Source organism: Clostridium prolinivorans, from assembly GCF_004011155.1.
Taxonomy (GTDB): Bacteria; Bacillota; Clostridia; order Clostridiales; family Clostridiaceae; genus Clostridium_AT; species Clostridium_AT prolinivorans.
In genome coordinates this window covers 1-115,343 of record NZ_RJWG01000002.1, presented here as the reverse complement: position 1 = coordinate 115,343, position 115,343 = coordinate 1, and the positions used below count along the sequence as shown (strand labels likewise).

The following is a 115,343-nucleotide window of genomic DNA, read 5'->3' as shown; positions in this document are numbered from 1 at the left end:
GCTTATAAATAATATAGCAAAACAGCATGGAGGTATATCAGTATTTACAGGAGTTGGAGAAAGAACAAGAGAAGGTAATGACCTTTATAATGAAATGAAAGAATCAGGAGTTATAGAAAAAACTGCTTTGGTTTTTGGACAAATGAATGAGCCGCCTGGTGCAAGAATGAGAGTTGCTTTAACCGGTCTTACTATGGCAGAATATTTTAGAGATCAAGGTCAAGATGTACTTCTATTTATAGATAATATATTTAGATTTACTCAGGCTGGTTCTGAAGTTTCAGCACTTCTTGGAAGAATACCTAGTGCTGTAGGATATCAACCAACTCTTGCAACTGAAATGGGAGCATTACAAGAAAGAATTACATCAACCAAAAATGGTTCCATTACTTCAGTTCAGGCGGTTTATGTTCCTGCTGATGACTTAACTGATCCAGCGCCAGCTACTACTTTTACACATCTTGATGCTACTACTGTACTTTCGAGATCAATAGTAGAATTAGGAATATATCCGGCAGTTGATCCTTTAGAGTCAACATCTAGAATACTTGATCCTAGAATTGTTGGAGAAGAACATTATAAAGTAGCTAACGATGTAAAACATATACTTGAAAGATATAAAGAACTTCAAGATATAATAGCAATACTTGGAATTGATGAGCTTTCTGAAGAAGATAAGCTTGTAGTATCTAGAGCTAGAAAAGTGCAGAGATTTCTTTCACAGCCTTTTACAGTAGGAGAACAATTTACTGGAATACCTGGTAAATTTGTGCCTGTAAAGGAAACTGTAAGAGGATTTAAGGAAATATTAGAAGGAAAGTATGATGACATACCTGAAGCTGCTTTCTTGTTTGTTGGAACTATTGATGAAGTAGTTGAGAATGCAAAAAAGATGATGGCAGACTAGGGGGAAGATAAATGGATGAAAAATTAAAACTTATGATTTTAACCCCAGAGAGAAAAATATTTAATGGAGAAGTTAAAGAACTTTCTACAGAAAGTGAAATAGGACGATTTGAAATTTTACCTAATCACTTAGATATGACTACTTCTTTAGTACCGACAGTAACATATTTTACTACTATAGATGGAAGAAAATTAAAACTTTTTACATCCACAGGAGTTTTGAAAATTTCAAATAATAAATTAAATTTGCTTTGTGAAACTGCAGAATGGCCTGAAGAAATTGACATAAACAGGGCAGAAGAAGCTAAGAAAAAAGCAGAAACAATTTTAAGAAAAAATCAATTTAGAGATTATAAAAAAGAAGAACTAAGATTAAAAAGAGCTTTAGCAAGAATAAAAGCTGCAGATTAGTATGTGCCCAAGTGAATATTTATTATCGCTTGGGTTATTTTTTAAGTTGAATAATATGCATTAAAGTTATATAATAATTATAGTATGTTTAAATAAAATGATAATATTTTTAAATAATAAATGAAATATTTTAAATAATATATGAAATTTGAGTAAGTTTACTCAAATTTTTAATATTTTATAGGCATGCTTCGTAATGAAGGGGGGAATAGCTTTTAAGCTAAAAAATATGGACAAAGTTTTATATATGGGATTAGATGTAGGTTCTACTACAGTAAAATTAGTAATTTTAGATAGTTTTAATAATATAATTTATAGTAAATATGAAAGACATTATTCAGACATAAAAAAGACAATAATAAATATAATAAATGAAGCTTACAATAAATATAAAAATGAAAATATAAAAATAGCAATAACAGGTTCAGGTGGTTTTTCTATTTCTAAATGGCTTAATGTACCTTTTATACAAGAGGTTATTGCATCTACTAACACTATTGAAAAATTTATTCCTCAGACTGATGTGGCTATAGAACTTGGAGGAGAAGATGCAAAAATCACTTATTTTGATGGAGGATTAGAACAAAGGATGAATGGTACCTGTGCAGGAGGGACAGGAGCATTTATAGATCAAATGGCTTCACTACTTAGAACTGATGCGGCAGGTCTTAATGAACTTTCTAAAAATCATAAGATTATATATCCTATAGCGTCAAGATGTGGTGTATTTGCAAAAACAGATATACAACCCCTTTTAAATGAAGGAGCAGCAAAAGAAGATATTGCAGCTTCTGTATTTCAGGCTGTTGTTAATCAAACAATAAGTGGGCTTGCTTGCGGTAAACCTATTAAAGGGAAAGTAGCTTTTTTAGGAGGACCTCTTTATTTTCTTTCAGAACTTAGGAAAAGATTTATAGAAACACTTAATTTATCTCCAGAAGAGAGTATTTTTCCAGAAAACTCTCAACTTTTTGTTGCTATAGGAGCAGCCTTAGCTTCTAAAAATGGAGATACTATTTCATTTAAAGATTTTCTTCAAAGGTTAAATTCTATTTACAATAATACTTCAAATGAAGTAAGAAGACTAAGACCTCTATTTAAAGATGAAGATGAACTTAAAGAATTTAAAGAAAGGCATGAAAAACATAAAGCTTTAAGAAGAGATTTAAATAGTTTTAAAGGTAAATGTTTTTTAGGAATTGATGCTGGTTCTACTACAACAAAAGCTGTACTTATAGATGAAGAAGGAAGTATACTTTATTCTTCTTATGGAAGTAATGAAGGAAGTCCTTTAAATAGCTCTATAAAAATTCTTAAAGATTTATACAAAAATATGCCAAAAGAAGCCAAAATAGTTAATTCAGTTGTAACAGGTTATGGAGAAGCTTTATTAAAAGCTGCTTTAAATATAGATATAGGAGAAATTGAAACTATAGCACATTATAAAGCTGCTGAGTTTTTCTTACCAGGAGTAGACTTTATATTAGATATTGGCGGGCAAGATATGAAATGCCTTAGAATAAAAAATGGTGTTATAGATAGTATATTATTAAATGAGGCTTGTTCTTCAGGCTGTGGTTCTTTTATCGAAACTTTTGCAAATTCTTTAAATATGAGCGTAGATGATTTTGCAAAAGAAGCATTGAAATCTCAAAATCCAGTAGATTTAGGCTCAAGATGTACTGTATTTATGAATTCTAGAGTTAAGCAAGCACAAAAAGAAGGGGCTACTGTTGCAGATATATCTGCTGGACTTTCCTATTCTGTAATTAAAAATGCACTTTTAAAAGTTATTAAGGTTCGTGATTCAAAAGAAATGGGTAAAAAAATAATAGTTCAAGGTGGAACATTTTATAATGATGCTATTTTAAGAAGTTTTGAACTTGTATCAGAAAGAGAAGCAGTAAGACCAGATATTGCAGGGCTTATGGGAGCTTTTGGCGCATCATTAATAGCTAAAGAAAGATATGAAGAAGGCATGGAAAGTACTTTATTATCTGAAGAAAATTTAGATAAATTTTCTTCACAAACCACTATGAGAAGATGTGGATTATGCGGTAATAATTGTCTTTTAACTATAAATAAATTCAATGAAGGAAAAGAATTCATATCGGGAAATAAATGTGAAAGACCACTTGGAATAACTAATAAAAAACAAGATATACCTAATATTTACGATTATAAATATAAAAGACTCTTTAAATATAAGCCTTTAGAGCTTGAAGAAGCTTCAAGAGGGACAGTAGGAATTCCAAGAGTTTTAAATATATATGAAAATTATCCATTTTGGTTTACTTTTTTCACTGAGTTAAAATTTAGGGTAGAATTATCTCCTAGATCATCAAAAAAAATTTATGAAATGGGAATTGAAACAATACCATCAGAATCGGTATGCTATCCAGCTAAAATAACTCATGGACATATAATGAGTCTTGTAAATAAAGGAATAAAATTTATTTTTTATCCATGTATACCATATGAACAAAAAGAAAAAGAAGATGCGGATAATCATTATAACTGCCCTATAGTAACTTCATATTCAGAAGTTATAAGAACTAATATGGATATATTAAAAGAAAAAGATGTAAAATTTATGAATCCATTTTTAGCTTTAGATGATAAAGAAAAGCTTAAAAAAAGACTTTTTGAAGAATTTAAAACTTTTAATATTACAAAAAATGAAATAGAAAATGCTGTAGAAAAAGCCTTTAAAGAGCAGGAAAATTTCAAATCAGATATAAGAAAAAAAGGAGAAGAAGTACTAGAATATTTAAATAAAACAGGTAAAAAAGGTATTGTTCTTTCAGGAAGACCATATCATATAGATCCTGAAATAAATCATGGAATACCAAATTTAATAACAGAATTTGATATGGCTGTACTTACAGAAGATTCTATTGAACACTTGGGTAAAATAGAAAGACCTCTTAGAGTCGTTGATCAATGGGTATATCATTCAAGACTTTATGGTGCTGCTAGCTTTGTAAAAACTCAAAAGAATATAGAGCTTGTTCAATTAAATTCTTTTGGATGTGGATTAGATGCAGTAACCACAGATATGGTTCAAGAAATTTTAGAGAGTTCTAATAAGATATTTACAGTTTTAAAAATAGATGAAGGTAACAATCTTGGTGCAGTTAGGATACGTATTCGTTCTTTAAAGGCTGCTATGGAAGAAAGAGATAAAATGGGATTTAAACCTTCATTAATAACTAAGCCTTTAAAAAGAGTTATTTTTACTGAAAAAATGAAGGAAACTCATACAATATTAGTACCACAGATGTCTCCTATTCATTTTCAATTTTTAGAAGAAGCTTTTAGAGCGTCAGGCTATAATCTTGTTGTTCTTCCTTCTGTAGATAAAGATGCTGTAGATGAAGGACTTAAATATGTAAACAATGATGCTTGCTATCCTTCTATAATAGTTGTTGGACAGATTATAGAAGCTATAAAATCAGGTAAATATGATATAAATAAATTATCTGTAATGATTTCTCAAACTGGAGGCGGATGCAGGGCTACTAATTATATAGGTTTTATAAGAAAGGCTTTAAAAGATGCTGGATATGAAAATATACCTGTAATATCTTTAAATGCAATGGGTATAGAAAAAAATCCGGGATTTTCTATAACGATTGGACTTTTGAATAAAGCTATGATGGCAGTTGTATTTGGCGATTTACTTATGAGAGTACTTTTAAAAGTAAGACCTTATGAAGAAGTAAAAGGTTCAGCTAATCTTTTGTATGAATTTTGGACAGAAAAATGTAAAGAAGCAGTAAGAAAAGGAGATAGAAAGCTTTTTAAAAAGTATGTAAAAAAAATAGTAGAAGATTTTGATAATATTGAGCTAAAAGATATAATAAAGCCTAAAGTAGGATTAGTTGGAGAAATATTAGTTAAATTCCATCCAACAGCAAACAATAATATAATAGATATTATTGAAAGCGAAGGTGCCGAAGCTGTAATGCCTGATTTAATGGATTTTCTTATGTATTGTGCATATAATGCAAATTTTAAAAAGAGATATTTATCAGGAACAACAAAAGCTCAAATTGCAAGTAATGCTGCTATAGTTGGTATGGAATATTACAGAATAGAAATGAAAAAAGCTTTAAATAAAAGTAAAAGATTTAGTGCTCCTAAAAGTATTAATAAATTAGCTCAAGGGGCTAAAGAAATATTATCTTTAGGGAACCAAACTGGTGAAGGATGGTTTTTAACTGCAGAAATGATAGAGCTTATAGAAAGTGATGTAAAAAATATAGTATGTATGCAGCCTTTTGCTTGTCTTCCAAATCATGTTACAGGTAAAGGAATGATAAAGGGATTAAAAAATAAATATCCTGATGTAAATATAACAGCTATAGATTATGATCCAGGTGCTAGTGAGGTAAATCAACTTAACAGAATAAAACTTATGCTTTCTGTAGCATTTAAAAATTTAAACATTGAGGCAGGCAATGAAGCATTAAATGAAGCGGCTAGTGATAAAAAAATAGAAATAGAAACTAAAAATGGTTTAGATATAGGATTTTAAAAAAGCTTTCAATAAATTTAAAAGCCATGCATAAAAATTTTTTATGCATGGCCTTTATTTATAAAAATTAATAATTATTATAGTAGTTTTTCGCCGCTCTTTTATATTATATAAATAAAAACTACTTTACATTTTTTATAGCTTTTTCTGCAAAGATATTATTAACTATTTTATCAAAAGGAGGTCTTTCAGGTAAGATATCTGCTTTATAAGATTGAATGATATCCATAAGCCTGGTCATATTTTCTTCTTTTAAAACTAAGTTTGGTGCATAAGCATCTATGTCTTTATAGTTTTTAACAACTTGTGCAATTAAATCTTCATCTGTTCCAGGGAAAAATGACTTTATAGATTTTGCAATTTCTTTTTCATTGTGATTTTGAACCCAAATCTGACCTTTATAAACAGCTCTAGTAAATTTTTCTATAACTTCAGGATTTTTTTCTATATATGATTTTGTAGAATAATAACAGGTGTATGGAATTATTCCAGCTGAAGCACCAACAGAAGTTACTATATAACCTGTATTATCTTTTCTTAAAAGGCTTGCATTTGGTTCAAACAATGCAGCATAGTCAGCAGTACCTCCCTTAAATGCTCCAGTTACTGCAGAAAATGCAATATTAGTTATCATTTCAACATCTTTTGAAGGATTGATTCCATGGTTTCTTAATACATATTCAAGTGTCATTTGAGGAACTCCACCAGGTCTGCCTCCTAATATAACTTTACCCTTTAAAGACTCCCATTTAAAATCTTTTTCTTCTTTTCTAGACACTAAAAATGAACCGTCCTTTTGTGTAAGCTGTCCAAATACTATAGGATAATCTTCTCTTTTTTGATTATAGATGTATAAAACTTGTTCTGGCCCAGAAAAACCTATATCTACACTGCGGCTTAAAACCTGCTGCATAGTTTTGTCTGCACCTTCGCCTGTTGTAAGGTCAATCTCTAGTCCTTCTTCTTTAAAAAAGCCTTCATTCATAGCAACATAAAAAGGTGCATAGAAAATGGAACGGGTTACTTCATTTAATTTCACCTTTATAACATCACTATTGTTTTTTTTATTACAACCACTAAATAAAGTAATAATTAATGCAAAGGATAATAGCAAAGGAAATAAGGTTAAATACTTTTTCTTCATAAATACCTCCATTAAAAATCTTAGTATACTTTATATTATGAAGTGAGAAGTAATAGTGTTAATAATTGTTTAAAGTTTATGATTTATATAAAAATTTAATAATATTTAATTTCTTAAATAATATTGACAGATATTAAAATAATAGTATAATAATTAATAATTAAAACATAATATATTAATAAAAAGCTTTGATAAAGAGGAGTAAAGGCTTGGAGTATTAAGAGAGGAAAGTTCTAAGGCTGAGAGACTTTCTATACAAATTGCCTTGAAGGTAGCTTTGGAGCTTCTTGCTTGAATTTTAGTAAAGCAAGACGGTTTTCTTAACTGTTAAAAATTTAAGAGCCTATCGACTTGTGTCTGTAGGAAAAAAGGTGGTACCGCGATTATGTCTTCGTCCTTTTATGGATGAAGGCTTTTTTATTTATTAGTTAAAAATTATAATGTACAATATGAGGAGATGAAGTTATGGAAGAGTTAAAAAATATTGCAACCACATATAATCCAAAAGAATTTGAAGAAAGAATTTATAAAACTTGGGAAGAAAAAGGATACTTTACTCCAAAGGTAGACAAAAATAAAAAACCTTATACTATTATTATGCCTCCTCCAAATATAACAGGTAAGCTTCATTTAGGTCATGCATTAGATAATACACTTCAAGATTTTTTAATAAGGGTTAAAAGGATGCAAGGCTACAGTACACTTTGGCTTCCAGGAGAAGACCATGCTAGTATAGCAACGGAAGTTAAAGTTGAAAATGAGCTTTTAAAACAAGGTTTAAAGAAAAAAGAAATGGGAAGAGAAGCTTTTCTTGATAAAGTTTGGGAATGGACATATGAATATAGAGAAAGAATTAGAATGCAGCTTAAAAAAATGGGAGTTTCAGCGGATTTTACAAGAGAAGCTTTTACAATGGATGAAAATTTAAGTAAAGCTGTTAGAACAGTTTTTGTTAAATTATATAATGAAGGGCTTATATATCAAGGAAATAGAATAACAAATTGGTGCCCAAAATGTAAAACAGCTCTTTCTGATGCGGAAATAGAATACAGTGAACAAAATGGATATTTTTGGCATATAAAATATCCAGTAGTAGGAAGTGATGAGTATTTAGAAATAGCAACAACTCGTCCAGAAACAATGCTTGGAGATACAGCAGTAGCTGTAAATCCTAAAGATAAAAGATATAAACATTTAGTAGGTAAAAAACTAATTTTACCTTTAGTTAATAAAGAAATTCCTATAATAGAAGATGACTATGTAGATTTAGATTTTGGAACAGGTGCAGTTAAAATAACTCCTGCTCATGATCCAAACGATTATCAAGTTGGTAAAAGACATAATTTAGAAGAAATAAATATTATGAATGAAGATGGAACTATAAATGCTTTAGGCGGTAAATATGCAGGCATGGATAGATACGAAGCAAGAAAAGCAATAGTTAAGGATTTAGAAGAGCAAGGATATTTAGTTAAAATAAAAGAACATACTCACAATGTTGGATGCCATGATAGATGTAAAACTACAGTAGAGCCTATGATTTCAAAACAGTGGTATGTAAAAATGGAAACTTTAGCAAAACCAGCAATAGAAGTTGTTAAAGAAAAAAAGATAAAATTTGTTCCAGAAAGATTTGAAAAGATATATTATAATTGGATGGAAAACATTCAAGATTGGTGTATATCAAGACAGCTTTGGTGGGGACATAGAATTCCTGTTTGGTACTGCAAAGATTGCGGGGAGATTAATGTTTCTATAGAAGAGCCAAAAACTTGCTCAAAGTGTAAAAGCAGTAACTTAGAACAGGATAAAGATGTTCTTGATACTTGGTTTAGTTCCGCTCTATGGCCATTTTCAACTTTAGGATGGCCAAATGAAACAGAGGATTTAAAATACTTTTATCCAACAAATACTCTTGTAACAGGTTATGATATTATATTCTTCTGGGTAGCAAGAATGATATTTTCAGGTCTTCATAATATGAACGATATTCCTTTTGAAACTGTACTTATACATGGAATTATAAGAGATGCAGAAGGAAGAAAAATGTCTAAGTCTTTAGGCAATGGTGTAGATCCATTAGATGTAATAGAAAAATATGGAGCAGATGCTTTAAGATTTATGCTTATAACTGGGAATGCTCCAGGAAATGACATAAGATATCAAGAAGAAAAGGTTGAAGCAGCTAGAAATTTTGCAAATAAGATTTGGAATGCATCTAGATTTGTTATAATGAATTTAGATAAAAATATTATGGAAAAATATAAAGATGATAAAGATTATACTATAGCTGATAGATGGATATTATCAAGATTAAATACTGTTTCTAAAGATATAACTGATAATATAGAAAAATTCGAACTTGGAATAGCATCACAAAAGATATATGATTTTATTTGGTCAGAGTTTTGCGACTGGTATATAGAATTAGTCAAACCTATACTTTATGGGAATAATGAAAGAGCAAAGGGTATAACTTTTAATGTGCTTTATAAAGTTTTAACTACAAGTTTGCAGCTTCTTCATCCTATAATGCCATTTATAACAGAAGAAATATATACACATTTAGACGCTGAATATGAATCAATTACAATATCAAAATGGCCTGAATATGATGAAAATTTAAATGATAAAGAAGCAGAAGAAAATATGGATTATATTATAGATGCTATTAAAAGCATAAGGAATGTAAGAGCAGAGATGAATGTTCCACCATCAAGAAAAGCAAAAATTTTAGCTTTAGTTTCAAAAGAAGCTGAAAAAGCTTTTATATCTGGTACAATTTATTTTGAAAAACTCGCATTTGCATCAGAGATTAATATGTTACAATCTAAAGAAGAAATTCCTCAAAATGCTGTTTCAGTAGTTACAAGAGGAGCCGAAATATATATTCCTCTTTTAGATTTAGTAGATAGAGAAAAAGAACTTGAAAGACTTAATAAGGAAAAAACAAAGCTTTTATCTGAAATAGATAGAGTAGAGAAAAAACTTTCAAATGAAAAATTTGTAAATAAAGCTCCAAAGGCTGTTGTAGATGAAGAAAGAGCTAAAGGTGAAAAATATAAAGAAATGCTTAATGCAGTTATTCAAAGAATTAAAAATTTAAATTAAAAATAGCAGAGGATTTTCCTCTGCTGATTAATTTATATAAATAAAATAGAAACTGGTGATAAAATGAATTATATTGAATCTATGAGTTATATAAAAAATACTGCAAAATTGGGGAGTAATTATGGATTAGAAAGAACAGAAAAGATTTTAGAAATTTTAGGGAATCCTCATAAAAAATTAAAATGTATACATATAGCAGGAACTAATGGTAAGGGTTCTACAACTGTTATGATAAGTGAAATTTTAAAAGAAGCAGGATATAAAGTTGGTATGTATATTTCTCCGTATTTAGAAGAATTTGAAGAAAGAATTCAAATAAATAGTGAGAATATATCCAAAGAAGATTTAGCTAAAGTAGTAACTGAAGTAGCTAAAGCTGTAGATAAGGTAATTAGCTTAGGATATGAACATCCTACAGAGTTTGAAATAATAAGTTGTGCTATGTTTAAATATTTTTATGATAAAAATGTAGATTATGCTGTTATTGAAGTAGGTCTTGGAGGAAGATTAGATTCTACTAATGTTATAATACCTATATTAAGTATTATAACTTCTATAAGTTATGATCATATGAAAATACTTGGAGATACTTTAGGGAAAATTGCCTATGAAAAGGCTGGAATAATAAAAAATGAAGTACCTTTGGTTTTATATCCTCAAGAAGAAGAAAGCTATAATGTAATAAAAAATATATGCACTGAAAAAAATTCTAAACTTATAGATGTTAAAAGAAATACTGCGGAATTAAAATATATAGATTTTAATAATTTTAAACAAAATATTATTATTAAAACTAATGAAAATTATTATGAAGTAGAATTTAACCTTTTAGGAAAACATCAAATGTTAAATTGTTCTGTTGTAATACATGCAGTAGAAGAACTTATAAGGCAAGGTATAAATATAGAAAAACAACATATTTTAAAAGCTTTAAAAAATGTAAAATGGCCTGGAAGATTAGAGGTTATGAAAAAGGATCCATTGGTAGTTATAGATGGAGCACATAATGTAGATGGTATAAAAAATTTAAAAGAAAGCATTGATGTTTATTTTAAATATAATAATATAATTCTTATTTTAGGTATATTAGCTGATAAACAAGTTGGAAATATGATAAATATAATAGCTCCTAAAGCAGCTAAAATTATAGTTACAGCTCCTCATTCTGAAAGAGCAGAAACTTCTAAAAAACTTGCTTATAATATAAAGAAAATTAATCCTAATGTAGAAATTGAAGATGATTATGAAAAAGCTTATAAATTAGGATTATCTTATTGTCAAAAAGATGATTTACTCCTTATATGTGGATCTCTTTATATGATAGGAGATATGAGGAAAATAATAAAAAATGCTTATTAATTATTAACAGTTTGCCCTTAGTTACATATTATATATTAGTGTAACGGGGGTGATTAGATTGAGCTGCTTATACGTATGCAATACTTCTTCTGACTATATTTCAAAGGTTAACTTAATTCAATTTAAAGAGGAACAGAAAATAGAACTAAGCAGGCATGAAGCTTATAAAGCCGGTCCCCATGATATATGTATTTATAAAGATAAGTTATTAGTAGCTAACAGTTATAGTAATAGTTTATCTATTGTAGATATAAATATGAATAAAGAAATTGAAAATTTTTTTATTGGCATGCATTGTAATGGAGTAGATGTTTTTGAAGATAATGCTTATATTATCTGTGGTGAATTAAATAGTATTATAGTATTTAATTTAAGCCAAAATAAAATAATTGAAGAAATACCCTGTGGTAATTTTCCACATAGTATATCTATTAATAAAAATAAAAAGATAATAGCAGTATCTAACATGAATAGTGATAGTATAACACTAATTGACTGTAGTGATAACTTTAATATTAAAAATATAAAAGTTTTAAGTTATCCAGTAAAAGCAATTTTTACACCAAAAGAAGATAAGCTTTTAGTATGTGAAAGTTTTATGGGAATTAATAAAAATGGAAGTTTATGCATGATAGATTTAAAAAATTTAGAAACTGTATGGAGATTAAAAGTAGGAACTTATCCTGTAGATATTTATTGTGAAAATAATATTTGCTATATATCTAATTTTGGAGATGGTACTATAAGTATAATAGATATGGATAATGTAAAAGAAATAAAAAGAATAAAAATAGGTGGGATGCCAAGAGGTATAATTAAAAATGAAGAAAATATTTATGTGGGTGATAACTATAATAATTTTTTAATAGAGCTTAATTTAAAAAAAGAAACTAAAAAAATCATACCTATAGGGGGAGAACCTACAGGTATGCTAATTATTTAATCTATAAGCAAACTAATTATTTTACTATATAATTCTGATGAATTTTGCTTCCATCTGCTGCAAAGTTCTCTTGCTTGTTTAATTGAAGGAACATTTAATTTTAAGTCCATTAAAATTGAATTGTTTTCAGTTGCTTTTAAATTTACTATATAATTATTATTATTTTCAATTGTATAATCAGCAAAAATAGTAATTTCTTTTTTAATTTTTTCTAAATGTAGTTTTAAATAGTTATCTATTATTTCTATTTTATCTTTAGGAAGTCTTTGCTTAAACATAGAAAGAACTTTTGAACCTTTTGCTGTTATAATTAATTTATGTTTAGATTCTTCTTTTGTATATTCTAAAAATCCAGAAGAAACTAATTCAGATATGTATTGATGAAGAGTAAAATAATTTATGAAATTATTTTCAAGTACTATTTGTGTTATCTGTATATTAGAAATTGGAAGATTGATTTTATCAAATATATAAAGAAGAAGTAATTTATTTTCTGCTAATTCAGAAGTATCTCCAAACACAGTTATTCCCCCTTGTATTAATGTATATTATAATGCTAACATTCTTAAAAATATTATAAAAATATTATATCACAAAAAGCATCGAAATAAATCGGTGCTTTAATTTCATGTTTATAGTTTTTCTTTTAAAAAAATACTTATACTGTATTATTAAAGGCTCAAAGACCTATATTATCCAAAGTAAAATGAGAAATTTAACTCAAAATAAAAAATAATATGATAGTAAAGTATATATAAAGACATATGTTATCCAAAGTAAAACATATGAATATAAAATTTTTTTAAGAATAATATTATATAGAAATAATAAATATGAGGGAGATATATGACAATATTACATGAAAAAAGGAAAATAGCTAAAAAAATATTTATAGCATTAATTTTATTATTTATAAGTTCTATAACTTCAATAATAGTTAATTATAAAAATATAGGAGTATTTAAATTAATGCATAAAAAACTCCCTATATACAGTGTAGATGTAAAAGAAAAAAAGATAGCATTAACTTTTGATGTAAGTTTAGGAGAAGATAATACAGAACAAATATTAGATATATTAGATAAATATGATGTTAAAGCTACATTTTTTCTTGTAGGAAGATGGATTGAGGATAACAAAGACCTTGCTAAAGAAATATCTAATAGAGGGCATGAAATTGGCAATCATAGTGACAAGCATCCAGATATGACAAAAATACCAAAAGAAAAAATATTGCAGGATATTAAAAACTGTGAAGATAAAATTATATCTATAACAGGTCAGGAGACAAAGCTTTTTAGAGCTCCTTCAGGAGCTTACAATGATACTTTAATAGAAACTATAGAAGAGGCTGGCTTTTATTGTATTCAGTGGGATGTTGACAGCATTGATTGGAAGGAACAAGGAGAAGATATAGAATATAATAGAGTAATTTCAAAAACAAAACCAGGTTCAATAATTTTATATCATAATACTGCTAAATATACACCTAAAAATCTTCCTAAAGTACTAGAAAAATTAAAAAATGATGGATATACTTTTGTAAAAGTTTCTGATTTAATTTATAAAGATAATTTTTATATAGATTCTACAGGAAGACAAATATCTAAATAAAATGTATTTGTATTGAAGATTATAATAAATATGTAATATAATGAGAACATATATTCATAAATGTATAAAATACAGCCTCCTGCTTAAAATAATTTAAAATAAGTTTTTGCAGGAGGGATTATATGAAAAACTTAACAATAATATCTGGGATAGAAGAAGAGAAATTAAAAACATATATATTAGAGGCTTTAGATATTTTAGAAATTCATTATAAATTTTTATTTTTAGATGAGTTAACTGAATATTCTAAGTTAGACTATATAATTTTAAATAGTAATAAAAAATTAAAATTTTCAAATTTAAAATGTAATTATTGTTTTATTAATATGGATAATAATTATAAAGAAAATTTGAATATATATGGGAATATAATAACATATGGATTTGGGAATAAAAATACAGTAACTCTTTCCAGTGTTGAAGATAATAATTTAGGTTTTGTATATTGCCTCCAGAGATATTTAGATTTAAAAGAAGATTACATACTTGAACCTCAAGAAATACCTATTCATTTTCAATATATTAATGATATACATTTATATTCATTGATGGTATCAGTAACAATAGCATTGATTGAAGGATTAAAAGCAGAAGATATAGAAAAAAAATTATTTAAAAAAGTTTTATTTTTAAGTTAAAAATTGTTATATTTTATTTTTTATTTGAATATTTATATGTTGTGTGAGTAATTAAAACTAAGGGAAAGAGGGGTTAAGATGGACAATTTAATGTTAAACAATAAGATATATTTGGAGGGGAAAATAGTATCGGATCTTCAATTTAGCCATGAAATGTATGGAGAAGGATTTTATACATTTAATATTGAAGTACCAAGATTAAGTGAAGCAAAGGATTTATTAAATGTTACAGTTTCGGAAAGATTAATAGTAGGAATGGATCTTAAAGAAGGAAGTGAAGTAATAGTAGAAGGGCAGCTTAGATCTTATAATAAATTTATAGATGGGGCTAACAGACTTATACTTTCAGTATTTGCAAGAAATATTGAATTCTGCATTGAAAAAAGTAAAAATCCAAATCAAATATTTCTTGATGGATATATATGTAAGCAGCCAATTTATAGGACTACTCCTTTTGGAAGAGAAATAGCAGACATGCTTTTAGCAGTTAATCGTTCTTATAATAAATCAGATTATATTCCAACCATAGCTTGGGGAAGAAATTCAAGATTTTGCCAAAACCTTCAAGTAGGAGATAATATTAGAATATGGGGAAGACTTCAAAGCAGAGAATATGAAAAGAAAATATCAGAGAATGAAACAATTAAAAAAGTAGCTTATGAAGTATCTATATCTAAAATGGAAAAAGTAAATAAAGATTTAAGTGTAATAAAAAGTGACGACGAAGAAAATGAAAATGTTTTTGAGGAGAATAAATAATAAAAATAAATAATAAAAAATAAAAGAAAAATAAGGGAAAAATTCCCTTATTTTCTTAAATCATCAAGTATTTTTGTCTTTTCTTTTGTTCTTTCATCTACTGTTTTTATAATTTTTGCAGGTGTTCCAGCAACAACAACACCTTCTGGTACATCTTCTGTTACAACAGAGCCTGCAGCTACAATGGCACCATTTCCAACTTTAACTCCTTCAAGAATGACAGCATTTGCACCAATTAAAACATCGTCTCCTATTTCACAAGGACTTTTACTAGGAGGTTCAAGAACACCAGCGACAACGGCGCCAGCACCTACATGTACTCTTCTGCCAATTTTTGCTCTGGCACCTATAACAGCATTCATATCTACCATAGCGCTTTCTCCAATTTCTGCGCCTATATTTATTACAGCTCCCATCATAATTACAGCATTCTTTCCTATTATAACTTTATCTCTTATAATAGCACCTGGTTCAATTCTAGCATCTACATTTAGAATATTCATAAGTGGAATTGCTGAATTACGTCTATCATTTTCTAATTTAAATTTTTCTATTTTATTTTTATTTTGGTTTATGAATTCTAAAATTTCATTACCTTCACCAAAAAGTACATAAAAATTATTGGAGCCATATACATCTATATTTCCGAAATCACATTCATCTAAATTTCCTGATATATATGCTTTAACAGGGGTTGTTTTTTTTGATTCTTTTATAAATCTTGCTATTTCATAAGGGTCTGTTAAATTATATTCCATATTAATAAACCTCCTTTTTTAAGTTATTAAACTTTTACTATATGGCAATATACAATAAATTATAATAAAAAATAAAGAATAATGAAAGGGGTAAATTAGCATAAAAAGAAAATCTTTTAAAAAATAGCAAAAAAGAATATAATTATAAGTATAAATCAAATACAAAGGAGGTAGTTTAGTGGATATTTCTACATATAACGAATATGCAATTTCAAAAAGAGTAAAAAATATAGAAATTTCTGGTATAAGAAAATTTTACAATAAAGTTATTCAAGTACCTGAGGCTTTATCTTTAACATTAGGACAGCCTGATTTTAATGTCCCAGGAAATATAAAAAAAGCAATGATAAATGCTATAAATGAAAACAAAACAGAATATACATTAAATTCAGGGTTAACGGAGCTTAGAGAAGAAATATCTAAATTCTTAAGTAAATTTAATATAGATTATAATAAAGATGAGATATGTATAACTGTAGGAGGCAGTGAAGCTATACTTTCCACATTTACTGCTATATTAAATGAAGGAGATAAGGTTCTTATACCAAGTCCAGCTTATCCAGCTTACGAAAGCTGCAGTAAATTAGCAGGTGGAAAAGTAATAAATTATAGTCTTAATGGAGATTTTTCTATAAATGTAGATGAAATTAAAAAACTTATTGAAACTGAAGATCCAAAGATATTAATACTTTCATATCCATCTAATCCTACAGGGGCAAGTTTATCTAAAGAAGATAGAAATAAATTAAGTAATTTATTAAAAGATAGTAATATAATCATAGTTACAGATGAAATATATAGCTCTTTATGTTTTGAAGAAGAATATTATTCTATAGCTCAGTGCAAGGAATTAAAAGATAGAATTATTTTAATAAGTGGTTTTTCTAAAATGTTTTCTATGACTGGGCTTAGGGTAGGATATGTTTGTGCACCAAAATTTTTTATGGATGAAATAATGAAAGTACATCAATATAATGTTTCTTGTGCACCATCAATAGCCCAGTATGGTGCTTATGAAGGCCTTAAAAATTGCCTTAAAGATGTAGAAGATATGAAAAAAGAATTTATAAAAAGAAGAGATTATGTATATAAAAGACTTATAAAAATGGGATTAGAAACAGTAATGCCTACTGGAGCTTTTTATATATTTCCTTCTATAAAAAAATATGGATTAAGCAGCGAAGAGTTTTGTGAAAGACTTCTTAAAGAAGCACATTTAGCTCTTGTTCCAGGTTCAGCTTTTGGTCCTTTAGGAGAAGGACATGTAAGGATATCTTATTCTTACAGCTTTGATATTTTAAAAGAAGGTATGGATAGACTTGAAAAATGGATAAATAAAAATTTTACATAATTAAATAAAAATAATCCATTGCATTATTTTTATGATGCAATGGATTATTTTTTAAGCATACTGTAAATTTTAATTATTTTCTATAATATCGTCCATAGAGTAAAGTCCTTTTTCTTTGCCATACATAAATTCGCAGGCTTTTAATGCCCCTATAGCGAATACTTCACGAGATAAAGCTGTGTGTTTTATTTCTATTATTTCTCCTTGGCCTGCAAACATAACTTCATGTTCCCCTACAATACTTCCACCTCTTACTGCATGTATTCCAATATCTTTATGATTTCTTTTGCTATTTCCTTCTCTTCCATATACATAATTTGTTTCTTCAGATATAGAAGACTTTATAGTATCTGCAAGAAGAAGAGCAGTACCACTTGGAGCATCTACCTTTTGATTATGATGCTTTTCTATTATTTCAATATCAAAATTATTATAAAGAAGGTTAGTTATTTTTTTTAATATATTATTAACTACATTAATTCCTAAAGACATATTAGCAGAACGGAATATAGGAATTAATTTGCTATATTCATCTATTTTTGATAATTGCTCAGCACTATAACCTGTAGTACAAAGAACAAGAGGTATATTTTTATCTTTTGAATAAGTTAGTAGGGATTCTAAAGAATCAGGTCTTGAAAAATCAAGAATTACATCTATTTTTTCTTTGCACTCAAAAATATTTTCATAAACAGGATAATTCATATTTGTTTTAAATCTATCTACTCCTGCACATATTTTTATATTAGGGAAATTAGTACAAGACTGGGTAACTATTTTACCCATTTTCCCACAACAGCCATTTAATAAAATATTTATCATTTAATCACTCCAATGCTTATTTATAAGCTTTTTATTTAAAACTAACTTATACATATATTTAATATAAATTTTTTATTATTTGTAGTACATGTATAAGTAATAATTTAAAATATTTTTATTGGGATAATTTTAATCCATAAGATACAAGTTCTTTCTTTAAAATTTCTAAATTAGCAGGAGACATTTCACAAAGAGGAAGTCTTAAATTTCCTACATTCATTCCCATAAGGTTCATGGCAGTTTTTATTGGTATAGGATTTGTTTCTATAAATACAGCATCACTTAAAGCTAAAGTATTAAGCTGTATTTTTAATGCATCTTCATATTTTCCTTCAAAGAAAAGTTTGCACATATCATGAATATCTTTAGGTATAATATTAGCAAGTACTGAAATTACCCCTAATCCTCCTAAGGACATAATAGGAATTACTTGATCATCATTTCCAGAATATATATCTATTCTATCACCACAAAGAGCTTTAATTTTAGCAACTTGGCTTATATTTCCGCTAGCTTCTTTTATAGCTTTAATATTTTCAAATTCACAAAGAGCTTTAAGTGTTTTAGGTTCAAGATTCATGCCTGTTCTTGATGGAACATTATATAATATAATAGGAAGATTTACACTTTCAGATATAGCTTTAAAATGCTCAATAAGTCCTTTTTGAGTAGTTTTGTTATAATAAGGAGTTATTACTAAAAGTCCGTCTACACCAACACTTTCAGCAAATTTACTCATGGAAACAGAAGCTTTTGTATTATTTGTACCAGTTCCTGCTATTACAGGTATTCTCTTTTTTATTACATCTACAGTAAATTTAATTGTTTCTTTTTTTTCAGCTTCAGTCATTGTTGAAGCTTCACCGGTAGTACCACATACAATAATAGCGTCAGTGCCGTTTTCTACATGCCAATTTAAGAGTTCTTCTAATTTTTTAAAATCAACTCCAGATTCATTAAAAGGTGTAACTATAGCTACGCCACTGCCTTTAAAAATACTCATATAATTAGCCTCCTTCTTAATTATTTATAAAAAATCACAGTTGATTATGATTTTTTCCTTTCATTTATTATATATTCTGCAATCTGAATTGCGTTTAGTGCAGCACCTTTCCTTATGTTATCTGCAACAACCCATAAATTCAAACCATTATCCACACTAAAATCTCTCCTTATTCTTCCCACATAAACTTCATCATGTCCTTCTGCCTCTAATGGCATAGGATAAACTAAATTATTAACATCATCTTTTAAAACAATACCTTTAGAGTTTTTATAAAGATTAAATATATCTTCTATGTTAAATTCATTTTTTAATTCTACATTAATACTTTCACTATGGCCGTAATAAACAGGAACTCTTACAGTAGTAGCAGTTATTTTTAAACTGTCATCGTGCATAATCTTTATAGTTTCATTTATCATTTTAAGTTCCTCTTTAGTATATCCATTTTCTGTAAAAGTATCTATATGAGGAATAACATTATTAGCTATTGGATAAGGGAATTTTTTTGGTGCTTTACCATTAATTCCTTCTTTTAAATCATTATATCCTCCCATACCTGCACCGGATACTGCTTGATAAGTAGAATAAATAATTCTTTTTATTCCATATTTATCATATAAAGGTTTTAAAGCTACTACAGCTTGTATTGTTGAGCAATTAGGATTTGCTATTATACCTTTATTTAATTTAATATCTTCAGGATTAACCTCTGGAACTACTAAAGGAACGTCTTTATTCATTCTCCAAGCACTACTATTATCTATTACAATGGCGTTATATTTAGCAAATATAGGTGCATATTCAAGACTTACATCTCCTCCAGCAGAGAAAAGAGCAAAATCAATAGATTTATTTTTTATATTATCTTCTTTTAGTTCCTCTACTATTATATTTTCATCTTTAAATGAAATAGAAGTACCAGCAGAACGTTTTGAAGCAAAAAGATATAAATTGTCTATTGGAAAATCCCTTTCTTCTAATATTTCTATAAATTTTCTTCCAACCATACCTGTGCAACCAACAATTGCTACATTAAATTTCATGTTTTATACCTCCTAAAAACTATAAAATATATATAATAAGTATATTATATAATCTATATGTAAAAAAATATATACTTTTGTATGTTAAATTGTAAAATTGTAATTAAAATAAAATTTTAGTAGAATTATTATTTATTTTTTATTATAATAAAAGTATTATTTCCTTTCTATTATTATTATGATATTAGAAAAATTTTTTAAAGTGCTATAATTTTTAAATTATTTTATATATTTTTACTTTTAGTTTATAATAAATAAGATGAATTAGATATATAAAATATAAACAAAAATATATTTTATTTTTTAGAGCAAGAAAGATTATTATAAATATTATTATTTTGTTAGATGTTAACATTAAATTTTAAATAATGATATCTATGAATAAATTTAAATTTTTATTATTCAATTGATGCTTAGATAAGAAAATTTTAATTCAATTATTAGAAAATTTCAAACAGATTTTTATAACTTTGCTGTAATAAAACCATGAAAATTCAAATGTTGACAACATATAAAATGTATGGTAGTATGTAAAAATGAAAAAATAAGACATAAAAATTTATGAATTTTCATAGCTTAAACATTTATATTTTAATAATTTCATAATTATTAAAATTATCATGAATAGTTAATATGATAATTAGAAATACTTATTATATGAAATAATATGATAAGTAGAAATACATATCATATATAAATATATATATAAATTAAAAGGGGGAAATAAAATGAAAAGCAAAAAAATGTTAGCCGCAGTTATGGCTGCTACAGTTCTTACTGCATCTTTGTTTGCAGGTTGTGGTAGTAAAACACCTCAAGCAGGAACTGATAATCAAGCTGCATCAGGAGAAATGGATAAGGAGCAGTATTTAAATTTAACTTTAAAGGCAGAACCTAAAACAATGGATTTGTCAAAAGCAACAGATCTTTATTCATCTCAAATACTTATTGAAATAACAGAAGGTTTAACAAGGCTTGAAAAAGACAAAGATGGTAAGGAAATCATTGCACCAGCTGGAGCAAAAGAATGGAAAACATCTGAAGATGGCTTAAAATGGACATTTACTCTTAGAGATTATGAATGGTATGATGGTAAAAAGGTTACAGCAAATGATTATGTTTACAGCATTTTAAGAACACTTGATCCTAATACAGCAGCACAGTATGCATACTTTTTATTCCCAATTAAAGGGGCAGAGGAATATAATTCAGGAAAAGGTAAGAAAGAAGATGTTGGAGTAAAAGCAATAGATGATAATACTCTTGAATTTACATTAAAACAGCCAGTACCATATTTCTTACAATTAACTTCATTTAAAACATTTTTACCTCAAAGACAGGATATAGTTGAAAAATATGGAGATAAATATGGTACAGAAGCAGAAACTCTTCCTGTAAACGGACCATTTAAAATTGCAAGTTGGACACATCAAAGTGATGTAGTTCTTGAAAAAAATGAAAAATACTGGGATAAAGACAATGTTAAATTAGATAAAGTTAATTTTAAAATTATAAAAGATGAAACAGCAAGAATGAATGAACTTGAAAATGGTTCTATAGATGCTGTAGGAGTTAGAAAACCAGAGTATGTAGATCAATTTAATAAAGCAGGTAAATATACTAATTTAACAGGATATGATGGATCTGTAGTTTATCAGACTTATAATACAATACCAAAAATTGATGGTCAGGTAAACCCATTTAATAGTCCTAAGGTAAGACTTGCTTTCTCATTAGCATTAAATAGAGAAGATATAGTAAAAACAATTTACAAAGGACTTGGTTCACCAGCACTAGGATGGGTACCATTTGAAATTCTTATAGGAGATCAAGAATATAGAAAAGCTGCAGGGGTTGAACCATTAAAAGCTGCTTATGATAAATATAAAGACCCTAAAGCTTTACTTGTAGAGGGACTAAAGGAATTAGGACTTCCTGAAGATCCATCTAAAATAACTATAAAGATGATTAACTCTGGAACAGATGCTGAAACAAAAGAAATTGCTGAATATTATCAACAGGCATATCAAAATGCTCTAGGAGTTAAAATAGAACCAGAATATATGGAATGGAACCAATTTATGAAAAGACTTGACAGTGGTGAATATCAGCTTGCAGGTTTAGCTTGGGGTGCTGACTATAATGATCCAATGACATTTATGGATATGTGGCTTAGCAACGCTGGACAGATGAATAATGGTTGGAAGAATGCTAAATATGATGAACTTATAAACAAAACTAGAACTGCTAAAGATGATGCTGAAAGAACAGAATTATTTAAACAAGCAGAACAACTTCTTTTAGTTGATGAAGCTGTAGCTTCTCCTGTAAATTACAGAAAATACAACATATTTGAAGCTAATTATGTAAAAAATCTTATGCTTGTAAATTTTGGTCAATTATATGAAGTTAAGTATGCTTATACTCAAGGCAGAGGAAAATAAAAAATATTGTATTAAAGTTGCTGTGGGATATAATCCTGCGGCAACAAATTTTATTTTTATGGAGGGATGAATATGCTAAAGTTCATAGCAAAGCGTATAGGATATATGTTTGTAACATTATTTATAATAATAACAATAACCTTTATGCTTATGCATATAATGCCTGGAGATCCTCTGACAACTGGACAAAAAAAACTTCCAGAACAGGCTAGAATAAACTTTAGAGCTAAATATGGTTTAGATAAATCAGTTCCAGAACAATATTTAACTTATATTAAAAATGTTGCAAAAGGTGATTTAGGAGAATCTATGGTATATGCAGGAAGAAACGTTAGCGATGTTATAAAAGAACATGCTCCTAAGTCAGCAAGAATAGGTATTCAATCTATAGTATTAGGATTTTTGTTAGGGTGTATTTTAGGAATTATAGCTGCTTTCAATAGAGGAAGATGGCCTGATTATTTAGTTATTTTTATTGCACTTCTTGGAGTTTCTATACCAAGCTTTGTAGTTGCGGCTCTTCTTCAATACACATTTACTGTTAAATTTAAATTACTTCCTACAACAGGATATGGTTCTTTTAAATATACAATACTGCCTTCTATTGCTATGAGTTTTAGTTCAATTGCTACTTATGCTAGATATATGAGAGCTAATGCTTTAGATGTAATAGGACAGGATTATATATTAACAGCAAAAGCTAAAGGCGTATCAAAAATTTCATTAACATGGAAACATATTATAAGAAATGCTATTTTGCCAGCTATAACATTATTAGGACCTCAAATAGCTGGAGTATTAACTGGGTCTTTTGTAATAGAAACAATATTTTCTATACCAGGATTAGGCTCCTACTTTGTAAACAGTGTAACGGATAGAGATTTTACTATGATAATGGGACAAACCATTTTTGTTGCAGCACTTTATATATTCTCATTAGTTATTGTTGATATTGTATACGGACTAATAGATCCAAGAATAAGAATATCAGGTGAAAAGAAATAGGAGGAGCGAATTATGTCAGAATTAAGTAAAGAAAAATTTCAAATTATTGGTTGCGAAAATTCTAATGCTGACGAAATTCTAAGACCAAATATAACTTACTGGCAAGACGCTTGGAGAAGACTTAAGCAAAATAAAGTTGCCATAGCTTCATTAATTATACTGGTTTTAATAATATTTATTACCATTTTTGGACCTATGATTACTAAATTTTCATTTGAAGCTATGGATACCTCTAACATTAATCAAAGCCCTAATAAAGTACATTGGTTTGGTACAGATATGTTAGGACGTGATCTTTTTGCAAGAGTAACAAAAGGTGGAAGAATATCTATAATTATAGCTTTTTTTGGAGCTATAATTGATACTTTTGTTGGAGTTATATATGGTGGTATATCAGGTTATTTCGGTGGTATTGTTGATGATATAATGATGAGAATTGTTGAAATATTAAGTAGTATTCCTTACTTAATAGTAGTTATTCTTATTTCAATACTTTTTTCAGAACTTCAGATTAAAGGAGCCATTCTTCCACTTATAATAGCAATGACTATTACTGGATGGGTAGGTATGGCAAGATTAGTTAGAGGACAAATTCTTCAAATAAAAGAACAAGAATATGTATTGGCAGCACAAGCCCTTGGTGCCAATTCAAATAGAATTATTTTAAAGCATTTAATTCCAAACACAATTGGAGTTATGATTGTAGCTATAACTTTTGATATACCATCTTTTATATTTGGTGAAGCTTTTTTAAGCTATATAGGCTTAGGAGTAAAATCTCCAAATACAAGTTGGGGTGCTTTAGCTCAATCAGGACAACAAAATATGAAGTTTTATCCTTATCAGTTATTTTTCCCGGCACTATTTATCAGTTTAACTATGCTTTCATTTAACTTGTTAGGCGATGGATTAAGAGATGCATTAGATCCAAAATTACGTCAATAGGGGGGAAATAGCAATGGAAAAAATATTAGAAGTTAAAAATTTGAAAGTTTCATATCATACTTACGCTGGTGAAGTTCAATCTGTAAGAGGTGTAGATTTTTACTTAAATAAAGGAGAAACTTTAGCAGTAGTAGGTGAGTCTGGTTGTGGTAAATCAGTTACAGCTAAATCTATAATGAGGCTTATACAAACCCCTCCAGGAGAAATAAAAAAAGGTTCGGAAATAATATTTAATGGCAAAAACTTGGTGGATTTACCTGAAAAAGAATTAAGAAATATAAGAGGCGCAGAGATAAGTATGATTTTTCAAGATCCTATGACATCTCTAAATCCAACAATGACAGTTGGCAAGCAAATAGCAGAAAGTTTAATAATTCATAGAGGTATGAATAAACATGAAGCTATGGGTGAAGCAATTAAAATGCTTAAACTTGTTAATATACCTAATGCAGAAAAAAGGGCAAAACAATATCCTCACGAATTTTCGGGCGGTATGAGACAAAGAGCTATGATTGCTATAGCACTTGCATGCAATCCTAAAATACTTATAGCTGATGAACCAACAACAGCACTTGATGTAACAATTCAAGCTCAAATAATGGAACTTATTGCAGATCTTCAGGCTAAACTTGGAACTGCAGTTATACTTATAACTCATGACCTTGGAGTAGTTGCTGATGTTGCACATAGAATTCAAGTTATGTATGCAGGTCAAATAATAGAAAGAGGAACTACAGATGAAATATTCTATAAACCTCAGCATCCGTATACTTGGGCATTACTTCAATCAGTGCCAAGGTTAGACACTGGACATAAAAAAGAGTTATATTCCATTAAAGGAACTCCTCCGGATTTAATAAAGCCACCAGTAGGATGCCCTTTTGCATCAAGATGCGAATATGCAATGCCTATATGTAGAGAAGCTATGCCAGAAGTTACAAAACTTTCTGATAGCCATGAAGTTTCTTGCTGGCTAAAACATTCATTAGCACCAAAAGTAGAAATGCCTAAAGAATTAGGAGGTGCAAAATAATGGCAGAACAAAATCTAATTGAGGTTAAAAATTTAAAAAAATACTTTAAAGTTGGTAAAGATGCTGTATTAAAAGCAGTAGATGATGTAAGTTTTAATATAAAAAAAGGTGAAACATTAGGTTTGGTTGGAGAATCAGGTTGTGGTAAAACAACTTGCGGCAGAACTGTAATGGGATTATATGAAGCAACTGATGGTAAAGTATTATTTGATGGTGTAGATATTCATAAATTAAATCATAAAGAAAAGAAAAAATTTACAAGAAGGGCACAAATAATATTTCAAGATCCATATGCTTCATTAAATCCGAGAATGACTGTAGGAGATATTATTGGCGAAGGAATTGACATACACAACTTATATACTGGAAAAGAAAGAACTAACAGAATATATAAACTTTTAGAGCTTGTAGGGTTAAATAAAGAGCATGCCTCTAGATTTCCACATGAATTTTCAGGAGGTCAAAGACAAAGAATAGGTATAGCAAGAGCTCTTGCTATAGAACCTGAGTTTATTGTATGCGATGAGCCTATTTCAGCTCTTGATGTATCTATACAAGCACAAATTGTAAATTTGCTTATTAATCTTCAAAAGGAGCTAGGACTTACTTATTTATTTATTGCCCATGATCTTTCTATGGTTAAGCATATATCTGACAGAGTTGGAGTTATGTATTTAGGTACTATGGTAGAACTTGCAGGTAGTAATGTTTTGTATGATAAGCCTTTGCACCCTTATACTCAAGCACTTTTATCAGCTATTCCTATTCCTGATCCTGAAACAGAAAGGAAAAGGCAAAGAATTGTTATTGAAGGAGAAGTGCCAAGTCCAATAAATCCAAAACCAGGATGCAGATTTGCAGCTAGATGTAAGTATGCTAAACCTATTTGTCATGAAAAAAGACCAGAATTTAAGGAAATTGAAAAAGATCACTTTGTAGCTTGTCATCTTTTCTAGATGGGGAATTTCTCCATCTTTTTTTATTGTAAATAATATGTATAGTATACTAAATATATTAGAGTATAAAAAATTTTTTATAGATATAAATATAATGATTATCTAAATATAGTGATTATCTCGCAAAAAATCTTTTTATTAAATATTGATCACTATATATAATAGAAATTTAGAAACAGTATAAATTGTATAGTGGAAATTAATTTACAGCTTATTGTGAGTTAATTATATAATATATTCATTAAAAAATTTCCTTTACACTGTTTGAAATATTCTCAACAAAATATAATTAATTATATAATATATTCATAAAAAATAATAAAATGATTAAAATTTTTATATATGAATAAATATAATCCCCTAAGTTAAAAATAAAAAATATAGTATATAATAGGGGGTATAAAATTTATGGGTAAAACACCACTTAAAAAAGTTATTAAAGCAAAATTAAAGTCTAATAGAGAACTAACTGAAATGGAAAAACTTAGAGAGACAATAAAATATGAAATAGCAGAAGAACTAGGCTTAAGTGATAAAGTAGATAAATATGGATGGAGTTCTTTGACAGCAGAAGAAACTGGACGTATAGGAGGTATAATGACAAAAAGGAAAAAAGAATTAAATCTTCCTAAAAATAAAGAAATTATTATGAATGATGGATATATAGATTTTAAATATGAGGATATAAAAAAATAATATTGACTTATACAGCAGAAATATATATTATTTACTTTGAGCATAATTGTGCTTAGAAAGGAAGAAATTTTAATGAGTCAATATGAAGAGTTTGCATATATTTATGATGAATTGATAAATTCAGATATAGATTATAAAAAATGGGCAGACAAGATTTTAGAAATATGTGAAAAATTAAATTTAGAAAGAAATGATTATCTTGATTTAGCTTGTGGTACAGGAAACATGACTTTAGAATTATCTAGATATTTTAAAAATACATGGGCTGTAGATCTATCAAGTCAAATGCTTACAAAAGCAGAAGAAAAATTAAGAGCTTTAAAAATAAAAGCAAAATTTATATGTCAGGATATATCAAAATTAAATTTAAATCGTAAATTTGATCTTATAACCTGCTGTCTTGATTCTACAAATTATATTATTGAAGAAAATGACTTAAATGCTTATTTTAATTCAGTTTATAATCACTTGAAAAACAATGGAATATTTATTTTTGATATTAACTCTTACTATAAACTCATTAATATATTAGGAAATAATACTTTTACTTTTGACAATGATAATGTAGTATATATATGGGATAACTTTACTGAAAATGATATAGTTCAAATGAATTTAATTTTTTTTATAAAAGAAGATAATTTGTATAAAAGATTTGATGAAGAACATATAGAAAAAGCATATACAACAAACTATTTAGATAATTTATTAAAAAATATAGGATTTAAAATTGTTGAAAAATTAAATAATTATGAAAATCTTCCTATAGATGATGAATGTGAAAGAATAGTATATGTACTTAAAAAAAATTAAAGCAGTTTATAAACAATAATATACAATAATATATTTGAAAACAAATTTGTGATAAATTTTTTATAATTATCGTAAAAATTATTTTACGATTTGTTATTTGTAAGGAGGTAAAAATGGCTGATAAATTAGTAAGAGCAACAGCTCAAAATGGAAATATAAGAATATTTGGAGCTATAACTACAGAACTTGTAGATAAAGCTTCTAAAATACATAATTGTTCTGCTACAGCAGCTGCAGCCTTAGGAAGAATGCTTACAGCAGGGAGCCTTATGGGAGCTATGTTAAAATCTGAAAAAGAAACTTTAACTATACAAATTTCTGGAGGAGGAAAAGCAGAAGGAGTTGTAGTAACAGCTTATCCTAATGGAAAGGTAAAAGGATATATTGGGAATCCATCTGTAGAACTTCCTGCAAACAGTAAAGGGAAATTAGATGTTGGAGGAGCAATAGGTAAAAATGGGAACTTACTTGTTATAAGAGATATGGGATTGAAAGAGCCTTATGTAGGTCAAGTTCCTATATATACAGGTGAAATAGGAGACGATTTAGCTTATTATTTTACTGTTTCCGAACAAACTCCATCAGCAGTAGGACTTGGAGTATTAGTTGGAACTGATTTAAGTATAGAAGCTGCAGGAGGATTTATAATACAGATGATGCCTGGTGCTGATGAACTTACAGCAGATTTAATAACTTATAGGCTTCAGGATATACCTTCTATAACTGAACTTATTAAAAAAGGAATGACTATTGAAGATATATTAAATTTTATATTTGAAGATATGAATTTAAATATATTAGATAGTATTAAGCCAGAGTTTAAATGTGATTGTTCAAGAGATAGAGTAGAAAAAGCACTTATAAGCATAGGAAAAAAAGATTTAGAAGAAATATACAACGAAGGCAAAGATGAAGAAGTAAAATGTCATTTCTGTAATACCTCTTATATATTTACAAATAAAGAAATAGGTGAGATTTTAAAAAAAGCAACTATGTAATAATAAATATAAATATATTTATTTATCTATATATTTATTATTATATTTTATATAGATAAATTTAAAAATTTTCTACATAAAATATATTTACAAAAGCAAGTAATATTTATAAAAGCAAGCAAAAATGTCTTTTAAATAAAAACATATATCAAGCATTTTAAAAAATGTTTCAAAATTTTTATAATATTAGCACCAGTTTTATTGGTGCTTTTTTAATTATTTTTGTCCAGTTATCAACATAAATTACGATATAATGAAGACATTATCATAAATCAATCACAAAATGCCTTTTGAATAAAAAACATATTGACAATTCAACTTTAACATTATATAATTTTAATTGTCTTAAGTGATAATTAGTGGGCGCATAGCTCAGCTGGGAGAGCATCTGCCTTACAAGCAGAGGGTCACAGGTTCGAGCCCTGTTGTGCCCACCACTATGGCCCAGTGGCTCAGTTGGTTAGAGTGCCGGCCTGTCACGCCGGAGGTCGAGGGTTCGAGCCCCTTCTGGGTCGCCATTTATTTAATAATATTAAGGCCAGATAGCTCAGTCGGTAGAGCAGAGGACTGAAAATCCTCGTGTCCCTGGTTCGATTCCTGGTCTGGCCACCATTTTGCCGGAGTGACTCAATGGTAGAGCGTCACCTTGCCAAGGTGAAAGTTGCGGGTTCGAATCCCGTCTTCCGCTCCAGTATGGCGCTATAGCCAAGTGGTAAGGCAGAGGTCTGCAAAACCTTTATTCCCCAGTTCAAATCTGGGTGGCGCCTCCAAAAGCTGTTTTAAGATTTATCTTAAAACAGCTTTTTAATATTTTAATATACAAATTTTAATATATAGTTTTTTAATTTATATATAGTTTTTTAATATATAAATATGATTAATCTATAATCTATAGCTGTAATTTTAGTTCTATTTGTTTCTTTAAAATAGTTTTTAATATATAATATTATTAATTCATAATAAGCTGTAAATTAATTTCCACTATACAATTTATAGTATTTTTAAATTTCTATTATATCTATACATAAAGAACTTTTTATTTTACATGTATCAAGTGATAGCATGATACATGCTGGAGTACTTGATAGAGATTAGCTATAATTGATAAATATTTAATAAAAAGACCTTTGTGAGATGATAATAATATTAAAAAATAAAGCAGTACCAAAATTATAATTTAGTATTTTGGTTACTGCTTTATTTTATATTGTAAGTATACTACAATGGTTCAAGTATATTATAATGCAAGATTTAAAATATAAATACTTCTATAGTAAATACTGTTTTATATTGTAAGTATACTTCCTCTATCTATAAGTTTACCTTTACTTAAAAATACAGGTTCTACTTTATGCTTTTTTAAAAAATCAAATACATCTTTGCCATATAAATAATTGTGTAAATCGCCATAAAAAGCAATAATATTGTCTTCTAAAAGTCCACAACACCCGCCTATAAATCCATAATTTAAATAGGGAAGCAAAATATCTCCAGGAGGCAATAAAAGTACATCAATTCCTTCTTCATAAAGACTTTTTGCAATTTTTTTATCACTTGTCATTACAGCATTATTTCTTACAATTGCTGTAGAACATTTACTATAACCTTGTTTAACATTTATTATCTTTTTATGTTTTATCATTTTAAGTAAAACACTATCTGTATATTTTATATTATGCATAAAAATATTATCTAAATTTACTGCATTTAAAATTATATCTAAAGGGTAATTACTGCTTAAACTTTTTTCTGAAAAAATAACATTTATATTTTGACTTTTTAGAAAATCAATAAATTTTAAATCCATATCTTTATGTACTATAATAGTATTTTCATTTAATACATGTAAAAGCATATCAGGGTGTCCACATACAGCTTCATATAAATTATTGTTAGGAGGAACTGTAAGTACTTTATAACCTAATTTCCCTAAATTTTCTTTCTCCTCATTTGTTGCTCTATAATCTATAAAAATAATTTTCATAATAAATTCAACTCCTGTATATAATAACATTATTACAATTAAATATAAATTTAAATATAAATTATTTCAACTACAGAAAGTTTTATTAATATATTTATTATAAATATACAATAGAGAATTTAATAAAATAATAATTCTAAGCATAGAATATACATTTTATTTTTATAGATAGTAATTTTGAAATTGCTATTATTTTTTATGTTTATATTATAAATAAGAGTTTATTTTGATAAGCATTAATATTAGATTTTTATAAAATTATATTTATAAAAATTTATATAATTTTAGTTTTGTCGATAATTGTTTAATTAATTTTGCATATACATTTTCTTTAAACACATAATAGTATAAGAAGGGAGTGTATCAAATATGCTGCTTTTAACAGTTGTATATGATAAATTTAAAGAAGATATAGTAGAAAAAGTAAGTGAAATGAAGCAATATTTTAATGAAAGAAACATAACAGTAGGCTTTTCAGAAAGCATAGATAACAATACTCACTTCTTAAAGATATTTTGTGATGAGAATGCTTATGATTCTAAGCTTACAAAAATATTTAATTTTTATATGGCTGATATTTTATATGATTTAGTTATTGATGAATTTTACAAAAAAGAAATACATAATTTTATAACTAATACTTATTTCTTTTTAAAGTATGATGAAATTAAAGAAATTAAAAATTTAAGCTTAAAAGCTTTAAAAAATAAAGGACCTATAACAAATGAAAATATGGTATTTTATAGAAATAGAAAAAATTCTATAATTCAAAAGATAACAGATTGCATTGAAGAAAATAAAGAAATCAACATAAATGGTTTTATCAGATTTAGAATGAAAGAGTTTATAAATGATTTAGAAAGTATAATTGATAAAGTAGTAGAAAATTATATGGTAGAAAAAGAATATAGTGAATTTATAAAACTTTTAAAATATTTTGTAGATCTTCAAGAAAGTAAAATAGAAAAAATCAACATTATAATTGAAGGCAATGAAAATTATATTTTGCAAGATGGTTTTGGGAATGATATAATGGATATATTATTTAGTGATTTAAGTGATGATAAATTTTCTGGAGCTATAAGTATTGATGATATGCTTATAAGTGCACTTATTACAAATGCACCTAAAAATATAATAATTCATGGTAAAGAAAATTGCAGCAACAAAGAAATTTTAGATACTATTACAAGTGTATTTGGAGATAGGGTTAAATTTTGTGATAAATGTAATATGTGTAAAAATATAAAATCAAAAATAAAATCATAAAAATCTATTGACAAATTATGAAATAAAATATAAAATTGTTAATGTTGAATTAAGTAGAAACAGCCGTTTCTCACCTTGAGGCTTTGCTAAAGAGGTTTTAATAGGTTAACTTTTAGTGTTGAGCTATTTAAAGGACGGCTTTTGCTGTCCTTTTTTTAATTTATATTAATATTTTGGAGGTGAAAATTATTAATAAAGATTATCTTTTAAACGAGGAAATACGTGAAAAAGAAGTAAGAGTAATTGATAATAATGGAGAACCATTGGGAATTCTTCAAACAAAAGAAGCTTTGAAAATAGCTGAAGAAAAAGAACTAGATTTAGTTCTTATAGCTCCAACTGCCGTTCCACCTGTTTGTAAGATTATGGATTTTGGTAAGTTTTTGTATGAGCAGACTAAAAAAGATAAAGAAGCTAAGAAAAAGCAAAAAGTTATAAACATTAAAGAAATAAGATTAAGCCCTACTATTGAAGAACATGATATTAACATAAAAGCAAATAATGCTAGAAAATTTTTACTAGATGGTGATAAAGTTAAAGTCACTGTTAGATTTAGAGGCAGAGAAGCTGATTATTCACATGTAGGTTACAGTATATTAAATTCTTTTTCAAGTAAACTTGAAGATGTAAGTGTGATAGAGAAACCAGCTAAATTAGAAGGAAAGAATATGATTTTGATACTTGCTCCTAAAAGAGCATAATTGAGAGGAGGAATTTTACTATGCCTAAAATGAAGACACATAGAGGTGCAGCTAAAAGATTTAAGAAAACAGGAAGTGGAAAGCTTAAAAGAGCTAAAGCATTTAAGAGCCATATATTAACAAAGAAAAGCTCTAAAAGAAAAAGAAATCTTAGAAAAACTGATTATGTAGCAGCTGCTCAAGAAAAATCAATGAAAAAATTATTACCATATCTATAATATTAATGCACTAGGAGGAGGTTTTTTTAAATGGCAAGAGTTAAAAGAGCTATGAACGCTCGTAAATATCATAAAAAAGTACTTAAGCTTGCAAAAGGATATTATGGTGGAAAAAGCAAGCTATTTAAGACAGCTAATGAAACTGTTATAAGAGCACTTAGAAATGCATATGTAGGAAGAAAATTAAAAAAGAGAGATTTTAGAAAACTTTGGATAGCAAGAATAAATGCTGCTGCAAGAATGAACGGATTATCTTATTCAAAATTTATGAATGGAATTAAACTTGCAGGAATTGATATAAATAGAAAAATGCTTTCAGAAATAGCTATAAATGATCCAAAAGCTTTCAGTGAATTAGTTGAAACTGCTAAAAAATCATTAAATCAATAATAAATTTTTCTTATTTAATTAATATAAAAATTTATATTAAATATGTTGTAAATTTTTATATTAATAGTATAATGATAATTATTAATAAACAATAATTAAGAAATTAATATTTATAATTTTATAGTATATTTTTTTAGCCGGGTACTTATTTTATAATTTAAAATTAAGTATTCGGCTATACTTCTAAAAAATTTATTAATATATTAATATAATGATTATCTTATAAAAAGTCTTTTATTAAATATTGACCTACTATAAATATTAACCACTATATAAGCAATAAAAATTTAGAAAATTATAAACTGTATAGTATAAATTAATTTACAGCTTATTGTGGGTTAATAATATCATATAATATATGATATTATATTTTAAATACATATATATTTAAAATACATATATAAATGAATATAATAAATAATTATATTCACATTATTATTATAAGAGGTGCTAATATGCAAATCAATTTTTACAAGGATATAAAGTTTAGACCTGTCCAAATTTTAACAATAGGGTTTGCTTTGGTTATTCTAATAGGAGCTATACTTTTGACATTGCCTGTATCTTCAAATTCAGGTAATCAAACTCCTTTTATAGATGCATTATTTACTTCTACTTCTGCAGTATGTGTTACAGGGCTTGTAACTTTAGATACTGGAACTTATTGGAGTTATTTTGGGAAAACTGTTATTATATGCTTAATTCAAATAGGAGGATTAGGCTTTATGTCCTTTGCTACATTAATTTCTTTAGTTATAGGCAAAAGGATTACTCTTCAAGAAAGACTTGTTATGCAGGAAGCTATGAATGCTTTTTCGCTGCAAGGGCTTGTTAAACTAGCTAAACATGTTTTGATTTTTACATTTTTTGTAGAAAGTGTAGGAGCACTTTTACTTTCTACAGTATTTATCCCTGATTATGGATTAGCTAAAGGTATATATTTTAGTATATTTCATTCAATATCAGCTTTTTGTAATGCTGGATTTGATCTAATTGGTCAATTTAGAAGTCTTACTGTTTATGCTGATAATGCAGTGATAATTTTAACAATTTCTTTTCTTATAGCTAGTGGTGGATTAGGTTTTTATGTTTGGTATGAGATATTTAATTATAGAAAACAAAAAAGATTTTCATTACATTCTAAATTAGTTATAACTGTAACATCTATTTTAATATTAGGTGGAGCAATTTTGATGTTCTTGTTTGAACATAATAATGCTGCAACAATTGCACCTATGTCATTTAAAGGCAAAATATTATCTTCATTATTTGCTTCTATTACACCTAGAACAGCAGGATTTAATTCTATATCTACAAGTGATATGACACCAGCAGGAAGATTTCTTACTGTAATATTAATGTTTATTGGAGGTTCATCAGGTTCTACTGCAGGTGGAATTAAAACAACGACAGCTGGAATTTTAGTTATGACAGTTATTTCAGTTGTAAAAGGAAGAGATGATACAGAAATATTTAAAAGAAGAATAGGAAAAGAAATTATATATAGAGCTCTTGCAATTACTATAATAGGAATTGGGCTAATTATAACTGTAAGTATGATTTTATCAATTGAGCATCTCTTGAGTATATTATTTATGAAGTTACATCAGCTTTTGGTACTGTAGGGTTAACATTAGGACTTACTACTAAATTAACAACCATAGGTAAAGCAATTATTTCATTTACAATGTTTTGCGGAAGGGTTGGACCACTTACTATAGTTCTTGCAATAGCTAGAAAATGCAGCAAAAATACAATCAAATATCCAGAAGATAAAATATTAGTTGGATAATATTAATTAATTTAATATAGTTTACTTTTATCATAGAGTAATTATTATTTTATTAAAATGGTTGTATTAAAATTTAAACTTATATAATGATTATCTCACAAAAGTTTTTTTATTAAATATTGACCAATATATATAAATTTCATATTGAAAATTAATCTACAGCTTACTGTAGGTTAATCATATATAATAATTTTATGAAATTTAAGGATACTAAAATTTTAAATTTTCAGCATTCTTAAAAGTTTTGGGAGGAAAATATGCGTAAGAAACAATTTGTTGTAATAGGTCTTGGAAATTTTGGATCTTCAGTTGCAAAAACACTTTATTCACTTGGAAATGAGGTACTGGCAGTAGATTCTGATGAAGATGCAGTAAGAGAGATATCAGATTATGTAACTCATGCAGCACAGGTAGATACATCTGATGAAAAAAGTCTTAGAGATCTTGGAATAAGTAATTTTGATGTAGCTGTAATAGGAATAGGTTCAGATATTCAAGCAAGTATAATGGCTACTCTTATAGTAAAAGAACTTGGAGTTAAATATATAATAAGTAAAGCTCATGATGAAATGCATGCAAAACTTCTATATAAAATAGGAGCTGATAGAGTAGTATTTGTTGAAAGAGATATGGGAGTTAGAGTTGCACATAATATATTTGCATCTAATATTTTAGACTATATTGAACTTTCACCAGATTATAATATTGCAGAAATTGTAGCACCAGAAGAATGGTATGGAAAAACTTTAAGAGAAATAGATGTAAGAGCAAATTATGGATTAAGTGTTATTGGAATTAAGAGAAATAGAGAAATTAATATAGCACCAAGAGCGGATGATTTAATAAGTCCAGAAGATACTATTATAGCAATAGGTTCAACTAAAGAATTAAGTAGATTTGAAAGCATCTTTGGAAGATAGGTGAAATATTTGGAAATCATCGAAAGCAAGGATAATTCATTAATAAAAGAAACTAAAAAGCTTAAAGAAAAAAAATATAGATTAGAAAAAAAAGAATTTCTAATAGAAGGATTTAGATTTGTAGATGAAGCTCTAAAATCTAATTTTGAAGTATCCAAAATTTTTATAAGTGAAATGATTTTGGATAAATGGGAAACTTATAGCATTAAAAATAATATAAAATCTTCTACAAAAGTATATGTAGTTAACCATAATATTTTAAAACAGCTTTGCAGTACAGAAAATCCACAAGGCATTGCAGCTGTAGTAAAAAACAAAGATTTTAAAATAGAATCTAAAAAAGGATTTTATATATTAGTAGACAAGGTACAAGATCCTGGAAATTTAGGCAATATAGTTAGAAGTTCCTATGCTTCTGGAGCTTTAGGAGTTATACTTACAAAAGGAACTGTAGACATTTATAATGAAAAAGTTCTACGATCAACTATGGGATCTATTTTTAATATACCTATATTTCAAGATGATAATTTTACTAAGCTTAAAGAACTAAAAAATAATGGATTTAAGTTAATTGTAACCTCTTTAAAAGATTCAAAAAATTTATACGAAGAAGATTTGACACAAAATATAATAATAGCTGTAGGCAATGAAGGCTTTGGAGTTAGTAAAGAAATTTTAGAATTAGCAGATGTAAAAGTAAAAATTCCTATGCCAGGTGGGGCTGAATCTTTAAATGTTGCTGCGGCAGCTTCTATTATAATGTTTGAAGCAGTTAGACAAAAGTTGACAATATATAAGAGCTAAATTATAATATATAAATGATTAAGATTTAAGTTAAATATGGTTTAGTAAAATAATATAAATATAGAATATTATTAAACCGTAGTAAACTGTAAATAAATTCCTACTGTCTATACAATGAGCAGTATGTCCATTATTGATTTATTTTAAAATATAGTGGTTATTTTTAAGAAAAAATACTGTTTTGGAATTACTAAAATATATTTTAGTAAAAATCGTATTATTATTTTACTATATAAACCTATTAAATTTTGAAGTTTAATGTATATAAATAATAATTTTTTAGTAAATTAAAAATAAATAAATAAAAAACTATGAAAAAGAGAGTAGATGAAGAATACTTTTTCAGGGAGAAAAGGTCATAGACTGAAAGCCTTTTTAAAAGTTTTTCATCGAAGTTCACTTTGGAGTTCTGACAGTGAAATATAGTAGCTGTTGGTGGATAAAACCATTAAATTTATCTAAGAGGACATTTTTATGTCAATTAGGGTGGTACCGCGGAAAAATCCGTCCCTTATAGGGATGGATTTTTTTTTATATTTTATTCTAAATAGAGGGAGTATTATTATTTTAAAAGATTGCAATATTAAATTAAGTTGGGTATCATATTGTAAATTTTAATTATTCAATAAATTTAGGAGGAGAAGATCATATATGAGAGAAAAATTAGAACAAATAAAAGAAATGGCTCTTAAGGAATTAAATGAAGCTGAAAATAAAGCTAGTTTAGAAAATATTAAAGTTAAATATCTTGGTAAAAAAGGAGAGCTTACTCAAATATTAAGAGGTATGGGTGCTCTTTCTAAGGAAGAAAGACCAATAATAGGGAAAATAGCAAATGAAATTAGAGAAACTTTAGAAAAGCATATAGAAGAAGCTTCAAACAATATTAAACTAAAAGAAAAAGAATTTAAGTTAAAAAAAGAAGTTATAGATATATCTATGCCTGGAAATAAAAGGGTTTTAGGTAAAAGGCATCCTATTTCACTTACTCTTGAGAGCATACAGGATATATTTTTATCAATGGGATTTACCATTGTTGAAGGGCCAGAAGTTGAATTAGATTATTATAATTTTGAAGCATTAAATATTCCTAAAAATCATCCAGCAAGAGGAGAACAAGATACTTTTTATATTAATGATAATGTAGTTTTAAGAACACAGACTTCACCACTTCAAATAAGAACTATGGAGAGCCAAAAACCTCCAATTAAAATGATAGCACCAGGAAAAGTTTATCGTTCTGATGCAGTAGATGCATCACATTCTCCAATTTTTTATCAAATGGAAGGTCTTGTTGTAGATAAAGGTATAACTTTTGCAGATTTAAAAGGAACTTTAGATCTTTTTGCTAAGAGAATGTATGGTGAAGATATAGTTACTAAATTCAGACCACATCATTTTCCTTTTACAGAACCTTCAGCAGAAATGGATGCAACTTGTTTTATGTGTGGAGGTAAGGGATGCAAATTATGTAAAGGAAGCGGATGGATAGAAATTTTAGGTTGTGGAATGGTTCATCCACAAGTTTTGAGAAATTGCGGTATAGATCCTGAAGTTTATAGTGGATTTGCCTTTGGGTTTGGAATAGATAGAATGGTAATGCTTAAATATGGAATAGATGATATAAGACTTTTATATGAAAGTGATGTAAGATTTTCTAATCAGTTTTAATTATATAGATATTTAAAATAAAAACTAAATACAGAAATATTTAATATTGCTATGAGGAGGATTAACTATGAAAGTACCATATAAATGGCTTAAAGATTATGTAGACATTGATATATCAGTTAAAGAATTAGGAGATAGACTTACTCTTTCTGGTTCTAAAGTAGAAGAAATTATAACATCTGGAGATGAAATACAAAATGTAGTTACAGGTAAAATACTAAAAATAGAACCTCATCCTGATGCAGAAAAATTAGTTATTTGTCAGCTTGATGTTGGAAATGGAGAAGAACTTCAAATAGTTACAGGTGCAGAAAATATGAAAGAAGGAGATATTGTACCTGTAGCCCTTCATGGTTCTACTTTACCTAATGGAGTAAAAATAAAAAAAGGTAAGCTTAGAGGAGTAGTTTCAAATGGTATGATGTGTTCTGAAGAAGAGCTTGGAATAGCAGGAGAGGAACACGTTCACGGTCTTATGATACTTCCAAAAGATACTCCTATAGGAAAAGATATTAAAGAAGTTTTAGGACTTAACAAATCAGTTATAGATTTTGAAATAACTTCAAATAGGCCTGATTGTTTAAGTATTGTGGGTATAGCTAGAGAAACTGCTGCTACTTTAGGAAAAACTTTAAAATTTCCAGATATAAGTTACAAAGCATCATCAAAAGAAAATATTAATGATATTTTAAAGGTAGAGGTTAGAGATAATACACTTTGCAGAAGGTATATGGCAAGAGGAGTTAAAAATGTTAAAATTGCTCCATCACCAGCATGGATGCAGGAAAGACTTTTAGATGCTGGAGTTAGACCAATAAATAATATAGTAGATATAACTAATTTTGTAATGTTAGAACTTGGAGAGCCAATGCATGCTTTTGATAGAAGAGAAATTTCTTCTAACACTATAGTAGTTGATAGAGCAGAAGATGGAGAAAAATTTGTTACTTTAGACGGAATAGAAAGAACATTAAATTCAGAAGTATTAAATATAAAAGATGGAAACAAAACAATTGGCATTGCTGGAATAATGGGAGGGCTAAATTCAGAAGTAAAAGAAGATACTAATGAAGTTATATTTGAATGTGCTAATTTTGATGGAACTAATATAAGAATATCTTCTAAAAATCTTGGATTAAGAACAGAAGCTTCAAGCAGATTTGAAAAGGACTTAGACCCTAATTTAGCGCAAATTGCACTTGATAGAGCTTGTAATTTAGTAGAAACTTTGGGATGTGGAGAAGTTATGGAAGGTACAATAGATATATATCCTAAAGTTTATAAGGAAAAGGTTATTGAAGTAAGTGTAAGCTGGGTTAATAAATTTTTAGGAACAAATATTGAAGGACAAGAAATGAAAGAATGTCTTGATAGATTGGAACTTAGAACGGTATTAAGCAATGATACTTTAATTATAACAGTTCCAACTTTTAGAAGTGATATAAATATTAAAGAAGATGTAGCTGAAGAAATTGCAAGAATATATGGTTATAACAATATACCTGTTTCTATTATGAATAGTATATCTTTACATGGAGGCAAAAACACAAAACAAAAATTAACTGATAAAATAGTAGAAACTCTTATAGGATGTGGATTAAATGAAGCTATAAGTTATTCTTTTATAAGTCCAAAAGTTTTTGATAAAATTTTACTTCCAAAAGACTCAACTTTAAGAAATGCAGTAGTTATTAAAAATCCCCTTGGAGAAGACTTTAGCATAATGAGAACTACAACTATTCCTTCTATGATGGAAGCTTTAGCTAGAAATTATTCAAGAAATAATGAAGAAGTTAAATTATTTGAAATAGGTAAAGTATATATCCCTAAAGAAGATTCTAATAAACTTCCTGATGAAAAAAATATAATTACAATAGGTATGTATGGTAATGTAGATTATTTAGATTTAAAAGGAATTGTGGAAAATATTTTAGATACATTAGGAATAGATAATGCCTCTTTTAAAAGAGAATCTGAAAATCCTACTTTTCATCCAGGGAAGACAGCAGCTTTGTATATTAAAAAAGATTTAATAGGAACTTTAGGTGAAATTCATCCTGATGTAAGCGAAAACTATAGAATAGATGAAAGATGCTATATAGCAGTATTAAACTTAGATGTTTTAATTAAATCAAGCAATATGAATAAAAAATATAAGCCTCTTCCAAAGTATCCTGCTGTTACAAGAGATTTGGCAGTATTAGTAGATGACTCTGTACTTGTTCAGGAAATTGAAGATATAATTAAAAAACAAGGCTCAAATATGGTTGAAAGAGTTAAACTTTTTGATGTTTATAAAGGCAATCAAATACCAGAAGGCAAGAAAAGTGTTGCATACTCAATTACTTATAGACTTGAAAATAAAACTTTAACTGATAAAGAAGTAAATAAAGTACATGATAAAATACTAAGAAGTTTAGAACACAACTTAGGTGCTAAATTAAGATAAATATATAATATAATATGAAAAATAAATTTGGTTTATCAAAGTAATAATTAAAAAAATGCCTAGACTTACTAAAAATTATAAAGTTAGTCTAGGCATTTTATATAATTTAACATAAAATTTCAAATTAGTGTTTTATAGCTGTCAAAAATATGTTAAAATATAGATAAATTATATAAAAAACTTAAGAGGGTGAACCGATGAACGTTGTAACGGTTGTTATAAATGGTGTTGAATATAATTTAAGAGGAGAAGAAAATGAAGAATATTTACATAAAGTAGCTAGGTATGTAGATAAAAAGCTTAAAGAAACTTTAGAAGCTAATCCTAAATTAAGTTTATCTGCAGCCTCAATTCTTACTGCTTTAAATGCCGCAGATGATATGTATAAATGTGATGAAGCTTATGAAGAACTTCAAGAAAAAGTAGACAAACTATTAGAAAAGGAAAAAAGCTTAAAAGAGGAATTAAATTCTATAAAAAAACAACTCAAATATTTAGAAGAATATAATGCAGAACTTCAATTAAAATTAAAAAATATGACAAGCGAGCAATTTTCTAAAGAAAAAGAAGAAGAAGTTAAAAACTTAGTTAGTCAGCTTCAAATAATGGAAGAAACTGCCAAAGAATATTTAAATGAAAGAAATATTTTAAAAAATGAAAATAAAGAACTAAGATTTCAGCTCCAAAGTTATAAATACAAGACTATTGATCTTCAGCAAAGACTTATAGAAAAAGGTATAGATCTTGTAAAAGAAAAAAGAATGAAAAATTCTCTCATAAAATTAGAAAAATAAATAATAAAAACTACAGCTATAATTATAGCTGTAGTTTTTATTATTTATAAACATGCATATATTGTTTTACACATTTAATATAATATAGTGATATTATATGCTGATTTTTAGGAGGTATTTATGATTTATCTTGATAATGCAGCTACATCTTTTCCAAAACCTTCTGATGTTTATGAGGAAGTTTTAAAATGTATGGAAAACTATGCTGCAAATCCTGGGAGAGGTTCTCACGATATGTCAATTAAAGCTTCAGAAAAAGTTATGGAAACTAGAGGGGAAATAAGTGAATTTTTTAATATACCTAATCCTTTAAATATAGTTTTTACAAATAATGCTACAGAGGCTTTAAATATTGCAATTAAAGGTTTATTAAAAAAAAGAGACCATGTAATAAGTACTGTTATAGAACATAATTCTGTACTTAGACCATTAAATTATTTAAGCAAAAATGGAGTTCAATTTACTCTTTTGGGAGTAAATCAATCAGGATATATAAATATTAATGGATTAAAAAATGAAATAAGAAAAAATACTAAAGCAATTATAATTAATCATGCCTCTAATGTTTTAGGTACAATACAAAATATTAAAGAAATTGGAAAGATAGCAAAAGAAAATAATATAATATTTATAGTTGATGCTTCACAAAGTGCAGGAATTTTATCTATAGATGTGCAAAGAGATAATATTGATTTACTTGCTTTTCCAGGACATAAAGGACTTTTAGGACCTCAAGGTACAGGATGTCTTTATGTTAAAGATGGAATTGAATTAGAAAATTTTAAAGATGGCGGAACAGGCAGCAATTCAAATTTAATGGTTCAGCCTGATTTCCTTCCAGATAAGTTTGAAAGTGGTACTTTAAATACACCTGGTATTGCTGGACTTTGTGAAGGAGTAAAATATATTAAAAAAGTTGGAAGAAAAAATATAAAAAAGCATGAAGAAGTATTAATAGAATATTTTTTAAATGAAATTAAAAAACTTTCTTATATAAAAATATATGGACCTCAAAATTATGAAAATAGAGCTTCAGTTGTTTCAATTAATATAGAAGGAATAGATAGTTCTAAAGTTGGATATATGCTAAATAAGTATGGAATTGCAGTTAGAACTGGATATCATTGTGCACCTCTTATACATGGAATTATAGGAACTATGAATAGGGGTACTGTAAGAATTAGTCCAGGATATTTTAACACTTTTGATGATATAGAAAATTTAGTTAAAGCATTAAAGCAAATATATGAGCAGAGAAAAATATAATAATTAACAAAAACAATATTTATTCAAAATATAAATTCTTTATATAAACAAAAACCATGCATAAAAAGGTATTATTCCAATTTATGCATGGTTTTTATTTATAAAATTATATTAATGTTGTTCTTACAATAATTTTATTTTTTAACAATTACCTGAAACTGAATTAAAAGTAATAGAAAATTGAACACCTTGGCCATTGGCTTCGCAGAAAGTTAATTTAGTTGCTACTAATTCAGCAGTTATGTTACTACATGTAATAAGACCTGAATCGCTGCAAATTGATCTGGCTTCAGCTTCAGTTGCATATACTCCTATACGTCTATTAATGCAAAAATTACCAGAACAGCATATGCGTGTAGTAGATGGTGTTAATTCACATGTTGTACTATTCCCATTAGGTTCTTCTACTCCCGTTATAGGAAAAACATTTGCTATAAATGGAATACATCCTACAAGTCTTGCTTCAAATGCAGATACTTCAAATGTACCAGAAGGACAATCCTCTGCTGAGCATACAACAGTAATAGGATTAACACAGCAGGATAACTCACTTGTTCTAAAAATAAGATTTTGATTTTCAGCAGGAACTGTTGGATCTTCAGCAGAAGTTACTGGTATATTAAAACCATTAGGAACATTTACTACACAGCAATATGTTCCTATTACTGGATCTACAGTTGCTGGAGCATCTTTAACCAAAGCTTTTAATTCTTTTTCTTGTGAAGTTACTTTTGATTGTTCATCGTTTATTGTTGCTGCAACATCTTCGCTTAATCTTTCCATTTCACTTATAATTTCTTTAATATCTCTCATTACATATCTCCTTAATTTAAATTAATAAATTGCTATCTGATATTATAATATTAAGGTAGCAAAAAATGTGTTACAGTTTTTATAAAAATATAAGTTATAACATTAAATATTAAGCATATTTTATATAAAGAGAAATGTATAGAAAGGATAGAATTAATGATATCAGTAAAAAAAAATATGTATGTTTTAAAACAGTCTGATGGCACTATATGGAATTTTAAATATGATAGAAATAAAGGCATTATATATAAAAATTATAAAAACGGTATCTGGTCTAAATATAATATATTTGTAAAAGAAGCTAAAGAGAATTTTTCAGCAGCTATATTACCAAACGATACCATATGTATAGTATACGAAGATTTAAATGGAAATTTAATGATGTATACTTTTAATGGTGTAAATTGGAAAGTATATAATATTACAAAAAATAATAATATGAATATATTTAATGTTTATTTCAAAATTATTTTATATAAAAATTATTTATTTTTATTTTATAGTATATATAAAAATTCTAATAAAATAACTATAGTTTTTCAAACTGTAGATGAAAAAGGGAATTTATCTTCAATAAAAACAATAGATGATATATATTTTAAGTATGATATTCCTTTTTATATTAATATTTCTAATAAAAATGTTTTGTATATTATGTATTAAAAATATGAAAATAATCATGAACTTGGTTATAAAATTTTAAATAATGATTTAGAAACTTTATCTAAATTTTATGTAATTGATATTTCTTTATTTTCATTTAAAGAATATTATTTATTAGCAGTAGATGACACATTACATTTTATTTATATAAAAAAGAACAAAAGGGACGTTTACTCTTTAATTTATTGTCAAGGAAGCTTTTCAAAATATAAGTGCAATAATATTTTAGAAAGTGAAGATATTACTTCTTGCAGCTTTTTTATAATAAATAATCATATTTGGTGCTTATGGATACAAAATAATGAGATATGTAGTACTTTTTCTATTGATGAAGGAGAAATTTTTAGTATACCACCTCAAATTGAATTTTTAAATGCAACAAATGTATTTAAGGCAGTATATTTATCAAATTACATTGAATCTGAAACAAATATTTATATAAATGATATATTTGTTTTAGATGAAAACATACCTAAGTGTTTAGTAGCAGATGATATAGGTGGTAATATATATGGAAGTAATAAAAATAGTAAATATTTGTTTTACAATAAATATTTATTGAATATAATTAATGAAAAAGATTATGAAAAGTATATAAAAAAAATGGATAATATAATTTTAAAGCTTAAAGATATAATAAAAGACAATGAAATTAAACTACAATATTATGAAGATAAATTTAAAGTTATAAATAGCAGTATTGTAAATTTTAATGAAAGGAAAAAAGAGTTAATAGAAAGTGTAAACTTTTTTCAAAACAGTATTACAGATAAAGAAAAAAGACTAAATGAACTTGAAAATTTATATAAAGAAAAAGAAGAAGAGATAAAATTATTAAAAGAAGAATTAGAGAATAAAAAAATATAAAATAAAACAGTTACAACTAAAATTTAATTGAATAATATATACTATAAGGTATACTTCATACTTTATAGTATAAGTATGTTATAAGAATGTGCAGAAAATTTGAATTATTTTTGTATACTCCATACCTTATAGTATAAGTATACCCTAAGAATGGAGATGAATTTTATGTTAGATTACGAAAACAAATTTTTAATTGTGTTTAAGTCATATAATCAAGCTATGTTATTATTTAGTGAACTTAAAAAAGAAAAATGCAATGTCAATCTTATTTCAACTCCATGTGGAATTTCAAAGGGATGCAGCCATTCAATAGTATTTGATATAGATGATACTAAAACTGTAATAGATGCAATAAAAAATAATAATATTAAATCAATTAGTATATATAAAATAGTAAAAAAGAACAATAAAATAAACTACATTCCAATTTAAAGAACCTGAATTTCGGGTTCTTTTTTGATGCTTATAATTAACATATAATATATAAATTTATTATTAAAAACAAAAATTAGTTGTATTATTAAAATTTTATGAAATAAAATATCACATTTATATAAATTTTCATATTATATATCAGGACTGAAAATCCTATAAAATAAAAAATATGGAGATGAATTTTTATGGCTATTTCATTAAATTTTGATACACCTCAAACTTCTACACCTCGTGTTGTTAATGTTACAGGAACTGTTGCAGCAAGCAGTATAGCATATTTAACAATTAAGCTTAATGTTACTAATAGCGCTACACCTGCTAGAGATCGTTCATTTTACAGGGTAGTACCTTTTAATAACACTTCAGCTACAGCTCTGGCTGTTGATAGTGCTTATACTTTAGCAATTGTACCAAAACTTTTAGGTTCAGATACTGTTGTGGCAGTAGCAGCATGGTCTTATACTCCAACTGCAGAATAATATTTATTAAAATTTCATGGAGTCATAGCGTTGACTCCATATTTAGTTAAACTTAAAAATAAAAAATAACAGGAGGAGGTTATAAATTTGCAGAGCATACTAATTCCTGTAATAAAAAGTATTACAGTAACAAATAAGTTTCCAACTGGAAACATAAATGAAGATACTATAAAGGTAGGCAGTGATGGAGAATTTGTATATGTAAGTTATTTATTTTTTGATATTTCTTCAATACCAAGTAATGCTGTTATTTCAAAAGCGGAACTTGTGTTATTTAAAACAAATAATTTTTATAATGATAGTAACAAAGAATTTATAATATATCCTCTAAATGACTATTTTAGTACTCATACAACATTTAACAATGCTCCCGATGTAAGTACTATTATAAAAAAAAGTTTTTACCCTATAACTTCTAAAGTAGCTGTTTCAATTGATTTAACTAAATTTGCACTGCTATGGTCTATAAATAGGTTAAACAATACAGGTATAGCACTATTTTCAAAAGATAATAGTATTCTTGCAGAATTTGGATCTTCAATATGCAGTGATAAATATCTTATACCATTTATAAAAATTGTTATAAATTATGTTATAGCTCCTGCTAAACCTTGCGGCATAATTGATAATGAGGCATATACAAAAAAAATACAAGTTATAGGTACAGTAGCACCAGCAGCAAAATATGAGGCTGTTGTAAATGTAGGAATAAAAAGAAGTGGAAGTTATCATACAGATAATTATTATATTGTAGATGAATATGACAATTCATTAAGTTACAATCCACTTCCAATAGACAAAACTTATAATGTTGCTATAATTCCAAAGAAAAAACCAGGTGATACTGAAAGTATAGATTTTTATGGTTCTTATAAGGAATAAAATTTAGTAATTGTTAAAAAAAATATTAGAGGGGATAGTTTGGTGGAAAATAGCAATAATAAATTTTTTGATACGACCAAAATCTATAAGAAAAAAATTTCTTTTTTTGTAAAGGAAGGATTAGATAGTTTTTTAGAAAATATTATTAAAGGATTGTCAGATGAATATGAAACTAAAAAAATAATTGTAAATAATTTTAATCAAATTGACGAAGGAATGAAATGGGCTGATATTTGCTGGTTTGAGTGGTGTGATGAGCTTGTTATATATGGAAGCAGTCATAATTTAGCAAAAGAAAAGATTATAATATGCAGGCTTCACAGTTATGAAGCATTCACAAAATATCCAGCTGATGTTATTTGGCAAAATGTTGATAAAATAATATTTGTAGCAGAACATATTAAGAATTTTGTAATTAATAAATTTAATATAGATAATGATAAAGCATTAGTAATTCCTAATGGTATTCAGTGTGAAAAATGGACTTTTAAAGAAAGAAAGACTGGATTTAATATTGCATATGTTGGATATATAAATTATAAAAAAGGACCAATGCTGCTGCTTCATACATTTAAAGCTATTTATGATAAAGATAACCGTTATAAACTTTATATTGCTGGTCAATTTCAAGATTATAGAGATATTTTATACTTTAATCAAATGATTAAAGAGTTTAATATGGAAAATAATGTTATATATGAAGGATGGCAGGATAATTTAGATAAATGGTTAGAAGATAAAAATTATATATTATGTACAAGTATTTTAGAGTCTCAAAATATTAGTGTAATGCAAGCTATGGCAAAAGGTATAAAACCAATAATTCATAATTTTGTTGGTTCAAAAGATATATATCCTAAAAATTTAATTTGGAATAGTATTGATGATGCTGTAAAAATGGTTACTGATAATAAATATAATTCAAAAGAATATAATTTATATATTAAAAATAATTTTGAGCTAAAACATCAAATAGATAAAATAAAATATCAAATATTAAAAGTATATAAAATAGAAGAAAATATTATGCTTAAGCAGCCTTTAGTAACTATAGGAATAACAAATTATAACGGTAAAAAATATTTATCAAAATGTATTGATAATTGTATAAATCAAACTTATAAAAATATTGAAATTTTATTAATAGATGATTTTTCAAATGATGGTTCTTGCGAAATAATAAAAGATTATGAAAAAAAGTATGATAACATACATGCTATTTATCATACTTTTAATTCAGGAGGGGCTTTAAAAGGTATAAGGGAAATTATTGATAATTCAAAAGGTAAATATTTCCAATGGATTGCTTGTGATGATTATATTGAAAAAGATGCTATTTATAAATTTGTAAATTATTTAGAAAAAAATCCTCAAAAGGACTATGTATTTAGTAATTTTAATATAATTAATGAAGATAATGAAAAAGTAGATCAATGGAATTATAAAATTTATTCTTACAATGAAGCTATTAAACACATTTTTAAATCTTCTTCTGGTATAGTTCCTATGAATTGTCTATATAGATTAGAATTTTTTAGAAATAATAAAATAAATTGGATAGTATATAGAGGGAATGATTTTTCTGCAGATACTTTAAATTTTCTTCAATTTATAAAATATAATTGGAATTATGGTAAGGTAGATGATACATTAATAAATTATAGAATTCATTCAAATAATTTATCTCATAATTTAGAAAAAAGAATTAATGCATCAGTTTCTATATTTGATTATATTATTAAAAATTTCAAAGAAGAAATATATATGCCTGAAATTCCATGGGATAAAGTTTTAAATAGAAAACAATTTAAAAACTGTATAATAGCGCAGTTTTATTATAATCAAATTCAAAATCATATAAATATGAATGCTATACCAAAGTATATAAACGCTAATATAACTCGTGAAGAATTAATAAAATATTGCATTGTATTTGCAAAAGAAGGCATGAATTATATTTATGAAGGTTTAAGTCAAGGAGATACTTATAAGATTGAACTTCTTAAATTAAAGGATTTATACGAAAAGTATATTGATGAAGTTAAAAATTTGAGGTGATTTAAAAGTGAAGGTTATGACAATTTTAGGAACAAGGCCTGAAATAATAAGATTATCTTTAATTATAAATAAACTTGATAAAATATGTAATCATGTTTTAGTTCATACAGGGCAAAATTATTCCAATTTATTAAATGATATATTTTTCAAAGAATTAAATATAAGAGAGCCTGATTATTATTTAAAAATATCTGAAAATAGCTTTGGAAGTCAAATTAGTAAAATATTAAAGTCTACAGAAGAAGTTATATTAAAAGAAAAGCCTGATAAGATATTAATATTAGGTGATACAAATAGTGGATTATCCTCAATAATAGCTGAAAGACTTAATATTCCAGTATTTCATATGGAGGCAGGAAACAGATGCTTTGATTTAAAGGTACCTGAAGAAAAAAACAGAAAATTAATAGATGCAATTTCAACTTATGCTTTACCATACACTTTATTAAGCAGGGAAAATTTATTAAAAGAAGGAATACCTAAAAATAGAATATTTGTTTCCGGTAATCCAATATTTGAAGTGATTCAATATTATAGTGAAAATATTAAAAAAAGCAATATTTTAAATACTTTAAATATAGAAAAATGTAAATATATATTAGTTACTATTCATAGAGCAGAAAATGTTGATATAAAAGAAAGATTAGAAATTATATTAAATGCTATTAATTTAGTACAAAAGGAGTTAAATTGTAAAATAATTTTTTGTGTGCATCCTAGAACTAGAAGTAAAATAGATGAATTTAATTTATTAAATTACAATAAAGAAATAATTTATAGCGATCCTTTTGGATTTTTTGATTTTGTAAAACTCGAAAAAAATGCTTTTATTGTATTAACAGATAGCGGTACTGTTCAAGAAGAATGCTGTATATTTAAAATTCCAACAGTTACAATTAGGGATACTACAGAAAGATTTGAAACAGTTGAATGTGGTAGCAATGTAGTTTCAGGTGTTAATTTAGAAAATATAGTTACATGTTCTAAACTTATGGCATATTCAGATAGAAATTGGAACTATCCTGAAGGATATACTGATATTAATGTATCAAATAAAGTTGTAAATTTTTTAATTTCAAATTAATGAGTTTAAATTAAGGAGGCAAAAGGTGAAAAAAGTTTTATTATTAGGTTCTTTTGGAATGGCTGGACATATGATAAGTATGTATTTTAAAACTTTAAAAGAAAAATATAAAGTTTATGATGTATGTCATAACGTTAAGTTAGATGATTCTTCAATGTTATTAGATATATATGATTTAAAATTATTAAATAAAATTATAACAAAAGTAAATCCTGATATTGTAATTAATTCTATAGGAATTCTTAATAAAAATGCTGAAGATAACCCTTCTAATACTATATTTGTTAATTCTTATTTTCCAAGATATTTAGAAGAAAAATTTAAAAATACTAATATTAAATTTATTCATTTGAGTACAGATTGCGTTTTTTCAGGTGAAATGGGAAACTATAGTGAAGAGTCAATACCTGATGGGAAAGATATATATGCAAGGACAAAAATATTAGGAGAAGTAAATAATGATAAAGATTTAACAGTTAGAACATCAATAATAGGACCAGAATTAAAAACTAATGGAACTGGATTGTTTCATTGGTTTATGAAACAAAATAAATCGGTAAAAGGATATTCTAAAGTAATATGGTCAGGGATTACTACTCTTCAATTAGCAAAATGTTTAGACATTATGATAGAAGAAAATTTAACTGGATTATATAATTTAACATCTAAAGAACCAATAAGTAAATATGAACTTTTAAAAATTATTAATTCAGTGTTTAAAAAGAATATAGAAATTGAAAATTGTGAAAAAATTACAAATAATAAATCAATGATTAGCACAAGGACAGATTTTACTATAAAGTTGCCAACATATATAGACATGATTAATGAATTAAAGGAATGGATGACTAAAAACAATGAACTTTATTTTCAATATTTTTCGGAGATGAGCTAATATGTTTAAAGAATCAAAAATTTTAATTACAGGAGCTACTGGATCTTGGGGAAATGAATTAGTTACTCAGCTTTTGGATATGAAGCCAAATAAAATAGTTATTTATTCTAGAAGTGAATTAAATCAAGTAAATATGCAGCGTAAGTTTAATAATGATAAATTAAAATTTATTATTGGTGATATAAGAGATTATAATGCTTTAAAACAAGCTTCTCAAGGTATAGATTATATTTTTCATTTAGCTGCATTAAAGCATGTACCAATATGTGAAGAACAACCCTATGAAGCTATAAAAACAAATATTTTAGGTATTGAAAATATTATTAAAGCAGCAATTGAGAATAATGTTAAAAAAGTTATAGATGTTTCAACAGATAAAGCTGTTGATCCAATAAATGTTTATGGTATGACAAAAGCTATTGGAGAAAAATTAATAATTCATGCAAATACTATTACAGATACTACTAAATTTGTTTGTATTAGGGCGGGCAATGTTTTGGGTACTAACGGAAGTGTTGTTCCATATTTTATAAATCAAGTGAAAAAATTTAATCAAATAACAATTACAGATTTAGAAATGACAAGATATTTTTTAACTTTAAAACAGGCAATAGAACTTTTATTTAAAGGAATTACAAATAGCGTTGGAGGAGAAATTTTTGTAATGAAAATGCCTGGTTATAAAATATCAGATATTGCATCTATTATAAAAGATGAATTTGGAGATGAAAATTGTAAACTAAAAGAAATAGGTAAAAGAGCAGGAGAGAAATTACATGAAGTATTAATTTCAAGGTATGAAGCTGAAAATTCTTATATTTATGACAATGATTATTATGTTATTTTACCTCAAATTTATATACCTGGATTAAAAGAATATTATAATAAATTAAATTTAAAACCTTTAAATAAAGAAGAATATTCTTCAAAAGATTATTTGCTTGGAATTAAAGAAGCTAGAGAAATGCTTGTTAAAGGTGGATTTATTAGCGAAAAAACTTAAAATAATTATTATAAAGTATTTACTCTGTAAATAGAAATTAGTTTGTAAATTAAATATTATATATAAATAAAACATAAAATATGTGTAAGAGATTTTTAATGCTCATTACACATATTTTATTTTAATATAATAATATCATAATGTATTTGGTATTTATTAATTCATTAAAATTTTTAAAGATTCTTTGTCATATACTTCAAATTCTTTTATTGATCTTATTAATTCATTTTTTGAATGTTCAATATATCCATATTTATAATAAAGTTTTCCAAGAGCGAGCAATATAAATTTATTATTTATTAAATTTAATAAATTTACAGCTATTTTAAATTCATTGAATTTATTATTTACAAGTAAAATTTCTAAAATTTCCAAAATAATATTAAGATATTCTGATTCATTTTCTTCATTAGATATATCTAATAAAGGTTCTCTAGTAAACAGCTTTAAAAGCTGAGAATACACTTTAAAATGCTTTTTATCATGGTTTGATAAATTATCTTCTTTAAAATTATTTAATATAGATAATGCTCCATTATAATTATTAATTAATATATTGCTTATAACTTTATACATAGAAAGAGGTACATAATAAGAATTATTTTCTTCTACATTATTTAAGCAAATACATTCATTAAATTTACCTGTCATTAAAAGACATTTGGCTTTTATAAAATTTAAATTTTCTGTAATTGTTGAATATTGTTCATATTTTTCAATGTATTCTAATGCTGTATCATAATAATCTTCATTAAAAAATAAGTTTATCAGTATTAATTTTGAATTAAGAGAATCGGGTAAAAAATCTTCCATAATTTTTTTAAAATCTTCTAATGGAGTATTTCTAATTTTTAATATATGAGCAATATTATATAATGGAGTAATAAAATCATTTTTTGATTTCATTGTTTCAATGTAATAATTGTAAGCAGTATCATAATCTTTAAGATTAAAATATGCATTGCCAAGTTCATAGTATGCTTTAAAACTTCCTGTACCATAGTAACATCTTAATTGAGGAGGTGCTTCCCCTAATTCAACGCATTTTTTTAAAGCTTTTATTTGAAGTATGGGCATATCTAAATCTTTAAATATAAGAGATTTAAAAAAATATAAATCAGTAAAATCAGGATAATATTCAATACCAATATTTACAAATTTTAAAGCATTATCAAAATCTTTTAATTGATAATTGGCTATAACTATTCTTAATATTAGTAAAAAACTATATCCATTTTGAGGATCAAATTTTTCATAAGATTTATAAAAGTGTTTTAAAGCATTTTTATAATCATTTAATCCAGCATATTCAGTTCCTAAATTAAAATTAGCAAAAGGTTCATCAGGATTTTTTTCTAATTGATTTTTTAAAAGGGTAATTGTTCTATTTTTTTTATCTTTATTTTTTATAACTTTATTCATATATCCATAATGGTGAATTTTTATGAAATCACAAATTGCATGTTGAATATTTTCTGGATAAGATAATTGATTATGAACCTCTCCTTCATAATGAATACCTTTATTATTTTTGAATAATCTTGGATTTAAATTCATAGTTGTAAAATTATCATCAATTACATCTCCGCAATAATTTATTGTTTGAAAATAGTAAATTATATTTTCATCCAATGAACTATCTAATAAGGATTTTAAATTTTTTTGATCTTCAGAATATACTTCATCATCTGCATCTAAAATTAATATCCAATCTTTTGTAGCATATTTTAATGATTCATTTCTAGCTTCACTAAAATTATTAGTCCACTTAAAATAGTAAACATTGGCACCAAAACTTTTGGCAATTTCTACAGTTTTATCTTTAGAGCCTGTATCTACAATAATAATTTCATCTACAATATCTTTGATACTTTTTAAGCACCTTGGAAGGTATTCTTCTTCATCTTTTACTATCATGCATAAGCTTATGCTATTTTTCATAATACTAACCTCCATTTAAAAGGGGAAAAAATATATTTTAATTAAGACATAAATTATCTTCATGATTATAATATATGAAGGTATATTAAAATGTGTTTATAATATTATCTTTTATTTATATAAAATCGTGATATTATTTTTATTTGCAGCATAGGTATATTCTAAAAAGATAATTACGACGGAATTTTAGGGGGATTAGGAGTTATGAAAGTTTTACTTTGCGTAAGAGGAGACTATATAAAAAGCTTTGCTGGTGATTCTAAAATAGTTATTATGACATATAAATATTTAAAAAAATTGGGAGTAGAAGTTTATATTAATGACGGCTATATAACAGATTATTCAGATTATGACATAGTACATCTTTTTAATTTAACTAGAATGGGAGAGACATATAAATATTATAAACAAGCTCATAAACAAAAGAAAAATATTGTTATAACACCTATATATGGTAATTTAAAAAAGTACTATATATATAAAAATCAAGTAGAAAATATAAAACTTTGGGAAAGATGCAGACTTTATAGGGAAGAAATATTAAAAGGCTGTAAACTTATTTATCCAAACAGTAAAATAGAAGAAAATATGCTTAGAAATGATTTTAATATTGAATTACCTTGCAGTATAATACCTCATGGTGTTGAAGTAGAAAATGATGAAACTCCTCTTTATAACTTAAAGGGAAGATATAATTTAGAAGACTATGTACTTTCTGTAGCAAGAATAACACCCCAAAAAAATCAACTTGCCTTAGCTAAAGCTTGCAATAAGTTAGGAGTAAAACTTGTACTTATTGGAAATATAAATGATACTTCGTATTTTAATGAATGTATGAAATATAAAAATGTTGTTTATCTTGGCTTTGTAGATAGTTATCATATATATAACGCTTATAGGTTTTCTAAAATTCATGTACTTCCAAGTTTTATGGAAATGCCAGGATTATCTTCATTAGAAGCTGCTGCAAGTGGATGCAATATAATATCTACAATGGAGGGAAGTGCAGAAGAATATTTTAAAGATATGGCTCTTTATGTAAATCCTTATGAATATGAAAACATTTTAAAAGTATTAGAAGAAGGTCTAAAGCAAAAAAAGAAAATTAAGCTTAAAAATCATGTTTTAAATAATTATAATTGGTCTAATTGTATAGAAAAATTATATAAAAGTTATAATAAAATATTAAATTCTTAAAATTAAAACGAGAGGGATGTATGTATATCCTATCTCGTTTTTTACTATATTTTTTATAATTATAATTCTAAAAAATATAAAGTATAAATGTATTCTATATAGTTTTTTACTTTTAAAATAATGCTTTTAAATTTTAAAAACTATTGTATAATAAGGGATAGAATATTTTTAAGTGAGAATATATTGGAGAGATGAATATGAAAAATATAGAACTATTAGCTCCAGCAGGGAATATGGAAAGTTTATATGCAGCAGTACAAGGTGGAGCAGATGCAGTTTACTTAGGAGGAAATAAATTTTCTGCAAGAGCTTATGCGTCTAATTTTGATGAAGAAAATATTATAAAAGCAGTTGATTATTGTCATTTATATGGTGTTAAAGTTTATGTAACTTTAAATACACTTTTAAAAGAAAGTGAAATTAAGGAAGCATTAGATTATACTTGTTTTTTATATAAAATTGGTGTAGATGCTTTAATTATACAAGATACAGGTTTAGCTTATATTATTAGAAAAAATCTCCCGGATTTTGAAATACATGCTTCTACTCAAATGACAGTTCATAATGGAGAGGGAGCACTATTTTTAAAAAACTTAGGATTTAAAAGGATAGTACTTTCAAGAGAGCTTTCTTTAGAAGAAATAATACATATTTCTAAAGATTTAGGAATAGAAACTGAAATATTTATACACGGAGCACTATGTATATGTTATTCAGGTCAATGTCTTATGAGCAGTATAATAGGTGGAAGAAGCGGAAATAGAGGAAGATGTGCACAGCCATGCAGGCTTTATTATACTTTGATAGATAAAAATAATTTAAGAGAAAGTTCTGCCTATATTTTAAGTCCTAAAGATATTTGTACACTTTCTGATATTAAAAAAATAATAAATAGTGGAGCAGCCTCTTTAAAAATAGAAGGAAGGATGAAAAGACCAGAATATGTAGCTGGAGTTGTAAGCTTATATAGAAAAGCTATTGACAGCATTTATAATAACACAGCTTTTGATTTTGAAAATGAAAATAAAAAGCTTTTAAAACTTTTTAATAGAGAAGGATTTTCAAAAGCTTATCTTTTTGGGAACAAAGGCAAAGATATGATGGCTTATAAATTTCCTAAAAATACAGGTATAGAAATTGGAGAGGCAATTAAAAATTCTTTAGTAAAACTTAAAGAGGATATTTCAATAGGTGATGGAATAAGAGTTAAAGAAGAAGGATTTACTTTATCTAAAATAATAAAAAATGGAGAAGAGGTAGAAAAAGCTTTTAAAGGTGATTTAGTCAAGCTTTTACCATTAAAATATAAAAATGGAGATATTATTTTTAAAACTTCTGATATATTGCTTTTAAAATATTTAGAAAATTATTATAAAGATATATTTGAAAGAAAAATATCTTTAAGCCTTAATGTAATTTTTAAAAAAGGAGAAAGACTTGTTATTAAAACTACTTATGAAGGTAAAGAATTTATTGAATATGGAGATATAGTTCAAAGTGCAATTAAAAAACCGTTAGATATAGATAAGATTAAAGAAAATCTTCAAAAAAGCAAAGACACTCCTTTTAAGTTTGAAAACATACAATTTGAATTTTTTGAAGAAGGATTTTTACCTTTATCTTCAATAAATTTTGTAAGAAGAGAACTTATAGAAAAAATACAAAATTATATAATTGGCAAAAGTAAAAGAAAGTTAAATTTTAATACAAGTTATTTAGCTAATAAAAATATAACTACAAATGCTAAAAAATCAAAAGAAGTATTTGTTATAGTAAATAATACTGAACAGATAAAAGCTTTTATAGATAGTAATATAAATGGAGTTTTAGTTGTTGATATTTTTAAAAAGCAAAACAATTTAAATTTAGAGGATATAAAGCTTTTAAATTATGATAAAATTTATTTAAAGATACCAAATATAATAAAAGAAGAATTTAACTATATTTGCAGTATAATAGAGAAATCATTGCCGTATATTAAGGGAATAGTAACTTCTAATTTAGGTATAATTAATAAATTTAATTCTAATCTTTCTATAATAGGAGATTATAAGCTTAATATTTTTAACAGCTATTCAGTTTTATTTTATGAAAAATTTTTAAATGAAGTTTGTTTAAGTGTAGAATTAAACAAAAGAGAAATAATAGAAATTGTTAAAAATACAATATCAAAAATTCAAATGAAAATATATGGAAAAGAAGAACTTATGGTAAGTGAATATTGCCCTGTTGGAAGTATTTTAGGGGGCAAATGCAGTAATGTTAATTGTAAAGAAAATTGTGAATATGGAAACTATGTACTAAAAGATAGAAAAGGTGAGGAATTTATTTTAAAAACTGATAAATTCTGCAGAAGCTATATATACAATAGTGTTTCTACAAATTTAATACCTAACTTAGATGAAATTAATAACATGAATATAAATTCTTTTAGATTAGATTTTATTGATGAAAATTATGAAGAAACTTTAAAAATTTTAAATGCTTTTAAAGAAAGCAAATGGCCTTATGACTATAAAAACTTTACTAGAGGGCATTTTAAAAGAGGAGTTGAATAGATTGAACGAAAAGGCTTTAAAAATTTTAGAATATTATAAAATAAAAGATATAATAAAAAATTATACTGTAACAGCTGCAGGTAAAGATATAATAGAAAATTTATCTCCTTATGATAATATTTATGAGGTTTCAAAACATTTAGAAGAAACTAAAGAAGCGTTAGAGCTTTTAACTAAAAAAGGAAATCCTCCTTTTGAAGGTCTATATGATGTAAGAGAAGGAATAAAAATGGCGGAAAAAGCATCTGATCTTATGCCTGGGCAGCTTTTAAAAATTGCAAATATGCTTCGTTGTGCAAGAAGATTTAAAGAATATATAAGTCATAATGAAGAAGAAGAATCTTTTAAAGTCATTGAGGATATATGTGAAGGTATTATACCTTTAAAAAAATTAGAAGATGATATTTTTTTTGCTATAGTAAGTGATGAGGAAATTTCTGATAAGGCAAGTACTACTCTTTATAATATAAGAAAATCTTTAAAAGACAAAAATGTTTCTATAAAAGATAAATTAAATTCTTTAATAAGAACTAATTCTAAATTTTTGCAGGATAATATATATACTATAAGGGGAGAAAGATATGTACTTCCTGTAAAAGCTGAATATAAAGGTTCAGTACAAGGACTTATACACGATCAAAGCTCTTCAGGATCTACTTTTTTTATAGAGCCTATAAGTTTAGTAAATTTAAATAATGAAATTAAAGAGCTTATGCTTAAAGAAAAAGCTGAAATAGAGAGAATACTTTCTGAACTTTCTTCAAAAGTTTATGAAAATATAATTGCAGTTAAAAATAATGCAAATATAGTATGGGAATTAGACTTTATATTTGCCAAAGCTAAATTTGCAAGTAGTTATAATTGTACTTGTCCAAATGTAAATGATAATGGAATTATAGATATTATAGAGGGAAGACATCCGCTTATTGATTCTAAAAAAGTTGTGCCTATAAGTATTTATTTAGGAAGAGAGTTTACATCTCTTGTAATAACAGGACCTAATACAGGAGGAAAAACTGTAACTTTAAAGACTGTAGGACTTCTTCATCTTATGGCACTTAGTGGTATAATGATACCTGCTCGTGAAAATTCTACAGTAAGTTTTTTTAATGAAATTTTTGCTGATATAGGAGATGAACAAAGCATAGAACAAAGCCTTTCTACATTTTCTTCTCATATGACTAATATAGTAAATATAATAAATAAAGCAGATAAAAATTCATTAGTACTTTTTGATGAACTTGGAGCAGGAACTGATCCAACAGAAGGAGCAGCATTAGCTATAGCTATTCTTGAACATTTAAGGAAAAGAGGTACTAAAATTGTAGCTACAACGCATTATAGTGAGCTTAAAGGATATGCACTTAAAACCTTTGGAGTTGAAAATGCTTCAGTAGAATTTGATGTTGAAACTTTAAAGCCTACATATAGACTTCTTATTGGTATTCCAGGGAAATCAAATGCTTTTGAAATATCAAAAAGGCTTGGACTTCCAGAGTATATAATTAATGATGCAAGAGAAAAAATATCTAGTGATACTTTAAAATTTGAAGAACTTATACAAAGTCTTCAAGAAAAAAGCATTAAGGCTGAAAATGATGCTAGAATAGCTGAAAATTTAAAAATTGAGGCAGCTAAAATAAAAGAAAAATATGAAGAAAAACTTTTTAATTTACAAAAAACTAGAGAAAATGCTATAATAAATGCTCAAAGAGAGGCTAAAAGACTTATTAAAGATGCAAAAGAAGAAGCCGATACTATACTTAAAAATATAAGAGAACTTGAAAAAATGGGGTATTCTTCAGAAGTAAGACAAAAATTAGAGGAAGAAAGAAAAAAACTTAAAAATAAATTAGAAAATGTTGAAGATTTTATAAATGATACAAATGATGAAAATGGAGAGGCATTAAAAGAAGTTAAGGAAGGTGAAGAAGTATTTTTACCTTCTTTAAATCAAAATGTCATTGTTTTATCTAAGCCTGATAATAAAGGTGAACTTCAGGTTCAAGCAGGAATTATGAAAATTACTGTAAAATTAAAAGATTTAAGAGCATCTAAAATCTCAAAAGGAGAAAAAAAACAGATAAAAAAAAGAGAAGTAAATTTAAATTTAAAATCAGTACCTTCTTCTGTTGATTTAAGAGGAATGGATTCAGAGGAAGCTTTATATACTACTGATAAATATTTAGATGATGCATATAGAGCAGGCCTTACTGAAGTTACTGTTGTTCATGGTAAAGGTACAGGTGTATTAAGACAGGTTATAAATGAAATGCTTAAAAAACATCCACATGTAAAAAGTTATAGACTTGGAAGTTATGGTGAAGGTGGCAGTGGAGTTACGGTGGTGGAACTAAAATGATTATTATAAGTGCTTGTTTATGTGGTATTAATACTCGTTATGATGGTAAAAACAATTTAGATGAAAAAATAGTAAAACTTTTAAAAGAAGGTAAAGCTCTATTAGTTTGTCCAGAACAGCTTGGAGGACTTCCGACACCAAGACCTCCTCATGAAATTTTTGGTGGTAGTGGAGCTTGTGTATTAGATGGAAAATGTAAAGTTATAAGTGTAAATGGAGATGATGGAACAGATAAATTTATTAAAGGTGCAAAAGAAACGTTAAAAATTGCAAAAGAGCTTAATTCAAAAATTGCTATTTTAAAATCTAAAAGTCCTTCTTGTGGTAAAGGTGAAATTTATGATGGAAGTTTTTCTGGAAAAAAGATAAAAGGAAACGGAGTAACAGCGGAACTTCTTATAAGAAATGGTATAAATGTTTATACAGAAGATGAATACAAAGAAATGAAATTATAATAAAAAATAAAGGAGATAAATATGCCTGTATACGAAGAACCATCTAAAGAAATGATGATTTTATTAGAAAAATATTTAAATAAAAATGAAATTTGCAAAGTTTCTGGAAGTTTAGAACTTAATGATAAAATTTATAAAGAAATTATATTTTTCAAAAAAACTTTTTTCAAAAATGAAAAGACAGGATTTTTGTATGTAGATGAATACAATAATTTTGTACACTCTAAAAATATACAAAATGAACTTGCTAAATTAGGACATTATTATGAACTTTTTTATAGTGAAGATAAAACTTATGGCTTTATATCTGCACTTTTAAATATGGAAGGATTAGAAAGAACAAATGAGGATATTAAAGACATAATAAAAGGATTAGACTTTTTAAAAAGTCAAGGTGTAGAAAATACAGAAAATATTAAAAATGTTTCAATAAAACTTCTAGAACTTAGATTAAAGATAAATGAAGCTGTAGAAAAAATTTCAGATTTAGTTAATCAAATGCAATATAAACCTTTTAATAAAGAAAAAATTCAAATATTATATCCTTTATATGAAGAAATATTAAAGCTTAATTTTGAAAAAGTAAAATTAATATCTACTTTAGAAAATTATTTAGATTATGTAAAGAAAATGGCTGAAAAGAAAAAAAAGAAGATTCCATTTAGATTTAATAAAGATATAGTTTCTTCACTTATGAAAGTTAGCTATGAATTATCTTATTATATTAAAATTATAAAAACTTATAAAAATGTACTTTATATGACAAACTCACAATATTTAAAATTTTTAAGTGATATGAATAATGAAAAGATAGATAATAGAATAAAAAATATAAGAATATAAATTATATTTAAATAAGTATTTAATATATTGTAAAAAAGATGAAGTATTTAGCTATAAGTTAATCATATAGTTAAATTTAATATTAATAAAATTTAACTATATGATTAACTTAAAACAAGCTGTAAATTAATTTCTGTTATACAATTTATAGTGTTTCTAATTATAGTGTTTCTAAGTTTTTATTACATCATTTATATATAGTAGTCAATATTTAATAAAAAGACTTTTTTATATAATCATAATATAAGTTTCACATAAAAAACAAAAGAGTACAAATTAAGATTGAGTATTTTATACTCAATTTTAATTTGTACTCTTTTTATATAAAATATTTAATTAGGTATTACAACTTTAATATATTCAACCTTAGGATCTTCTGTACCTTGAACATATAATCCAGCGTTTTTAAGATTTTCTACATAGTCTACTATTTCTTTTGTTATTATTTCTCCTGGGCATAAAACAGGAATTCCAGGAGGATAAGCCATTAAAAATTCTCCACTTATCATGCCTATACTATCTTTTAAAAGAATAGATTTTTTTTCACTATTAAAAGCTTCTCTAGGTTTTTGAACAGATTGAGGTATGCTTGGTATATCTATAAAATCTGATTTTTTATTACCTTTACCATAATATTCTAAACTTATCTCTCTTAACGCATTAAGAAGTTTTTCCATATTTTCTTCAGTATCACCAAAAGAACCGACAGCAAGAACATTATAAAGGTCTGAAAGTTCCATCTGTATATGATATTTATTCGATAAAATCATATCCAAGTCATAACCAGTAATTCCTAAGTCACGACAGGTTATAGTTATTTTTGTAGGATCTAATGAATAAGCTCCAAGGCTTCCTAAAATTTCTTCACCGAAACAATAAAAACCAGGTATTTTATTAATTTCTCTTCTTGTATAATTACATAATTCTATAGTTTTATCTAATAATTCTTTTCCATAAAGTGCAATTTGTCTTCTTGCACAATCTAAAGATGCCATAAGTATGTAAGAAGGTGATGTAGTTTGAAGTAAATTTAAAACTTGTTGAACTCTCTCTTTATCTATTCTTTTTGAATTTACTTGAAGCAAAGAACATTGAGTTAATGCTCCTATTATTTTATGAGTGCTTTGAGCACATATATCTGCACCAGCTTCTATGGCAGACATAGGCAATTTATCGTTAAAACCAAGATGAGGACCATGAGCTTCATCTACTATAAGAGGAATATCATAGCTGTGAACTATATCTGCTATTTTTTTTATATTTGTGGAAACACCATAATAAGTAGGATTTATTATAAGTACTGCTTTTGCATCAGGGTTTTGTCTTAAAGTTTCTTCTACAGTTTCTGGGGAAACTCCATGAGCTATACCTACTCTTTTATCTAATTCTGGCTGCATATAAACAGGTATTGCACCACTTAAAATAATGCCAGCAGTAACAGATTTATGAACATTTCTAGGTATAATAATTTTATCCCCATCACTTACAACAGACATTATCATAGCTTGAATTGCTCCTGAAGTACCGTGTATAGAAAAGAAAGAAGCTTCACAGCCATATGCATCTGCGGCTAATTCCTGTGCTTTTTTTATAGGGCCTGTTGGATGATGAAGGCTGTCTACAAGTTTAAATACTGTTACATCAATTTTAAAAGGATTCTCACCTATAAAATTTTTAAATTCTTCATCCATACCTCTACCGTTTTTATGACCTGGTACGTGAAAAGGTATAGTATCTCTATTAACATATTCTAAAAGGGCATCAAAAAGAGGAGTTTGATTTTGATCCAATTTATACACTAAAAAAAACACCTTCTTTCATAAAGTACGCTGCTAAATTTAAAAAATAATAAATTTATATATATGTAAAACAACATTATTATAGGATATAGAGTTTTTAAATGCAATATTAAATACAATATATTATAAATATTTTATTATAAAAGCTTTTATTTAGTATTATTCTCATAATATGCAATGTATATAAATATTAAATAATGGCAATAATAGAAGAAGTAGGAGGGATAAAAATGGAGATTTTAAATGCTGTAAAAAGAGAAAAAAAGAGTAATCATGAAGCCAAAAAAGAAAGAAGAAATGGTAAAGTACCAGGAGTACTTTATGGGAAAAATATGTCTAATTTATTATTTGAAATTGCTGAGATGGAAATTTCAAAAGAAATAGAAAATAGTGGTGAACATGGTGTAATCACTGTAAACATAGATGGTCAAGAGCATAAAGCATTAATAAAAGAAGTACAAAAAGATCCAGTAAATAGAAAATTAATGCATATAGATTTAGAATCATTAAATAGTAATTCTATAATTGTTACAGAAATTCCTATTTCTTTTATTGGAGAAGACAATATAATAAAAGATGGTAAAATTTTTCAAAAAGAACGTAACAAAGTTAAAGTACAATGCGCTGCTTCTAATATGCCTAAAACTATTAATGCAGATATTTCAAATTTAAAATTTGGTGATACATATAGATTAATGGATATAGAAGTGTCTGATGAAATTACATTTATAGATAATCCCAATACAGTTATAGGCACAGTAGTTGATGGAAATACAAGCGTAATAATAAAAGATACTCCAAATGTTTCAAGTAGTTCAAATGCATAAAATGCAATTTGTAATTTGAAACTAAATAAAAATTTTATAAACTAATTTATAGGATTTTAGAGTATTAAAATATCAACATTTATATAAAATTTATAAATATTTATAAATATTTATAAATAATATTTAATGTATAAATAATTATAAATTAAATATTATTAGGCACAAATTAAGTGTTTTTGTTAAGCTTTAGTGAGTCTAACGAAAGCACTTTGATTTGTGCCTATTTTGATATTAAAGTTTCTTTGCACAGTATAAGTTTATTTACACATATTTTTACAATAGAGTTAATTAAAAACTTACCTCTATTATAGTTTGAAAAAGTACCTTATAAATATAAAAATAACTTAAGTTTGGCACAATTAAATTTTATAATAGATGTAATGAAAAATCGCCCGTATTAAGAATAAATATAAAAAATTAATAATATATAAAAAAATGTATTTTATTTCCACGATTTTATAGTATAATAAAAATGTTCATTATATAATTTTAGGAGGGAAATTATGACATATAAAGAAAGGTATAACTTATGGATTAATTCTAATGAAATAGACGATGCAACTAAAGAAGAGCTTAAGTCTATAAAAGATGAAAAAGAATTGGAGGACAGATTTTATAAGGAATTAGAATTCGGTACAGGAGGGCTTAGAGGTGTAATTGGTGCTGGAAGCAACAGAATGAACATATATACCGTAGGGAAAGCAACACAAGGATTGGCACAATATCTTTTAAATACATATAATAAAAACGATATTTCTGTAAGTATTGCTTATGATTCAAGAATAATGTCAAAGGAATTTGCAGAAACTGCAGCTTCAGTACTTTGTGCTAATAATATTAAAGTTAATTTATTTGAATCATTAAGACCTACGCCTATGCTTTCTTATACTGTAAGAGCTTTAAAATCTAAGGCAGGAATAGTTATTACAGCGTCTCATAATCCAAAACAATATAATGGATATAAGGTATATGGAGAAGATGGTGGACAAGTTACTGATAAATCAGCTTCTGATATACTATCATTTATTTCAGAAGTATCAGATTTTTCTCAAGTAAAAAAAATATCTATAGAAGAAGCAAAAAGCAAAGGACTTTTGAATATAATAGGGGAAGAGATAGATAAAAGTTATATAGATAAAGTAAAAAGCCTTACAATAAGAAAAGAACTTATCAAAGAAAAAGCAAAGGATTTAAAAATAATATATACTCCTATTCATGGTTCTGGTAATATACCAGTAAGAAGAGCTTTAAAAGAATTAGGATATGAAAATGTATTTGTTGTTAAAGAGCAGGAACTTCCAGATGGTACATTTCCAACAGCAGCTTATCCTAATCCAGAAGATCCTAAAGTATTTAAATTAGCTCTTTCAATGGCTGAAAAAGTACAACCAGATATAATTTTTGGTACAGATCCTGATTGTGATAGAATTGGAGTTGTAGTAAAAGATAATAAAGGAGAGTACAAAGTACTTACAGGTAATCAAACAGGAGTTCTTTTAACTCATTATATAATTTCTTCTCTTAAAGAAACAAATAATCTTCCTGAAAATGGAGCAATTATAAAAACTATAGTTACTACTGAAATGGCTGCAAAAATAGCAGAAGATTTTGGTGTAAAAATTATAAACGTTCTTACAGGATTTAAATATATAGGAGAAAAAATTAAAGAATTTGAAGAAACTCATAGTAATACATATTTGTTTGGTTTTGAAGAAAGTTATGGGTATTTAGCTGGCGACTTTGTAAGAGATAAAGATGCAGTTATTGCATCAGTACTTATAAGTGAGATGAGCTTATATTATAAAACTAAAGGTATGAGTCTTTATGATGCTTTAATGGAACTTTATGAAAAATATGGTTTTTATAAAGAAAGTTTAATATCTATAGAGCTTGAAGGTAAAGAAGGCCAGGAAAAAATATCAAAGGCTTTGGAATATTTAAGAAATTCAATGAAAGATTCTATAGATAATGTTAAAATAATAAAGAAGATGGACTATAAATTAAGTGTAGAAAAGGATTTAATAAATAATAGAGAAAAAGAGATAAATCTTCCAAAATCAAATGTGCTTAAATTTATATTAGAAGATGGTTCGTGGTTTGTGGTAAGGCCATCTGGGACTGAACCTAAGATGAAAATATATGTTTCATGTATAGGAAATAGCTTAGAAGATGCAGATAATAAAGTAGAAAAATTTAAAAATAATATAATGACTATAGTAAATAATGCTTTTAACTGCTAAAATTATAAGAGTGAGCCTTTAAGGTTCACTCTTATAATTTTAGATTGGAAGGTGATAAAATGGAAGGGAAAGTTTATTTTTCAGAAAAACTTAATAATATATTATTTTTAGATATAAAAAAAGAAACTTTAATGAAAATATTTAATATATATTTAAATGAAGATATTTATATGCCTATAAAATCAAATAAGATTATTGAAGATATTAAAAATGGAAAATCTTTAGATGAAATACCAATAACATTTTTTATAGAAGGCATGTTTTATGTTTTAGGTATTGATGAACATTTTAGATATGCAGACTATTATGTAAAAATGCTTTCTAATATACAAAATAGTATTTCATTTATAAAAAGCATTATATTTAATGAAGTAAAAAAAGAATTTTATGAAGAGGCTTTTATATTTTTAAATGGACTAGTTAAAGTAGAAGAAAATGAAGAAAATTATGATAAACTTCTTACTTTAGCTGATGTTATAAGACAAAAGGATAAAAATTTTAAAGATGAAGAACTTTATATAATTGATAAAGCTAAAATAGTGGGTAATAGTCCACTACCATATTTATATGAAGCTATAATTAAAAGAGATGAAGGTAATTATGAATTTGCACTTGTTTCTATAAATACTTATCTATCTAAAGGAGGCAAAAAAACAGAAGAAATTTCAGAGTTTATTCATTCTTTAAATAATATAATAAACTTTGAAAAAGGAAAAGAACTTTTATATGAAGATGCAAATAAAGCTTTAAAGCTTCTTATTCCTCTTTTAGATGAATATGGAGATAATGCTTCTTTGTATTATTATATTGCTGTAGGATATAGAATTCTTGAAAATTTTGAAAAAGCAATATATTATCTTAATGAAGCTTTAGGGTTAGACAATGCTTTAGTTGAAGTAGTAAATGAACTTGGTATAAACTATGCTGCACTTGAAGATTATGAAACGGCTATAAAATATTTAAGAAAGGCTTTTGAGGCTACTAAATCTGTGGAAATATGTACAAATTTAATAATGTGTTATATAAATATAGGTGATATGGATCAAGCAAAAAATCATTTAGATATAGCTAAAAAATTAAATAGTAAAGATGAGATAGTAATAGAATTAGACAAAATTATAAATGGAAAAAAATAAAAATTAATATAGTAAAATAGGCATTTTACAATCTAATATATAAAAGCCTTGTAGAGATAAATATTTTTCTATCTACAAGGCTTTTATATTTATAAAATTATTTATATATTTTGTTTTTTTATTGTATTACTTTTTTGGGACAGGCTTTATATCTTCAAAAATATATTTATGAATTTGATCAATAGTCGCAGGCATGTCTGCTTTTATAACAGAAGCACCATTAACAGTTGTTCCTTGTCCATAACCATCTACAGGGAATCTTTCTTGATCTATAGTAGTTATTCCTGAAGTTAAAACTTCTGTACCTATAGACAGTATGTCCATTTTAGAAATACTTGTTTCTGTATAAGGTAATAAATCACTAACCATAGAAGGATATTTTGTTATTCCTGCAGATTGTATTTTTTTTATCATTGCTGTAAGAACTTTTCTTTGTCTTTCTGTTCTTTCGTAATCAGTTCCTACATATCGTATTCTACTATAGGCAACAGCTTGCATTCCATTTAAAGTTTGAAGACCTGATTTTTTAATAGGGGTAATACTTTTACCTTCAATATTTGCAACTTCAGACATATAGCCATTTATGTATTTTATTTCACTTTCTTTTACATCAATAGGAACCCCTCCTATAGAATCTATTATCTTTTCTAAACCGAAAAAGTCAACAGCTACATAATCTTTAATATTTAATTTAAAATTCTGATTTAATGTTTTAATTGTAAGTTGAGGACCGCCAAAGGCATAAGCTTCTGTAATCTTTCTATTTCCATGTCCAGGAACTGCAACATAAGTATCTCTCATAATTGAAGACAATTTAATTTTTTTATGATTTTTATCTATGCTTGCTATCATTAATGCATCAGAACGGCTAGAAGCATTTTTATCTCTTCTGTCTAATCCAAAAAGTGCTATATTTATAACATTGTTTTTTGGATCTTGAGAATTAATTAAATTTTCAATTTCACTATCAATACCTAAATCTTCATTTGATTTAGAAAGATCAGCTGTGTTCATTTTATTTAATTGAGTAAAAGTATATCCTCCAAGAGCAGCAGCAACTAATGCAAGTAAAATAAATATAGAAAGAATTATAGGAATTTTTTTATTTTTTTTATTAGACTTTTTTTTGCTATGTTTTTTCTTATTTTCCATTTTATACCTTCCTTTACCATAATATTATTCTTTTTTACATCTTTAAGTATTATACTATATTTTAGATATATAAAAAAGTGAAAAAAGTAATTTAATAGTTTGCAAATATTGCTTAAAAATATTATAAATATTTAAATATATAAATTTAAAAATATTATAAATATATATTTAATTACATATTATGAAAAAAGATTATGAAAATAAATATTTCATAATAGTAATGTTTTTATATACATTAAATCTGCAAAATATGGTAATATATATAATATAAATCTGCAAAATATGGTAATATATATAATATAAGTTTTTATGTCGAAAATCTATTAAAATAAAAATAGTATATGTAATCAGGAAAATAAGTAAAAGAATTTTAAATAGAAAGATAATATTAGTATTTTACTAAATGTCTGAATCAAATTTTAAAAATTTAAATTATTATTTTAAAATATATCAAAAAGTAGTTTTATTGAAAATTAATCATTATATATTGATATAACAGTAATTTTTTAAAATCATAACAAATTGTATAATGAAAGTTAATTTATACTTATATACTTATTAGGGTTTAAATCATAGTATATAATTAAGTTTAATATAGAAAGGAAGTTTTACAAATGAAAGTTAAAAAAGCTATAATACCTGCAGCTGGTTTAGGCACTAGATTTTTACCAGCAACTAAGGCTCAGCCTAAAGAAATGCTTCCAATAGTGGATAAACCAACTATACAATATATAATTGAAGAAGCTGTAGCATCAGGAATTGAAGAAATTCTTATAATTACAGGAAGAAATAAAAGAGCTATAGAGGATCATTTTGATAAGTCTGTAGAATTAGAACAAGAACTTGAAGCCCACAATAAACAAGAATTATTAACTATGGTTAGAGATATATCTAACATGGTAAATATACATTATATAAGACAAAAAGAACCTAAAGGACTAGGCCATGCTATATATTGTGCTAAAACTTTTGTTGGTAAAGAACCATTTGCTGTAATGCTTGGGGATGATGTAGTAGATAGTAAAGTGCCATGTCTAAAACAGCTTATAGATTGTTATACAGAATATAAAACAACAATAATAGGAGTTCAAGAGGTTCCTAAAGAAGAAGTTTCAAAATATGGAATTATTAAAGGAATGCATATAGAAGATAGAGTTTATAAAATTAAAGATTTAATAGAAAAGCCTAAAATAGAAGAAGCTCCATCAAATATAGCAATATTAGGCAGATATATAATTACGCCTCAGATTTTTGATGTTTTGGAAAACACTGCTCCTGGTAAAGGTGGAGAAATTCAACTAACAGATGCTTTGAAAACTTTAATAAACAGCGAAGCTATGTATGCATATAACTTTGAAGGAAGAAGATATGATGTAGGAGATAAATTAGGCTTTCTTGAGGCAACTGTTGAATTTGCACTTAAAAGAGAAGATCTTAAAAAGCCTTTTATGGAATATTTGCTTACAATAAAAGATAATCCTTTATTTAAAGATTTATATAAAGAAATAAATAATGATAATTAATAAAAGTAAGAAAATTACAGGTCTTTAGTCAAATTTACTAAAAAGACCTGTAATTTTTTATATATTTTACTTGAATAAAAAATAAAATAAGGTAAAATGTAAAAGTAAGCATTTAATAATTATTTTATGGAAAATAATTCATATATTGTTTTAAATAGTATCTTTACATAAATTTATTAGTTTGAGGGATGTGGTTAAATGAAAAAAATAAATAAGTTTGTTATATACGATATTTGTATAATTTTTATTTCTTTATATTTAGCTTTGCTTCTTAGATTTGATTTTAAAGTAGATAAAAATTATATTGTGTTTTTTGCTTTGTCATTTATACCTGTAACATTTATATTTATGGTTTTTAACTATATTTTTAAGCTTTATAACAGCATATGGGAGTATGCTTCTCTTGAAGAAATACTTTCAATAATTTATTCTACTACTCTTTCTAATATTGTATTTATAATTTATAGTTACTTGGTTAATTACAAAATTTTCAACCATAAATATTATAGATTTCCTCTTACTGTCCATATAATTTTTTGGCTTTTATGTATAATTTTATTTGGCGGTATTAGATTAATATATAGAATAGCTAATGCAAATTATAAAGCAGATAAAATAAAAAAATTTTCAAACAAAAACAAATCAAGGGTTTTGATTATAGGAGCAGGAGATGCGGGAGCTATGCTTATTAAAGAAATTAAAAAGCATAGTGAACTTAATTACAAAATAGTTGGAATAATAGATGATGATGAATCAAAGTTTGGCAAAGTAATTAACGGAATAAAAGTATTAGGTGGAAGAAATTCTATAATAAACATATGTAAAGATAAAAAAGTTGATGAAATAATTTTAGCAATACCATCTATGAATTTAATAGAACAGAGAAAAATTTTAAATATATGTAAAGAAACTAAATGTAAATTAAAAATTATACCAGGAATATATGAAATAATACATGGAGATGTAAATATAAGCAAAATAAGAGATGTAAATATAGATGATTTGCTTGGTAGAGAACCTATAAAATTAGATAATGAAAATATAAACAGATATATAAATAATAAAACTATATTGGTAACAGGCGGCGGAGGTTCTATTGGTTCTGAGCTTTGCAGACAAATTTCAAAATTTAATCCTAAAAAATTAATAATTCTTGATATATATGAAAACAATGCTTATGAATTACAAATGGAACTTAAATATTTATATCCTAATATGGATTTAAAAGTAATAATTGCATCTATAAGAGATTATGAAAGAATTAAAGAAGTGTTTGAAGTTTATAGACCTAATGTTGTATTTCATGCAGCAGCCCATAAACATGTTCCTTTAATGGAAGAAAATCCTAAAGAAGCAGTAAAAAATAACATATTAGGTACTTATAATGTGGTTAAATGCAGTGATATATATGAAGTTGAAAGATTTGTTCAAATAAGTACTGATAAAGCAGTTAATCCAACTAATATTATGGGTGCATCTAAAAGATTTTGTGAAATTATGATACAGGCTTTTGATAAAGTTAGTAAAACTGAATATGTAGCTGTTAGATTTGGAAATGTACTTGGAAGTAACGGCAGTGTAATACCTCTATTTAAAAAACAGATAGCTCATGGGGGGCCGGTTACAGTAACTCATAAAGATATAACAAGATTTTTTATGACTATACCTGAGGCAGCTCAACTTGTTATACAGGCTGGAGCTATAGCAAAAGGTGGAGAAATATTTGTTTTAGATATGGGAGATCCAGTAAAAATTGCTGATTTAGCAAGAGACCTTATTAAACTTTCTGGACTAAGACCTGATATAGATATAAAAATTGAATATACAGGACTAAGACCTGGTGAAAAGTTATATGAAGAACTTTTAATGGATGAAGTAGCATTAACTTCTACTGAGCACAAAAAAATATTTGTTGAAAAGCCTATGGAATATGACATTGCTTTTTTGGAAAAATCTATAGATGAATTTAAAAATGTTCTAAATAAAAGTGATGAAGAAGTATTTGAATTAATGAAGAAAAAGGTTCCAACTTATACTAAAAAGAGTTAAAATATATTAATGTATAAAACAAATAAAAAAGTTATAAATAAAAAAGTTACTAAAACATTTATTCTGATTACTAAATTTAATTAAGTAACTTAGGAGGTTATTAAAATGTCTGATTTAAAAGAAGAACTTATATTAAAACTAAAAAATAAAACTGCAAAACTTGGTGTAGTAGGATTAGGCTATGTTGGTCTGCCTCTTGCAGTAGAAAAGGCTAAAGCAGGTTATGATGTTATTGGTTTTGATGTTCAATCTAAAAAAGTAGATATGGTAAATGAAGGACATAATTATATAGGAGATATAGTTGATGAAGATCTTGTAAATTTAGTTAAATCTAAAAAATTAAGAGCAACAACTGATTTTAGTTTTGTTAGAGAAGTTGATGCAGTATCTATATGCGTACCAACACCTTTAGATAAATATAAACAGCCGGATTTATCATATGTAATTAATTCATCCAAAAGTGTGGCAAAATATTTACATAAAGGAATGTTAGTTGTGCTTGAAAGTACAACTTATCCTGGGACTACAGAAGAAATACTTAAGCCAATTTTAGAAGAAAGCGGATTAAAATGTGGTGTAGACTTTTTCTTAGCATTTTCTCCTGAAAGAGTAGATCCAGGTAATAAACAATTTAAAACAAAGAATACTCCTAAAGTAGTTGGAGGATGTACTCCTGAGTGTACAGAAGTTGCTGCAATGCTTTATAGAAATGTATTAGAAAGTGATGTTATGGAAGTTTCATCTCCGGCAGTAGCTGAAATGGAAAAAATTCTAGAAAATACTTTTAGAAACATAAATATTGCATTAGCTAATGAAATGGCTATTCTTTGCAAAAAGATGAACATAGATGTTTGGGAAGTTATTGAAGCTGCTAAAACAAAACCATATGGATTTATGGCATTTTATCCAGGTCCAGGGTTAGGAGGACATTGTATTCCATTAGATCCATTTTATTTATCTTGGAAAGCAAAGGAATATGATTATCATACAAGACTTATAGAAACTTCAGGAGAAATAAATGACTATATGCCTGAATTTGTTGTAGAAAATGCAATGAAATTATTAAATAAGGAAAAGAAAGCTTTAAATGGTTCAAAAGTATTACTTTTAGGGGCAGCTTATAAAAATGATATAGACGATATGAGAGAATCACCAACACTTAAAGTTATAGAACATCTTGAAAAAAATGGTGCTGAAGTAATATATAATGATCCATATATTCCAAACTTTAAACATAATGGTAAAGAATATATATCAGTTAATTGGGAAGATGTTATAGATGATGCAGACATAGTTATAATAACAACAAATCATAGCTGCTATCCATATCAAGAGATTGTTGACAGAGCTAAAATTTTATATGATACTAGAAACGCTACTAAGGATGTTAAAAATAATAGAGATAAGATTAATAAACTATAAATTATAATAAAAGGATAAGCAGATTTTGCTTATCCTTACCATTACCAGTACTAATATCATTACTAAGAGGTGTGATTTATTATGGAAAAATTAAAATTTGCAATTATAGGTTGTGGAAGAATATCTTATAAGCATATAGAAGCATTAATTAAAAACAAAGATGAAGCTTCTTTGGTTTCTGTTTGTGATATTATAGAAGCAAATGCTTTAGCTAAGAAAAATGAATATGAAAGTAAAATTAATAATGAAAAATCGGTAAATGTATATACAGATTATAAAGAAATGCTTGAAAAAGAAAACATAGATGTTGTAACAATAGCTACAGAAAGTGGATATCATCCTGAAATAGCTATATATTGTATGAATAAAGGTAAGCATGTTATAGTAGAAAAACCAATGGCACTTTCAATAGAAGATGCTGATAAAATGATAGAATGTGCTAAAAAGAATAATGTAAAATTATGTGTAAGTCATCAAAATAGATTTAATAAACCAATTAAAAAATTAAGGGAAGCAATAGAATCCAATAGATTTGGGAAATTAGTAAATGGTACTGCTAGAATATTGTGGAATAGAAACATGAATTATTATAAACAAGCACCTTGGAGAGGCACTTGGAAGCTTGATGGTGGTACATTAATGAATCAATGTATTCATAACATCGATTTGCTTCAATGGATGATGGGTGGAGAAATTGATACTGTATATTCAATGAGTGATACTTTTTTAAGAGATATAGAAGCTGAAGATTTTGGAGCTATACTTATAAGATTTAAAAATGGTTCTATTGGTATAGTAGAAGGTAGTGCTTGTGTATATCCTAAAAATTTAGAAGAAACATTAAGCATTTTTGGAGAGAATGGTACAGTTTGCATAGGCGGCTTAGCTGTAAATAAAATTGAAACATGGAGATTTGCTGATGGGCTTGATGATGAAAATGAAATTTTAAAAGCTCAAGAAGGAGACCCTGATACAGTTTATGGCTTTGGACATACTCCATTATTTAAAGATATGATAGACGCTATTAAAGAAAATAGAGAACCTTTAATCAATGGGGAAGAAGGTAAAAAAGGTATGTCTATAATATTAGCAGCATATAAATCAAGAAAAACTGGACTTCCGGTTAAATTTCCAATAGAAAGTTTCTCAACATTGGATATGATTTAAATATAAAAATTAATCATTTGAGAAGAGGGTTTAAAATGAATTTTATATCTGAAAAATCTACAATTGGCAGTAATGTTAAATTTGGACATTTTGTTGTTATTGATGATGAAGTTGTTATAGGTGACAATTGTATTATAGGGAATAATGTTGTAATTCATAAAGGTACTAAAATAGGAAACAATGTGCGAATAGATGATAATACAGTTATAGGTAAAAAACCTATGATAGCAGTAAACAGTATATTAAAAAATGAGCAGATTCTTGAGCCTGCAGTAATTAAAGATGAATGTTTAATTGGAGCTGGGGTAATTATATATTTAGGTTGTAAAATTGGTAAGCAGAACTTAATAGCAGATTTATCTACAATACGTGAAAATGTAATTATTGGAGATAAAAATATTATAGGAAGAGGAGTTTCTGTAGAAAATTTTACACAAATAGGAGATAACTGCAAAATAGAAACTAATGCCTATATTACTGCCTATTCAACTATAGAAGACAATGTTTTTATAGCTCCAGGGGTAGTAACTTCTAATGATAATTTTGCTTCACGTTCAAAAGAAAGGTATAAGCATTTTAAAGGTATTACAGTAAAAAAAGGTGGAAGAATAGGAGCACAGGCAACTATACTTCCTGGAAAAATAATTTATGAAGATGGATTTGTAGGGGCTGGGAGTGTAGTAACAGAAGATGTAAATGAAAAAATTATTGTTGCAGGTAATCCAGCTAAATTTTTAAAAAATGTTCCTGAGGATCAATTATTAAAAAATCAATAATTTTATAGAGAGGATTAGGTATAAATGAACAATAAACAGCTTCATATTTTAATAATACCTTCATGGTATCCAACTAAAGATATGCCTTTAAGTGGTATATTTTTTAAAGAACAAGCTCAAGCATTAACTAAAGAAGGAATTAAAGTAGGATTAATTTATCCTGAAACCAGATGGCTCTCTAAATTTAAATTAAAACATATAAAAGATTACCATTTTCAAATTAAACAAAATTACGAAGAAAATGTAAATGTATTTAGAGAATATAGTTGGAATATTTTTCCTAAAACTAAAAAAATGCAATCAAAACAATGGATATATGAAGCTGAAAAATTATATAAAAATTATGTTAAAAAATATGGTAAACCAGATATAATTCATGCACATAGTGTATTATGGGCTGGGTATACTGCTATGAAATTATCTAAAAAGTTTAAAGTACCATACATTATAACAGAACATTCCTCATCGTTTGCTAAAAATTTAATTAAATCTTGGCAAATTCCATATATAAATGAAGCGTTTGATAATGCAGAGAAAATTATTGCTGTAAGTAGTCCTTTTGCAAAATTACTTAGTTCATATTCAAAAAACAGCAAAATTGATGTTATACCTAATATGGTAGATACAGAATATTTTTATTTTAAAGAAAAAAAGAAAAAAGAAAAATTTATTTTCTTATTTACAGCTTTTTTAACACCTAAAAAAGGGGCAGATGTATTAATAAAGTCATTTGCTGTAGCTTTTAAAGGTAATAAAGATGTAATTTTACGAATAGGTGGAGATGGAGAACAAAAACAAGAATTAATAGAATTAGTAAATAAACTTGGTATTAATTCTCAGGTTGAATTTCTTGGTATGCTTAAAAGAGAAGAAGTTCGAAAAAATTTATGGGAAGCAAATATTTTTGTGCTTCCAAGTTATTATGAAACATTTGGAGTTGTACTTATAGAAGCGTTAGCTACAGGGACACCTGTTATTTCTACTAAATGTGGTGGCCCTGAAGATATAGTTAAAGAAGGATTAGGAAAGCTAGTTGAAAGTGGAAATATTGAAGCCTTATCAAAAGAACTTGAAAATAGTTATTATAATTATAATAACTATGACTTTAGTTTAATAAGAAAATACGCTGTTGAAAATTATAGCAGCCATTCTATATCAAACAAATTAATAAATTCTTATAAAGAAATATTAAATATATATTAAAGAAAATAATAGAATCTTATTTTTAAGACTTTAAATAAATAGTAATAAATTTTTTAATGGAGGAAGATATGCAAATAATTAAAGATAAAAGAAATATTTTGTTTTTACTTTTTGTAGTTTTAATTATATTAAATTTTATTAATAATCCAAGCATTGCAGTAGTTCAAATTTTTTCACTTATATTTGTAATATTAATAAGAAAAAAGTATTCTTCCGATATAAGAAAACAGTTGTATTTTACAACAATTCTTTTTTCTATAATTAGCTATAATATGAAAATAAAATTAACTGATAGATATGATTTATATTTTTCATATATTTCCATATTAATATATTACTTAAATTTTATTACTGTTAATATTAATAATATACATATTAAAAATTTAAAAAAATTTATAAAAGATAAATATACTATATTTTTTGCTGTATTTGTATTATATTCTACTTTAAGTTTATTTTTTGTTCAAAATATAGAAGCAGGAATTAGTTTATATATTACTTATTTAATTATGTTCTCAGTTATAGTAATGATTTATCTAGAAAATAAATCATTAAATGACATAAAAGAAACATTTTCATTTTTAAAATATTTATATTGCGGAGTATTATTTTTAGGTACATTAGAAATATTCAAAATACGTTATGGTGTTATTACTAATTATGTAGAATTAGGATTAATTGGCACAGGAAAAGAATATTTTGAAAGAATTCCAATAGTATTTTTTTATAATCAAAATAATTATGCTGTATTCTTAGTTTTAGGTATAGCCTTACTTTTTGCAGGAATAATATTTACTGATAAAAAGTTGGACAAAATAATATATATAATTTTATTTATAATAAGTGAAATAAATTTAATTTTTACAACCAGTAGAATATGCTGGATTTCATTATTTATAATTTTCTTTATTGGTATAGCAATAGGAATTTTAATTAAGAAAAAAAGTATTATTAAAGCATCATTTAAATATGGAGTATTATCTTTGATAATTTTTATTATATTTTCTGCATTACCTTTCTCCTCAAAATATTATGGAAAATTTAATGCTACTCCTTTTTTAAAAATGTTAAGTATTGATATTAATAATAATGATAATGAAGATAAAAATGAAGTGCCTTTAAAATTAGGAGGAAATGGTTCTAATAATGAAAGATACACTCTTATATATGATGTTATAAAAGGTGTAATAATTGAAAAAAATTATTTAGGATTTGGTGTTGGTAATATTGCTGAATATATAAGGCTTCAAGATAATACATTTGGCATAACAAATCCTCACAGTTTATGGTTTGAAGTGCTTGGAGATTTTGGTATACCTATATTAATATATTATATATATATTTATTTAAGTATGTCTTTTGATAGTTTAAAAATTTATAAAAATTGTTCAAATGAATTTAAACCTTATATAGTAGCTATTTCTATTACAACTTTAGTGTTTGTATTTTTAGCTTTTGCTCCAAGTTCAGTTATAGCATATTCTCCATTTTGGATATTAATGGGAATAAGCGGCAGTTTTGTTTCAAATATTTTAAAAAGAAATGATGGTGTAATATGAAATTTTTTAAATCTACTGTATTAACTTTTATCAGCAATATATTTGGATTTGGAATTTCTATGATAACAACTATTTTGCTATCTAGATTATTAGGTGCTTCAGGTAAAGGGGTTATTGGAGTATCTAATAATATAATAGCTTTTAGTATGCTGATATTGGGGTTGGGATTTGAAGCTGCAAATATATTTTTTGTTGGTAAAGATAAAAAAAATATTAATAACATATTAGGTTATAATTTAATAATATGTGGTTTTTCATTTATAATTTTGTTAATTATAGCTAGTATACATTTAGTTCATCCTATAAATTTTATATTTAAAGGAATAGATAACCGTATAATTATACTTTTATTATTTATAATTCCTATGAGTCTTATGAAATCAAGCTTAATAAATTTAATATTAGGATTACAAGATATTGTTAGATTTAATAAAATAAATGTGTTAGACAAAATAATAACTTTTATTCTAATGTTAATTTCTTTATTAGTTTTTAATTCACCTTTATATATAATTTTTTCTACATTATTATCAACATTAATAATTCAACTTATATTAATTTATATAGTAATTGTAAAATATAATGTAAAACCTTCATTTAATTTTGTTTTTTATAAAAAAATGATAGGCTATGGTGCCAAAAGCCAAATATCTAATACAATTCAGATGATTAATTATAGATTAGATGTATTTATAATTAATTATTTTTTAGAATTATCTCAAGTTGCTATATATCAAAATGCAGTTTCTTTAGGTGAAGCATTATGGCAGGTTTCAGGGACAATATCTACTATAGTTTTTCCTATGACTTCAAATTCTAAAAACATAGAAGAGTTAAAAGGATTTATTAATAGAGTTAGTAGAGTTACTTTATTTTTTATAGTTATTTGTTCAATATTTTTAAGTATAATAAGTAAACCTCTCATTATATTTTTATTTGGTAAAGAATTTACAGATGCATATATTGCTTTAATTTTATTACTTCCTGGAATTAGTTTTTTTTCAGTTTCGAAAATATTAGCTAATTTTTTAGCTGGTGTTGGTAAAACAGAAAAAAATATAATTTCATCCTCCATATCTGGAATAACAACTATTATATTGGATTTAATATTAATTCCAAGAATAGGAATTAACGGTGCTGCAATAGCATCAAGTATCTCTTATATAGTATTTACATTAACTTCTATATATTTTTATTCCAGATATACTAAATCAAGTTTTAAAAGTATATGTGTTATTACAAAAGAGGATATGAGTTTTATTTATACAGAAATTAATAAATTTATAAATAGAAAAATAAGAAAAAAGATTAATGGGTGAATTCAAATGAAAAATGTATTAATAATTGCATATTATTATCCTCCTAAAGGAGGCGCGGGTGTACAAAGAACTACAAAATTTGCTAATTATTTAAGTAAATTTGGATATAATGTAAATGTACTTACTGTTAAAGAAAATTCAGAAGGATTAAAAGATTTTTCACTTAAAGAAGACATAAATAAAAATATATCTGTTTATAGAACTGATATAAAAGAAATAAATATAATGAATAATTTACTTAAAATAGCAAAGAAAAAAACTAATAACTCAATTAATACTTTAGATGAAAATTTATCTAACAATTCATCTTCACTTGGTGCAAAAAAAATAAAACTAAATTTATTAAATTCCATAAAAAATTATTTAAAAAAAATGTTTTTAAATTTATATAATTTAATGTTTATACCTGATGATAAAAAAGGATGGATTGACTTTGCTGTTTCTAAAGGAAGAGAAATTATTATAGAAAAAAATATAGACATAATTTATACAACTAGCGGTCCATATAGTACTCATTTAATTGGATATAAATTAAATAAAGAATTTGGGACAAAATGGATTGCAGATTTTAGAGATCCATGGGCATCAAATCCTTTTGTAGAATATAATTTTTTAGTACAAAAAATTTTTAATAAATTAGAAGCTAAAGTAGTAAAAAATGCAAACAAAATAATAAGTGTAAGTAAACCTATTATTGAAGATTTTATAAAAAGATATCCTGATGAAGATATAAATAAATTTGTTACTATACCTAATGGCTATGATGAAGAAGATTTTCAAGGATTAAATCTTGAATTATCTGAAAAAAATTCAAAATTTGTTATATTATATAATGGTACTCTTTATGGTAAAAGATCACCAGAAAAAATCCTTTTTTCTATAGATAATCTTATAAATAAGAATATAATTGATAAAAATAAAATTCAGATTAGATTTGTTGGAGAAATAGGTACTTCTTATATTGAGCTTATTAATTACTATAAAAACAAATATAAAGATGTAGTTATACATAGGCCTTATATGCCTCATAAAGAAAGTTTAATAGAATTATGTAAAGCTAATGCTTTACTTTTGATTATAGATGAAGGCAAGGGAAGTGAAGGAATTTATACTGGTAAAATATTTGAATATATAAGAACAGGGAAAACTATACTTGGATTAGTACCAAATGGTGTAGCAAAAGATTTAATCGAAGAGACAAGTACAGGATATACAGCTTTACCATCTGATCAAAGCGCAATTGAAAATATTATTTTAAAAGCTTATAATGATTTCATATATAAAACAAAATCATTAACTCCAAATTTAGAAGTAATAAAAAAATATAGTAGAGAAAATCTTACTAAACTATTAATTGAAGAAATTAAAAAAATTGAATAAAGGTGATAAGTATGAAAATAGTTACTGTATTAGGAGCTAGACCTCAATTTATAAAGGCTGCTGCTGTTTCAAGAGAAATAAGAAAAAATAACAAAGAAATTATAGTTCATACTGGACAACATTATGACCCCAATATGTCAGAAATATTTTTTAAAGAATTAAACATTCCTTATCCAGATTATAACCTCCATGTAGGTTCAGGAGACCATGGAGTACAAACTGGTAATATGCTTATTAAACTTGAAGAAATACTAAAAAAAGAAAAACCAGATTTAACATTAGTTTATGGAGATACAAATTCTACTTTAGCAGGAGCTTTATGTTCTAGCAAAATGTTAATACCAGTAGCACATATCGAAGCAGGGCTTAGAAGTTTTAATAAAAATATGCCTGAGGAGCAAAATAGAATTTTAACAGATCATATATCAAAATTATTATTTGTGCCTACAAAAACTGCAGAAAAAAATCTTCTTAAAGAAGGAATTGAAAGTGGTGTTTTTAATGTAGGAGATGTAATGTATGATGCAATAATTCATTTTGGAGAAATGGCTAAAGTAAAATCAGATATATTAAATAAACTTAAGCTTAAAGATAATGAATATATTTTAGCTACAATACATAGAGCTGAAAATACTAATGATATTTTAAGATTGAATAATATTATTGAAGCATTAAATGAATGTGGAATAAAAATAATTTTACCTCTTCACCCTAGAACAAAAAAATATATTAAGGATTATGGACTAAAAGTAAATGATAATGTAAATATAATTGAACCTGTAGGATATCTTGATATGATTTTATTAGAAATGAATTCTAGTCGTATAGTTACAGATAGTGGAGGAGTTCAAAAAGAAGCATTTTTTATGCATAAACCATGTATTACTATAAGAGATGAAACTGAATGGATTGAGACTGTAGAAAATGGATGGAATGTATTAGCTGGAGCTAATAAGAGTAAAATTTTAGAATCTATATTACATTTTAATCCTACAACAAAGCAAAATGAGATATTTGGCAGAGGAAATGCTTCAAAGTTAATTGCGGATATTTTAAATAAGTTTATATAACATTTAAAAAATAATATAAAATCTTATACAATTAAGTTTATTAATTAGGAGATAAGTATGAAAATATGTTTTTTAGGGGATGCTCAAAGTATTCATATTAAAAGATGGTGTGAATTTTTTAGAGATAAAGGTGATGATGTTACTATTGTTACCTTTAGAGATAACTACATTAAAAATATAAATGTTATTAATTTAGGAAAAGACATTAAGGTTAATAGTAATGGAGGGAATTTTTCATACTTAAAAAAGACTGAACATATAAGAAATATAATCAAAGATTTAAAACCTGACATTGTAAATTCTCATTATTTAACAAGCTATGGATTATTAGGAGCTTTAACAAAACAAACTCCTCTTGTTGTATCTACTTGGGGGACTGATATATTAGTTACTCCTAAAAAAAATATTATTTATAAAGAAATAACAAAGTATGTACTTAAAAAATGCGAAATTGTAACTTCTGATTCTAATTATATGAGTAAAGAAATTGAAAAATTAGGAAAAGCTAAAGAACAGATTATTACAGTTCCAATGGGTATAGATGATAAATTTTTTAATAATATTAATAGAAAAAAATACAATAAAACTATATTAAGCTTAAGAACTCTATGCAGCAATTCTAATATAGATGTTATAATTAAAGCTTTTTATAAATTAACTTTAGTTGATTCTGAATTTAAGCTTATTATTGCAAATGATGGAGCAGAAAAACAAATATATATAGATCTTATTAAAGAATTAAAATTAGAAAATAAAATTGATATTTTAGGTAGTGTTGATAAATCTAAAGTGGTAGAATTATTAAAATCATCCACATTATATATATCAATTCCAACTTCAGATTCTACATCAGTTACATTGTTAGAAGCTATGGCTTGTGGTACAATACCTATTGTTTCTAATATACCTGCAAATTTAGAATGGATAATAAATGGATATAATGGATATGTAATAAATGAAATAAATGAAAATAGTTTGTATGAATGTATAATAAATGCTTTTAACAATTTTAATAATTTTAATAATTTTGCTATAATAAATAATGATATAATTTATAAAAAAGCTTTATGGGAAAAAAATATGAATTTTATAAGGAATGCATATTTAAAGTTAATTTAAAAAAGGTGTGTTATCAATTATGGATTTAAAAAAAGTAACAGTAATTATACCAACAAGAAATGAAGAAAAATATATAGGTAAATGTCTAGATTCTTTTGTAAATCAATCTTATCCTAAAGAATTATATGAAATATTTGTAGTAGATGGGCTTTCGGAAGATAAAACTACAGAAATAGTAAAAGAATATAATAAAAAATATAAAAATATACAGTTAATTATTAATCCTGGAAGGATAGTCCCTAAAGGTGTAAATTTAGGCATTAAAAAAAGCAGTGCAGATATTATAATATTATTTGGTGCTCACGCTTATGCTGATAAAGATTTTATAAAAGAGAATGTTATAAGCCTTGAGAACGAAGAAGTTGGTTGTAGTGGAGGACCTATTACCACTATAAGCCATGATTTAAAAGGAGCCGCTATTGCACTTGCTATGAGTTCACCTTTTGGTGTAGGAAATGCTCTTTTTAGATATGCTCAAAAAGAAATTTATGTAGATACAGTAGCTTTTGGAGCTTATAAGAGAGAAGTTTTAGAAAAAGTAGGATATTTAGATGAAGAACTTGTAAGAAATCAAGATGATGAACTTAATTATAGAGTAATTAAAAATGGATACAAAATTTTGCTCTCTCCCAAGATAAAATCTACTTATTACAGTAGATCATCATTTAAAAAGCTTTGGAATCAATATTATCAGTATGGATTTTGGAAAGTTAGAGTTATGCAAAAGCATGGAAAAACTGCATCCTTAAGGCATTTAATTCCTATGGCTTTTGTAATATATAATTTATTAGGATTAATATTAAGTTTAATAAATCACCATTTTATGTATTTGTGGTTACCTGAGATAGCTATATATATTTTATTAGATATATTATTTTCTTTTAAATTATCTAATAAAAATAAAAAATTATTAAAATATTTACCATTTGTATTTCCTATGCTTCATATAAGTTATGGATTAGGATTTATAGAAGGATTATTTTCATTCTATTTATTAAAAAACAAAAGAGCTGTTGAAAAAAATACAAAACTTTCTAGATAATAATAGTGATAGCAAAAGAAGTAGTTAATTATTAAATCATTAAAAATGGCTTTGGAGGGTAACATGGAAAGCATGGAAAATTGTAACAATATTTTTATAGATATAGAAAAAGATATAAATAGCAAAAAAATTCAATTTAGAATTAAAAGAATTTTTGATATTGTATTATCTATAATTGGGATTATAATACTATTACCTATTTTTTTAATAATAACAATTGCTATAAAGCTTGACTCTAAAGGACCAGCATTATTTAAACAAAAACGTGTAGGTAAAGATGGTAGAATTTTTACTATTTATAAATTTAGAACTATGGTTATTAATGCTGAGGCTAAAAGGGATCTTAATATAGATCCTAAAAATATTGAAAATTTTATATTTCAGAGTAAAGAAGATAGTAGAGTAACAAAAGTTGGAAGCTTCTTAAGATCAAGCAGTTTAGATGAAATACCTCAATTATTTAATGTTTTAAATGGAACTATGAGTTTAGTTGGACCACGTCCTGAAATACCAGAAGTTGTTAAATATTATCCTGAAAAATATAAACAAAGGTTATTAGTACTTCCAGGTATAACTGGACTTGCTCAAGTAAATGGCAGAGGAGAAATTGAATTAGGAAAAACAATTTATTATGATTTGAATTATATAAAAAATTTTTCATTGATTTTGGATTTAAAAATAATTTTTAAAACTATTTTTTCTGTAGTAAAAAGAAGAGGAGCATTTTAAATTAAAAAAAGTTTGTTGTAAGGTAATAAAAAATATTTTACAACAGACTTTTTATATTTTATAAGATTTAATTATGCTTAAAAATATTTATAATTTATAAATTTATGTATAAATTATATTAATTATAACAACATAAAATAAAAGCTAATATATTTATTTAAAATTTGTTAATAAAGTTTTCATTAAATTAGCAAATTAAATTGTTAAAATAATTAAAGAATTAGAAATTAATATAATAATTGGAGGAAACTAATGAAAATATGTTATTTAGCAGATGCAGGCAGCATACATACACAAAAATTATGTAAATATTTTGCTAAGAAAGGATATGAAATTACTGTTATATCATTAAGTCCTGGAAATATTGATGGAGTAAAAGTATATAATTTAGGACTAAATATAAATGATATAAAACAAAATAGTATTTTACATAAAACAAAATATATTACTTGCATTTTTAAAATTATAAATATTGTAAAAAAAATAAAGCCTGATATTTTACATGCACATTATGCTTCCAGTTATGGCCTTTTAGGTTCTTTGTGTTTTTATAAACCTTATATAATATCTGTATGGGGCAGCGATATATATGAATTTCCTAATATTAATTTTATATGTAAAAATATAATAAAATTTAATTTATCAAGAGTAGACAAAATATTATCTACAAGTAAAGCTATGGCAAAAGAAACGCAAAAATATACTTCAAAACAAATTGAAATAACACCTTTTGGCGTTGATTTAAATTTGTTTAAAAATAAAGAAAAAGTTAAAAAAGATTATATAACTATTGGGACAATTAAAACTCTTGAGAGTAATTATGGTATAGATTATTTAATAAAAGCATTTGCAATAGTAAAAAAACAAATAGAAAATATAAAATTAGAAATTGCTGGAGAGGGAAGTCAGAGAGAATATTTAGAGAATTTAGCTAAAAGCCTTAATATAGATAAAGATGTTACTTTTTTAGGTTATTTAAGTCAAGAAGAGGTTGCTGATAGATTTAATAATTTTGATATTGCTGTATTTCCTAGTTGTGAAATTGAAAGTTTTGGAGTTGCAGCAGTTGAAGCTCAAGCTTGTGGAGTACCAGTTATTACAACAAATATAGGAGGATTAGTAGAAGCAGCAAAACCAGGTTATTCAAGCATAGTTGTAGAAAAAAAATCAGAAAAATCTTTAGCTGATGCTATGATAAAACTAATTAATGATGAAAAATTACGCATAGAAATGGGCAAAAATGGAAGAAAGTATGTAGAAGAAAATTATAATATACAAGAAAATTTTAAATTATTTGATTCAATATATAAAGAAATTTTGAAAGAAAAAAATATTTAATATAAATAATTATAAAACATAGAAAATGAAAGATGTATAAAGTATAATAAAAGCTGTAAAATTTTTAACATAATTAATTAAGGCCTATTAAGAAAGGTGTGTATAATATGCTTCAAAATTTAACTATCAAATCTTTTATAGATAAATTAGCTTCAAATTCTCCAGTACCAGGAGGCGGTGGTGTAGCTGCATTAGCTGCATCACTTGGAAGTGCTCTTGGCTCTATGGTATTTAATTTGACTATAGGCAAAAAAACATATAATGAATATGATGAATATGTGAAGGCTGAAATATTAAATAGTTTAAATGAAACTAATATTAACAAAGATGAATTTTTAAGTTTAATGGAAAAAGATGCAGAAGAATTTTTAGAACTTATGAATATGTTTAAACTCCCTAAGAATACTGAAGAAGAAAAATATATTAGAGAAACTAAATTAGAAGAAGGATATAAAAAAGCTCTTGAAATACCTTTTAATGTAGCAGAAAAAGCTTTTAAAATGTATAAATATATTGAAATTTCAGCTAAATATGGGAATAAAAATGCTATTTCTGATAGTGGAGTAGCAGCATTACTTTTACAAGCTGCTATTGAAAGCGCAGTTTTGAATGTAAAAATTAATTTGTCGGGAATAAAAGATGAAGAATATAAAGAAAATATTAATAAAAAATGTACATATTTTGTTAATGAAGGATTAAAACTAAAAGAAAACATAATGAATATAGTAAACTCAAAATTATAAATTAAAGGAATTGTTAAAAAATATAGAAGTAAGTTTTCAATTAATGTTATAATAAATAAAAAATATGTGTAAATGAGCTGATAACTGTCTAAGAAACTCTAAGCTTAAAATAGACACAAATCAAGTGCTTTCGTTAACTCACTAACGCTCAAACAAACGAAAATCACTAGGATTTGTGTCTATTCTTTCGCAAAGAGATTCTATACTTCACTTAAAGCTCATTTTTACACATATTTTATTTATTTCCTATTAATATAGCCTAAACAATATATACTTTGCAAAAGTACATTTAATTTTATTTATTGTGGAAGATCATTTAATGTTTTAAGCTCAAAACCTTTGCTTTTCCATTCCTTTATAACAGAATCTAGTATTTCGGCATTTGTTTTTGATACTGCATGTAAAAGGAATATACCTCCATTGTGAGTCCTTTCCATTATTATTTTTTTAGCATATTCATGAGAAGGTTGTTTTTCAGGTATCCAATCTTTATAAGCAAAACTCCAAAATATTGTCTTATATCCTAATTCTTGAGTATAATGCATGGAAAGTTCGCTGTATTTTCCCATAGGTGGTCTAAAAAACTTAGGCATCTTTGTACCTGTAACTTCTTCAAAAGCTTTTTCTGTAAGAGTAAATTCTTCTTCAAATTTTTCTTTACCTTTTAGAGCAACTTTTGCCATAGAAGGATGACTATTTGAATGATTACATACAAGATGTCCTTCATTGACCATTCTTTTTATTAAATCTTTATTACGATTGATATAATCTGTTGTTACAAAAAAAGCAGCTTTAACATTATTTTCTTTTAGAACATCTAATATTTTAGATGTATATCCGTTTTCATATCCTTCATCAAAAGTTAAATATATTTCTTTTTTTGAAGTATCTCCTAAATAATATCCTGAATATTTTTTTAGTATATTTAATACTTCAGGTGGTTCTTCTGAAGGAGTACCATCTTTTTTAGGTTTATAAAACCAATCTTTTTCTGTAGTATTAAAATTATTGGTTTTACTTGTTTGAAAATTATTTTCTTTTGGGGATAATTCTTTTTGTATAGGAGATATTCCACTTTTATTTTTATTTGATTCTTCAGGCTCAGTTACTTGTATATATTCTTGAAATTTAGGTGTATTTTCAAGGATTATAGTCTTATTAGCTGCTACTGATATTTTTTTGCTTTTATTTATTATTCTATAACAAGAAGTTATAGAAAGAGAAAAAACAAGAAAAAACGATAGAAACTTTTTATCCATATTTTGTCCCTCCTTTAGTTATGGTATAATTTTATAGAAACTAATTAAAATTATATAATGGAGATTTTAAAATGCATGATAATTTTGTAGAAAGCATTGAAAAAATTTATGATATTATTCTACAGCCTATTGATATTATTTACAAAACTACTGCAATAAATAATTATAAATTGAAATTAAATATTGGTAAAAATGAAAGATTTGGCGAATATTATTTTAATTTGGTAGAAAATAAAAAAAGTAAAGGAGTCATATATACTCCACCAGAAATTTCTAAATTTATAGTTTGTAATACAATAATAAGTTCAGATGTAATTAATAATCCTTATATAAAAATTGCAGATCCATCTTGCGGATGTGGAAATTTAATAATTGAATGTTATAAACACTTAAAAAATATTTATAAAGAAAACTTATACAAAATAAATAATATACATAATATAAACTTAAAAGAAGAAGATATAGATAAACATATAATTTATAATAATTTATTTGGATTTGATATTGATGAAACTGCATTAAAAATTTTGTTAATAGATTTATTTAGTATAGGAGAAACTATAAAACCACAAAATTTTGTAAAAGATGATTTTTTACTTAAAGAAAATAATTCAAAGTTTGATATTTTTATAGGTAATCCTCCTTATATTGGACAAAAATCACTAGATAAAAATTACTCAAATATTATAAGAAATAAATATAATAAAGTATTTAAAGATAAAGGAGATTTATCTTATTGTTTTTTTTATGAAGCCATAAACAATTTGAATAAAATGGGAAAACTTACATTTATAACTTCAAGATATTTTATTGAATCTTTAAGCGGTAAAGAATTAAGAAAAACTTTAAAAGAATATTTTTCTATTGATAAAATTATAGATTTTTATGGAGTAAGGCCTTTTAAAAATGTTGGTATAGATACTGTAATAATATTTTTAACATTAGAAAGTAAAAATGAAAATATAGAAGTTTTAAAACCTTTATTAAAAAAAGAAAAATATTTTTTTAATTCACTTTTTAATAATGAAGGAAAATATTATAAATCATTTTATATAAACAAAAATATATTAAATAACAATGGATGGATATTAATAGATGAAACTGAAAGAAAAATAATAGATAAAATTGAACAAAAATGCTTTACAACATTAAGCAATATATGTTTTAGTTTTCAAGGAATAATAACTGGATGCGATAAAGCTTTTGTAGTAGATAAAAATACAATTGATAATGAAAATTTAGAAACTTCTATAATAAAACCTTGGATAAAGAGCAGCTTTATTGAAAAAGACAAAGTTATTAAAAAAGATCTTTATTTAATATATTCAGATTTGATTGATGATGAAAATGAATTTCCCAATATAATAAGCCATATTTCAAAATTTAAAGAAAAACTTTTAAATAGAAGAGAATGTAAAAAAGGTATAAGAAAATGGTATGAACTTCAATGGGGTAGAGATTATACTATTTTTGAGGGAGAAAAAATAGTATTTCCATTTAAATCAAATAATAATCGATTTTCATTAGATAAGGGAAGCTTTTTTAGTGCTGATGTTTATTGTCTTAAATTAAAAGAAGATATTCCATTTTCTTATGAATATTTATTAAAAATTTTAAATAGTAAAATATATGAATTTTATTTTAAAACTTTTGCTAAAAAACTTGGAGTAGATATTTATGAATATTATCCTAATAATTTAATGAAACTTTGTATACCAAATTATATGGATTTAGAAAATAATATAGATAATACTTTATATAATTTTTTTAATATAAGTAATTTCGAAATTGATATAATAGAGTCATATATAGATATTAAAAAATAAAATTTGAACTTTAAAATTATATGTTTAACTTTTAAAAGTTCAAATTTTATTTTTTTGTAAAATTGCAAGAAAATATTAACAAATTAAATGTATAATTAATATAAATATGGTTAAAATATAAAAAGATATAAAATTTTATGCATTTTTAGAAGGAAAATAATGGAATGTATAGAATAATAATATATGGACAAAATTAAAATTTGTCTTGATATTAAAATATTTACTAGATAGAGGGGGATATGAATGTATTTAAAGTTTCAAAAACAAGATGAGAAACTTATAGTGCATATGTCAGGAGAACTGGATCATCATAGCGCTGAAGAAGTAAGGAATAAAATAGATGATAGACTTGATAGAGATAATATAGAAAAGTTAATTTTAGATTTTACCAATGTTACTTTTATGGATAGCTCAGGTATAGGAGTTGTTATTGGAAGATATAAAAAACTTTCTATGAAAAAAGGGGAAGTCTGCATAACTAATGTAAATAATTCAGTAAAGAGAGTTTTTGACTTATCTGGCATGTTTAAAATAATTAAGCTTTATGAAAATGTGGAACAAGCATTAAAGAGTATTTAATGTGGGGGGATAAAAATGTACGATAATATGATGAAGATAGAATTTTTAAGTAAATCACAAAATGAAGGTTTTGCCAGAGTAGCAGTAGCAGCCTTTGTATCTCAGCTTGATCCTACTATTGAAGAAATTACAGATGTTAAAACAGCGGTATCAGAAGCTGTAACTAATGCTATAATACATGGTTATGGCGGAGGTGAGGGAATAGTTAAAATTGAGGCAAGAATAGAAGGAAATGAACTTACTATTATAGTAAGCGATGAAGGAGTAGGTATAGATAATATTGAACTTGCTATGCAGCCACTTTATACTTCAAGGCCAGATCTTGAAAGATCTGGTATGGGATTTACTGTAATGGAAACTTTTATGGATAATTTACAAGTAACTTCAGAAAAAGGAAAAGGAACAAATATAATAATGAAAAAGGTTTTTAAACCTTTAAATTAGGTGGAAGTTATGGATGAAGAGATTCTAAAAAAACAGGAATATAATTATGAAGATAATTTAGAACTTATAATAAAAGCAAGAAATGGAGATAAAGAGGCTTTAGATAATTTAATTCAGATTAATTTGCCTCTTGTTTCAGCTATAAGTAAAAAATTTTTAAATAGAGGATATGAATATGAAGATATTTTTCAGATAGGTTCTATGGGACTAGTTAAAGCTGTTAATAATTTTGATCCTAAATTTAATGTAAAATTTTCTACTTATGCTGTTCCAATGATTATGGGAGAAATAAAAAGATTTATAAGAGATGATGGTATTATAAAGGTAAGTAGAAGTGTAAAAAATGTTGCTCGAAAACTTCATTATGATAAAGAAACTCTATCTAAAAAATTAGGCAGAGAACCTACAATTGAGGAATTATCTCAATATACAGGTATAAGTAGTGAAGAGATTATATTTGCTTTAGAATCAGCAAATGGAATGCAATATTTATATGATACTATACATCAAGATGATGGTTCTCCAGTTCTTTTAATCGATAAACTTAGTGAAAACTTTGAAGAAGATAATGAAATAGTTGATAAAATAGCATTAAAAGAAGCGTTATCAAATTTAGATACAAAAGCTAGACAAATAATTATGCTTAGATATTTTAAAGATAAAACTCAGGTTCAAGTGGCAAAACTTCTTGGTATAAGTCAAGTTCAAGTATCTAGAATTGAAAAAAAAGTGTTAAAAATTATGAAAGAAAGATTAAGTGGATAGGATACAAAATGTGTATCCTATTTTTATTAAAATATTGTATATAATATTTTTAAATAATTAAAGATTTCAGATAAAAATTATACTGAAGTCTTTTTTATTTACAGTAAAATTAATTTATTGAATAACAAATATTAATTTGCACAAAATATTTTTAAGAAATTATTATAAAAATCAAGGAAGTGAAAATAGATGGATAAAAAAGACGAGAAATTAAAGCAAAAATTTCAAACTGTATCTTCCGAAATTAAACCAAAATCTAATTTATTAAAAAATTGTATAAATGCCTTTTGGGTTGGAGGGCTTATTTGTGTAATTGGTCAATTAGTTATGAACTATTTTACAAGTTTAGGTCTTCCAAAAGACGTTGTATCTAGTTTAGTTTCTATAACAATGGTATTTTTAGGAGCATTTCTTACAGGAATAGGAATTTATGATAAAATAGCTGGTTTTGCAGGAGCTGGCAGCTTGGTACCAATTACAGGCTTCGCAAATTCTATAGTTTCTCCTGCAATGGAATTTAAAAAAGAAGGATTTATATTTGGAGTAGCAGCAAAAATGTTTACTATAGCTGGTCCGGTTTTAGTTTATGGTATTGGTTCATCAGTAATAGTAGGAATAATATATTATTTTATTAAGTAGGTGATGATTATGAACAAAAGAGTAGGAAATCAAACTATAAAAACTGACAGTAAACCTAGAATTATTTCTACTTATAGTGTAGTGGGACCTAAAGAAGGAGAAGGCCCTTTAAAAGACTATTTTGATAGAATACTTCAAGATGATTTAAATGGCATGGATACTTATGAAAAAGCTGAAAGCAGTATGCTATATATGGCTGTAACTGAAAGTATAAAAAAAGCTAATTTAAAAGAAGAAGACATAAATTACTTAGTTGCAGGAGATTTATTAAATCAGCTTACATCTTCATGTTTTGCAGCAAAAGATGTAAATATACCTTTTGTAGGTTTATTTGGAGCCTGTTCAACTATGACTGAGTCTTTAGGAGTAGCGGCTATGCTTATGGATGGAGGATTTGCTAATTATGCAGTTGCAGCAACTTCTTCACATTTTTCTTCTGCAGAGAGACAATTTAGATTCCCACTAGAATATGGAAGTCAAAGACCACCAACAGCACAATGGACTGTAACAGGATCAGGTGCCATGGTTTTAGGGAAAGAAGGCAATTATCCTTATGTTAGTTATGTAACTATAGGAAAAGTAAAAGATTATGGAGTAAATGATGTTAACAATATGGGAGAAGCTATGGCTCCTGCAGCAGTAAGTACAATTTCACAGCATCTTATAGATACTGGAAGAAAAGCTGAAGATTATGATTTAATTGTGACAGGAGATCTTGGAAAATTCGGGAAAGAAATTACTATGAAGCTCTTATTAGAAGAATATAATTATGATTTGAGTAAAAACTATATTGATTGTGGTGAAGAAATATTTGATAATGAAAGGCAGAATACCAATGCTGGAGGCAGTGGCTGTGGATGTTCGGCAGTAGTAGACTGTGGCTATATATACAAAAATATGATAAGTGGTAAATTAAAAAAAGTTCTACTTGTATCAACAGGAGCTTTATTAAGTTCTACATCATGCTATCAAGGATTAAATATTCCTGGTGTTGCACATGCTGTTGCTGTAGAAATATAAACACTTATTGACAGCTAGAAGGAGGCTTCTAATAATGGATTATATTAACGCATTTATAGTTGGAGGTATATTCTGTGTTATAGCACAAATACTAATTGATAAAACAAAACTTACTCCAGGAAGAATATTAGTAAGTTTTGTAACTATTGGAGTTATACTTGGTGCTCTAAAAATTTACGATCCTATTATAGGAATTGGTAAAGCAGGAGCAACCATTCCTCTTCCCGGGTTTGGATGTAGTTTAGCAAAAGGTGTAATGAAGGAAGTAGATAAGGTAGGAATTTTAGGTGCTTTCACAGGTGGTATAAAAGAAACAGCAGGTGGAATTACTGCTGCTATAGTATTTGGCTATTTAATGGCAGTATTATTTAATCCTAAAACTAAGAAGTGAATACTTTGAAAAGAAGAGTAATAATAGTTACAGATGGTGATGATATTGCTAAAAGAGCTGTAGAAGAAGCATCTAAAAACATAGGAGGACGATGTATATCTCTTTCTGCAGGTAATCCTACGAAATTAAGCGGTAAAAAAATTGTGGAATTTATAAAAATGGCAAAATATGATCCCGTGATAGTTATGGCAGATGATAAAGGAGACACAGGCATGGGAGATGGAGAAAAAGCTATATATACAATTATAAATGATGAAGATATAGAAGTAATAGGTATAGTAGCTGTTGCCTCAAATACATCTAAAGTAAAGGGTGTTAAAGTAGACTGTTCTATAGATAAGTTTGGAAATTTAACATATAAAGCAGTAGATAAATATGGTAATGAAACAAATACTTGTATATTAAAAGGTGATACAGTAAATATATTATCAAACATTGATGTACCATATATAGTTGGAATTGGAGATATAGGTAAAATGGATGGTAAAGATAACATAACTATAGGAGCGCCTATAATTACAAAAGCTATGGAAGAAATTTTAAAAAATTACAACAAAAAACTTGTGAATTTTAGTAAAAAATAAAGAAAGTCATATGACTTTCTTTATTTTTTTATTGTGTATTACTATTTTGTAAATCATTTTGAGGTTGATCTGGTTTAGTTTCTGCGTTTGAATTTGAATTTGAATTTGAATTTGTATTTGAATTTGAGTTTATATTACTATTATTTTTTGTATCTTGAGTATCACTTTTCTCTTGATTATTAGGTTGTTCCTGCTCTGGTGATGTAGGTACAGGATTAGGGGTAGGTTCTGGTACTACTGGTGCTGGAGCAGGTTTAGTATCATCTATTTCAGTAGGAAGTACATAAGCGCTATCTTCAAGAGTTTTTGATGATTTATGATCTCTTTTTATAAATATTCTTTTTTCTAAAAGTTCTGCTGGAGTAAATTCATTTGCAATTTTACCATTTGATTTATTAATTTGCGCTTCTACATGAATATCACAAAGTGCAGTTGGCTGAGTACCAGCTATAAAAATTTCTGTATATACTTGACTGCCTCTAGGGTCTTTATAGCAAAGATCAGTAGGAACTTTTCCAGATTCTTTGCAAACTTGTCTTGAAACTATACCAGAAGGCATTTGTATATCTTTTACTGCTAAATCTTTATGAGCAGCCTTCATTATTTTACCCCACATAGCAGCGGCAGTATTACTTCCTATACCTTTAGAAGGAAACGATTCAGGTTTATCATGACCTATCCAAATAGATCCTGAATAATAAGGAGTTAATCCACTAAACCATAATTCCATTCTTTCTCCTGTAGTACCAGTTTTACCTGCTACAGGCATAGAACCAAATTTTGCATTAGTTCCAGTACCTCCAGGACTTACAGGACCTTTCAACATGTCATACATAATATATGCACTTTGAGGACTAAGTACTTTTCGAGTTGATAATTTACTTTCTAATATAACAGCTCCTCGTCTATCTATAACTTTTGTATATAATCTTGGTTCAGTATATATACCATTGTTACCAAAAGTACCAAAAGCAGCTGCCATAGTTAGTGTATTTTCACCATCATTCATTTCGCCTAAAGCAAGTGAAGCAAGACTAGCCTTATCATCGGAATTAAATGTTAAACCAAATTTTTCTCCATAAGATATACCCGTTTGAAGACCTATTGCAAATTCTTGTTTTACAGCTACTAAATTTATTGACTCTTTTAATGCTTCTCTTAAAGTAACATATCCTTTATATTTTAAATTAGCATTTTTAGGCTCCCATCCAGGCCATTGTTTCCTTATATCACTTCCAATAGGAGAATCTTCTACAACAGTAGCAGCTGTAGCTTGTTTTGAATCTATAGCAGGCGCATAAACTGTAAGAGGTTTTATATTAGAACCTACAGGCTTTAAAAATTCTTTTGAACCGTTAAAAGCTGCCCTATTAAAAGATCTTGCAGGTTGTTTACCTCTTCCGCCAATTAAGGCTTTAACTTCTCCAGTACGATAATCCATTACAACGGCAGAAGCTTGAGGATCCATAATTTTGTCATTAGTTAAAAGTTTAGTTTTAACACTTCCATAATTTGAGCTATCATCTATAATAGATTGAGCAGCATCTTGGAGAGATCTATCCATAGTAGTATATATTTTAAGACCTCCATATGACAATAAATTATTAACTTCTTCATCAGTATACTTATATTGTGCTTTTAAATCTCTTTTTACTTGCTCTAAAGCGGGTAAGACAAACCATTCATAAGCTAATCTATTATTATTTATAGAAGAAGATTTATTAAATTTTAAACCTTCTACAGTTACTTGAGATATAGCCTCATTATATTGTTCTTGTGATATATAATTATTTTTTAACATCATACTTAATACAGTTTTAGTCCTATTTAAATAAGGAGTAGGATTTTTTTGTGCAGATTCTAAAAATGCATTATATATTCCAGGAGCTTGAGGAAGTCCAGCTATGTAAGCTGCCTGAACTAAAGTTAAATCTTTTGCGGATTTATTAAAATAGTATTTAGATGCAGCTTCAACCCCATGAATTATGCCTCCAAAAGGAACTGTATTCATATAAGCCTCTAGAATTTGTTCTTTACTTAAATATTTTTTTTCTAGTTCTATAGATAAATACATTTCTCTGATTTTTCTTGTAAAAGTATCTAAAAAAGTAGATTCTTTTTCACGGGTAGTAAGAAGAGCATTTCTAACAAGCTGTTGAGTTATAGTAGAAGCTCCCTGCATTTGATTTTTTCCTTTTAACTTATTTAATATATCAATATATACAACTCCTAAAACTCTTTTATAGTCTACTCCTTTATGACTATAAAACCTTTCATCTTCTATGCTAATGAAAGCATTAACTAAATCTTTCGAAACATCTTTAATAGAAACTACATCTCTTTTTTCAGAACTTGCAACATCGTCAATGTAATTTCCATCACTATCATATACAGAAGAAGGCTCACTTAAAGTTAAAATAGTATCAACATCTAAAGGTGGGGAAGTTTTAATAATAGCAAATATTACACCAGCACCTGCTACACCACATAAAATAAAAATAATTAAAAGAGAAATAAGTATATTTTTTAATATCTTTAAAGTCTTTTTTTTAGCTTTCTTAGTATTATTAGATTTTTTTTCTTCTTGCATATATTAATCCTCCTTGAAAACCTGTCCAAATAATAATATAGACAACCTTTCATTATTATATCATAATATAAAAAATATATAAATCTATAGAAATTAAGTATTTTTGTATATAAAAAATAAATATGTACACTACCAATATTTACAAAAATAAAAAATTTATTCAGATTTAAGTATTAAAATTGAATAAGTTTAAATAAATTATATTATAGATATCAATAATGAAAACTAAATAACTAAATATAAGTAATATAAGAAATAAATATTTCATTTAATATTATTTAATAAATATTATTATTTTATTAAATAGCTCTATATTAAACTTTTAAAATTTATACAATAGAGATGAGCATAATTAAGAAATTTAGTTATAGGCTGAAAAAGTAAATTTTACATTAAAAAGAAGGTGATATTATAAAGAAAAAAAATAAAGTAAAAATTATATTGATATTTATAAGTATACTTATGAGCTTTAATATATTTATATATGCTTTAGATAAAATAATAACTCCAACAATAATGGTAGTTGCAGATGCTCAAATGAGATTTAAATCTATGGAAATAATAAACAATGCTATATTAAATGAATGTTCTAAAGAATTTAATTATGATGATATAATACATATTGAAAAAGATAAAGATGGGAATATAGTTTTCCTTAAAGCAGATACTTTAAAAATGAATAAAATAGCAACAGATATATCTATAAGTTCTCAAAATGAGTTAAAAAAAATGGGAGAGACAGGAATAAAAATTCCCATAGGATATATATTTAAAAATAATATTTTGGCACAAATGGGGCCTAAAGTACCAGTTATTATGGAACCTATAGGATATATAGAAACTAAATATCAATCGGAATTTGAAAGTGCTGGAATAAATCAAACAAGACATAAAATATATGTTCAAGTTTCTGCAAGGGTAAGAGTAATAATTCCAACTAAAAATAACGAAATTGAAGTTAAAAGAGAAGTACCTATAGCTGAAACTATAATAGTTGGTAAAATACCAAATACATTTATAGATCTAGATTTAAATGATGCTTCTTATAAACTAGATAATACATATAAAAATTAAAAAACTTGATTATAAAATAAACTTTATTAAAAGCCATATTATATAATAATATTATTTATATAATTTTATAAATAAAAGCCATGCATAAAAAAGAAATAGAATATATCTTAATTTTATGTATGGCTTTTCAATATTTTTAAAGTATTTATATTTTAAAAATATTATTATTTGTATAACATTTATAACATTAATTTTCTTCCCAGTTAAATACATAAGGAATATTTCTATAATGATCTCCATAATTTAATCCATATCCTACAACAAAAACATTAGGAATTTTAAAGCAGCAGAAATCTGGATTTAAATCTACTTTTCTTCTTTCTGGTTTATCAAGGAATACACAACTTTTAACAGATTTTGCTCCTAATGATTTTACATGATCCATAACAAATTTCATTGTAATACCACTATCAATTATATCATCTACAACTAAAACATCATACCCTTCAATATTATCAGGTACATCATTTACTATATTTACAACGCCTGAAGTTTCTTCGCTATTACCATAGCTAGATGTAGTCATAAATCCAATTTTAACAGGTACATCTATATGCCTTACTAAATCAGCTGTGAAAATAAAACTACCTCTTAATAAAGAAAGCACATATAAGTTTTTGCCCTGATAATTTTTAGTAATTTCATGGCCGACTTCTGATACTCTTTTTTCAATTTCCTCTTTAGTTATAAGTATATTTCTTTTTTTATTTTCCATTGCAATCCTCCAAATTAATAGATATTTACAAGATTGTTTTTATAGTATAAAATTATATGAAAGTTGTCAAGTAGAGGAATATTTTTGAAATTAATAAACGGAGTGATATAATGATATATGGGAATATAGAAGGAATTAAAAATTCATTATTAGAAAAATTAGAAAAATTATATGATATTAATATTTATAAAGATGAACTTTTTACTGAAGAGATTTCTACTATAATTTGCGATATAACAAATAAAATAAATAGAGAAATAAGTATAGCTATAGATAGAAAAGGAAAAATTATAAATATAGCCATAGGAGATAGTTCTACTGTTGAAATGCCTGTAATAGATATAAATGAAAAAAAACTTTCAGGCATAAGAATAATACATACTCATCCCAATGGAAGTTCAAAACTTTCAGCTTTAGATTTATCAGCTCTTTTAAAACTTAAACTAGATTGTATTGCAGCTTTATCAGAAAAAGATGGTAAATGTTTAGAAGTGAGTATAGGTTTTTGCTGTGTGCAAAATAACACACTAACAGAAGAAATAGTAGGGCCATTATCTTTAAAAGAAGCTATAAATTTTAACTTTTTAGATAAAATACAATATATAGAATCTATACTAAAAAATTATGAAGTTTTAGAAGATAAAACAGAAAGAGCTTTATTAGTAGGAGTAGAAAGTGAAGAAAGTTTAGATGAACTTGAGGAACTTGCTAAAGCTTGCAATGTAAATCCTATATATAAAGTTTTTCAAAAAAGAAATAAAATAGATTCTGCTTTTTATATAGGAAAAGGAAAAGTAGAAGAAATTTCAATGTTACGTCAAGCTTTAAAAGCAAATGTAATAATTTTTGATGACGAACTTAGTGGATCTCAAGTTAGAAATCTTGAAGATATTATAGGAACTAAGGTAATTGATAGAACAACTCTTATATTAGATATATTTGCAAGAAGAGCTAAAAGCAAAGAAGCTAAAATACAAGTTGAACTTGCACAATTAAAATACAGGCTTCCAAGGCTTACAGGATTAGGTACAGTACTTTCAAGAACAGGTGGAGGTATTGGTACAAGAGGACCTGGCGAAAAGAAACTTGAAACAGATAGAAGGCATATAAAAGAAAGAATATACGATCTTAATAGAGAACTTGAAAAAACAAAAAAACATAGGGAAACACAAAGAGAAAGAAGAAATGATATTCCAAAGGTATCTTTAGTTGGATATACTAATGCGGGGAAGTCTACATTACGAAATAAAATTTGTGATATAGCTATGCCTAAAGATTTTCCTTTAAAAGAAAAAGTTTTTGAGGCAGATATGTTATTTGCAACGCTGGATATAACAACTAGAGCTGTGCTTCTTAAAGATAATAGACTTATAACTTTAAGTGATACAGTAGGTTTTATAAGAAAATTACCTCATGATTTAATTGAAGCCTTTAAATCTACTTTAGAGGAAGTTATAAATTCAGATCTTTTACTTCATGTAGTAGATAGTTCATCTAATGAAGCTCTAAAGCAGATTGAAGCTGTAAACTTAGTACTTAAAGAGCTTAACGCTATAAATAAGCCAACTATATTGGTACTAAATAAAATAGATAAAGCAATTGAAGAAAATATAAAAAATATAAAAGAAAATTATAAAGACATGAATATTATAGAGGTATCAGCTAAAGAAAATATAAATATTGATACTCTTTTAGATGAAATTTCTAAAAATCTTCCTAAGATTTTAATAAAAGCAGAATTTTTAATACCTTATACAGAACAATCTATAGCAGCCTTCCTTTATAGAAATGCTAATGTTTATAAACAAGAATATAACGAGAATGGAACTTGTATATTTGCAGATGTTGATGAAGAAATTTACAATAAATGCAAAAAATATTTAATAAAAAAATAATATTATTAAACCTAATAATCTATATAAAATATATAGTAAAAAATTTACTATTCGAAAAAATTTTAGAAGGATAAGTTATTGGCATATAGTAAGTAATTTTTAATAAAAATACTTTTTATAGTATAATTATTATATATTTTAAGTGTAAATATTATATAAAAATGCATTAATATAGATACATAAAGTTAAAACTAAATATAATTTACTAATATAAGGATATTAACAAGAAATATATTTTATAATATATTTTATTCATTAACATAAATTAGCACTATTCTACTAAAGAGCTATATTAAAGTTAAAAATTAATATATAAATGAATAAATATTAAATTTCTGAATTTTGAATAATTTATAATTATACTATTTGTTTTTATGCAAACTTATATTATAATAAAATATAAGTTTTATTATATAAAGGAGGGGATTTTAGTGGAAAGAACTATTTTGCAATACCAAAAGGCTTTTAATAGCATAATAGATAGACTTAAAGCTAATGAATCAGTATTAGCGGTAATGGTTTTTGGAAGTATGGTTACAGGTGATTTGTGGGATGAATCTGATATTGATTTGTTTGTTATATTAGATAATAAAATGCCTAATATAAAAAATATATATACAGAAGAAAAAGACGTTCCTGTACACATTAAACTTATGAGTAAAGATAAATTTATTCAGCTTTATGAAGAAGATTTAAAAGGAGGATTTATGCATAGAATGTTTGCTTCCTCCAGACTTGTTTTTTCAAAGGATATGGATATAACTATAAAATATGATAGCGGAAGATATTATCCTGATTTAGATAGAGAAAGATGGAATATGGTTTATCTTGGGAAAGTATTAAAATCTATAGATGTATGTAAAAAATATCTTTCAAACGATGGAATTTATACAGCTTATAGTGCTGCGATAGAATGCACTTTAAACTATGCTAAACTTTTTATAAATTATTCAGGTTATATGATAAGTAAAGATGCAATAACTATGGCTATGAATTTAGATGATAATTTTAAAAAATGTGTAGATGAATTATTTTTTCATAGTCAAGATCCCTGTAAAGCTATTATAAATACTATAAATTATATCGAAGATAAAATTGATGAGACTATTAGAAACACCGCTTCTATTTTAATAAATTATATGAAGCAAAAAGATCAATTTTTAAGTACAGAAGACATAAAAAATGATAAGCTTTTTGAAAGTTATGATATAGCTGTTGAAGATATATTAAATAAGCTTTGGGAGAAAAAACTTATTAAAAAAGATAGTAGAGATTTTAAAACAGAAGATGGGAAAGTTTTGTTTAAAGAGAATGTATATTTTATATAAAATAAAAGCTACTAGTGTAATTAAAATTTATGCTAGTAGCTTAAATTTTAATAAATAATAATAAATAATTTAAAGGTGATTAAATGGAAAAATATAAATTAAAATTTTATGAAGGAGATATACCTAAATATATACAGATATCCAGACATATTAAAAAATTAATAGATTCAAATGAAATAGAAGATGGTGAAAAATTACCTTCCATAAGAAAATTTTCAAAGTTTTTAAATGTAAATAATGATACAATCATAAATGCTTATAAAAGATTACAGATGGAAGGTTATGCGGTTTTAAAACTTGGAAGCGGAACTTATGCAAAAAAAAGAGATATAAATAAAACTTTTAAAAAAGATTATTCAGAAACATTTAAAAAATTATCGGCAGGTGGATTTAAAAGTTTTATTGATTTTACTGGGGAAAATGCGTGCAGTGATTTTTTCCCAGTTGAAACTTTTAAAGAGGTGTTAAATGAAGTTTTAGATAGAGATGGATCTAATGCTCTTGCATATCAAGAAATACTGGGTTTTAGTGGGCTTAGAGAAAGTATAAATAAATATTTTTGGAATGAAAAGCTTGATATTGATAATATACTTATAGTTTCAGGAGCACAGCAAGGAATTGATATAGTATCAAAAGCTATAATAAATATAAATGATAATATAATAGTTGAAAAACCTACATATAGTGGAGCTTTATCCGTATTTAAAGGAAGAAGATCTAATATATTTGAAGTAAATATGGAAAGAGATGGTGCAAATTTAACTGAACTTATAAGTATATTAAAAAAACATAAAATAAAATGTTTTTATCTTATGAGTTACTTTCAAAATCCAACAGGAATAAGTTATAGCCTGGAAAAAAAACTTAAAATATTAAATCTTGCAAAAGAATATGATTTTTATATAATTGAAGATGATTATTTATCTGAACTTATTTATGATAACTCTATTAAATATTCTACTTTTAGAGCTTTAGATGATAGCGATAGAGTTATATATATAAAAAGTTTTTCAAAAATTTTTTTACCTGGAATAAGAATTGGATATTTAATTTGTCCTAATATTTTTAAAGAGCAAATACAAAATTCTAAAGTAGATACTGATATAGCTACATCAAGCCTTATGCAAAGAGCGTTACAACTATATATAGAAAAAGGATTTTGGAGAAATTACATAAATAAACTTAATATAATTTATAATGAAAGATATAATTTTATGAAAGAAAGTATTTTAAAAATATTAGGGGAAAAAGTAAGCTTTATTTCTCCAGGTGGAGGTCTTAATTTTTATTTAAAAAACATAGGAAATGTTAAAAAAAATAGTATAAATCTTTTTTATGAATGTAAAGAAAAAGGTGTATTAATAACACCTGGTGTTTTGTTTTACAAAAATGCTAAAGAAGGAGAAAATTTTTTTAGATTGGGTTTTTCTAAAGTAAATAATAGTGAAATAGAAAAAGGATTAGAAGTAATAAGCGATATTTTAAAAGGGTAGTGATTTATTTGAACAAAGGACTAATAAAGCTTAATTGGGATGAAATAGATAATTTTACAACTGAAGATATAACTTATTTTTTATTTTTAGAAGGTAAATCAATAGATGCTATTAGTAAAATAAGAAATATTGACAAAGAAGAAATAAAAAGACATATAATAGAAGGTAAGATAAAATATAGATTTTTGGCTAAAAGTAAAGATATACAAGAATTGTTTAAAATTTTATGTAATTTAGGTAAACAGGATAAATTATATGCACTTAAATATTTAGATGAGAAAAATATAAAAAATCTTACTTCTTATATAAAAAATAACTATACATCTATGGTTTCTAAAGAAAAAGAAAGTGCTATTTGGATATTAGGAGAATTAAAAAGTATTGATAATTTAGATATATTAAAAAAAGCTATGGTACATAAGCATGTAAATGTAAGAAGAATGGCTGTTTCAGCTATGGGGAAAATAGGGGATACATCTTTAGAAGTACCTCTTATAAGGGCTCTTGACGATGAAAATTCTCAAGTAGTTCTTTATGCTATTAAATCTTTAAATAAAATTAAAAGTAAAAAAGCTATAGATAAAATTAAATTTATATATGAAAATACTTCTAAAGAATATTTAAAAAAGGCTGCAGAGGAGTATCTATGTAATATTTAATAAGATATTATTTTTTTAAATATCTAATATGAAATTATATAAAACATAAGCATTTTATAGGTAGGTGGGATATATTGGGTTATTTTACAATAAAAAATGAAGTAAGTAGTGAATTTGAAGAAAAAAAGTCAATTTTTATTGGTCATGCTAAAAGAGTATATAGCGAAGAAGAAGCAAAAAATTTTATAAATAAAATAAGAAATGAGCATAAAGAAGCTACTCATAATGTATATGCCTATGTAATTGGAGAAAATATGGGAATACAAAGATATAGTGATGATGGAGAACCTCAGGGAACAGCAGGAATACCGGTTTTAGATGTAATTAAAAAAAATTCAGTTACAGATACAGTTATAGTAGTAACTAGATATTTTGGAGGAATTTTACTTGGAGCAGGGGGACTAGTTAGAGCTTACTCAAAAGGAGCTGCTTTAGCTATTAAAAAAAGCGGAATAGTTGAAAAAGTTAAAGGATGCTCATTAAATATAGAAATAGATTATGATATGTTAGGTAAGGTACAATATAATTTAAATCAAAATTTGTGGCATATTGAAAACATAAATTATTCAGATAAAGTAAATATAAAAATATATTGTGAAATTAAGGATTTAAATAAAATAAAAAATAGTATAATTGAAATTACTTCAGGCAGAGTGAATTTGACTGAAGAAAACGAAGGATTTTATTTTAAATCAGGGAATAGATTATATGAAGAATATTAAGGCATAAATTAATTTGGAAAATTCAGAAAATTCTTTTGTTGTATCTAATTTAATTTATATGATATAATATTTTGTATGTTTTTGTATGTTTATATATTAATTTTATATATTTTTGTTAGGAGGAGAGATTTTTATGTCAGGACATTCAAAGTGGCATAATATACAGGCAAAAAAAAGCAAAACTGACGCTAAAAAAGGTAAAATATTCACTAAAATAGGAAAAGAACTTATAATGGCAGCTAAAGCTGGTTCTAATCCAGAGACAAATAATAAACTTCGAGATGTTATAGCAAAAGCTAAAGCAAATAACATGCCGCAAGATACTATAAATAGGGCAATAAAAAAAGGCGCTGGAGAGATGGATGGAGCTAATTATGAAGAAATAGTTTATGAAGGCTATGCTCCAGGTGGAGTTGCAGTTATAGTTAACGTACTTACTGATAATAAAAATCGTTCAGCGGGGAATATAAGACACGCTTTTACAAAGTATGGCGGTAATTTAGGTGCTACAGGATGCGTATCATTTATGTTCCAAAAGAAAGGGCAAATTGTTATTGAAAAAACAGATGAAATTGATGAAGATGAATTAATGATGATGGCATTAGATGCTGGTGCAGAAGATTTTGAAGTAGAAGATGAAGTTTATGTAATTACTACTAGTCCAGAAGATTTTGGGACTGTTAGAGAAGCTTTAGAGAGTAATGGTCTTAAATTTTTAGAAGCTGAATTAAAGATGATTCCAAATACCTATACAGCAGTAGATATGGAAACAGCCGAAAAAATACAAAAAATGCTTGATGCTCTTGAAGATGATGACGACGTTCAAGATGTATATCACAACGCAGAATTCCCAGAAGGTTTTGAAGAATAATAGGAATATCAAGACTTTGAGAGAATTTGATTTGAAACTGAAATTTTATTACATCTACATATAATGAGCAATATTTAATAAAAAAACTTTTGTGAGATAATTATATATGAATGTTAATAATTTTAATTAATATATAACAAAAATAGTTATATAGATTTGGATAATACAGGAGGTTATATTGATAAAAGCAGTTTTATTTGATTTGGATGGTACTCTTATTGATACCAATGATTTAATAATAAATTCCTTTAAATACACATTAAAAAAGCATCTTGGATTAGATGCATCTAAAGATGAAATAGTTATGCATTTTGGAGAACCTCTTTTAGATACATTGTCTAGATATGATAAAGAAAATGCTCATATATTATTAGAAACTTATAGAAAATATAATGAAAATATTCATGATGAACTTACAAAAGAAGTAGTTGGAGCTAAAGAAACTTTATCTGAACTTAAAACATTAGGAATAAAAACTGGAGTAGTTACTTCTAAAAGAAAAATTTTAGCAGAAAGAGGATTGAAACTTTTTGATTTGCTTAATTATATAGATGTTTTTATAACTCCAGAAGATACAATTAAACATAAACCAGATGGAGAACCGGTAATTAAAGCTTGTGAAGGGTTAAAAATATCCACAAATGAAGCAATAATGGTAGGAGATAGCCATTACGATATTTTATGTGGTAAAAATGCTGGAGCTAAATCATGTTTAGTAAAATATACAGCTCTGCCTATAGATAAGATAATGGTGTATAATCCTGATTATATAGTAGAAAAAATACAAGATATATTAGATATAATAAAAAAAGAAAATTTTAATTAAAAAATTCTAAATAAAGCTTTTGCTTAAGTTAATAAGCTTAAGTAAAAGCTTTTTATTTAAAAATTTATTAAAAATTATAAATAATAAATTGTGCTATAAAATAAATTTTAAATCTTGGAGAGGATGATATAAATTTATGAAAAAAGGCAATGAATATGAGATTAAAATTGAAAAAACCGAATTTCCAGGCTGGGGAATAGGTTTTGCAGAAGATAAAAAAATATATGTAAAAAACGCTTTGCCAAATCAAAAAATTATTGGGAAAATAATAAAAAAAAAGAAAAATTATATAGAGGCTAAACCTTCTAAAATACTAGAAGATGTAAATTATAAAATACCGAGCAAATGTATACATTTTGGAGAGTGTGGAGGCTGTAGTCATCAAAACATTCCTTATGAAAATCAGTTAGATTTAAAAAAAGAACAGGTACTAGCGCTTTTTAAAGAAGCAGAAATAGAAGTATTTGAATTTTTAGGCATAGAAAAAAGCCCAGAAGAATTTGAATATAGAAATAAAATGGAATTTACTTTTGGTGATTATGAAAAAGGGGGAGAGCTTTCTCTTGGAATGCATTTTAAAGGGAAAACTTTTAGTATTGTTACTGTAGATAACTGCCAGATTGTAGATGAAGACTATAGAAAAATTTTAATTACAGTACTTAATTATTTTAGAGAAAAGAATATTTCGCATTATAAAATATTAACACATGAAGGATATTTAAGAAATTTAGTTATAAGAAAAGCTAAAAATACTGGAGAAATACTTATTAATATAGTTACTACATCTCAAATGGATTTTGATTTTAAAGAAATTACAGAAAAATTAACAAACTTAGTTTATAAAGGTACTTTAGTTTCTATTATTCATACAATAAATGATTCACTTTCTGATGTAGTTACTGCAGATGAAATAGAAATACTTTATGGAAGAGATTATATAATTGAGAGTTTGCTTGGATTAAATTTTAAAATAACTCCTTTTTCATTTTTTCAAACTAACTCTAAAGGAGCAGAAAAATTATATAGTGTAGTAAGAGACTTTTTAGGAAACTCAGAATCAAAAACTGTTTTTGATCTTTATTGTGGTACTGGAACTATTGGACAGATAGTAGCTCCTAAAGCCCAAAAAGTTATAGGAGTAGAAATTATAGAAGAAGCAGTAAAAGCAGCCAATGAAAATGCAAAATATAATGACTTAAAAAATTGTGAATTTATAGCTGGAGATGTAGCTGAAGTAATAAAAAAATTAACTGATAAACCAGATACAGTAATACTTGATCCACCAAGACCAGGAGTGCATAAAACTGCATTAAAATATGTAATAGATTTTAACCCTAAAAATATAATATATGTTTCATGCAATCCGATAAGTTTAATAAATGATTTAAAAATACTTATAGATAATAATTATACTGTACAAAAGGTAAAGCTTGTTGATCTTTTTCCTCATACTGTGCATGTTGAGTGCGTAACATTGATGTCAAGGGTTGAGAAATAAAGAACTGAAAAGCTTGTAAATAAAGGGTTTCCAGACATTTAGTTTTTCACCAGGCCTCTTTGCTGGATGTGGCAATGTCAGGAAATCCTTATTTTTATTGTTTGAGGGACATATCTATAGCCCTGAAAATTTGTAGTTGAGTTACCAGATTAGATAACGGCTATTTTTTATAGATGTTGAGGAAACAGGATAGATGTAATTGATTATATTGTTGTTGATTTGTAGCAGTTTTAATGGTATTATATAAGCTGTAAGCTATTAACTAACTGCTTAAATCATTACGCTTTAAGTTATTTGGAGGTGATAATGTGGCTGATGAAACTTTTGCAAGTTTTCTATCAAGAAAAAAAGAAGAAGCTAGACTATCTAACACAAAACTGGCGCGTAATGCTAACATTTCGGCAGTATATCTTGGTGAAATAATTAATGGAAAGAAAATACCGCCAGATAAAAAAACACAATATGCATTAGCTGATGCGTTAAATCTTTCATATGAAGATAGAGTTATGTTTTTCAATTTGGCCGCATCTGAACGGGGAGAATTACCTGTTGACGTTTATGATTATTTACTTGATAATGATGATTTAATATCTGAGATACGAGAAAAGCAAACTGCAGAAAAGATTGGAGATAAATATGAAAAACGTTAAACCTATTAAAAAGGCAGTTGTGGCTAAAAGACACACTGCACAATACAGAATGCATAAATACTTTGCACGAAGACCATATAATGTCTTTCAAAACTTAATTAAGCATTATACAAACAAAGGGGATATAATACTTGATTGTTTTTGCGGTGGAGGCGTAACCGTTTTTGAAGCGGCAGCATTGGAAAGAAAAGTGATTGGAGTAGACATTAATCCTTTAGCCACATTTATTACAAGAATGCAAATGTTCAATGGTGACATAGATTTATTAAAAAAAGTGTATTCAGATTTTATTAAACAAGAGAAAAAGAAATACAATAATTGGTACTATGTTAACTTTGGTGATGATGAAGGGGTATGTGAATGGATAGAATGGGTATATCAAGTAATATGCCCCAAATGTGGAAGTATTTTCGCCTTAACAGAGGATAGAAAAATCCGCAGCGGTTTGTTTTCATGTATAAATGAAAAATGTGAAGGACATAATGGACTGAAGCGTATTGAATGTTATCCTGCTGGTAGTAAACCTATAAGAGCAAGATATTTTTCAAAAAAGAAAAAAGAATTTATTGTACGTGAAATAACTTCTTTTGAACAACTATGTAATCATCGTGATTACGATGCTATAATCAGTCAGATAAAGCATATACCGAACTTTATTATTCCAATGGATTGGGATAGGCAACATGAAGATAAACTAAGAGAACGTGGAATTATTGAATATAAAGATCTTTTTACAGATAGAAATTATGCTATAAATTGTTGTATTTTCAACGATATCATTAGTATGAAGAATGAGTTGCCATATGATATTTATGAGATGCTTTATTTCCTTTTTAGTTCATCGCTTCGATATACAAATAAGATGACTAGAGTTACGGATAATTGGGAAGGTGGTAAGCCAACGGCTATGGATAAGCATGCCTATTGGCTACCAAATCAATATGTTGAAACTAACGTAATAGATATTATTGAGAAACGTGCAAAAAGTATTTTGAGTGGAGTTAAGTACTCGAAAAAAGTGCTACCTTTAACATGTAAAGAGGCAAAAGATTTTCAAGAGTTACAACAAGAAGGTAGTTACCTTGTCATGAATAGAAGCTCAACCGATATACCAATTCCGGACTGTTCTGTGGATACAATAATAACGGACCCGCCCTATGGGAGTAATGTTCAATACGCAGAATTATCTGCAGTTTGGAATGCATGGTATAGTTTGTTTAGTGGATTAAATGGCTATATTTTTAGAGATGAAGAAGCTGTAATGAATAGAAAAATTAAAGTTAAAGGTGCAAAAACAGAGTCGGATTATGAGGAGTTGTTGTATAGAATTTTCACTGAATGTTACAGGGTATTGAAACCAAGTGGTTATTTAGTATTCACTTTTAACAACAAAAATATTAAAGTTTGGATTGCCATGATGAGGGCAGTTGCTAGGGCTGGGTTTTACTTACCTGAAGATGGAGTCCTATTTCAAGATTTCATTGAATCATATAAAAACACTGCACACCTAAGATATGCAGGTAATATCCATGGGGATTTTATATATTCATTTAGGAAAGGAGAAAACCCAGCAAAAGCAGATTTAAATGGATATAATCTACAACAACTTATTGAGATAACTGTTGAGCATACAATAAAAAGCATATATAAGAGAAAGAAACAGTATAAAACGACAGAACTTTACCAAAAGATTTTTTCAAAATTGGTAGGAGTCTTGATGGCTTATATTACCGAGCATCTTGATAATGAAGATGAAATGCTAAGGGTTGAGCAATATTCTGACGACTATGTGGATACGGTTCTTAAAAAATACTTGGACTATAAAGATGGAAAATGGGTCCGAAAGGAGCAGTAATTTGTGAAGAAAATACTTGAACAACAAAAAATTTATTATAATAACGAACTACAAGAATTTGTCTATGGTTTGGAATGCAAATATAAATTTCGCGACCTTACAAATAGATATCATAACTTGGTAAATTTTTCGGAAAATGCTGAAACACCTTTTCTTAATTGGTTTAGATATAGAGAAGGATTTTCAGGTAAATTAATTAAAGAACTTATTATAGATTCCGGGGCCCAAAAGGACGAAATTATTTTAGATCCATTTAGTGGATCAGGTACCACACCAGTGGTTGCTGTATTAAACGGATATAATGGCCTGGGTATCGATGTAAATCCATTATCAACTTTTATTGCAAATGTGAAAATGAGTAAATATTCGCACGATGAGCTTTGCTTATGTAGAAATATGGCTAAAGATATAATGAACTTACCATCTCAAAGCACGTATAGATTTGATGATATTCGCAAATATTTTACTGAAAAAAACTATTATGACCTGTGTAGTTTACGTGAATACATTGATACTATATCTAACCCAAGAATAAGGGACATATTCCTGACAGCTTTTTTATGTATTCTTGAATCATCATCAAATAGACGACGTGATGGAAATGGACTGAAAACAGTAAAAACAAAGATTAATGATGTAAAAGAATTCTTCTATAAGAAATTATTAGATATCATTAAAGATTTGAAGGAAAGCTCAAAGGGGAATTTAGGACAAGGTCTATGTATTACTGGCTCTGCTATAAATTTACATGATATTTTCATGCGCGAGTATGGTGAAACTAATAAGAAAGTAGGTGCTATAATTTTTTCACCACCATATCCAAATTCTTTTGATTATTTTGAATCATATAAGCTTGAATTGGTGTTTGGTGGCTTTTCAAAAGATATTAGTGGAATAAAAACTTTTAGGGAACAGGCCGTAAGGTCATTTGTTGGAGTTAAGGCACAGGAAACATGTGATTATTATATAGATTTATTTGCGGATGAGATTGAAAAAGCTATACCATTAAAGGAATCTGAAACAGGAAAAAAAGATTCTAGAACGCGCAAAGTACCCAACATGATAAAAGGATATTTTGCTGATATGAGAGAAATAATACGACAATGCGGCTTATGTTTAGAAAAAGACAAAAAAGTATACATAGTAATTGACCAATCAGCTTATGTTGGAGTAATTATACCAACAGATTTATTATTAGCTTATATATCGGAAAGTGTTGGGTTTAATGTTGTAAGTATAACCGAATGTAGAAAAGCTAGAACATCTACACAGCAATTAAAGAAATATCCGTATTTAAAAAATATTTTACGAGAGAGTATTGTTGAATTAATAAAAAAATAAGTAATGAAAAAGCTGCCACAGAGAATTTTTCTGCGGCAGCATGATTTTATAACCAATTTTTGTATGTTATAAAATTATTAAGCAATTGATCATTTGGACATGTTTCGATCTCTTTAGTGTTTTCCAGAATTTCACTTATAATTTTTTCTCCTCCAGGCTGCAAAATTATGTCTTTTGTTCCTGGAGTTATTATACCTGGCCATATGAGAAGGTGATTTTTTAAATAAACAAATTGGTTATATAAAGTAGTTTTAGATGACCAAATATCTATTATCTTAAGGGTTGTATCAAATTTTTCATTGAGTGCAGCTAAGACAATATCTTTATTTGCTTCATTTAGTGTTTCTATGCGAGGATATGTTTCACGAAGATATGAGATTCTTTCAACAGCTTCACTAACACCTCGATCGCCTAAATCTTTAGCAATAAACAAAGCATACGCAAACTCGAATTTTGATATCTTTTTAACTTGCGATAATACTTTCAGGGCAAAACGATATGGAAAATGTGGAATGCGTGTTATAGGTGCAAGTTTATAAAACTTTAAAAGCTGCTCCTGAAAGATTGGAATAGCATCTTCAAAGGAGGCGCAATCAAAAAATTTACGTCCAATCTCAGTTACATAAAATTTTCGTTCCCTTTCAATAATTGCACCTATTTTTACTGCATGCGAAACATTATTGTGGTCAATAGCAATAGATTTACGAGGAAGTCCAATACTAAAAGAATCATATTTTCGTAAAGTGGGCATAACACACGAATTCAAATATGCTTCAAGGCTATAGTCACCGATAGTAGTAAAGTGACCACGTTCTACACCTGCAGTACGAGCTTTTGGCTCAAATATGAATTCACGGGAAATATTTGCTGGGTCTCTATTAACTTCAGCAACACGTAATAAGATCTTATCAGCAATATCATCAATTCCAAGTTGCTCTGTGGCTTCAATAATAATTGGTGATTCTCCATCGCCACCATCGTTTATTTTTTGGCCAGTTGCTAACTTTAAGTTGAGTTTATCTATATAGTCAGCAAGTATACGATCTTGATCTCTTAATGCTTGAATAACTGTATGAAGTGTACTGAATTTTTCAGGATCAATATCTTCAAAGTTCGTTACTTCATCAGCAATAATGATAGGAATAATAATATAAGATATTTTGTCTGGATTACTTTCTACTTTTCTTAACGAACGACCAACAGCTTGTATTATATCAATTATTGAATTTTTGGGATCTGCAAAATAAACAGCATCAATAATAGGAACATCAACACCTTCGGTTAAACATCTTGCATTGGATATAACCCCATATGGTGATGCTACGAACTCATCAAATATTTCCTTGCGTGTGCCTGCACTCATAGTACCATTTATATGATCACAATAGATGTCTGAAATACTTATATTTTCAGAAACACCTGCAATTACTTCATTAAGGCTTGTACCATCAGCAGATGCAATGAATAATTTAGCAGATTCAATATCTCTATGATAAGAGATTACTTTGCTTATTCCAATGTCATTCATAGTCTTAGCTAAAAGTACTTGTTTAAACAGGTTTTGCGCATCTACTTCTCTGTCACCAATATTCAAAATTAAGTTATTTTCAATTATGTTTTTTAATTCTCCTTCTTTCATACAACAAAGGACAATTTTGTAATCGCTTATTATACCTTGTTCTATAGCACTTCTAAAAGGTAACGATGTAAAGGTAGGCCCATATTGCTCATAATTATCCATAGAAAAAATTTCGTAATTATATTCATAAGCACGGTTTATAATACGTGGATTAACAAATCGTTCTGTAGCGGTCATAAAAAGGCGCTTTTTTGCAGGAATAAAAGTATCATGCATACCTAAAACAAACATTTTGCTATCTTTATTACCGGCTGTTCTATGAGCTTCATCGAAGAAAGCAATATCAAAATAAAAATCTTCTATCTTCTGCAGTGCACTCACAATCGAATCTAGTGACTGATAAGTTGAAAAAATTACTTTATCTTTAGGGGTATCGAATAATATGAACTCGGCAATTTTTTCCGGATCTGTAGTTACAGGAACCCCAATATAAGTTGCATCTGTTTCAAGTTCATCGTACTCAGCTCTACGAGCACCTTGAGCAACAGTATTATCACTGCATACACAAAGATATGTGAAAGGTGTATTGGCTTGAGGCATCCAGGCCTCGAGAGTTTGCTTAATGAGAGCAAGATTAGGGGCAACAAAAAGAACGTATTTTGCATTTAGTTTTTCTTTTATCCACAAAGCTGTTAAGGTTTTACCGGTACCGCAAGCTGCAAGCATTTTACCACGCGATTCAGTTGAAAAACCATCCAATACTTCTGAAATCATTTTAATTTGATGTGGTTTGGGAGTGAATTTTTCTGTTGTATTAGTTAAAGTACCTGTTGTGGCATAAACAAATAACCATTCAAAGAAATCGGGTTTGAGACTAGTTAATTCATCACGAAGAATCATAAACTGATTTTTCTTTTTATATGCTTGTTGTGGAAGTTCATAACAATTTGCAAAGATACATCTTTCGTCTGCATGCTCTGATTCTGCCCAAAATGGATTTATGTCAATATAGTAGACACAAAAACTCAAATTTTTATGCAGTTTTTCTTAAAGCATCTT

Annotated in this window: 95 protein-coding genes, 5 tRNA genes, 1 pseudogene and 3 other annotated features (1 of these 104 running past the window's edge); of the genes and pseudogenes, 86 read left to right on the top strand and 15 right to left on the bottom strand. The window is 26.3% G+C overall.

Features of this window, described 5'->3' with window-relative positions; genetic code table 11:
- From atpD to EGD97_RS03230, 3 genes are all read left to right on the top strand, one after another.
- On the top strand, window positions 1-907 hold the 3' portion of the coding sequence (atpD, locus tag EGD97_RS03240) for a F0F1 ATP synthase subunit beta (protein WP_078682389.1). It extends 494 nt beyond the left edge of the window; only the last 907 of its 1,401 coding nucleotides appear in the window; the start codon falls outside the window, past its left edge; its stop codon occupies window positions 905-907.
- 11 nt (window positions 908-918) lie between these two features.
- Complete coding sequence (atpC, locus tag EGD97_RS03235) at window positions 919-1,317, top strand: ATP synthase F1 subunit epsilon (protein ID WP_078682388.1); 399 nt, start codon at window positions 919-921, stop codon at window positions 1,315-1,317.
- 229 nt (window positions 1,318-1,546) lie between these two features.
- Window positions 1,547-5,857, top strand: coding sequence for a 2-hydroxyacyl-CoA dehydratase (locus EGD97_RS03230; protein WP_127836479.1), 4,311 nt, complete (start codon window positions 1,547-1,549; stop codon window positions 5,855-5,857).
- 121 nt (window positions 5,858-5,978) lie between these two features.
- On the opposite strand, the gene EGD97_RS03225 is transcribed toward EGD97_RS03230, so the two are convergent.
- Window positions 5,979-7,001: an ABC transporter substrate-binding protein gene (locus EGD97_RS03225; RefSeq protein ID WP_127836478.1), complete on the bottom strand. Its 1,023-nt coding sequence runs from the start codon at window positions 6,999-7,001 to the stop codon at window positions 5,979-5,981.
- A 179-nt stretch (window positions 7,002-7,180) separates the two neighbouring features.
- Window positions 7,181-7,403, top strand: a binding site (T-box leader).
- A gap of 63 nt (window positions 7,404-7,466) precedes the next feature.
- Between EGD97_RS03225 and EGD97_RS03220 the strand changes: the two genes are divergently transcribed.
- From EGD97_RS03220 to EGD97_RS03210, 3 genes are all read left to right on the top strand, one after another.
- The gene (locus EGD97_RS03220; RefSeq protein ID WP_078682385.1) at window positions 7,467-10,112 is read left to right on the top strand and encodes a valine--tRNA ligase; all 2,646 of its coding nucleotides are present in this window, start codon (window positions 7,467-7,469) and stop codon (window positions 10,110-10,112) included.
- A gap of 63 nt (window positions 10,113-10,175) precedes the next feature.
- Complete coding sequence (locus tag EGD97_RS03215; protein ID WP_078682384.1) at window positions 10,176-11,471, top strand: bifunctional folylpolyglutamate synthase/dihydrofolate synthase; 1,296 nt, start codon at window positions 10,176-10,178, stop codon at window positions 11,469-11,471.
- A gap of 58 nt (window positions 11,472-11,529) precedes the next feature.
- Window positions 11,530-12,414, top strand: coding sequence for a YncE family protein (locus EGD97_RS03210; protein WP_127836477.1), 885 nt, complete (start codon window positions 11,530-11,532; stop codon window positions 12,412-12,414).
- On the opposite strand, the gene EGD97_RS03205 is transcribed toward EGD97_RS03210, so the two are convergent.
- Window positions 12,411-12,935: a DUF4364 family protein gene (locus EGD97_RS03205; protein WP_078682382.1), complete on the bottom strand. Its 525-nt coding sequence runs from the start codon at window positions 12,933-12,935 to the stop codon at window positions 12,411-12,413. The genes EGD97_RS03210 and EGD97_RS03205 overlap by 4 nt on opposite strands.
- Window positions 12,936-13,260: 325 nt before the next feature.
- Here EGD97_RS03205 and pdaB point away from each other — a divergent pair, with 325 nt between their 5' ends.
- The 3 genes from pdaB to EGD97_RS03190 all read left to right on the top strand — a co-directional run bounded on the left by pdaB (window position 13,261) and on the right by EGD97_RS03190 (window position 15,425).
- Complete coding sequence (pdaB, locus tag EGD97_RS03200) at window positions 13,261-14,028, top strand: polysaccharide deacetylase family sporulation protein PdaB (protein ID WP_078682381.1); 768 nt, start codon at window positions 13,261-13,263, stop codon at window positions 14,026-14,028.
- Window positions 14,029-14,150: 122 nt separating this feature from the next.
- Complete coding sequence (locus EGD97_RS03195; protein ID WP_078682380.1) at window positions 14,151-14,666, top strand: hypothetical protein; 516 nt, start codon at window positions 14,151-14,153, stop codon at window positions 14,664-14,666.
- Between the two features lie 78 nt (window positions 14,667-14,744).
- On the top strand, window positions 14,745-15,425 hold the full coding sequence (locus tag EGD97_RS03190) for a single-stranded DNA-binding protein (protein WP_078682379.1): 681 nt from the start codon (window positions 14,745-14,747) through the stop codon (window positions 15,423-15,425).
- A 47-nt stretch (window positions 15,426-15,472) separates the two neighbouring features.
- Here EGD97_RS03190 and dapD read toward each other — a convergent pair whose 3' ends face one another.
- Window positions 15,473-16,183: a 2,3,4,5-tetrahydropyridine-2,6-dicarboxylate N-acetyltransferase gene (dapD, locus tag EGD97_RS03185; protein ID WP_078682378.1), complete on the bottom strand. Its 711-nt coding sequence runs from the start codon at window positions 16,181-16,183 to the stop codon at window positions 15,473-15,475.
- A gap of 184 nt (window positions 16,184-16,367) precedes the next feature.
- On the opposite strand from dapD, the gene EGD97_RS03180 reads away from it, so the two are divergent.
- The gene (locus EGD97_RS03180) at window positions 16,368-17,534 is read left to right on the top strand and encodes an aminotransferase class I/II-fold pyridoxal phosphate-dependent enzyme (protein ID WP_078682505.1); all 1,167 of its coding nucleotides are present in this window, start codon (window positions 16,368-16,370) and stop codon (window positions 17,532-17,534) included.
- A 69-nt stretch (window positions 17,535-17,603) separates the two neighbouring features.
- On the opposite strand, the gene dapB is transcribed toward EGD97_RS03180, so the two are convergent.
- The 3 genes from dapB to EGD97_RS03165 form a co-directional block, all read right to left on the bottom strand.
- Entirely contained in the window at window positions 17,604-18,356 is a 753-nt protein-coding gene (gene dapB, locus EGD97_RS03175; protein ID WP_078682377.1) for a 4-hydroxy-tetrahydrodipicolinate reductase, read from the bottom strand.
- A gap of 115 nt (window positions 18,357-18,471) precedes the next feature.
- Complete coding sequence (gene dapA, locus EGD97_RS03170; protein ID WP_078682376.1) at window positions 18,472-19,359, bottom strand: 4-hydroxy-tetrahydrodipicolinate synthase; 888 nt, start codon at window positions 19,357-19,359, stop codon at window positions 18,472-18,474.
- A 44-nt stretch (window positions 19,360-19,403) separates the two neighbouring features.
- Window positions 19,404-20,405 (bottom strand): aspartate-semialdehyde dehydrogenase, encoded by a 1,002-nt coding sequence (locus EGD97_RS03165; protein WP_078682375.1) that lies wholly within the window; start codon window positions 20,403-20,405, stop codon window positions 19,404-19,406.
- Between the two features lie 728 nt (window positions 20,406-21,133).
- Here EGD97_RS03165 and EGD97_RS03160 point away from each other — a divergent pair.
- The 13 genes from EGD97_RS03160 (at window position 21,134) to EGD97_RS03100 (ending at window position 30,065) form a co-directional block, all read left to right on the top strand.
- Window positions 21,134-22,849 (top strand): peptide ABC transporter substrate-binding protein, encoded by a 1,716-nt coding sequence (locus EGD97_RS03160; RefSeq protein WP_078682374.1) that lies wholly within the window; start codon window positions 21,134-21,136, stop codon window positions 22,847-22,849.
- Between the two features lie 72 nt (window positions 22,850-22,921).
- Window positions 22,922-23,854, top strand: a complete 933-nt coding sequence (locus tag EGD97_RS03155; RefSeq protein WP_078682373.1) for an ABC transporter permease — start codon at window positions 22,922-22,924, stop codon at window positions 23,852-23,854.
- Between the two features lie 12 nt (window positions 23,855-23,866).
- Window positions 23,867-24,799: an ABC transporter permease gene (locus tag EGD97_RS03150; RefSeq protein ID WP_078682372.1), complete on the top strand. Its 933-nt coding sequence runs from the start codon at window positions 23,867-23,869 to the stop codon at window positions 24,797-24,799.
- Between the two features lie 13 nt (window positions 24,800-24,812).
- Window positions 24,813-25,832 carry an ABC transporter ATP-binding protein gene (locus EGD97_RS03145; RefSeq protein ID WP_078682371.1) on the top strand — a complete coding sequence of 340 codons (1,020 nt, stop codon included), beginning with the start codon at window positions 24,813-24,815 and terminating at the stop codon, window positions 25,830-25,832.
- Window positions 25,832-26,788, top strand: a complete 957-nt coding sequence (locus EGD97_RS03140) for an ABC transporter ATP-binding protein (RefSeq protein ID WP_078682370.1) — start codon at window positions 25,832-25,834, stop codon at window positions 26,786-26,788. Before EGD97_RS03145 ends, EGD97_RS03140 begins: the two co-directional genes overlap by 1 nt.
- A gap of 408 nt (window positions 26,789-27,196) precedes the next feature.
- Window positions 27,197-27,484: a small, acid-soluble spore protein, alpha/beta type gene (locus EGD97_RS03135; RefSeq protein ID WP_078682369.1), complete on the top strand. Its 288-nt coding sequence runs from the start codon at window positions 27,197-27,199 to the stop codon at window positions 27,482-27,484.
- Between the two features lie 72 nt (window positions 27,485-27,556).
- Window positions 27,557-28,297, top strand: coding sequence for a class I SAM-dependent DNA methyltransferase (locus EGD97_RS03130; protein ID WP_078682368.1), 741 nt, complete (start codon window positions 27,557-27,559; stop codon window positions 28,295-28,297).
- Window positions 28,298-28,410: 113 nt separating this feature from the next.
- Window positions 28,411-29,295 carry an Hsp33 family molecular chaperone HslO gene (gene hslO / locus EGD97_RS03125; protein WP_078682367.1) on the top strand — a complete coding sequence of 295 codons (885 nt, stop codon included), beginning with the start codon at window positions 28,411-28,413 and terminating at the stop codon, window positions 29,293-29,295.
- A 361-nt stretch (window positions 29,296-29,656) separates the two neighbouring features.
- Window positions 29,657-29,732 (top strand) — tRNA-Val (locus tag EGD97_RS03120).
- 4 nt (window positions 29,733-29,736) lie between these two features.
- Window positions 29,737-29,813: transfer RNA gene (locus EGD97_RS03115), tRNA-Asp, on the top strand.
- 18 nt (window positions 29,814-29,831) lie between these two features.
- Window positions 29,832-29,907 (top strand) — tRNA-Phe (locus tag EGD97_RS03110).
- Between the two features lie 4 nt (window positions 29,908-29,911).
- A tRNA-Gly gene (locus EGD97_RS03105) sits at window positions 29,912-29,986 on the top strand.
- Window positions 29,987-29,990: 4 nt separating this feature from the next.
- Window positions 29,991-30,065 (top strand) — tRNA-Cys (locus EGD97_RS03100).
- Between the two features lie 515 nt (window positions 30,066-30,580).
- Here EGD97_RS03100 and EGD97_RS03095 read toward each other — a convergent pair.
- Window positions 30,581-31,279 (bottom strand): DUF6873 family GME fold protein, encoded by a 699-nt coding sequence (locus EGD97_RS03095; RefSeq protein WP_127836476.1) that lies wholly within the window; start codon window positions 31,277-31,279, stop codon window positions 30,581-30,583.
- Between the two features lie 369 nt (window positions 31,280-31,648).
- On the opposite strand from EGD97_RS03095, the gene ytxC reads away from it, so the two are divergent.
- The 11 genes and pseudogenes from ytxC to EGD97_RS03040 all read left to right on the top strand — a co-directional run bounded on the left by ytxC (window position 31,649) and on the right by EGD97_RS03040 (window position 43,553).
- Window positions 31,649-32,548 carry a putative sporulation protein YtxC gene (gene ytxC, locus EGD97_RS03090; RefSeq protein WP_078682365.1) on the top strand — a complete coding sequence of 300 codons (900 nt, stop codon included), beginning with the start codon at window positions 31,649-31,651 and terminating at the stop codon, window positions 32,546-32,548.
- 45 nt (window positions 32,549-32,593) lie between these two features.
- Window positions 32,594-32,710: a sequence feature (ribosomal protein L20 leader region), on the top strand.
- 17 nt (window positions 32,711-32,727) lie between these two features.
- On the top strand, window positions 32,728-33,249 hold the full coding sequence (gene infC / locus EGD97_RS03085) for a translation initiation factor IF-3 (protein WP_078682364.1): 522 nt from the start codon (window positions 32,728-32,730) through the stop codon (window positions 33,247-33,249).
- Window positions 33,250-33,269: 20 nt separating this feature from the next.
- Complete coding sequence (gene rpmI, locus EGD97_RS03080) at window positions 33,270-33,467, top strand: 50S ribosomal protein L35 (protein ID WP_078682363.1); 198 nt, start codon at window positions 33,270-33,272, stop codon at window positions 33,465-33,467.
- 30 nt (window positions 33,468-33,497) lie between these two features.
- Window positions 33,498-33,857 (top strand): 50S ribosomal protein L20, encoded by a 360-nt coding sequence (gene rplT, locus EGD97_RS03075; protein WP_078682362.1) that lies wholly within the window; start codon window positions 33,498-33,500, stop codon window positions 33,855-33,857.
- Window positions 33,858-34,312: 455 nt separating this feature from the next.
- A pseudogene (locus EGD97_RS03070) lies at window positions 34,313-35,649 on the top strand (TrkH family potassium uptake protein).
- Window positions 35,650-35,906: 257 nt separating this feature from the next.
- Window positions 35,907-36,569: a potassium channel family protein gene (locus tag EGD97_RS03065; protein ID WP_078682360.1), complete on the top strand. Its 663-nt coding sequence runs from the start codon at window positions 35,907-35,909 to the stop codon at window positions 36,567-36,569.
- A gap of 15 nt (window positions 36,570-36,584) precedes the next feature.
- Window positions 36,585-37,373, top strand: coding sequence for a TrmH family RNA methyltransferase (locus EGD97_RS03060; protein WP_205693946.1), 789 nt, complete (start codon window positions 36,585-36,587; stop codon window positions 37,371-37,373).
- Window positions 37,374-37,675: 302 nt separating this feature from the next.
- Window positions 37,676-37,888, top strand: a binding site (T-box leader).
- A 136-nt stretch (window positions 37,889-38,024) separates the two neighbouring features.
- The gene (pheS, locus tag EGD97_RS03055) at window positions 38,025-39,044 is read left to right on the top strand and encodes a phenylalanine--tRNA ligase subunit alpha (RefSeq protein WP_127836475.1); all 1,020 of its coding nucleotides are present in this window, start codon (window positions 38,025-38,027) and stop codon (window positions 39,042-39,044) included.
- A gap of 67 nt (window positions 39,045-39,111) precedes the next feature.
- Entirely contained in the window at window positions 39,112-41,493 is a 2,382-nt protein-coding gene (pheT, locus tag EGD97_RS03050; protein WP_078682357.1) for a phenylalanine--tRNA ligase subunit beta, read from the top strand.
- A 197-nt stretch (window positions 41,494-41,690) separates the two neighbouring features.
- Entirely contained in the window at window positions 41,691-42,287 is a 597-nt protein-coding gene (zapA, locus tag EGD97_RS03045) for a cell division protein ZapA (RefSeq protein WP_078682356.1), read from the top strand.
- Between the two features lie 120 nt (window positions 42,288-42,407).
- A complete protein-coding gene (locus EGD97_RS03040; protein WP_127836474.1) occupies window positions 42,408-43,553 on the top strand; it encodes an aminotransferase class V-fold PLP-dependent enzyme in 1,146 nt (381 codons plus the stop codon).
- Between the two features lie 141 nt (window positions 43,554-43,694).
- On the opposite strand, the gene EGD97_RS03035 is transcribed toward EGD97_RS03040, so the two are convergent.
- Window positions 43,695-44,366, bottom strand: coding sequence for a hypothetical protein (locus tag EGD97_RS03035; protein ID WP_127836473.1), 672 nt, complete (start codon window positions 44,364-44,366; stop codon window positions 43,695-43,697).
- 156 nt (window positions 44,367-44,522) lie between these two features.
- On the opposite strand from EGD97_RS03035, the gene EGD97_RS03030 reads away from it, so the two are divergent.
- From EGD97_RS03030 to EGD97_RS02990, 9 genes are all read left to right on the top strand, one after another.
- Window positions 44,523-45,029, top strand: a complete 507-nt coding sequence (locus EGD97_RS03030) for a hypothetical protein (RefSeq protein ID WP_127836472.1) — start codon at window positions 44,523-44,525, stop codon at window positions 45,027-45,029.
- A gap of 603 nt (window positions 45,030-45,632) precedes the next feature.
- Window positions 45,633-45,896, top strand: a complete 264-nt coding sequence (locus EGD97_RS03025) for a hypothetical protein (RefSeq protein ID WP_164850150.1) — start codon at window positions 45,633-45,635, stop codon at window positions 45,894-45,896.
- A 165-nt stretch (window positions 45,897-46,061) separates the two neighbouring features.
- Window positions 46,062-46,328: a DUF3343 domain-containing protein gene (locus EGD97_RS03020; protein WP_164850149.1), complete on the top strand. Its 267-nt coding sequence runs from the start codon at window positions 46,062-46,064 to the stop codon at window positions 46,326-46,328.
- A 188-nt stretch (window positions 46,329-46,516) separates the two neighbouring features.
- Window positions 46,517-46,810 carry a hypothetical protein gene (locus EGD97_RS03015; RefSeq protein ID WP_127836469.1) on the top strand — a complete coding sequence of 98 codons (294 nt, stop codon included), beginning with the start codon at window positions 46,517-46,519 and terminating at the stop codon, window positions 46,808-46,810.
- A gap of 87 nt (window positions 46,811-46,897) precedes the next feature.
- Window positions 46,898-47,692, top strand: a complete 795-nt coding sequence (locus EGD97_RS03010; RefSeq protein WP_127836468.1) for a DNRLRE domain-containing protein — start codon at window positions 46,898-46,900, stop codon at window positions 47,690-47,692.
- 42 nt (window positions 47,693-47,734) lie between these two features.
- Entirely contained in the window at window positions 47,735-49,750 is a 2,016-nt protein-coding gene (locus EGD97_RS03005; protein ID WP_127836467.1) for a glycosyltransferase, read from the top strand.
- Window positions 49,751-49,766: 16 nt separating this feature from the next.
- On the top strand, window positions 49,767-50,834 hold the full coding sequence (wecB, locus tag EGD97_RS03000; RefSeq protein ID WP_205693945.1) for a non-hydrolyzing UDP-N-acetylglucosamine 2-epimerase: 1,068 nt from the start codon (window positions 49,767-49,769) through the stop codon (window positions 50,832-50,834).
- Between the two features lie 25 nt (window positions 50,835-50,859).
- Window positions 50,860-51,729, top strand: coding sequence for a dTDP-4-dehydrorhamnose reductase family protein (locus tag EGD97_RS02995; RefSeq protein WP_205693940.1), 870 nt, complete (start codon window positions 50,860-50,862; stop codon window positions 51,727-51,729).
- A 1-nt stretch (window position 51,730) separates the two neighbouring features.
- Window positions 51,731-52,732, top strand: a complete 1,002-nt coding sequence (locus tag EGD97_RS02990; RefSeq protein WP_127836465.1) for a polysaccharide biosynthesis protein — start codon at window positions 51,731-51,733, stop codon at window positions 52,730-52,732.
- A gap of 156 nt (window positions 52,733-52,888) precedes the next feature.
- Here the strand turns inward: EGD97_RS02990 and EGD97_RS02985 are convergent, their stop codons facing one another.
- Window positions 52,889-54,673: a tetratricopeptide repeat-containing glycosyltransferase family 2 protein gene (locus tag EGD97_RS02985; RefSeq protein WP_127836464.1), complete on the bottom strand. Its 1,785-nt coding sequence runs from the start codon at window positions 54,671-54,673 to the stop codon at window positions 52,889-52,891.
- A 204-nt stretch (window positions 54,674-54,877) separates the two neighbouring features.
- Here EGD97_RS02985 and EGD97_RS02980 point away from each other — a divergent pair, with 204 nt between their 5' ends.
- The 5 genes from EGD97_RS02980 to EGD97_RS02960 all read left to right on the top strand — a co-directional run bounded on the left by EGD97_RS02980 (window position 54,878) and on the right by EGD97_RS02960 (window position 62,088).
- Complete coding sequence (locus EGD97_RS02980) at window positions 54,878-55,870, top strand: glycosyltransferase family 4 protein (RefSeq protein ID WP_078682864.1); 993 nt, start codon at window positions 54,878-54,880, stop codon at window positions 55,868-55,870.
- Between the two features lie 197 nt (window positions 55,871-56,067).
- The gene (locus EGD97_RS02975; protein ID WP_127836463.1) at window positions 56,068-58,428 is read left to right on the top strand and encodes a U32 family peptidase; all 2,361 of its coding nucleotides are present in this window, start codon (window positions 56,068-56,070) and stop codon (window positions 58,426-58,428) included.
- 1 nt (window position 58,429) lies between these two features.
- Window positions 58,430-60,790: an endonuclease MutS2 gene (locus tag EGD97_RS02970; RefSeq protein ID WP_127836462.1), complete on the top strand. Its 2,361-nt coding sequence runs from the start codon at window positions 58,430-58,432 to the stop codon at window positions 60,788-60,790.
- Window positions 60,787-61,245 carry a DUF523 domain-containing protein gene (locus EGD97_RS02965; protein ID WP_078682867.1) on the top strand — a complete coding sequence of 153 codons (459 nt, stop codon included), beginning with the start codon at window positions 60,787-60,789 and terminating at the stop codon, window positions 61,243-61,245. The genes EGD97_RS02970 and EGD97_RS02965 overlap by 4 nt, the downstream gene beginning before the upstream one ends.
- Window positions 61,246-61,266: 21 nt before the next feature.
- Window positions 61,267-62,088, top strand: a complete 822-nt coding sequence (locus EGD97_RS02960; RefSeq protein WP_078682868.1) for a hypothetical protein — start codon at window positions 61,267-61,269, stop codon at window positions 62,086-62,088.
- A 332-nt stretch (window positions 62,089-62,420) separates the two neighbouring features.
- Here EGD97_RS02960 and EGD97_RS02955 read toward each other — a convergent pair whose 3' ends face one another.
- Window positions 62,421-63,887 (bottom strand): aminotransferase class I/II-fold pyridoxal phosphate-dependent enzyme, encoded by a 1,467-nt coding sequence (locus tag EGD97_RS02955; RefSeq protein ID WP_078682869.1) that lies wholly within the window; start codon window positions 63,885-63,887, stop codon window positions 62,421-62,423.
- Between the two features lie 230 nt (window positions 63,888-64,117).
- Between EGD97_RS02955 and EGD97_RS02950 the strand changes: the two genes are divergently transcribed.
- The 3 genes from EGD97_RS02950 (at window position 64,118) to EGD97_RS02940 (ending at window position 68,090) form a co-directional block, all read left to right on the top strand.
- The gene (locus EGD97_RS02950; protein ID WP_078682870.1) at window positions 64,118-64,714 is read left to right on the top strand and encodes a 50S ribosomal protein L25; all 597 of its coding nucleotides are present in this window, start codon (window positions 64,118-64,120) and stop codon (window positions 64,712-64,714) included.
- A gap of 503 nt (window positions 64,715-65,217) precedes the next feature.
- Complete coding sequence (locus EGD97_RS02945; protein ID WP_078682871.1) at window positions 65,218-66,954, top strand: phospho-sugar mutase; 1,737 nt, start codon at window positions 65,218-65,220, stop codon at window positions 66,952-66,954.
- Window positions 66,955-67,013: 59 nt separating this feature from the next.
- Window positions 67,014-68,090 (top strand): tetratricopeptide repeat protein, encoded by a 1,077-nt coding sequence (locus tag EGD97_RS02940; RefSeq protein ID WP_078682872.1) that lies wholly within the window; start codon window positions 67,014-67,016, stop codon window positions 68,088-68,090.
- A gap of 126 nt (window positions 68,091-68,216) precedes the next feature.
- On the opposite strand, the gene EGD97_RS02935 is transcribed toward EGD97_RS02940, so the two are convergent.
- Window positions 68,217-69,242: an LCP family protein gene (locus EGD97_RS02935; RefSeq protein WP_078682873.1), complete on the bottom strand. Its 1,026-nt coding sequence runs from the start codon at window positions 69,240-69,242 to the stop codon at window positions 68,217-68,219.
- Between the two features lie 614 nt (window positions 69,243-69,856).
- Here EGD97_RS02935 and galU point away from each other — a divergent pair.
- The 15 genes from galU (at window position 69,857) to EGD97_RS02860 (ending at window position 87,681) form a co-directional block, all read left to right on the top strand.
- Window positions 69,857-70,765 carry a UTP--glucose-1-phosphate uridylyltransferase GalU gene (galU, locus tag EGD97_RS02930; protein ID WP_078682874.1) on the top strand — a complete coding sequence of 303 codons (909 nt, stop codon included), beginning with the start codon at window positions 69,857-69,859 and terminating at the stop codon, window positions 70,763-70,765.
- Window positions 70,766-70,963: 198 nt separating this feature from the next.
- Complete coding sequence (locus EGD97_RS02925; protein ID WP_078682875.1) at window positions 70,964-72,814, top strand: polysaccharide biosynthesis protein; 1,851 nt, start codon at window positions 70,964-70,966, stop codon at window positions 72,812-72,814.
- 105 nt (window positions 72,815-72,919) lie between these two features.
- Window positions 72,920-74,236: a nucleotide sugar dehydrogenase gene (locus EGD97_RS02920; protein ID WP_078682876.1), complete on the top strand. Its 1,317-nt coding sequence runs from the start codon at window positions 72,920-72,922 to the stop codon at window positions 74,234-74,236.
- Between the two features lie 81 nt (window positions 74,237-74,317).
- Window positions 74,318-75,403: a Gfo/Idh/MocA family protein gene (locus EGD97_RS02915; RefSeq protein ID WP_078682877.1), complete on the top strand. Its 1,086-nt coding sequence runs from the start codon at window positions 74,318-74,320 to the stop codon at window positions 75,401-75,403.
- 35 nt (window positions 75,404-75,438) lie between these two features.
- A complete protein-coding gene (locus EGD97_RS02910) occupies window positions 75,439-76,179 on the top strand; it encodes an N-acetyltransferase (RefSeq protein WP_078682878.1) in 741 nt (246 codons plus the stop codon).
- A gap of 24 nt (window positions 76,180-76,203) precedes the next feature.
- Complete coding sequence (locus tag EGD97_RS02905) at window positions 76,204-77,382, top strand: glycosyltransferase (protein WP_078682879.1); 1,179 nt, start codon at window positions 76,204-76,206, stop codon at window positions 77,380-77,382.
- Between the two features lie 68 nt (window positions 77,383-77,450).
- The gene (locus tag EGD97_RS02900) at window positions 77,451-78,941 is read left to right on the top strand and encodes an O-antigen ligase family protein (RefSeq protein WP_164850148.1); all 1,491 of its coding nucleotides are present in this window, start codon (window positions 77,451-77,453) and stop codon (window positions 78,939-78,941) included.
- A complete protein-coding gene (locus EGD97_RS02895; protein WP_078682881.1) occupies window positions 78,938-80,260 on the top strand; it encodes an oligosaccharide flippase family protein in 1,323 nt (440 codons plus the stop codon). Before EGD97_RS02900 ends, EGD97_RS02895 begins: the two co-directional genes overlap by 4 nt.
- A gap of 6 nt (window positions 80,261-80,266) precedes the next feature.
- Complete coding sequence (locus tag EGD97_RS02890) at window positions 80,267-81,640, top strand: glycosyltransferase (protein WP_078682882.1); 1,374 nt, start codon at window positions 80,267-80,269, stop codon at window positions 81,638-81,640.
- Window positions 81,641-81,651: 11 nt separating this feature from the next.
- Window positions 81,652-82,710, top strand: a complete 1,059-nt coding sequence (gene wecB, locus EGD97_RS02885) for a non-hydrolyzing UDP-N-acetylglucosamine 2-epimerase (RefSeq protein ID WP_078682883.1) — start codon at window positions 81,652-81,654, stop codon at window positions 82,708-82,710.
- 57 nt (window positions 82,711-82,767) lie between these two features.
- On the top strand, window positions 82,768-83,829 hold the full coding sequence (locus tag EGD97_RS02880; RefSeq protein ID WP_078682884.1) for a glycosyltransferase family 4 protein: 1,062 nt from the start codon (window positions 82,768-82,770) through the stop codon (window positions 83,827-83,829).
- Between the two features lie 16 nt (window positions 83,830-83,845).
- Window positions 83,846-84,871 (top strand): glycosyltransferase family 2 protein, encoded by a 1,026-nt coding sequence (locus EGD97_RS02875; protein ID WP_407643121.1) that lies wholly within the window; start codon window positions 83,846-83,848, stop codon window positions 84,869-84,871.
- Between the two features lie 63 nt (window positions 84,872-84,934).
- A complete protein-coding gene (locus tag EGD97_RS02870; protein ID WP_323052672.1) occupies window positions 84,935-85,600 on the top strand; it encodes a sugar transferase in 666 nt (221 codons plus the stop codon).
- Window positions 85,601-85,852: 252 nt separating this feature from the next.
- Entirely contained in the window at window positions 85,853-86,938 is a 1,086-nt protein-coding gene (locus EGD97_RS02865; protein WP_127836460.1) for a glycosyltransferase family 4 protein, read from the top strand.
- A 107-nt stretch (window positions 86,939-87,045) separates the two neighbouring features.
- Window positions 87,046-87,681, top strand: coding sequence for a cyclodeaminase/cyclohydrolase family protein (locus EGD97_RS02860; protein ID WP_127836459.1), 636 nt, complete (start codon window positions 87,046-87,048; stop codon window positions 87,679-87,681).
- A gap of 299 nt (window positions 87,682-87,980) precedes the next feature.
- Here the strand turns inward: EGD97_RS02860 and pdaA are convergent, their stop codons facing one another.
- Entirely contained in the window at window positions 87,981-88,940 is a 960-nt protein-coding gene (gene pdaA, locus EGD97_RS02855) for a delta-lactam-biosynthetic de-N-acetylase (RefSeq protein ID WP_127836458.1), read from the bottom strand.
- 71 nt (window positions 88,941-89,011) lie between these two features.
- Between pdaA and EGD97_RS02850 the strand changes: the two genes are divergently transcribed.
- From EGD97_RS02850 to EGD97_RS02815, 8 genes are all read left to right on the top strand, one after another.
- Window positions 89,012-90,766, top strand: a complete 1,755-nt coding sequence (locus EGD97_RS02850) for an Eco57I restriction-modification methylase domain-containing protein (RefSeq protein ID WP_078682889.1) — start codon at window positions 89,012-89,014, stop codon at window positions 90,764-90,766.
- A gap of 243 nt (window positions 90,767-91,009) precedes the next feature.
- On the top strand, window positions 91,010-91,345 hold the full coding sequence (gene spoIIAA / locus EGD97_RS02845) for an anti-sigma F factor antagonist (RefSeq protein ID WP_078682890.1): 336 nt from the start codon (window positions 91,010-91,012) through the stop codon (window positions 91,343-91,345).
- Between the two features lie 15 nt (window positions 91,346-91,360).
- Complete coding sequence (gene spoIIAB, locus EGD97_RS02840; RefSeq protein ID WP_078682891.1) at window positions 91,361-91,789, top strand: anti-sigma F factor; 429 nt, start codon at window positions 91,361-91,363, stop codon at window positions 91,787-91,789.
- Window positions 91,790-91,798: 9 nt separating this feature from the next.
- On the top strand, window positions 91,799-92,554 hold the full coding sequence (sigF, locus tag EGD97_RS02835; RefSeq protein ID WP_078682892.1) for an RNA polymerase sporulation sigma factor SigF: 756 nt from the start codon (window positions 91,799-91,801) through the stop codon (window positions 92,552-92,554).
- Window positions 92,555-92,743: 189 nt separating this feature from the next.
- Window positions 92,744-93,193 (top strand): stage V sporulation protein AC, encoded by a 450-nt coding sequence (gene spoVAC, locus EGD97_RS02830; protein ID WP_078682893.1) that lies wholly within the window; start codon window positions 92,744-92,746, stop codon window positions 93,191-93,193.
- A gap of 9 nt (window positions 93,194-93,202) precedes the next feature.
- A complete protein-coding gene (gene spoVAD, locus EGD97_RS02825; protein WP_078682894.1) occupies window positions 93,203-94,213 on the top strand; it encodes a stage V sporulation protein AD in 1,011 nt (336 codons plus the stop codon).
- A gap of 34 nt (window positions 94,214-94,247) precedes the next feature.
- The gene (spoVAE, locus tag EGD97_RS02820) at window positions 94,248-94,604 is read left to right on the top strand and encodes a stage V sporulation protein AE (protein WP_164850147.1); all 357 of its coding nucleotides are present in this window, start codon (window positions 94,248-94,250) and stop codon (window positions 94,602-94,604) included.
- Window positions 94,601-95,188 carry a stage V sporulation protein AE gene (locus EGD97_RS02815; RefSeq protein ID WP_127836457.1) on the top strand — a complete coding sequence of 196 codons (588 nt, stop codon included), beginning with the start codon at window positions 94,601-94,603 and terminating at the stop codon, window positions 95,186-95,188. The genes spoVAE and EGD97_RS02815 overlap by 4 nt, the downstream gene beginning before the upstream one ends.
- 28 nt (window positions 95,189-95,216) lie before the next feature.
- On the opposite strand, the gene EGD97_RS02810 is transcribed toward EGD97_RS02815, so the two are convergent.
- Window positions 95,217-97,778, bottom strand: coding sequence for a transglycosylase domain-containing protein (locus tag EGD97_RS02810; RefSeq protein ID WP_127836456.1), 2,562 nt, complete (start codon window positions 97,776-97,778; stop codon window positions 95,217-95,219).
- 411 nt (window positions 97,779-98,189) lie between these two features.
- Between EGD97_RS02810 and yunB the strand changes: the two genes are divergently transcribed.
- The gene (gene yunB, locus EGD97_RS02805; RefSeq protein WP_078682898.1) at window positions 98,190-98,852 is read left to right on the top strand and encodes a sporulation protein YunB; all 663 of its coding nucleotides are present in this window, start codon (window positions 98,190-98,192) and stop codon (window positions 98,850-98,852) included.
- A 187-nt stretch (window positions 98,853-99,039) separates the two neighbouring features.
- Here yunB and hpt read toward each other — a convergent pair whose 3' ends face one another.
- Entirely contained in the window at window positions 99,040-99,567 is a 528-nt protein-coding gene (gene hpt, locus EGD97_RS02800; protein WP_127836455.1) for a hypoxanthine phosphoribosyltransferase, read from the bottom strand.
- 110 nt (window positions 99,568-99,677) lie between these two features.
- On the opposite strand from hpt, the gene hflX reads away from it, so the two are divergent.
- The 11 genes from hflX to EGD97_RS02745 all read left to right on the top strand — a co-directional run bounded on the left by hflX (window position 99,678) and on the right by EGD97_RS02745 (window position 112,705).
- Window positions 99,678-101,462 (top strand): GTPase HflX, encoded by a 1,785-nt coding sequence (gene hflX / locus EGD97_RS02795; RefSeq protein WP_078682900.1) that lies wholly within the window; start codon window positions 99,678-99,680, stop codon window positions 101,460-101,462.
- A 431-nt stretch (window positions 101,463-101,893) separates the two neighbouring features.
- Entirely contained in the window at window positions 101,894-102,790 is an 897-nt protein-coding gene (locus tag EGD97_RS02790) for a nucleotidyltransferase domain-containing protein (protein ID WP_078682901.1), read from the top strand.
- A gap of 83 nt (window positions 102,791-102,873) precedes the next feature.
- The gene (locus tag EGD97_RS02785) at window positions 102,874-104,283 is read left to right on the top strand and encodes an aminotransferase-like domain-containing protein (RefSeq protein ID WP_078682902.1); all 1,410 of its coding nucleotides are present in this window, start codon (window positions 102,874-102,876) and stop codon (window positions 104,281-104,283) included.
- An 8-nt stretch (window positions 104,284-104,291) separates the two neighbouring features.
- Window positions 104,292-104,942 carry a HEAT repeat domain-containing protein gene (locus EGD97_RS02780; RefSeq protein ID WP_078682903.1) on the top strand — a complete coding sequence of 217 codons (651 nt, stop codon included), beginning with the start codon at window positions 104,292-104,294 and terminating at the stop codon, window positions 104,940-104,942.
- Window positions 104,943-105,016: 74 nt separating this feature from the next.
- Complete coding sequence (locus EGD97_RS02775; protein ID WP_127836454.1) at window positions 105,017-105,664, top strand: YigZ family protein; 648 nt, start codon at window positions 105,017-105,019, stop codon at window positions 105,662-105,664.
- A 133-nt stretch (window positions 105,665-105,797) separates the two neighbouring features.
- Window positions 105,798-106,535, top strand: a complete 738-nt coding sequence (locus EGD97_RS02770) for a YebC/PmpR family DNA-binding transcriptional regulator (RefSeq protein WP_078682905.1) — start codon at window positions 105,798-105,800, stop codon at window positions 106,533-106,535.
- A gap of 178 nt (window positions 106,536-106,713) precedes the next feature.
- Window positions 106,714-107,361, top strand: coding sequence for a pyrophosphatase PpaX (ppaX, locus tag EGD97_RS02765; protein ID WP_078682906.1), 648 nt, complete (start codon window positions 106,714-106,716; stop codon window positions 107,359-107,361).
- 136 nt (window positions 107,362-107,497) lie between these two features.
- Entirely contained in the window at window positions 107,498-108,859 is a 1,362-nt protein-coding gene (gene rlmD / locus EGD97_RS02760; protein WP_127836453.1) for a 23S rRNA (uracil(1939)-C(5))-methyltransferase RlmD, read from the top strand.
- A 308-nt stretch (window positions 108,860-109,167) separates the two neighbouring features.
- Window positions 109,168-109,509: a helix-turn-helix domain-containing protein gene (locus EGD97_RS02755; protein ID WP_164850146.1), complete on the top strand. Its 342-nt coding sequence runs from the start codon at window positions 109,168-109,170 to the stop codon at window positions 109,507-109,509.
- The gene (locus EGD97_RS02750) at window positions 109,496-111,364 is read left to right on the top strand and encodes a DNA methyltransferase (protein ID WP_127836451.1); all 1,869 of its coding nucleotides are present in this window, start codon (window positions 109,496-109,498) and stop codon (window positions 111,362-111,364) included. Before EGD97_RS02755 ends, EGD97_RS02750 begins: the two co-directional genes overlap by 14 nt.
- Window positions 111,365-111,481: 117 nt before the next feature.
- On the top strand, window positions 111,482-112,705 hold the full coding sequence (locus tag EGD97_RS02745; protein WP_164850145.1) for a DNA methyltransferase: 1,224 nt from the start codon (window positions 111,482-111,484) through the stop codon (window positions 112,703-112,705).
- A 46-nt stretch (window positions 112,706-112,751) separates the two neighbouring features.
- Here EGD97_RS02745 and EGD97_RS02740 read toward each other — a convergent pair whose 3' ends face one another.
- Window positions 112,752-115,313, bottom strand: coding sequence for an AlwI family type II restriction endonuclease (locus tag EGD97_RS02740; RefSeq protein ID WP_127836449.1), 2,562 nt, complete (start codon window positions 115,311-115,313; stop codon window positions 112,752-112,754).
- Window positions 115,314-115,343: the final 30 nt, after the last annotated feature.

What these genes read in the sequence shown, in the direction of transcription:
- atpC (WP_078682388.1), top strand. Translation starts at nt 919, where the DNA reads ATGGATGAAAAATTAAAACTTATGATTTTAACCCCAGAGAGAAAAATA.
- EGD97_RS03230 (WP_127836479.1), top strand. Translation starts at nt 1,547, where the DNA reads ATGGACAAAGTTTTATATATGGGATTAGATGTAGGTTCTACTACAGTA.
- EGD97_RS03225 (WP_127836478.1), bottom strand. Translation starts at nt 7,001, where the DNA reads ATGAAGAAAAAGTATTTAACCTTATTTCCTTTGCTATTATCCTTTGCA.
- EGD97_RS03220 (WP_078682385.1), top strand. Translation starts at nt 7,467, where the DNA reads ATGGAAGAGTTAAAAAATATTGCAACCACATATAATCCAAAAGAATTT.
- EGD97_RS03215 (WP_078682384.1), top strand. Translation starts at nt 10,176, where the DNA reads ATGAATTATATTGAATCTATGAGTTATATAAAAAATACTGCAAAATTG.
- pdaB (WP_078682381.1), top strand. Translation starts at nt 13,261, where the DNA reads ATGACAATATTACATGAAAAAAGGAAAATAGCTAAAAAAATATTTATA.
- EGD97_RS03195 (WP_078682380.1), top strand. Translation starts at nt 14,151, where the DNA reads ATGAAAAACTTAACAATAATATCTGGGATAGAAGAAGAGAAATTAAAA.
- EGD97_RS03190 (WP_078682379.1), top strand. Translation starts at nt 14,745, where the DNA reads ATGGACAATTTAATGTTAAACAATAAGATATATTTGGAGGGGAAAATA.
- dapD (WP_078682378.1), bottom strand. Translation starts at nt 16,183, where the DNA reads ATGGAATATAATTTAACAGACCCTTATGAAATAGCAAGATTTATAAAA.
- dapB (WP_078682377.1), bottom strand. Translation starts at nt 18,356, where the DNA reads ATGATAAATATTTTATTAAATGGCTGTTGTGGGAAAATGGGTAAAATA.
- dapA (WP_078682376.1), bottom strand. Translation starts at nt 19,359, where the DNA reads ATGAGTATTTTTAAAGGCAGTGGCGTAGCTATAGTTACACCTTTTAAT.
- EGD97_RS03165 (WP_078682375.1), bottom strand. Translation starts at nt 20,405, where the DNA reads ATGAAATTTAATGTAGCAATTGTTGGTTGCACAGGTATGGTTGGAAGA.
- EGD97_RS03160 (WP_078682374.1), top strand. Translation starts at nt 21,134, where the DNA reads ATGAAAAGCAAAAAAATGTTAGCCGCAGTTATGGCTGCTACAGTTCTT.
- EGD97_RS03155 (WP_078682373.1), top strand. Translation starts at nt 22,922, where the DNA reads ATGCTAAAGTTCATAGCAAAGCGTATAGGATATATGTTTGTAACATTA.
- EGD97_RS03150 (WP_078682372.1), top strand. Translation starts at nt 23,867, where the DNA reads ATGTCAGAATTAAGTAAAGAAAAATTTCAAATTATTGGTTGCGAAAAT.
- EGD97_RS03145 (WP_078682371.1), top strand. Translation starts at nt 24,813, where the DNA reads ATGGAAAAAATATTAGAAGTTAAAAATTTGAAAGTTTCATATCATACT.
- EGD97_RS03140 (WP_078682370.1), top strand. Translation starts at nt 25,832, where the DNA reads ATGGCAGAACAAAATCTAATTGAGGTTAAAAATTTAAAAAAATACTTT.
- EGD97_RS03135 (WP_078682369.1), top strand. Translation starts at nt 27,197, where the DNA reads ATGGGTAAAACACCACTTAAAAAAGTTATTAAAGCAAAATTAAAGTCT.
- EGD97_RS03130 (WP_078682368.1), top strand. Translation starts at nt 27,557, where the DNA reads ATGAGTCAATATGAAGAGTTTGCATATATTTATGATGAATTGATAAAT.
- hslO (WP_078682367.1), top strand. Translation starts at nt 28,411, where the DNA reads ATGGCTGATAAATTAGTAAGAGCAACAGCTCAAAATGGAAATATAAGA.
- EGD97_RS03095 (WP_127836476.1), bottom strand. Translation starts at nt 31,279, where the DNA reads ATGAAAATTATTTTTATAGATTATAGAGCAACAAATGAGGAGAAAGAA.
- ytxC (WP_078682365.1), top strand. Translation starts at nt 31,649, where the DNA reads ATGCTGCTTTTAACAGTTGTATATGATAAATTTAAAGAAGATATAGTA.
- rpmI (WP_078682363.1), top strand. Translation starts at nt 33,270, where the DNA reads ATGCCTAAAATGAAGACACATAGAGGTGCAGCTAAAAGATTTAAGAAA.
- rplT (WP_078682362.1), top strand. Translation starts at nt 33,498, where the DNA reads ATGGCAAGAGTTAAAAGAGCTATGAACGCTCGTAAATATCATAAAAAA.
- EGD97_RS03065 (WP_078682360.1), top strand. Translation starts at nt 35,907, where the DNA reads ATGCGTAAGAAACAATTTGTTGTAATAGGTCTTGGAAATTTTGGATCT.
- pheS (WP_127836475.1), top strand. Translation starts at nt 38,025, where the DNA reads ATGAGAGAAAAATTAGAACAAATAAAAGAAATGGCTCTTAAGGAATTA.
- pheT (WP_078682357.1), top strand. Translation starts at nt 39,112, where the DNA reads ATGAAAGTACCATATAAATGGCTTAAAGATTATGTAGACATTGATATA.
- zapA (WP_078682356.1), top strand. Translation starts at nt 41,691, where the DNA reads ATGAACGTTGTAACGGTTGTTATAAATGGTGTTGAATATAATTTAAGA.
- EGD97_RS03040 (WP_127836474.1), top strand. Translation starts at nt 42,408, where the DNA reads ATGATTTATCTTGATAATGCAGCTACATCTTTTCCAAAACCTTCTGAT.
- EGD97_RS03035 (WP_127836473.1), bottom strand. Translation starts at nt 44,366, where the DNA reads ATGAGAGATATTAAAGAAATTATAAGTGAAATGGAAAGATTAAGCGAA.
- EGD97_RS03030 (WP_127836472.1), top strand. Translation starts at nt 44,523, where the DNA reads ATGATATCAGTAAAAAAAAATATGTATGTTTTAAAACAGTCTGATGGC.
- EGD97_RS03025 (WP_164850150.1), top strand. Translation starts at nt 45,633, where the DNA reads ATGGATAATATAATTTTAAAGCTTAAAGATATAATAAAAGACAATGAA.
- EGD97_RS03020 (WP_164850149.1), top strand. Translation starts at nt 46,062, where the DNA reads ATGTTAGATTACGAAAACAAATTTTTAATTGTGTTTAAGTCATATAAT.
- EGD97_RS03015 (WP_127836469.1), top strand. Translation starts at nt 46,517, where the DNA reads ATGGCTATTTCATTAAATTTTGATACACCTCAAACTTCTACACCTCGT.
- wecB (WP_205693945.1), top strand. Translation starts at nt 49,767, where the DNA reads ATGACAATTTTAGGAACAAGGCCTGAAATAATAAGATTATCTTTAATT.
- EGD97_RS02990 (WP_127836465.1), top strand. Translation starts at nt 51,731, where the DNA reads ATGTTTAAAGAATCAAAAATTTTAATTACAGGAGCTACTGGATCTTGG.
- EGD97_RS02985 (WP_127836464.1), bottom strand. Translation starts at nt 54,673, where the DNA reads ATGAAAAATAGCATAAGCTTATGCATGATAGTAAAAGATGAAGAAGAA.
- EGD97_RS02980 (WP_078682864.1), top strand. Translation starts at nt 54,878, where the DNA reads ATGAAAGTTTTACTTTGCGTAAGAGGAGACTATATAAAAAGCTTTGCT.
- EGD97_RS02975 (WP_127836463.1), top strand. Translation starts at nt 56,068, where the DNA reads ATGAAAAATATAGAACTATTAGCTCCAGCAGGGAATATGGAAAGTTTA.
- EGD97_RS02965 (WP_078682867.1), top strand. Translation starts at nt 60,787, where the DNA reads ATGATTATTATAAGTGCTTGTTTATGTGGTATTAATACTCGTTATGAT.
- EGD97_RS02960 (WP_078682868.1), top strand. Translation starts at nt 61,267, where the DNA reads ATGCCTGTATACGAAGAACCATCTAAAGAAATGATGATTTTATTAGAA.
- EGD97_RS02950 (WP_078682870.1), top strand. Translation starts at nt 64,118, where the DNA reads ATGGAGATTTTAAATGCTGTAAAAAGAGAAAAAAAGAGTAATCATGAA.
- EGD97_RS02945 (WP_078682871.1), top strand. Translation starts at nt 65,218, where the DNA reads ATGACATATAAAGAAAGGTATAACTTATGGATTAATTCTAATGAAATA.
- EGD97_RS02940 (WP_078682872.1), top strand. Translation starts at nt 67,014, where the DNA reads ATGGAAGGGAAAGTTTATTTTTCAGAAAAACTTAATAATATATTATTT.
- EGD97_RS02935 (WP_078682873.1), bottom strand. Translation starts at nt 69,242, where the DNA reads ATGGAAAATAAGAAAAAACATAGCAAAAAAAAGTCTAATAAAAAAAAT.
- galU (WP_078682874.1), top strand. Translation starts at nt 69,857, where the DNA reads ATGAAAGTTAAAAAAGCTATAATACCTGCAGCTGGTTTAGGCACTAGA.
- EGD97_RS02925 (WP_078682875.1), top strand. Translation starts at nt 70,964, where the DNA reads ATGAAAAAAATAAATAAGTTTGTTATATACGATATTTGTATAATTTTT.
- EGD97_RS02920 (WP_078682876.1), top strand. Translation starts at nt 72,920, where the DNA reads ATGTCTGATTTAAAAGAAGAACTTATATTAAAACTAAAAAATAAAACT.
- EGD97_RS02915 (WP_078682877.1), top strand. Translation starts at nt 74,318, where the DNA reads ATGGAAAAATTAAAATTTGCAATTATAGGTTGTGGAAGAATATCTTAT.
- EGD97_RS02910 (WP_078682878.1), top strand. Translation starts at nt 75,439, where the DNA reads ATGAATTTTATATCTGAAAAATCTACAATTGGCAGTAATGTTAAATTT.
- EGD97_RS02905 (WP_078682879.1), top strand. Translation starts at nt 76,204, where the DNA reads ATGAACAATAAACAGCTTCATATTTTAATAATACCTTCATGGTATCCA.
- EGD97_RS02900 (WP_164850148.1), top strand. Translation starts at nt 77,451, where the DNA reads ATGCAAATAATTAAAGATAAAAGAAATATTTTGTTTTTACTTTTTGTA.
- EGD97_RS02895 (WP_078682881.1), top strand. Translation starts at nt 78,938, where the DNA reads ATGAAATTTTTTAAATCTACTGTATTAACTTTTATCAGCAATATATTT.
- EGD97_RS02890 (WP_078682882.1), top strand. Translation starts at nt 80,267, where the DNA reads ATGAAAAATGTATTAATAATTGCATATTATTATCCTCCTAAAGGAGGC.
- wecB (WP_078682883.1), top strand. Translation starts at nt 81,652, where the DNA reads ATGAAAATAGTTACTGTATTAGGAGCTAGACCTCAATTTATAAAGGCT.
- EGD97_RS02880 (WP_078682884.1), top strand. Translation starts at nt 82,768, where the DNA reads ATGAAAATATGTTTTTTAGGGGATGCTCAAAGTATTCATATTAAAAGA.
- EGD97_RS02870 (WP_323052672.1), top strand. Translation starts at nt 84,935, where the DNA reads ATGGAAAGCATGGAAAATTGTAACAATATTTTTATAGATATAGAAAAA.
- EGD97_RS02865 (WP_127836460.1), top strand. Translation starts at nt 85,853, where the DNA reads ATGAAAATATGTTATTTAGCAGATGCAGGCAGCATACATACACAAAAA.
- EGD97_RS02860 (WP_127836459.1), top strand. Translation starts at nt 87,046, where the DNA reads ATGCTTCAAAATTTAACTATCAAATCTTTTATAGATAAATTAGCTTCA.
- pdaA (WP_127836458.1), bottom strand. Translation starts at nt 88,940, where the DNA reads ATGGATAAAAAGTTTCTATCGTTTTTTCTTGTTTTTTCTCTTTCTATA.
- EGD97_RS02850 (WP_078682889.1), top strand. Translation starts at nt 89,012, where the DNA reads ATGCATGATAATTTTGTAGAAAGCATTGAAAAAATTTATGATATTATT.
- spoIIAA (WP_078682890.1), top strand. Translation starts at nt 91,010, where the DNA reads ATGTATTTAAAGTTTCAAAAACAAGATGAGAAACTTATAGTGCATATG.
- spoIIAB (WP_078682891.1), top strand. Translation starts at nt 91,361, where the DNA reads ATGTACGATAATATGATGAAGATAGAATTTTTAAGTAAATCACAAAAT.
- sigF (WP_078682892.1), top strand. Translation starts at nt 91,799, where the DNA reads ATGGATGAAGAGATTCTAAAAAAACAGGAATATAATTATGAAGATAAT.
- spoVAC (WP_078682893.1), top strand. Translation starts at nt 92,744, where the DNA reads ATGGATAAAAAAGACGAGAAATTAAAGCAAAAATTTCAAACTGTATCT.
- spoVAD (WP_078682894.1), top strand. Translation starts at nt 93,203, where the DNA reads ATGAACAAAAGAGTAGGAAATCAAACTATAAAAACTGACAGTAAACCT.
- spoVAE (WP_164850147.1), top strand. Translation starts at nt 94,248, where the DNA reads ATGGATTATATTAACGCATTTATAGTTGGAGGTATATTCTGTGTTATA.
- EGD97_RS02810 (WP_127836456.1), bottom strand. Translation starts at nt 97,778, where the DNA reads ATGCAAGAAGAAAAAAAATCTAATAATACTAAGAAAGCTAAAAAAAAG.
- hpt (WP_127836455.1), bottom strand. Translation starts at nt 99,567, where the DNA reads ATGGAAAATAAAAAAAGAAATATACTTATAACTAAAGAGGAAATTGAA.
- hflX (WP_078682900.1), top strand. Translation starts at nt 99,678, where the DNA reads ATGATATATGGGAATATAGAAGGAATTAAAAATTCATTATTAGAAAAA.
- EGD97_RS02785 (WP_078682902.1), top strand. Translation starts at nt 102,874, where the DNA reads ATGGAAAAATATAAATTAAAATTTTATGAAGGAGATATACCTAAATAT.
- EGD97_RS02770 (WP_078682905.1), top strand. Translation starts at nt 105,798, where the DNA reads ATGTCAGGACATTCAAAGTGGCATAATATACAGGCAAAAAAAAGCAAA.
- rlmD (WP_127836453.1), top strand. Translation starts at nt 107,498, where the DNA reads ATGAAAAAAGGCAATGAATATGAGATTAAAATTGAAAAAACCGAATTT.
- EGD97_RS02750 (WP_127836451.1), top strand. Translation starts at nt 109,496, where the DNA reads ATGAAAAACGTTAAACCTATTAAAAAGGCAGTTGTGGCTAAAAGACAC.